Source organism: Cupriavidus sp. SW-Y-13 (assembly GCF_009793345.1).
Classification (GTDB): domain Bacteria; phylum Pseudomonadota; class Gammaproteobacteria; order Burkholderiales; family Burkholderiaceae; genus Cupriavidus.
Genome location: NZ_WHLX01000002.1, coordinates 1,207,180 through 1,322,522 on the forward strand (window position 1 = coordinate 1,207,180; position 115,343 = coordinate 1,322,522).

Here is a 115,343-nt window from a genome sequence, read left to right on the forward strand (position 1 = left end):
CGAACTCAAGCGCGGCAGCGCCACCGAGGCGTGGTCGGGCTGGTTCTGCAAGCAGTCCAACGGCACCTGGAAGGCGCGTCACGTTGGCGAATGACAATCGTTGAACGTTGAATAGTGGCAGGACGCGGGCGGCGCGCGAGACGTGCCACCCGCTGCAAGACTCGAACTCAGTGACAGAGCCGGGTCACCAGATCGCCCGCCAGGGTACCTGACGCAGCCGGCATCGGCATGCCGGCCTGTGGGCCCCGTATCGTATAGAGCGACTCACCGCGTGCGTAGCGCTTGTTGTAGAGCGTTTGCTCGATCACGGCATACATCGAGGTGGCGCAGTTGAACACCATGCGTTTCAGCGACGAACGGATCGTGTCGCCGCTGGCGGTCTTGATGACGCCGGGCGGCGCATTGTGGACCAGCGCCACACCTACCTCGGTGCCACGCCGACGAATCGATTCCTGATCGAGATAGGACACCACGCCATTGCCACCCATCAGGGGCACCCAACGCCGGGGATCGGGCGCGCCGGGATCGGGCGAAGCCAGCAGGACACAGTCTTCACGCGGTGAGGCACGAAACACGGTGCCGCCGCTCGGGCCTTTGCACTGATACAGACCGGCAGCCGCTGCAGGACGCACTGCGTTTGAATTGAAAGGCGCCGCACCGGTGGATTCGGCATGGGCCACGAGACTGAAACACGCGCCAACGAGCAGGGTCGCGCGTGCAAGCATGCGGGAGAACATCGGGGAGTACCCTCGTCAAGACGGGAAAGAAGCCCCGGATTTTCGCACAGCATGGAACCATCACGACAGCCCGTGACGCGCGGAATTACCCATGGGGGCAATACCCGCGCGCGGATTCCGTGCGATTTTCGCCTGCTATTGCGCCAGATCAGCCGTGGATTTCGCGCCAGGCCACGAGGTCGGCAATCGTCAGAATCGGCAACTGATACGTCTGGGCAAACACCAGCGCCTCGGCGCGGCGTGCCATCGTACCGTCCGGATTCATCAGTTCGCACAGCACCGCAGCCGGCGACAGGCCAGCCATGCGCGCCAGCTCCACCGAGCCTTCGGTATGGCCACGACGCTGGAGCACGCCACCATCCACAGCCACCAGCGGAAACACGTGGCCAGGGCTGACCACCGCGTCTGTGCCCGCGCCATCGGCAATGGCGGCCTGGATCGTCGTGATGCGATCCGCTGCGCTGACACCGGTGCTCACGCCTTCGCGTGCCTCGATCGACACCGTGAACGCCGTGCCGTACTGGCTGCGGTTGTTCTCGACCATCGGACGCAGGCCCAGGTCGCGCACCTTGTCGGCGGTCAGGCACAGGCAGACGATGCCGCTGCATTCGCGGATCATCATCGCCATGTTGGACTGGGTCAGCCGCTCGGCGGCAAGGATCAGGTCGGCTTCGTTTTCACGGTCGTCGTCGTCCAGCAGCACGACGGGACGGCCTTCGCGCATGGCATCGAGGGCCTGGGCGATACGCTCGGCGAGCGGACGCGGGTCGGCATCGTCAGCCACTTCTGAGGAAACTTCGGGGATACCGGGGGTCTTGTTGAGAGTCAGCATTGGTGAAACGCTCCGTGCAAATCAGTTCAAGGGCGTTTCAGGGGAACGATCAAGCGGCAACCGCACGGCAGCCGGCGCACGCGCAGCACCGCCCCACGGCAAAGCCCGGGCCAACGCTCCGCGCGCACGGACGCACCGTGCGGATTCCGCCCATCTTCTTTCATCCGGACTATGACCGTCGGCCCTGGCATCTCACCAGATCTGCTGACCCCGCACGGGAGTGCGGGCGCTCGCGGGCTCGTGGCAACGCATCTTGCAATGGTTTCCACATACCGCCGGTGGGGACTTTCACCCCGCCCTGAAGACGTAACGATGCCGCTGCAGGCGCCCGAAAACCGGGGCAGCAACGGCCCGGCGATAGTAGCACGGTTGTGCTTTTATGACAGCGGCGTCATTTCAGGCCTCGGTGGCCAGCGCCTCGAACACGTGACGGGTGGCGTCATCGGCAGGGTAAAAGCATTCGATCCGTAACTCCTGCAGCGTGATGTCCTGCGGAATGCCAAGCGTGGTCAGCGTCGAGAACAGGGAGATGTGGAAATCGCCCGTGCGCACGACGACGGGCAACACGGGCGGCAACGGGCCTTCGGCAGCGTCGTCTTCGCCCAGCAATACGCCGCCCGGGCCGACCATGTCCGGATGCCACGCCGCAATCCGCTCGAAGATCGCGCGGGCGGTCTGGTCATGGGCCTGCACCTGCAGCTCCTGCGCCACCCGCCGCAGCAGGTAGCGCCCCACCTGCCGGGCGTTCTCGATGAGCGGCCACAGGCCGTCGGGGTCGAATACAGCCAGCATGAGATTGATGCGACCACCCTCGGAACCATCAAGCGTCGCCACGCGTCGGCCCGCCATCAGCTTGCCGAGCATGCGGCGATACGCCTGGTTGGCATCCACGAGATACCAGAAGCGGTCGAGCACCACGGCGGGATACGGCTCCTGCTTGGACAGGATCAGTCCGATGGCGTGGCGCACCATTTCCATCGGCGGCGAGGCCAGTGCGTGTTCGCTGTAGGCGGGCGCGAAGCCGCCCGCCAGCAACAGCCGGTTGCGCTGGCGAAGCGGCACGGCCAGGCGATCGGCCAACGCCAGCACCATCTCGCGGCTGGGGCGGGCACGCCCGGACTCCAGAAAGCTGATATGCCGCTGCGACACCCCGGCTACCTGTGACAACGCGTGCTGGCTGTAGCCGCGCTTGCCGCGCCAATAGCGCAGCATGTCCGGAAAATCGATGGCGGTCTCGGAGTTGGGTGTGAGCGTTTCCATGGCGTCCATTTCAGCATGGCGGTGGCCGTACGGCGACTACCTGGCAGGTAATCGTATTGATTCACGCGGCATCGTCAAGGCCGGTCTGATCGCCGGTTCGGAATTCGGCTGGCTTTCAGAATCGTCCCATATCGTTCGGGTTGCGGCCGACCTAGGATGGGGACTCCCTCACCAACCCTTCATCGAACCGCCCGCCCATGATCCGTACCCTCGCCAACAAGGCCACCGCTGCCGTGTTCCACGGCCATTTCGTCTACACACTACCGATTCCCATCCAGCAGGCCGCGCGCCGCAAGCTCGACATGCTCGATGCCGCGGCATCGCTGACGGACCTGCTGGCGTCGCCCGCCAACCGGCTCGGGCCCATGCGCGGGCGTCATCGTGGCCACTGGCATCTGCGGATCGACTCGGGGTGGCAGGTGCAGTTCCGCTACGCCAACGACGGCGCCTGGGACGTGGCCATCGCGGCCTGCGATCCGGAGGACGAATGATGCCGATCCCACGCGACAAGCTATTCCATACGGATTTCAGGCCATTGGCCACCGGCGAGCCGATCTGGCCCGTCCCGCCCGGCACCATCCTGCACCGCGAGTTCATGCTGCCGAACCGTCTCGATTCGCGTGGCCTTGCCGTAGGGTTGCGCGTACCGGTGCAGAGGGTCGAGAGCATCGTGGCCGGCAACCGCGCGATCTCTCCGGAGACCGCACTGCGGCTGGCACGATTTTTCGGCACATCGGCTGAATTCTGGACCCGGCTCGACGGAAACTACGCACTGCGCATGGCACGTACCACGGCGGGACCGATCGTGGATCGCGATGTCAAACCGCTGCCGGCATGATTTGTGCGTGCTTGCAAACGCCCTTTTATCGCGTGATGTGTTGGGCACAGCACGCAGGGTCGGTCACATGCCGATGGTATGCTCTGATTTTTCAATTCCCGCGCGCACAGGGCGCGCATCCTGATGGAAATTGCCATACTGCTGGCACTCATTCTGCTGAACGGCCTTTTCGCCATGTCCGAAATCGCGCTTGTCACGGCCCGCAGGGCCCGGCTGCAGCGCCTGATCGAGGACGGCGATCGCGGTGCGATGGAGGCCGTCAAGCTCGGCGAAGACCCCACCCGCTTCCTGTCCACTGTCCAGATCGGCATCACATCCATCGGCGTGCTCAACGGTGTGGTCGGCGAATCCGCCCTTGCCTCGCCGCTGGGACTCTGGCTGCAGGGCTTCGGCCTGCCGGCCACGACGGCCGGCTACACCGCGACGGCAATTGTCGTGGCGGGCCTGACCTATTTCTCGATTGTGCTGGGCGAACTGGTGCCCAAGCGCCTGGGACAGATGGCGCCCGAGAAGATTGCGCGTCTCGTGGCCCGCCCCATCGCATTCCTGGCCGTGGCTTCCACGCCGTTCGTCAAGCTGCTGTCGGGCTCCACGCAGCTCGTGTTGCGCCTGCTTGGCGTCAAGATGGACCGCGGCCCCGCCGTGACCGAGGAAGAAATCCACGCGCTGCTGGTGGAAGGCTCCGAAGCGGGCGTGATCGAGCATCACGAGCACACGATGGTGCGCAACGTGTTCCGGCTGGATGACCGCCAACTCGCTTCGCTGATGGTGCCGCGCGGCGACGTGGTCTACCTCGACATGGAGTCCACCGAGGAAGAAAACCTGCGCCGCATCGAGGAATCCGATCATTCGCGCTTTCCGGTGGTCCGGGGCGGCATGCACGACATTCTTGGCGTGGTCAGCGCCCGCCAATTGCTGGCGCGGCGCCTGCGCGGCGAGAAAGCGGACCTGACCGCCGTGCTGCAGGCCGCTGTCTTCGTGCCAGAGAGCGTTACCGGCATGGAACTGCTGGAGAACTTCCGGTCCTCCGGTGGCCAGATCGCGTTTGTTATCGACGAATACGGCGAGGTGCTCGGCCTGGTCACGCTGCAGGATCTGATTGAAGCGATTACCGGCGAGTTCAAGACGGAAACCGCTGGCGAAGAATGGGCCGTGCAGCGCGACGATGGCTCGTGGCTGCTCGATGGTTTGATTCCGATCCCCGAACTGAAGGACCGGATCGGCCTGCGTGCCGTGCCTGAAGAGGACAAGGAGCGGTATCACACGCTGTCGGGCATGCTCCTGCTGCTGCTGGGCCGGTTGCCGATGACGGCTGACGCGGTGCAGTGGGGAGAGTGGAAATTCGAGATTATCGACATGGACGGCAAGCGGATCGACAAGGTATTGGCATCCCGCGTGCCACCGGACGATGGCCCCGAGCCTGAGACCACGGGCTGACGCGTAGCCAAAGCCAAAACCAGAAAAAAACGGGCGCCTCATGCGCCCGTTTTTTCGTTTTTCTCATTTCGCACGTCACGGCTCCCTCGCGCGAATATCGCGATTCAACGGCGACGGTCAAGACAACAACCGCTACAACTTTGGGGCCGTTGCGAGAAATCAAATATCGGTGCGGCGCCCCACGCACCTCGGCATAGCAGTTTTCCGAATCTGCTCGGGCCTGACTTATGATCTGGCTGAACAGCGAGGCGCCGGTATCAACGGGGCCGCAAGGTCACAACAAACCAACCAGCATTGAGAACGAGTGGCGCCACTAGAGCGCCACCGTATGACGTATGAACGGGAATGCAGTCCGGGTATCGCCGGCCAATTCGATACAGATGAACGCGCCAGCATCACTCATCAATGGATCCTGATCGCCACGCCAATCCGCCACGCGGCGAAGGTGCGGACGAGGACCGTTCCGCCGACACGCCGGGTGGCGCCCTGCAGCCGGCATCCTTCCTTGCCGCGCTCGAGGAGCATCGTGCCCAGTTCGGGGCGACGCACTCCCTTGCGGTGCTGGTGATCCGGCTGGATCGCTTTGCACATGCTTGCGACACCATAGGTCCAAACCGCGTTCACGCGCTGCGCGCCCAGGTGAAGTCGCGCGTGGCCAGCGTGGCCGCGATGCCGGTGGCCATGCACTGGCTTGGGCCGGCCGACCTGGGTCTGGCATGCCTGTTGCCGGACGCTGATGCCGAGGCCGACGGCGCGCACCATGTCCGCGACCTCAGCCAGTTGATTGCGAGCGCGCTGACGCGTCCGTACCACGTGGACGGCTTCGAGGTGTTCCTGTCCTGCAGTATCGGCGGCGCGGTCGATCAACCGGACACGGGGGTGGAGCGACATCTGCAACTGGCCTTCGACGCGATGCTGCAGGTGAACAAGCGCGGCGGCGATGGCATCCACACCGCTATCCAGCCTGCCACGCCGCGTCTGGCCACGCTCCTGGCGGCACTGCCCGGCGCCATCGGCCGAGGCGAGATGAGCCTGCAGTTGCAGCCGCGCGCCCTGCTCTCTTCAGGCGTCATCACGGCCTACACCGTGCGGCTACGCTGGCAGCATCCCGTGCTGGGCCGCGTGGCGCCACAGGATTTCATGCCCGCCGTCGAAACGCTGGGCCTGATCAACGAAATCGGCGGCTGGACATTGCAGCAGTTGCTGCAGCTGATTTGCGAAACGGCGTCGATCGGCCCGATGCAGTTCACGCTACTGGCCACGAGTTCGCAATTGCAGGCCGACGATACGATCTGCATGCTACGCCGCGCCATCGACGCGTGTGGCCTGCCGCCCGGTCAGATCTGCGTCGAGGTGCCGGTCGGCATCGTACCGGACTCCCACGTCGCCACCGAAAAGGCCCAGCGGCTGCGCGACGGCGGCATCGGCATCGCATTGGCCGACTTCACGGATGATGCGACCAGCCGTCGCGCGCTGACGCTGACGCGCCCGGACATGGTGATGCTCGATGCGCGCCACCTTGGCAGCGCTCACCTGCACCCCGACCTCTCGGCCAGGCTGCAGGCGGCCTGCGTGTGGGCGAAAGCCCAGGGCACGACGGTGTGTGCCAAGGGACTCGAAACGCAGGCCCAGCTCGACATCATTCGCGGCTGGGGCTGCGACAGCATGCAGGGATACCTGCTGGCCCAGCCTTTCCCCGCCACGTGGCTGGCGCAGACGCATATGGCCGTGGCGGAACGCGCGCGGCGTCTGCTCGCGCCCTAACCCGATATGGACGGGACCGTCTGTCAGAGATTTTCGTATTTACACATTGGCACACATCATGCATCGACAGTGGGTGGGGCGACGATAAAATGTGCCCACTTCCTACTATCCCTGAAAGGAGCCACTGATGAAGAAAGGATGGATCTGGTGCGTACTGGTTGCCACGCTGATGGCAGGTTGCAACACGATGTCCGGCCTTGGGCAGGACGTGCAGAAGGGTGGCCAGAAGCTCGAAAACTCGGCCGAGAAGTCGAAGTAATCCCCTCGCAGACTTGAAGGAAGAAAGGGCGCCACTGGCGCCCTTTTTGCATTGCCCAACGCGCGCGTCAATCCGTGCGGCGTTTGTATTTTTTACCGATACGGAGATCCCGAACGGCTATCAGGCTTTGCGAAGTTGCGCTGCCTCTTCCGCCAGCTTGCGGATGCGACCCCAGTCCTTGGCTGCGACCGCATCCTTCGGCACCACCCACGATCCACCAACGCACACCACGTTGGGCAGCGCCAGATAGGTGGATGCCTTGGCCAGGTCGATGCCGCCGGTCGGGCAGAACTTCAATCGCGAGAGCGGACCGTAGAGTGACTTCAGCATCGGCACGCCGCCAGCCGCTTCGGCCGGGAAGAACTTCAGGAACGAGAAGCCCGACTCCAGCGCGAACATGGCTTCGCTGGCCGTGGCCACACCCGGCAACAGCGAAATCCCGGCGCCCTGCGCGCCTTCCGCCAGTTTCTGCGTCAAGCCCGGCGACACGGCAAACTGCGCGCCCGCATCGCGCACGGCGTGCAGTTGCTCCAGCGTCAGTACCGTGCCGGCACCCACCACGGCCTGCGGCAAGGCCTTCGCCACCGCCTCCATGGCCTGCAGCGCCACGGGGGTACGCAGCGTGATTTCGAGCATGGGCAGGCCACCGGCGACCAGCGCCTCGCTGACGGCCAGGGCTTCCTCCACCGAGTGGTACTCCAGCACCGGGATCACCGGGACGTTGGTCAGGCGGGCGAGTAGCGGAGAGGGTTGGATTTGCATGACGTATGAATTCGATTGAGCGATTGTTCGATGAGTGTCTGGACCCGGCGATGAAAGGTCAGGCAATCACGGAGATGTTTTGTTCCAGCCGGGCGAGCACGGTGTCTGCATGCGGGATCGGCGCCACGGCGCCATAGCCGGTGGTCGAGAGTGCTGCGGCCACATTGGCATAGCGAGCCGCCTCGAATGGATCGGCGCCGGCGGCCAGCCGCGCGATAAAGCTGCCGCCAAAGCAGTCACCCGCGCCCGTGGCATCGAGCGGCTTCACCGGATACGGCGCCACCAGTGCGCGTGATTCGGGCGTGGCCACATAGCTGCCCTCCTCGCCCAGTTTCAGCGCAATGATCTTCACGCCGCAGGCGAGCAGGTGATCGACGATGGCATCGCGGTCGTCGAGGCCGGTGAGCACGGTGATGTCGTCCCAGCTTGGCAGGCAGACATCGGTCAGCGCAAACGCCTCGCGCATGATGCCGCGCGCGCGGGCCAGGGACCACAGGCGCAGCCGCAGGTTGGTATCGAGCGAGACCTGCACGCCGGCCTTGCGCGCGTGTTCCATCGCGGCCAGCCCTGCGTCGCAGGCGCTCGTGCTGATGGCCAGGCTGATGCCGGAGAGGTGCAGGTAGCGAGCCTGTGCGATGGCCGCCAGCGGCAACTGGTCGTGGTGATAGCGGCTCGATGCCGAGCCCGCGCGCAGGTAATCGAAACGATGGCCGTGATTGTCGTGCGAGACGAAATAGACGCCGGTTGGAGAGGCCGTGTCGATGTGCACGTGGCGGGTATCCACACGCTCATGCGTCCAGAGTGCCAGCAGGCGCTCGCCGAAGCTGTCGCTGCCCACTGCGCCGACGAAGCCGGCGCTGGCGCCCTGCCGCGCGGCGGCAATCGCAAAATTGGAGGTATCGCCACCGAAGCCCTGCAGGTAGCGCGAGGGGTCGTCTGGCTGCTGGTTGAACTCCACCAGCGGTTCGCCGTAGGCAAGAATGTCGATGCTCATGTCGCGTGCCGCTCCCGGTTCAGAAGAAGGTTTGCACGATGTCGATGACGCGCAACTGGCCATCCAGCACGGGGATATGGCGCCACTTGTCGAACGTCAGGCATGGATGCGAAATGTCGAAGGCAATCATATCGCCGACGCGGATATCGTCGCCAGCTTCGATTTCGAGATAGGCGTGCTGGTCCATCATCCCGGTCACCTTCCAGTGCGCCGCCGTCGCCATCGGCGCTTCCGTGCCCGGACGGTAGATCTGCGCGGGCACCGGCATGCCGGCATCGAACGCCGCATCGCGCTTGCCCAGGCCGATGATGGCGCGTGTCGGCTCGGGAATCGACTGCACGTACGCCCACAATTGCAGCGCGGGCAGCAATCCCTCGCGCATCTTCTGCGCCACCGGATTACTGCTCAGGATACGCTCCTGCGCCGCGCGGTAGATGCCCACGTCATGCGTCAGGTAGCAGCCCGGACGCAGCACGATGTCGATCGGCGCGCCGATCTCGGTGCGCGCGAACTCCTCGGCCACCACGTCGTACCACGCAGAGCCTGCGCCCGACATCACAACCGGGCTACGCCCGAACCGGCCCGCCGCAGCCAGTTCGCGCGTGACCGCGACGGTGCGCTGCAGGAAGCGGCGGATATCGGCTTCCTGCGACAGCACGCCTTCATAAACTTCCACACCCGCCAGCACCAGCGTATCGGGCCAGCGCGATAGCGCTGCGAGGACTTCGGCTTGCTGCGCCGCGTCGCGCACGCCCGTGCGACCGCCTTCCACGCCCAGTTCGAGCAGCACCTGAAGTGTCTGGCCACGTGCGTGGAAGAACGCGCCAAGCTGATCCGTCAGCGCGGCCGAATCGACCAGTGTGAAGAATTCGAAGTCCGGATCGCGCAGCAGATCGGCCACGATCTCCATATTGCGGCGCCCCACCAACTGATTCGCCATCAGCACGCGCTTTACACCGTGTGCGGCAGCGGCAGCAGTCTGTTGTGCAGTGGCCAGCGTGATACCCCAGGCACCCTCGGCGAGCTGGCGCGCGAACAACTTCGGCGCCATGGTTGTCTTGCCATGGGGCGCGAGCTGCACGCCATAGGCGCCCATGAAATTGCGCATCCACGAGAGGTTGTGCGTGAGCCGTTCTTCATAGAGCACGGCAGCCGGCAGGCTGAGTTCCTCGGCCAGCAGTTTCCAGCCCGGCTGGGCAGCTTCGGATGGGGTCAGCGGTGCGTCCAGACGGCCCAGCGCCTTGTTGAGCGGATCGATCATTCCGGTCTGGTACTTTATTTCACGCATCGCTGACATCACCCTGTCAAAATTCAATTGACGTAATGATAGCCTTGAAATTACGATATTTCACCCTTGTTATAAAGTAACATGCGTTGCCGGCGATGACCGGTGCCGCCCGCCACCCCGACCATGACAGCAACCTTCGACATCCTGACCCGCATTGCCGAGCGCGGCCCGTCGCTGCGTCTGGCCGAGCAAAAGGTGGCGCAGGTGATCCTGGAGGATCTGGCCGGCGCGGCTGCAGCCAGCATCAACGAACTGGCACGCAAGGCGGCGGTGAGTGAGGCCAGCGTCACGCGCTTTGCCAAGGCCATTGGTTGCCGCGATGTGCGCGACCTCAAGCTGCGGCTGGCACAAGCCACTGCGGTGGGCACGCGTTTCCTGCAGCCCGCCCCCGCGCTGACCGAGGCAGACACGCCCGCCACGCTGACCGATCGCATCCATACCGATGTGCTGACCACGCTGGAGGTCAATCGCAAGCTGATCGACCCCGCACGAATCGATCAGGCCGCGCGCCTGTTGCTCGGCGCACGCATGGTCTACGCTTTCGGGATGGGTGGCGGCTCCACTTTCATGGCCGACGAGGCGCGCTTCCGGCTGGCGCGGCTGGGTCAGCCCGTGGCCACATATCAGGACGCCCTGCTGCAAAAGATGGTGGCGGCCACGCTGACGCGCGACGACGTGGTGCTGGCGTTCTCGGCCAGCGGCAACGTGCCCGAGATGCTGGCCAGTTGCGATACGGCGCGCGAGTACGGCGCGCGGTTGGTCGCCGTGACCGCGCTAGGTTCGCCACTGGCGGCGCGCGCCGACGTGCTGCTGCCGGTGCGCACGCTGGAAACCGATTTCATTTTCAAGCCGTCGGCGTCCCGCTACGCGATGCTGCTGGTGATGGACGTGCTGGCCACCCAGTGCGCGCTGCTCCAGCAGGAGCAAAGCAAGGAAAAGCTGCGACGGCTCAAGTACGTGCTCGACGTCCATCGCGGCGTCAGCCAGGACAGCGACGGCCCAGATAGCCGCCAGCCGCTGGGAGACTGACCATGCCACACCTGTTCGATACCCTGATTCGCGCCGTGATGCTGCTCGACGGCTCCGGCGCTGCCGGCCGCATGGCGGATGTGGCGCTGCGCGATGGTCGCATTGCCCGCATCGACGAGGCCGGCACGATCGATCCGGATACCGCGTCGCACGTTGTGGAAGGCCACGGGCTGGTGCTCTCGCCCGGTTTCATCGACGTCCACACGCACGACGACACCAACGTGGTACGCGAACCGGCCATGACGCCGAAGATCTCGCAAGGCGTGACCACGGTGATCGTCGGCAACTGCGGCATCAGCGCCGCGCCGGTGACATTGCCCGGCGATCCGCCCGACCCGATGAACCTGCTCGGCCGTGCCGAGGCGTTCCGCTACCCGGATTTCCGCACCTATGTCGATGCCGTGAACGCCGCGCAGCCTTCGGTGAACGTGGCGGCGCTGGTAGGGCATACCGCGCTGCGCAGCAACCACATGGACCGCTTCGACCGCGTGGCCACGGCGGAAGAGATCACCGCCATGCGCGGCCAGCTCGAAGAAGCCCTGGCGCATGGCGCATTGGGCCTGTCCACGGGGCTCGCCTATGCCAACGCCTTCCACGCGCCCACCGACGAGGTGCTGGCGCTGGCCGAGCCGCTGGCCGATGCCGGCGCGCTCTATGCCACGCACTTGCGCAGCGAATTCGCCGAAATCCTCGACGCGATGGACGAGGCGTACCGCATCGGCCGTCACGCGCGCGTGCCTGTAGTGATCTCGCACTTGAAATGTGCGGGCGTGCCGAACTGGGGACGCAGCGGACAGGTGCTGCAATCGCTGGAAGCGGCGCAGCGCTGGCAGCCGGTGGGCTGCGACTGCTATCCGTACACGGCCAGTTCCTCGACGCTCGATCTGAAACAGGTCACCAGCGACTTCGACATCCAGGTCACGTGGTCCGAGTCCCATCCCGATCAGGGCGGACGGCTGCTGGCCGATATCGCCACGGACTGGAACGTGGACCTGCACGAGGCCGCGCGCCGTCTGCAGCCGGCCGGCGCGGTCTATCACTGCATGGAAGATGCCGATGTGGACCGCATCCTGAGCCACCCGGCCACCGTGGTGGGTTCCGATGGACTCCCCAACGATCCCCTGCCCCATCCGCGCCTGTGGGGTGCGTTCCCGCGCGTGCTGGGGCATTACGCACGTGACCGCGAACTGTTTCCGCTGGCCGTGGCGATCAACAAGATGACCGGCCTGTCCGCCGAGCGCTTCGGGCTCACCGAACGCGGCTTCGTGCGCGAAGGCTACTGGGCGGACCTTGTGCTGTTCGACGCGGCCACCATCCGGGACGCCGCCAGCTTTACCGACCCGATGCAGCCGGCCGAGGGCATCGCCGCCGTCTGGGTCAATGGCGAGCTGTCGTGGCAGCACCGCGAAGCCACTGGCATACGCGCCGGGCGCTTCCTGCCGCGTGGCGCACGCCCATCCTGATTTCAGAACATACAGAGCAAAGGAGTTTCCATGGATATCAAACGATTCGGCGTAGAAGGCGGCACGGGCCAGGGCGGCTCGCACATGCCGTTTGCACGCGCGGTGCAGGCGGACGGCTGGCTGTACGTCAGCGGCCAGGTGCCGATGGTCGATGGCGAAGTGGTGGAAGGCAACATCGTCACGCAGACGCATCAGGCCATCAAGAACGTGTTGGCCATCCTCGCCGAAGCCGGCTACGGCCCCGAGCACGTGGTGCGCTGTGGCGTGTGGCTGGACGATGCGCGCGACTTCCCCTCGTTCAACAAGATCTTCAAGGAATACTTCGGCGCCAATCCGCCGGCCCGCGCCTGCGTGCAGTCGAGCATGGTGGTGGACTGCAAGGTAGAAGTGGATTGCATCGCGTATCGCAAGCCCTGATTCAGTCCCGACCTGATTTTTTGATTTGAGCGCCTGCCCTCCGCAGGTGCTGCCGGCGAGCCAGCCGGCGCACACAACGATTTCATCAACCCGCCGCGTTCGCAAGAAATCGCGGCTTTTTCATAGCGAGAGCGGACCGTCCTCAGGCCGGCACCCGCGACAAGGAGACGAGACATGGGTGCCGTTACGGGAACCACGCTCTTGGTGTACGCGCTGATCGCGGTGATCGCGCTGGTGATCCTCATTGCCAAATTCAAACTGAACCCGTTCATCACACTCGTGGTGGTGTCGGTAGCCCTTGGCTTTGCCGTGGGCATGCCGATGGGCGATATCGTGAAGTCCTTCGAGGCCGGGGTCGGTGGCACGCTGGGACACATCGCGCTGGTGATCGGCCTGGGCACGATGCTGGGCAAGATGATGGCCGAATCCGGCGGCGCCGAGCGCATCGCGCTGACGCTGATCGACTTCTTCGGCGAGAAGAACGTGCACTGGGCCATGGTGGTCATCGCGTTCATCGTGGGCTTGCCGGTGTTCTTCGAAGTGGGCTTCGTGCTGCTGATTCCCATCGCGTTCAACGTGGCCAAGCGCACGAACACGTCGATGATCCTGGTCGGCATCCCGATGGTCTGCGGCCTGTCCGTGGTCCACGGCCTGATCCCGCCGCACCCGGCCGCGCTGCTGGCTGTGCAGGCGTATGGCGCCGACATCGGCAAGACCATCATGTTCGCGCTGATCGTCGGTATTCCCACCGCGATCATCGCCGGACCGCTGTTCGCCAAGCTGATCGACAAGCATATCCAGCTGCCCGCCGTGAACCCGCTGGCCGAGCAACTGACCGAGGAAGGAGAGAACGCGCGCGCGGGCAACCTGCCGGGCTTCGGCATCACGGTCCTGACCATCCTGCTGCCGGTGTTCCTGATGCTGATCGGTAGCTGGGCAGACCTGATTGCCACGCCGAAGACCTTTGCCAACGACTTCCTGAAGCTCATCGGCAACTCGGTGATGGCCCTGCTGATCGCTACGCTGTTCAGCTTCTACACGTTCGGCAAGATGCGCGGCTTTACCCGTGAGTCGATCCTGAAGTTCACCAACGAGTGCGTGGCCCCCACGGCCATCATCACGCTGGTGGTGGGCGCGGGCGGCGGCTTTGGCCGCGTGCTGCGCGACTCGGGGATCTCCACGGCCATCGTCGACGTGGCCAACAACGCCCACGTCTCGGTACTCGTGCTGGGCTGGCTGGTGGCGGTGATGATCCGCATCGCCACGGGTTCGGCCACGGTCGCCATGACCACTGCAGCCGGCATCGTTGCCCCCATCGCCGCCAGCGTGCCGGGCACCCGCCCCGAACTGCTGGTGCTGACCACGGGCGCCGGCTCGCTGATCCTCTCGCACGTGAACGACGGCGGCTTCTGGCTGGTGAAGGAATACTTCAACATGACCGTGGCGCAAACGTTCAAGACGTGGTCCGTGGCGGAAACGATTATCTCGGTGGTGGCGCTGTTGTTTACGCTGGCGTTGTCGACGGTGGTTTGAAGCGTCTCTCCCGCTGCATGTTTTTGGTTCCCCTCTCCCGCCTGCGGGAGAGGGGTTAGGGGAGAGGGCGGGAGGTTCTGCTTGCCGACCTGTCGCAATTTGCACCGCTTTGCCCTCTCCCCCAGCCCCTCTCCCGCCATGCGGGAGAGGGGAGCAAACCGGCAGAGATTGCCGATCACCGGGCAAACCCGATTGCCCGCCTCCCCTCCCCCCCTCTACACTCCCCACTCGATGCAGCCCTACAACACTGCACTTTCGGGAGATCTCCATGACGTTCAGTCTGCTGCGGCGCGCCATGCTGGCGTGCGGCGCCCTTGCCGTTCTCGCGCATTCCCCGTTGTCCCATGCTGCCGATCCCGTGAAGATCGGGTTGATTGCGCCGTTCTCGGGCAGCTTTGCCGACTACGGCAAACAGATGGAAGGCGGTATCAAGGCGTGGCAGCAGATCCACGGTGACACCGTGGCGGGCCGCAAGGTGCAGATCATCGTCAAGGACACCACCGGCCCCGTGCCCGAGGTAGCCAAGCGGCTGGCGCAAGAACTGGTGGTGCGCGACAAGGTGGACGTGCTCGCCGGTTTCGGCCTGACCCCCGAGGCGCTGGCGGTGGCGCCCGTGGCCGAGCAGGCCAAGAAGCCGATGGTGATCTTCAACGCCGCGTCCTCGATCATTACCACGAAGTCGAACTACATTGCGCGCGTCTCGATGACGCTGCCGCAGATCTCCGCGCCGATGGCCACCTGGGCCGTGCGCAACAACGTGAAGAAGGTGGTCACGCTGGTGGCCGACTACGCGCCGGGCATCGATGCCGAGACCGCGTTCAAGACCAATTTCATCGGCGGTGGCGGCCAGATCGTGGAATCGATCCGCGTGCCACTGCGCAACCCGGAGTTCGCCCCGTTCATCCAACGCATCAAGGACGCCAAACCCGAGGCCGTCTTCCTGTTCCTGCCGGCCGGCGAGCAGGGCGTGGCCTTCATGAAGGGATTCCGCGAGCGCGGGCTGGCCGATGCCGGCATCCGCGTGATTGCCACGGGCGACCTGACCGACGACCACGTGCTGCCCGCCATGGGCGATGCCACGCTGGGCGTGATCACGTCGTTCCACTACTCCGCCGCCCATGATTCGAAGGAGAACCAGGCGTTCCTGAAGGCGTTCGCCACGGCCAATCCTGGCGCTGGCCGGCCCAACTTCATGGCAGTGGCCGCGTTCGACGGCATGGCTGCCATCTACGAGGCGCTGAAGAAGACTAACGGCGCCACGGACGGCGACAAGTTCCTGGCTGCGCTCAAGGGCATGAAGCTGCAGAGCCCGCGCGGCACCATCACCATCGACCCCGCCACGCGCGACGTGGTGCAGACCGTCTACATCCGCAAGGTGGAAAAGCGCAATGGCGAGCTCTACAACGTGGAGTTCGACAAGTTCGATGGCGTGAAGGACTCGGGCAAGTAACCCTTTCCGGCACGCTGCAGGGATAGCCGGCGACTATCCCTGCAGTAAAAATCTTTTATCGCGCCTGCGGGAATGTGAAATTCCCTTGTGGCGAAAGCTGTCCTAACCTTGTCTGGCGGCGCCTGTGCGCTGCCAGACGACAAGAACTCCGGAGACAGCACGATGAAGCGCTCTGCCATGGCCATGGCGGCGGTATGTTTCGTGGCCGCCGTATCCAGCCCCGCCGTCATGGCGGCACCTACTGATAACCTCCAGAAGCTCCAGAGTTTCAAGCAGACCGGCGCGCCCCCGCCCGAGAAGGTGGCGCAGACCGGCCAGAACGCCGACGCCATCCGCGAGAACCTCAAGGCGATCAAGCTGCCGCAGGGCTTCAAGATCGAGCTTTACGCCATCGTGCCCGAGGCCCGCCACATGGCCATCGAACCCTCGACGGGCGTGGTCTTCGTCGGCACGCGCAAGAACCGCGTCTGGCAGGTTACCGATCGCACCAAGCGCCGCGTGGCCGATGATGTGGTGCAGTTCGCCAGTTCCGTCACGTTCAAGGTGCCCAACGGCGTCTGCTTCTCGCCGGACGGCATTCTCTATGTGGCCGAGCAGAACCGCGTGCTGGCCTTCCCCGCCGCCCAGTTCTTCGGCGAAGGCGGGCCCGATGTGGCCGCCGGCGTGGTGGTGCCGCAAGGCAAGCTTGTGCCTGCCGAGTTCGAAAGCTTCAACCACGGCGCGCGCGCGTGTCGCGTGGGGCCAGACAAGATGCTCTATATCGCGCTGGGCCAGCCGTGGAACGTGCCGCCCAAGGACAAGCTTGCCGCGATGAACAAGAGCGGCGTGTCCGGCATCATCCGCATCGGCCAGGACGGCAAGAATCGCGAGGTCTACGCGCTCGGCATCCGCAATTCCGTGGGGCTCGACTTCAACCCCGCCGACAAGACGCTCTGGTTCACGGACAACCAGGTGGACGGCATGGGCGACGACCAGCCGCCCGGCGAGCTGAACCGCGCCACCAAGGCCGGCCAGAACTTCGGCTTCCCATGGTACGGCGGCGGCAAGGTCCGGACGGTGGAATACAAGGACGCCCAGCCGCCTGCGGACGTTGTGTTCCCGGTAGTGGATTACGCCCCGCATGCAGCGGACCTTGGCATGTCGTTCTACACGGGCAAGATGTTCCCGGCCAAGTATCAGGGCGGGGTTTTCGCCGCCGAGCACGGCTCCTGGAACCGTACCAAACCTATCGGCGCGCGCATCGTCTATACGGCAGTGAACAAGGACGGCACGGCCGGTGCAACCGAGGTGTTTGCCGAGGGCTGGCTGACGCCGAATGGCGAGTACATGGGCCGCCCGGTCGATGTGCAGCAATTGCAGGATGGCTCGCTGCTGGTGTCCGATGACTTTGCCGGCGCCATCTATCGCATCAGCTACTCGGGAGCGAAATGAGAGGCGCAACCAATCTGACCGGCGCCTTGATTGTGGTGTGCCTCGGCCTGCCGGCCGGGGCCATCGCCGCCGACGTGCAGGCGGGCCGTGCCAAGGCGCTCCAGTGCCAGACCTGTCATGGCATGGACGGCAAGTCGAAGCTGCCCGAGGCCCCGCATCTGGCGGGGCAGGTCGAGTCCTACCTCGTGAAATCGCTCAAGGCGTACAAGACTGGCGCGCGCAAGGACGAGATGATGAACCTGATGGCGAAGCCGCTCAGCGATGCGGATATCGCCAACCTTGCCGCGTTTTACAGCAGCCTGAAGCCGTGATCTTTCGTTAGTGCTGGCGCACGGTCACCAGCCGGTCGAGCAGTGCCGTGTCGGATAGCAGCGCAGCGCTGTCCGAGCGATGCACCACCCTGCCCCGGTCCAGCACGATGGCCTGCCGCGTCATGCCCAGCGCCAGCCGGGCGTGCTGTTCCACCACGATCACTGCCATGCCGCTCTCTGCGATCAGCCCACTGATCACACGCTGCAACTCCTGGACGATGATCGGCGCGAGACCTTCCATCGGCTCGTCGAGCAATAGCAGCGACGGATTGACCATCAGCGCGCGTGCAATCGCCAGCATCTGCTGCTCGCCGCCCGACAACTGGTTGCCGAAGTTGCGGCGCCGCTCTTCCAGCCGCGGAAAAATGCGGTAAATCCCGGCAATATCCCACGGACCCGGTCGCGCCACCGCAGCCAGGTGTTCCTCGACGGTCAGCGATGGAAACACCCAACGCTCCTGCGGCACCCAGCCGATACCACCTTGCGCCCGCCGATGCGGCGGCGTGCGCGCCAGATCTTTCCCCCGCCAGTGCAGCCGGCCACCGCGCAGCCGTGTAAAGCCCATCAACGTCGAGAGCAGCGTGGTCTTGCCCACGCCGTTGCGTCCCAGCAGCGCCAGGCTATCGCCCGCGCCGAGCGTCAGGTCGATGCCGTCGAGTACCACCGCTTCGCCATAGCCAGCGCTGACGGATTCAAGTCGGAGCAACTCATCCATGGGCGGCCTCCCCGAGATACACCTCGCGCACGCGCGGATCGGCAGCGATCTCGGCTGGCGTGCCCTCGGTCAGCACGCGGCCCGCCACCAGCACGGTGATGCGTTCGGCGAATCGGAAGACCAGATCCATGTCGTGCTCGATAAAGACGATGGTGATATCGCGCGGCAAAGCGGCGATAACCGCGAACAGTTCAGCGCTCTCCCCTGCAGGGATGCCAGCGGCAGGCTCATCGAGCAGCAGGATCGACGGCCGCGTGGCCAGTGCCAGCGCCATCTCCAGCAGGCGCTGCTTGCCGTAGGGCAACGCACGCGTCTCCGCATCCGCATCGCGGTCGAGCCGCAGCATCGCCAGCACGCCCATCGCCTCGTCCACCAGCGCCGTCTGTGACGCCACCGTGCGTGACCAGATGCCCGATGCGCCTGCACGCTCGGCCACGGCCAGCACCACCGATTCCAGCACCGTCAGCCCCGGAAACAGCGTATTGATCTGGAACGTGCGCGTCATGCCGAGCTTCACCCGTGCGTGCTGCGGCAGCTTTGTGATGCCCCGGTCGCCAAGCCAGATGCGCCCCGCCGTCGGCGCCAGCGCGCCAGTCAGCAGGTTGATGAACGTAGTCTTGCCCGCGCCATTGGGCCCGATCAGCGCATGGCGCGAGCCCGGCGCGAACGTCAGCGAGACATCGCTATTGGCGGCAAACGCGCCCCAGGATTTGCAGAGTCCCTCGGTTCGCAAGGTGGCGGTCATGCATCGGCTCCCTGTTTTTCGGCGATGGTGCGCCGTGCCGCCATGCGATCGCGGACGGTGCTGATGGCTCCCATCACCCCACCCTTCGCAAACAGCACCATGAGCACGAGCAGCAGGCCGATCCAGAACTGCCAGTAGACCGGATTGATGCCGGACAGCACATCCTGCGCAATCATGAACAGCGCCGCGCCGATCAGTGCCCCGTAGAGCCGTCCCGTGCCGCCCAGTACCAGCATCACCAGCAGCTCCGCCGAGCGCGGAAAGCCGAGCACGTCCATGCCGACGAACTGCGTGGTCTGCGCCAGCAGCCCGCCCGCCACACCCGCGATGGCCGCCGCCAGCGTGAACACGGCGCGCAAGCGTCCCGGCACGTTGGTGCCGATGGCCGGCATGCGGCGTGCGCCCTCCCGGATGCCGCGCAGCGACAGTCCGAATGGCGAGGACACGATGCGCCGCACCAGCAGGAACATGACGAACAGCACGGCGAGGCTGTAGAGATACGCCGTCTTGCCGAACAGGTCGAACTCGAACACGCCAAGCACGCGATCCATCGTCACGCCCGACAATCCATCGACGCCGCCAGTCAGAAACGCGGCCTTGTTGGCGGCCTCGAACAGCATCAGGCCAATGCCGAGCGTGACCATCAACCGCGTCAGGTCGCCGCCGCGGATCACCAGGAAGCTGCACAGCCATCCGGCCAAGGCCGCCACCGCTGCGGCGGCCAGCAATCCGCTCAATGGTTCGCCCCAGCCGTGCGCGGCAAGCAGACCGGCCGCATAGGCGCCCAGTCCGAAGAACGCGGCATGGCCCAGCGAGACGATGCCCGCATAGCCGAGGATCAAGTCCAGCGACAACGCGAATAGTCCAACAATCAGAATCTGACTGCCGAGAATCAGGTAGCCGGGCAGCGCGAAGAACGCCACCACGGGAATGAGCCAGAACACGAACTCGGCCGGATGCCAGCGGCCATTGGGCAAGCGGTGCGATGTCATGCGGCTCGCCTCCCGTAAAGCCCGGCCGGAAACGCCACGAGCAGCAGCACCATCATCGCGTAGATCACGAAAGCCCCGATTTCAGGCACGTAGTATTTGCCCGCCACATCGGCCACGCCCAGCACCATGGCCGCCACCAGCGATCCCCGGATGCTGCCCGCGCCGCCCACCGCTACCACCAGCAGGAAATACACCATGTACTTGAGCGGGAAGGTGGGATCGAGACCGAGGACGTCGATGCCCAGTCCGCCGCCCAACCCTGCCAGTCCCGAGCCCAGCGCAAAGGTCAGGCTGAACACGCGATCCACGTCGATGCCAAGCCCGCGTGCGGCCTGCTGGTGATCCACGGCGGCGCGCACCTGGGCGCCGAAGCGCGTCCGCGCCACGAGCCATCCCAGCGCCAGCGTGATGGCGATCACGACGGCCAGCAGGAATAGCCGGTAGGCGCCCAGTTCCAGTCCGGCCACCTTGACCTGTCCGATCAGGAAATCCGGCAACTGCACCGGCTGCTGCGAGGGTCCGAACCACCACGTGGCGCCAGCCATCGCCATGAACGTCAGCCCGATCGAGAACAGCACCTGATCCAGATGGCTGGCGCGGTAGAGACGCCGATAAAGCGTGCGCTCCAGCAACCCGCCCACGAGCGCCGCACCCACGAAGGCAATCGGCAGTGCGGCCAGGAACGGCACGCCCAGGCGGTTCATCGCCACCACGGAGAGATAGCCGCCGAGCATGGCAAACGCACCGTGCGCGAGGTTGACGAAATTCATCAGCCCCATCGTCACGGACAGGCCGATGCTGATCAGGAATAGCAGGCTGCCGTATGTCACACCATCGAACAGCACGCCGGGCAAGCTCGATAACACGATCCGGTCCTTGTGAAGGGAGGGAATGCAGGGGATGGAAAGGTGCCGGGATTGTTCAGTGTGCGCCGCTTTTTTGCAATGGGGCGAGACCCGGCCCGGGCGTCGCGCCCAGTGCCGCGTCCGCAGTGGGTTCCGGCGCGGCATTTCGGTTTACATCGTTCCATGCACGCGCTATGGTCAGCGCAATCGACCGCCGGGAATCGCCATGCCAAGCCAACACCGTTGCATCGACCGCCGCACCTTCATGGGGTTGGCCGCCGCACTGGCCACGCTGCCCGCGGGCCAGGCCCTGGCCGCCGCCGCGCAGGCCGCAACGGTGGAAGCGCCGCTGCGCCGCAAGATCCCCGGCACCAACGAGTCTCTGCCCGTGATCGGCATGGGCACGGCCGATACCTTCAACGTGGGGCGTGGCGCCGAGGAACGCGGTGCGCAGGCCGAGGTGCTGGCCATGCTGCTCCAGCGCATTCCCCATCCCGTGGTGGATACCGCGCCGAGCTACGGCAGTGCCGAGACCGTGACCGGAGACCTGCTGCAAGCCGTGCAGGCACGCGGCAAGGTGTTCCTGGCCACCAAGGTCTCGACCAACGCGGTCAATACCATGGCGCAATTCACCGAATCGCGCGTGGCGCTGCAGTCCGACAGCGTGGATTTGCTGCAGGTGCATAACCTGATCGACTGGCGCGAGAACCTGAAACTTCTGCGCCAATGGAAGGACCAGCGCAAGACGCGCTTTATCGGCATTACCCATTACCGTGAGGACGCGCACCAGCAACTGGCCGACATCCTGCGCGCCGAGAAGGTGGACTTCCTGCAGGTCAATTATTCGCTGGCCGAGCGCAACGCCGAGAAAACACTGCTACCGCTCTGCCAGGAGCGCGGCGTGGCAGTGCTGATCAATCGCCCATTCCAGGACGGCCGATTGTTTGCCGCCGTCAAAGGCAAGCCGGTGCCCGACTGGGCTGGCGAGATTGACTGCCAGTCCTGGGGCCAGTTGTTCCTCAAGTTCATCATCAGCCATCCGGCAGTGACAGCGGCGATTCCCGCAACATCCAAGCCGAAAAACATGGCCGATAACCTGGCCGCCGCGTTCGGACGCATGCCGGACACCCGCGAGCGTGCCCGCATCGCGGCGGCGCTGGCGTGACTGCATGACTATCTGACCCGACTGTCGGCATGCCTCCGCCCGACACCCGCGATCCCCCGTCCTCCCCGCGCACCGGTCGCCTGCTCGGCGTGCGCGCCGGTGAGATGCCGGCCGTCATCGCCGCCTTCCTGTTCTTCTTCTGCCTGTTCGCGAGCTACTTCATGCTCCGCCCCGTGCGCGAGACGATGGGGATCGCCGGTGGCGTGAAGAATCTGCAATGGCTGTTCACGGCCACCTTTGTGGTGATGCTCGTGGCGATTCCGTTCTACGGCGCATGCTGCAAATGGCTGCCACGCCGGCGCTTCGTGCCGTGGGTCTACGCGTTCTTTGTCGCCAACCTGCTTGGCTTTGCGTTTGCCACGCGCGCGATGCCCGACAACGTCTGGCTGGCGCGCGTGTTCTATGTCTGGCTGTCGGTGTTCAACCTGTTCGTGGTGTCGGTGGCGTGGAGCCTGATGGCCGATGTGTTTCGCCCCGAGCAGGCGCGCCGCCTGTTCGCGCTGATCGCGGCGGGTGCCAGTGCAGGCGGGCTCGCCGGTCCGGTGCTCGGCGGCTGGCTGGTCGGCAGCATCGGCCTGACCGGATTGATGCTGCTCTCTGCCGCGCTGCTCGCCGCCACGCTGCCGGGCACGGGCTACCTGTTCGGCTGGCGACGCCGGCACGGTGCAGGCGCCATCGAGGCCATGCAGGCGATGGACCCTTCCGAGCCAGTGGGCGGAGGATTGTGGGCCGGGTTGATGCTGGTGGCGCGCTCGCGCTATCTGCTGGGCGTGGGCCTGTTCGTGATCCTGCTGGCAACGGCAAGCACCTTCCTGTATTTCGAGCAGGCGCGGCTGGTGGCCGAGGCATTTCCATCGCGCCAGCAGCAGACGCAGGTCTTCAGCGCGCTCGACGCCGCGGTGCAGGCGCTGACCATCCTCGTACAGGTTTTCTTCTCGGGCCGCGTGGCACGCCGCTACGGCGTGAGCGCATTGCTGACGCTCGTGCCCCTGGCGGTGGCCGGCGGCTTCCTGCTGCTCGCGATGTGGCCCACGTTCGCCGTGCTGGCCGGCGTGATGATCCTGCGGCGCGTGGGCGAGTACGCGATGCTGCGGCCGGGACGCGAGATGCTGTTCACGGTGGTGGACCCCGAGACCAAGTACAAGGCCAAGAATGTCATCGACACGGCGGTCTACCGTGCGGGCGATGCCGTGAGCGCGTGGGTCAAGACCGCCATCGACGCGCTCTCGGGCCACCCCGCCACGGTGGCGCTGGCCGGTGCGATGCTGGCACTGGCCTGGGCGTGGCTCGGCTGGTGGCTTGGCCGGCGTCACGAAGGACAATTGCCGACTACCGAAAACGCCGCGCCCCCTGCCACACCACGCACGACAGTCAGCCGATAATCGCTCATCCGTCTGGCCGCATCCCGCCGTTGCCCGTATAGTCTTGGCCTGTCGGCGGAAGGCGTGCCACGCACGCCTTCGCCCCACCTCATTCGCACAGGAGTTGCCCCATGAAGACCAAAGCCGCCATTGCCTGGAAAGCCGGCGCCCCGCTCACCGTCGAAGAGGTGGATCTCGATGGCCCGCGCGCAGGCGAGGTACTCGTCGAAATCAAGGCCACGGGCATCTGCCACACCGACTACTACACGCTCTCCGGCGCGGACCCCGAAGGCATCTTCCCGGCCATCCTGGGCCACGAAGGCGCGGGCATCGTCACGGACGTCGGCCCCGGCGTGACCTCGCTCAAGGCCGGCGACCACGTGATCCCCCTCTACACGCCGGAATGCCGCCAGTGCAAGTTCTGTCTCTCGCGCAAGACCAACCTGTGCCAGGCCATCCGCTCGACGCAGGGCAAGGGCCTGATGCCCGATGGCACGTCGCGCTTCTCCATCGACGGCAAGCCGATCTTCCACTACATGGGCACGTCGACCTTCGCCAACCACATCGTGGTGCCGGAAATCGCGCTGGCCAAGATTCGTCCTGACGCACCGTTCGACAAGGTCTGCTACATCGGCTGCGGCGTGACTACCGGCGTGGGCGCCGTGCTGTTCACGGCCAAGGTGGAAGCGGGTGCCAACGTGGTGGTGTTCGGCCTCGGCGGCATCGGCCTGAACGTGATCCAGGCGGCCAAGATGGTGGGCGCCGACAAGATCATCGGCGTGGACCTGAACCCGGGCCGCGAAGCCATGGCACGCAAGTTCGGCATGACGCATTTCATCAACCCGAAGGATGTGGAAAACGTAGTGGACGCCATCGTGCAACTCACCGATGGTGGCGCCGACTACTCGTTCGAATGCATCGGCAACACGCAGGTCATGCGCCAGGCGCTGGAGTGCTGCCACAAGGGCTGGGGCAAGTCGATCATCATCGGCGTGGCCGAAGCCGGGGCGGAAATCTCCACGCGCCCGTTCCAGCTGGTCACGGGCCGCGAATGGAAGGGTTCGGCCTTTGGCGGCGCACGCGGCCGCACGGATGTGCCGAAGATCGTGGACTGGTACATGGAAGGCAAGCTGAACATCGACGACCTGATCACGCACACGCTGCCGCTGGATCGCATCAACGAGGGCTTCGACCTGATGAAGCGTGGCGAGTCGATCCGCTCCGTAGTGCTGTACTAAGGATCGGTCCATGGAACTGCTGAGCGAACACGGCTGCCACGGCGGCGTCCAGCGCTTCTACCAGCACCAGTCGGCGGCCATCGGGCTGCCGATGCGGTTCTCGGTGTTCCTGCCGCCGCAGGCGCTGGTGCCGGGAGCCAAGGCGTTGCCGGCGCTGTTCTACCTGGCCGGCCTGACGTGCACCGAGGAAACGTTCATGATCAAGGCCGGCGCCCAGCAGTTCGCCGCCGAGCACGGCCTGATCCTTGTGACGCCCGACACCAGCCCGCGCGGTGCCCACGTGCCCGGCGAGGCCGATGCCTGGGACTTCGGCGCAGGAGCCGGCTTCTACGTCGATGCCACCGAAGCGCCGTGGCGCATGCACTGGCGCATGGAGAGCTACGTGGCTGACGAACTGTTTCACCTCGTCACCGCGGAACTGCCTGCGGACCCCGCGCGTGTCGGCATCTTCGGCCACTCGATGGGCGGCCACGGCGCACTGGTGCTCGCCCAGCGCTACCCGCAACGCTTCCGCTCGGTGTCGGCCTTCGCACCCATCGCTGCCCCTTCGCAATGTCCGTGGGGCGTGAAAGCCTTCACGGGCTATCTCGGCGAAGACCGCAACCGATGGGCCCAGCACGACGCGACGGCGTTGATGGCCGCGCAGGCTTCGGCACCCTTCCCTGCGGGCATCCTGATCGACCAGGGACTGGCGGACAAATTCCTGGCCGAGCAGCTTTATCCGGAAGCGTTCGAAGCGGCTTGCGCCAAAGTAGGCCAGCCCCTGACGCTACGGCGCCATGCAGGCTACGACCACGGGTATTACTTCATCTCGACGTTCGTGGCCGACCATGTGCGGCATCACGCGGAAAGGCTTTGAAGCGTTTTAGCTCCCCTCTCCCGCGAAGTGGAAGAGGGGTTGGGGGAGAGGGCCAGAGGGCCTGCTTGCCAGCCACATCGCAAGTTGAACCGCTTGCCCTCTCCCCTGCCCCTCTCCCGGAGGGAGAGGGGAAAAACCGGGCCCTTACTTCAACTGGCCAAGAAACTCCTCGGCCATTTCGAGACATTCCTCGTAACTTCGCCAGTACTCACGCCTACGGATCAGTGAGAACTGATCCCGCATCAGATCGGGACGCGCTTTCAGTCGGGTGATGAATGCATCGGCGTACTTGAGCAGGTACGGTGCGGCACATCGCAGTGGTTGTGGATCTGCCTCGATAACGACCGCGAGATCGAAGAGATCTCGGGCAGTACCGCTGTATCCCCGATGGAACAGCTTCTTGGCCACGATTTCGGCCGCTGTCTCGACACGCACCTCTCGCCCCATGATCTCCCATATCTCATACGGGTTCTCAGTCAGGTTTGTGGCGGCCACGATATCGATCTCGCCTTCGGGCAACCTCAGGCGGATGTAGTTGGCCTGTTCGATATAGTCGTCGCTAATGGACTCCGCTATGGCACTGAGGCGGGGATTCACGTAGCCGAGGTACTGAGGATCCCGGACGAAGAGATCGATGTCATAGGACAGCCGATGCTGGTATCGCAGCATCAACACCGTTCCGCCACCAAAGGTCCAGAATGGTTCAACTCCGCCATGCGTCCTGACCTCATCCATCAGGGTGAACGCATGAGGAAACAGCGCCTCCCACGCTTCCCCCATCAGCGGTTGCACTCTCATTTCCACAACCCATCACGTGTAGCGGAAGTCGATGCGGCGAGACGATGCAGATTCCGCCAGATCTCTGCCGGCTTGCGGTTGTGCCTCGCTGCAACTTCTGCCACAGCTTTCACAATCAGTTGCAGCGGCGCTTCATCGAGAACCTGCGCGACATGGGCACGATAGCCCTGCGGGGTTTCCCCCGTGGCGAGCGCGGCGTCGAGCAGCTCAGGCGTGAAATCCCCGGAGTAACTCACGTTCGCGCCTAGCGCTGCCATTCGGAGCGCATTGGGAGGTTTGCCGGCCGCTGCGCGCGCGACATCGGGATCATCGATAGAGATGGAAAGTCCCAATACGTCGAGTAACCGAACGAGATTCTCCAGCGTAACGTTCACCGTTCCGCGTTCAATGCCATTCAAGGTTTGCCGGGATAGCCCAGCCAGATCAGCGAGGCGCTGCTGGGAAATGCCGAGCGACTGCCGTTTGCGTTGGATAGCAAGCATAAGTGCCGATAGGTGCATAGCTCAGGGGCGACTTGCAGTTTTTTGTCAAGTATAGTTGACAAAAAATTCTATGCAAGTCTGCCTCAGGTTAGCGCCACGGCAGTCGCGTTACTCCCCTCTCCCGCGAAGTGGGAGAGGGGTTGGGGGAGAGGGCCAGAGGGCCTGCTTGCCAGCCCATCGCAAGTTGAACCGCTTGCCCTCTCCCCTGCCCCTCTCCCGGAGGGAGAGGGGAAAAAACAATCAGGAAGGGTAGTCTCAAGCCACTCGCCGCAACTGCCTGGCCGACGCCCCGAACAACGGCGCCGCGCGATCTACCGCGAGCTTGATGCGTTCCGCGAGCGCGCCGTTGCCAATCGCATAGCCATCGAAATCCGCAGTCGACGCATACACCCCGATCGGCAACGTCAATGCCTGCAGGAAGCCGAACAGCGGTCGCAACTGGTGTTCGAGCACCAGCGCATGGCGGTCACTGCCGCCGGTGGCGGCCAGCAGCACGGGCTTGTCGGCCAATGCGTTCATGCCGACCAGGTCGAACAGATGCTTGAAGTGTCCGGGGAACGAGCCGCGATATACCGGCGCGGCGGCGATCACGAGGTCGGCGGATTCGATGGCGGCGATCTGCGCCTCGATGTCAGCGGGAAGTTCGTCGCGGCTCAGTGAGGCCCCCAGCGGTCGGGCGATCTCGCTCAGGTCAACGATCTGCGTATCGAGCACGAGCCGCTGTTCCAGTTCGGCAAGCAGCGCCTGGATCAGCACCAGCGTTCGCGACGGTTGATGGGCGCTGCCGTTGACGGCGACGACTTTCAGGGGCGTGGACACGATTTCTATCTCCGGCTTCATCGAATAAACATGGGCGACCCTCACCATAAACGCCCCGCCCGGTCCACGCGAACGAAGCAATTCATCTATCCATAGATGCAAAAACGGCAGCCACGCGGGCTGCCGTTCTCACTTCGGGGAAAAAGTGGCGTTCGTTCAGCTTAGAACGACGGCACCATTGCGCCCTTGAACTGGGTCTTCATGAACTGGCGCACTTCCTCGGACTGATAGGCGGCCACGAGCTTCTTGACCCATGGCTTGTCCTTGTCCTGCGTACGCACGACGATGATGTTGGCGTACGGGCTGTGGATGTCTTCCAGGCCGATGGCATCCTTGGTGGGCTGCAGGCCACCTGCCAGCGCGTAGTTCGTATTGATCACCGCAGCGGTCACGTCAGGCAGCGCACGGGCCAGCTGGGCGGCGTCGAGTTCCACGATCTTGAGCTTCTTCGGGTTCTCGGCGATATCCAGCGGCGTAGCGTTCACGCCATTCGTGCCCACGCCGGCCTTCAGCTTGATCACGCCCTGCGCGGCCAGCAGCAGCAGCGCGCGGTTCTCGTTCGACGGATCGTTCGGCACGGCCACCTTGGCGCCCTGCGGCAAGTCCTTCGGCGACTTCAGGGTCTTGGAATAGATGCCGAGCGGCGAGATATAGGTGTAGCCCACGCTGACCATCTTGTAGCCGCGCTGCTTGATCTGGCTGTCGAGGTAAGGCTGGTGCTGGAAGCTGTTGGCGTCGAGATCGCCGGCATCCAGCGCGGCGTTGGGCTGCACGTAGTCGTTGAATTCCACGATCTTCACGTTCAGGCCATTCTTCTTGGCCACCTTCTGCACCACCTGCCAGACTTCGGCATCGGGGCCGCCAACAGTACCAAGGCGAACCGTCTGTTCCTGTGCCGAGGCAGACCCGGCAGCCATCACGCCAAGCGCCACGGTAGCGGCAGCCAGCGTCTTCGTGATCGAGAGCATTTTCATCGTTCTATATTCCTGGGAATCGAGGAGTACGGCCCGTCCCTCTGTGTGGATGGCCGGTGGGCCACACCGGATAAGGGGCGGCCGAGGCGAGAGCTTACCCTAATGCCTACGCGCGATTGCGGATCGACCGCTTCGTGGCGCACACTACACCGCCGGACTGACAGACCGGACTGCACGGATCAATGTAGCAGACAAACCAACAAGAAGACGTCTGGAAGCCACGCGTGGTCAATCAAGAGCGATACAGGGTGACGGTGCCGATGGGCGAGAGACTTCAGATTCTATGGGATGACGGGGAGCGCGTTTTCTCGCGCGGGCCGGATCAGGCAGAAGGCAGCGACCACTATTTCCTCTACGCGCATTCCGCCACCGAGCACCCCTTGCCCGCCAGCCTGGCCCGCTTTGCTCACGAGTTTGGCCTGAAAGACGCGCTCGATGCCACGTGGGCGGTGCGTCCGCTGAAGCTGACGCGCGCCGATGGCCGTACTGTGCTGACGCTCGAAGACCCGGGCGGCGAACCGCTGTCCCGGCTGGTCGGCTCGCCCATCGATACCGGAGACTTCCTGCGCACCGCCGTCGGCATTGCCGCAGCGCTCGCCAAGCTCCACCAGCATGGCCTGGTTCACAAGGATCTCAAGCCCACCCACATCCTGGTGAACTGCGCCGACGGCCACGTGCGGCTGACCGGATTCGGCCTCACCACACGCCTGCCCCGCGAACGGCAGGCGCCTCAACCGCCCGAGACGATCGCCGGCACGCTGGCCTATATGGCACCGGAACAGACAGGCCGGATGAATCGCTCGATAGATTCCCGCAGCGACCTTTATGCGCTGGGCGTCACGCTTTACCAGATGCTGACCGGTGCGCTGCCGTTCACGGCAACCGACGCGATGGAATGGGTGCATTGCCATATCGCCCGCACCCCGGTGCCGCCCGGCTTGCGCGCAAACGTGCCTGCCGTGGTGTCGAACATCGTCATGAAGCTGCTGGCCAAGACTGCGGAGGATCGCTACCAGACGGCTGCGGGCGTGGCGCACGACCTTCAACGCTGCCTGGCGGACTGGCAGCGTCAGCACCGCATCGACGATTTTCCGCTGGACGAGCATGGCACGCCGGATCGCCTGCTGATTCCCGAGAAACTGTACGGTCGCGAGCGCGACGTCAACCGGCTCTGCGCCACCTTTGCGCGCGTCGTGCAGAGCAGCGTGCCGGAACTGGTTTTGGTCTCTGGATATTCCGGCATTGGCAAGTCATCGGTGGTCAACGAATTGCACAAGACGCTGGTAGCGTCGCGCGGCCTGTTCGCTTCCGGAAAGTTCGACCAGTACAAGCGTGACATCCCCTACGCTACGCTGGTGCAGGCATTTCGAAGCCTGGTGCGGTCACTGCTTGGCAAGCCCGATGCCGAACTCGCCGCCTGGCGTGACGCGTTGCGCGAAGCGCTGGCCCCCAATGCGCGACTGATGACAGACCTGATTCCGGAACTGAAGCTGATCATCGGAGAGCCGCCGCCGGTGCCGGAACTGGAGCCGCAGCAGGCGCAGCGCCGCTTCCTGCTGCTGTTCCGTCGCTTCATCGGCGTGTTCGCCCGGCCGGAACATCCGCTCGCCCTCTTCCTCGACGATCTGCAGTGGCTCGATGCGGCCACGCTGGACCTGATCGAGAGCCTGCTGACGGACCCTGATCTGCGTCACGTGCTGCTGATCGGCGCCTATCGCGATAACGAAGTGGATGCATCTCATCCGCTGTCGCGCAAGCTGCAGGCCATCCGCAGCGCGGGCGGCCGGATCGAGGACATCACGCTGGCGCCGCTGGGCACCGCCGACATCCAGCAGATGATTGCGGAGGCACTGCATCGCGACCCCGAACACATCGCGCCGCTGGCGCAACTGGTGGAAGAAAAGACCGGCGGCAATCCGTTCTTCGTGCTCCAGTTCCTGCAGGCCCTGGTCGAGGAAGACCTGCTAACGTTCGACCATGACGCGCGCGCCTGGCGCTGGCAGACCGATCGCATTCACGCCAAGGGCTACACCGACAACATCGTGGACCTGATGGTCGGCAAGCTGGCCCGCCTGCCGGCACAGACGCAGCAGGCATTGCAGCAACTGGCCTGCCTGGGCAACGCCGCCGATCTGTCGGATTTATCGACCGTACTGGGTACCGACGATACACAGACGCATGCCGTATTGTGGGAAGCCATTCGCCAGGAACTGCTCGAACGGCAGGACGATGCCTACGCGTTCGTACACGACCGCGTGCATGAAGCCGCCTACTCGCTGATTCCGGAAGACACCCGTGCGGAAGCCCATCTGCGGATTGGCCGCTTGCTTGCTGCACGGATTCCGGCAGCGCGGCACGAGGAAGCAATCTTCGACATCGTCGGGCAGCTCAATCGCGGCGCGACGCTGATCACCGAATGGCCGGAGCGGGAGCAACTGGCAGCGTTCAATCTGGTGGCCGGACGGCGCGCCAAGGCATCCACCGCCTACGGCTCGGCGCTCGCCTATGTCACCACGGGTGCCGAACTCTTACGTGACGAATGCTGGGAACACCAGCATGAATTGATGTTCGCGCTGGAGTTGGACCGTGCCGAGTGCGAGTTCCTGACGGGACAACTGCCGCGCGCCGAAGCACGGCTGGCGGCGCTGTCCAGACGGGCCATCACCACGGTCGAGCGTGCGCGCGTGGCATGCTGGCAGATGAACCTGTACCTGATTCTTGCCCGATGCGATACGGCTGTGGCCGCGTGCCTGGACTTTCTTCGCAGCGTGGGCATCGCGTGGTCACCCCATCCCGATGGCGCCATGGTACGCAGCGAGTACGACGGCATCTTTGCAAGGTTGGGCGACCGACAGATCGAGGACCTGATCGATCTACCGCCGATGAAGGACGCAGACGTGCTGGCCACCGTGGATGCGCTCACCACACTGCTCGCGCCGGCGGTGCTCACCGACAGCAATCTCGCGTGCCTGACGATCTGCAAGGCCATCAACTTGAGTCTTGCACACGGACACGGCGATGCATCCTGCGTGGCGTACACCAACTTTCCCCGCTTTGCCGGACGGCTGTTTGGCGACTATCAACCCGGATTCGCCTTCGGCCGGCTCGGCCGCGAGCTGGTGGAGCGCCGTGGCCTTGAACGTTACGAAGCCAGTACACGGCATTCGTTCTCGATCTTTGTCGCCCACTGGACGCAACCGTTGCGCGGCTGCCTGGATCAACTGCGCCACGTGTTCGACACAGCCAGCCGGATTGGCGACATTCCGTTTGGCGCGTTCTCCTGCAACTGCCTAGTCTCGAACCTGCTCTTCATCGGCGAACCGCTGCCCGAGGTGCAACGCGAAGCTGAACTCGGCCTGGCATTTGCCCGGAAAGTCCAGTTCGGCATCGTCGTCGAATTTCTCGAAAGCCAGCTTGCACTGATCCGGATGCTCCGCGGCGCTACGCCGGCATTCGGTAGCCTGGACAACGAACAATACAGCGAAGCGCATGCGGAGCAACACCTGGCGCAGCCGTCACTGGAGATTGCGGCGTGCTGGTACTGGGTTCGCAAGCTGCAGGCGCGCTATCTCGCTGGCGACCTTGCGGCGGCCCTGGATGCCGCATCCAAGGTGCAAGGGCTGCTCTGGACCGCGCACGGCTTTCTCGAAGAAACCGAGTACCACTTTTATGCCGCGCTGACCCATGCTGCGCTGTGCGATACCACACCGGCCAATCAGCGCCAGCAGCATCTGGCAACACTGGTCGCCCATCATGGGGAATTACGCATCTGGGAAGCACTCTGCCCGGAGAACTTCGCCAGCCACACGATGCTGGCAGGCGCCGAGATTGCCCGGCTGGAAGGCCGCCTGATTGATGCCGAGTTGCTGTACGAGCAGGCCATCGACACGGCAAGGCAGAACGGGTTCATCCATATCGAAGCCTTGGCCAATGAACTCGCGGCAAGCTTCTTTGCGCAGCGGCATCTTGAAAAGATCGCGCGCGTGTATCGGCAGGATGCACGCTACGCCTATCTGCGCTGGGGCGCCGATGGCAAGGTGCGGCAGCTCGAAGCGGCCCATCCGCACCTGCGCACGGAGGCCGCCGCACTTCGCCCTACCAGCACGATGGCAGCGCCGGTCGAGCATCTGGACCTCGCCACGGTCATCAAGGTGTCGCAAGCCACCTCCGGGGCCATCGTCCTGGACGAACTGATCGACATGGTGATGCGCACGGCCATCGAGCAGGCGGGCGCGGAACGGGGTCTGCTGATCCTGTCCGGCGAGGATGCGCACCGCATTGCCGCGGAAGCCACCACCGGTGCCAACGGTATCGCCCTGCGCATCCACGACATGCCCGTGAGCGCGGCCACGCTGCCGGCGTCGGTGCTCTACCATGTGCTGCGCACCCATGAGCACGTGGCGCTCGACGATGCGCTGACAGATCCGCTGTTCGCGGCAGATCCGTACATCCGCCAGCATCGCGTGCGATCGGTACTGTGCCTGCTGCTGATGAGCCACGCCAAGCTTACCGGCGTGCTCTACCTGGAGAACAACCTGGCGCCGCGTGCCTTCAGCCCGGCCCGGATTGCCGTGCTCAGGCTCGTGGCCGCGCAAGCCGCCAACTCGCTGGAGAACGCCAGGCTCTACCGCGATATCGCCGCGCGGGAAGCCAAGATCCTGCGTCTGGTGGAGTCGAACATCATCGGCATCGTTGTGTGGGATGTGGACGGCAGTGTCCGCGAAGCCAACGACGTGTTCCTTGGCATGGTGGGCTACGACCGCGACGATCTGGTCTCGGGCCGGGTGCGGTGGCAGGCGCTGACGCCTCCGGAGTTCCAGCATCTCAACGCGCGTGCGCAGGCGGCGGCCAGGGAAACCGGCCGCGCCGAGCCCTTCGAGAAGGAGTACATCCGCAAGGATGGCAGCCGCGTGCCGGTCATCGTCGGCCTGGCTACCTTCGACGGCAACCGGACCGAAGGGGTGGCCTTCGTGCTCGACCTCACCGAACGCAAGCAGGCGGAAGAGAATTTCCGCGAAAGCGAGCGGCGCTATCGCGAGGTGCAGACGGAACTGGCGCATGCCAACCGCGTATCGACGATGGGTCAGCTCGTGGCGTCGATTGCGCACGAAGTCAACCAGCCCATCGCAGCCACCCTGACTAACGCGCAGGCTGCAACGCGATGGCTGGGCGCGCAACCGCCCAATGTCGACGAAGCGGTACAAGCGCTGGGCCGCATCGTCAAGGATGCAAACCGCGCCGGCGATGTGCTCGGCCGGATACGCGGCATGATCAAGAAGGCGCCGCCGCGGAAAGCCCCCGTGGACATCAACGCGGCCATCCGCGAGGTAGTCGCGCTCACGCACGGAGAAGCCAGCAAGAGTGGTGCCTCGGTGGAGATCGCACTCGCAGAACACCTGCCCAGCGTCGAAGGCGATCGCGTGGAGTTGCAGCAGGTGCTGCTGAATCTGATCCTGAATGCGCTGGAAGCGATGGGCACGACCACCGACGGTGCCCGGACCCTTCAGATCATCACGCGTGTGGAGGAAGGCGCCGGCGTGCACGTCGCTGTGCGCGACTCGGGCCCCGGTTTCGGCCAGGAAGGTGCCCGGCGGGTATTCGATCCGTTCTACACCACCAAGCCCACCGGCTTGGGGATGGGACTCTCGATCTGCCGCTCGATCATCGACGCCCATGGCGGCCGGCTATGGGCAAGCCCCAATGAGCCGCGCGGTGCGGTGGTCGAATTCATTGTGCCTGGGAGGCAGGACGATTCGCCTTCCTAAGGCTGCGAGAACGTAAATTCGTGGTGAGTCGTATTGAGCTTGGATACCCGATACTCGATACGCTCATCATGATAGGAGTAGGCGACGCGCAAGACTTGTAGCAAGGCGCTACCCTCTTTTACGCCCATCAGTTCGGCATCCTCCGTGTTCGCCAGCGTCGCGCGGAGCTTCTCGTCCGTACGAATGATGTTGATGCCGAACTCGTCCTGGTAGAAGTTGTAGAGCGTATTCGGACGCTCGCGAAGCCGCGCCTCGGTCAGGGTCGGGAATCTTTCGACCGGCACTGCGATGTCATCGATCATGACCGGTGTGCGCTCCAGCGAAAGCACGTTGGAGAACCGGAACACGGCATCCCCCGGCGACAATCCCAGAGCGGCTGCTTCAGCCTTGTCCGCCTTGGCACGGCGGAATTTAGCAAGACGCACGGTCGGATAGTCCCGGTGTCCGTCCTGGCGCACGACGCGGAAGAACCGGAAGAAGTGGTCTTCCATCCGATGCGTTGCCACGTACGTGCCCCGGCCCTGGTGGCGAATCAGGATGTTCTCCGCCACCAGCTCGTCGATCGCCTTGCGCAATGTCCCGACGGAAACGCCGAACCGTTCGATCAGCCTGCGCTCGGACGGAATCGCCTCGGCCGGCTTCCACTCGCCTTCCGAGAGCGCGGCCAGCAGGGCCCGCTTCACATCCTTGTAGAGAACGCCACCAATGGAAGCGCTAGCGTCGAATCTGGAACCCACGTTGGAAATATCCTCAAGTTATGCGGCTGCGAAGGCACTGGTCGGTGGCCGGGCGCAATTCATATGGATAACCTGCATGATACTGAAGTTGCGCCGGGCAGCCGAAGTCATTCCACGCGGATACGTTTCTCTTCGATGACCTTGGCCCACCGGGTCACCTCCGTACCGAAGTACTCCGCAAACGGCGGTCCGCCTTGCGGAGCCGGTGTGAAACCGGCGGCCGTGATGCGTTGACGCACCGAATCGGATGCCAGCATGCGCACCACGGACGCCGATATCTTTTCCACGATGGGTCGTGGCGTGCCCGCCGGCACCATCAGGCCAGTCCAGTTCTCGACGATCAGGTCTGGGTATCCGGCCTCCGCGACGGTGGGCACGTCCGGGAGCAAGGGATGGCGCTCGCGCGTCGTGACAGCCAGGGCGCGCAGCTTGCCCGACTTCACATACGCCAGCGACTCGGGAAAGTTGGAAAACACCACGTCGATCTGCCCACCAATCAGGTCCGTCATCGATGGCGCCCCACCCTTGTACGGCACATGCGTCATGTTGGCCTTGCTCTGACTCTCGAAAAGCGCCAGTGTCAGATGGGGCGGCGTGCCATTCCCGCTGGAACCGGCATTCAACGTGGATTTCTGCGCGGCAGCCGCCAGCTCCTTCAGGGATTTGATCGGAGAGTTGACCGGCACCACAACCACCATGGGCGACGATGCCACCCGCACGACCGGCAGCAGATCCTTCTGCATGCTGAATGGCAAGGAGGGAAACAGCGTGACGTTGGACGCGTGCGTCAGCGTTACCGCCAGCCACGTGTAGCCATCGGCAGGCGCCTTGGCAACCTGGTCCGCGCCGATATTGGCATTCCCGCCAGGCTTGTTCTCGACGACGATCGTCTTCTTCCACTCCTCCGTCAGTTGCTGGGCAACCGTACGCGCCATGAGGTCCGTCAGTCCGCCAGCGGCGAACGGCACCACATACCGGATCGGCTTGTCCGGATAACTCGCCATGACATCCGGCGGTGCCGCGGCCACGGTTCGCGGCCCCGCCAGGGTAGTGATCACTGCCAACGTCGCGAACGCACAGCAGATGCCTCTGCGCGTACCAAGGTGAAAGCGTCGATGCATGGGTTGTCTCCTTTGTGGTCGTCAGCCTGTCTTTGCGCAGGCTAGCCGCTGTACGGATGTGGGATTACGTTAAGCTTCGATGGACTCTCCTGCCAAGGCGCGTAGTTCGTTCCACAACGCCTCTGGTACTTCTACTCCGCGTTCTGCCGCTTCCATTCGGGCGCGATGCCGCCGCTCGCCTGGCACGCGCGCGCCATCGTCGTCCAGCATGGCACCGAGCAGCGCTTCGACACGCTCCGCATAGGCCGCGCTTCCTGCAAACGCGCCTGGGTCCAGCACCAGGAACAACTGGCCAATGCGCGGTCGATTCCCTGCGTCGTCGAAAAAGGAATCGGCTTCCGCACCGAACTGCGCACCGGCCAGCGATGTGACCAGCAGTTCGACCATGAGCGCCAGCATCGCGCCCTTGACGCCGCCTGCCGGCAGCATGGACCCGCGCAGCGCTGCCTTCGCGTCCGTGGTTGGCTGGCCGGCTTCGTCCAGCGCCCAGCCCAGCGGGATCGGCTTTCCCTGCTTTGCCGCGACCATGATCTTGCCGCGCGCCACCTCGGATAGAGACAGGTCGATGACGACCGGCGGCTTGCCGCGCCGTGGGAACACCGCCGCGATCGGGTTGGTGCCGAAAAGCGGGCGTTTGCCGCCCCATGCAGGCATCGCAGCCGGAGAGTTGCCCATTGCAATGCCGACCATGCCCGCTTCGGCAACCGCCTCCAGCGGCAACGCCGCAGCGCCAAAGTGATGGCTGTTGGTCACGGCAGCAACGCCCACTCCCGTCACACGCGCACACGCAATCGCCTCCTTGACGGCGAGATCGCACGCTGCAAACGCGAAGCCGCAGGCCGCATCGACCAGAAGCGAGCTTGCGCGCTGGACGCTGGCAACTGGCTCCGCGTGACCGTCAACCCGGTCATGACGAAGGTGCGCCACATACATGGGAATGCGCGAGACACCGTGCGATGGCAGCCCTACGGCGTCTGCACGTACCAGCGCCGAGGCCGTAGCCGAGGCTTGCGCCTCGCTTGCACCCGCACGGCGCAAGGCAGCCGTTGCCGTACGCGCCAGGGCGTCCAGGCGAACAAGAGTCATGTGCTGGCCTCCAGTGTTTTGCGTACTTCATTGGCGATCATCATCGACACCCGCGCGTTGGCTTCCTGCGTGACGCCCCCGATATGCGGCGTCAGAATCAGGTTGGGCGCGTTTGCCAGTGGGCTGCCTGCCGGTAACGGCTCGTTGCCAAATACGTCCAGCGCAGCACCGCCGATATGGCCCGCACGCAAGGCATCGGCCAATGCCGCCTCATCCACCACGCCACCTCGGGCGGTGTTGATCAGCACCGCGCCGGATTTCATCGATGCCAGACGGCCCACATCGAGAAGATTCCGCGTGGCATCGACAAGCGGCACATGCAAGCTCACTGCGTCGGCCTGGGCCAGCAGTTCGTCAAGCGCCACGCAGCGCACGCCCGTCGCACGCCATACGGGATCATCGGCGGAGAGCATCGGATCATGGGCGATCACCTGCATGCCGAAGGCTTGCGCCAATGCCGCCGTGCGCCTGCCGATATCGCCGAAACCCACAAGGCCCAGCGTCTTGTCCAGCGCTTCCCTGCCATCGGACAGCCGGGCACGTGGCCATTTTCCGGCGGCTACCTCCGCCGTGGACAGATAGGCGCCGCGCAGCAGCACCGCAGCCGTGGTCACCACGTATTCGGCAACGGATCGCGCGTTCGCACCGAATGCCGGGATCACGCGAATCCCGCGTTGACGACAGGAATCGACATCGATGTTGTCCAGACCCACGCCCAGCCGCCCAATCACCTTGAGATGGCTGGCCGCGTCCAGGAGCGCCCCATCCACCTGGGTGCGATTGCGCACGATCAGTCCGTGCGCACCGCCCAGTCCTTCCAGCAGATCGGCGCGCTGGTCCACCCACCCCGGTTCGTATCGCACATCGAAACCCGGGGTGAGGGTCTGCACCGCTGCCGAGTCCATGAACTCGCTGATGCAGATCTGCTTCATCATGCGGACTCGTGGATGCGGGTCAGCACGAACTCGCGGTGACCGAGTGCCTCGGCAGCCGTCCAGCGACCATTGATGGTGGCCATCATGCATTCGAGCAGCTTGTCGCCGGTCTGGTCCAGCGTCTGTTCGCGCTGCAAGAGCCCCGAGCAGTCCACGTCCATGTGCTCGCTCATGAGACGCACGGTGCGCGGGTTGGCGCACAGCTTGATCACCGGAACAATCGGGTTGCCGATCACGTTGCCCTGCCCGGTGGGGAAAAAGTGGACCACGTAACCAGCGGCGGCGCACAGCGTCACCATCTCGGCGGCGGCCGACGACGAATCCATGAACCAGAGGCCCGGATGGGTCGGCTCTTCCGCCTTGTCCAGCACGCCATCGACGGTGCACTTCTTGCCGATTTTCTGGATGTTGCCCAGCGCCTTCTCTTCGATCGTGGTGAGCCCACCGGCGATGTTGCCCTTGGTCGGCTGCGACTCCGACAGGTCGGACGTCTTCCAGCGGTCGATCATGCCCTGGTAGCGCTCGAACATCGCCATGAACTTGTGACGCACCTCGTCGTTCGCGCAGCGGTTGGCCACGATGTGCTCGCCGCCGGTCAGCTCCGAGGTTTCGCCGAACACCAGCGTCGTGCCCAGCGGATGAAGCTTGTCGAACGCATTGCCAACCGTGGGGTTCGCACCGCAGCCCGACGTGGTATCCGATTCGCCGCACTTGGTGGAGATCCACAGGTCGCCGATCGGGCATTCCACACGGTGCTGCGCCGTGGCGTACTGGACGAATTCCTTGGCGGCCTTCGACGCACGCATGATGGTGTTGTGATCGCCATGGCCTTCGATGCCGAAACCCACCACAGGCTTGCCAGTTGCGGCAATGCCGTCAACCACCTTCTTGGTCCAGCCATCTTCGATGCCAATCACCACCACGGCGGCCACGTTCGGGTTGCTGCCTGCACCAATCAACGTGCGGAAGTGCAGGTCCAGATCGGGACCGAACTGGAGTCGGCCATAGGGGTGCGGAATCGCCATGGTCCCCTTGATGGCCACCGCAACGGCTTCTGCCGCAGCGTTGGAGAGATCGTCCAGCGGCAGGATGATGACGTGGTTGCGAACACCGACGCGACCATTGTCGCGGCGATATCCCCAGAACGTGGTGTTTTGATCGATGACAGACATGACGGGTCCTCAGAGTCTTGGAAAGGGGGAGCGGAATCGCGATGGACTGACGTGCGGGACGTAGCGACTTACCAGCGCTTCGTCTTGATGTTGTGCACGTGAGCGTGTTCGCCAGCCTTGATGGGCGCGACGACCTTGCCAATGTCGATGCCGTACTTGTAGACGGTTTCGTTCAGCGCCATGTCGCGCAGCGCCACCTTGTGCCCAATGGGAATCGGTTGCAGCGCAGTCACCGTCACCACCTTGTCTTCATCCATGATCCAGGCGTTGAGCTTCGTGCCCGGCTCGATCCCTTCGACCACAGCCACCGCAACGGTGTCCTTGGCGTCATGCAGTACGACGTGAATCATTTTTTGTCTCCTTCGTGTGGGTCAAGCGTGAAACCATCGTAGGCGTTGAATTCATCCATGTCAACTAGCTCATATATATGAGTTGGATGGGCAAAAAAATCCGGGGCACCCGTGCGGGCGTGCCCCGGTGTTCAACTCAGTGGAATTCCGGCAGCAGCACGACCTTTCCGGCGGCAACGCGTCCCGCAGCAAGGTCGGCAAACGCCGCCGGCGCATCGGACAGCGCGCGGGTTTCCACCCAATCCAGCGCCCCGAAACTGCCGGCCTCCAGCGCTCGCACCGTGGCGTGCATGTCTGCCATCGTGTAGGTGTAAGTACCAAGTAGCGTGATCTCGGCCAGCGTCAGCTTTCGCATGTCGATCTCGCTCGACCACGCCTGCAACCCGATATGCATGATCACACCCCCGGGTCGTATGGCTGCAATGGCGAGATTGCGGGTAGGCGCCGCACCCACGGCGTCGATGACCACGTCGAAGCTGGAATCGGCGGGTGCATCGGCCAGGGGATCGATGACATCGCACCCCAGATGGCGGCGAACGGAGGCTTGCCGCAGCGCATTGGTTTCCGCGATGCACAAATGCCGGCATCCGTAGGCACTGACCAACGCCCCCGTCAGCATCCCGATGGCCCCGCCCCCGATGATCAGCACACGGGCCTCGGGCAATGGCCGGGACATGGCGCGCATGGTCAGGTTGACGGCATGAAGCGCCGTGGCCGCCGGCTCGGTCAACGCTGCGCTGACGCTTGCCATGGCGTCCGGGATGGGAATCGCGCAGCGTATGGGGATCGCAAGATACTCCGAGAGCGCCCCGGGCCGGTTCATGCCGACCATGCCCCGGTTTGCGCAGAGGTTGTCTCGTCCTTGCAGGCAATAGTCGCAATGGCCGCAGGTAATAAGCGGGTTCGCCGTGACGCGCTGCCCCACGCGCATGCGGGATTCGTCGGACGAAGCGACGACGGTGCCTGCAAACTCGTGGCCCAGGACGAGGCCAGGTTTGCGGCGCGGGTCGTGCCCGTGATAGGCGTGAAGGTCCGAGCCACATATTCCGCTCGCATCAATACGCAGCAGAAGCTCGCCAGGCACCAGCGCTGGCATGTCCCGATCCAGCATTGCGACGGCATCGGGCTGTGTGTAAACGATGGCTTTCATGGATTTTCTCTTCATCAGGTTTTCGACGGTTCCAATCCGACCGCGCCGCCGTGCGAGGCGCGACTGGCAATCCACATCGTGCAGCCCGCGCTCATGATGCCGATCGCCAGCACATAGGCGCACAGGTACCACGGCTGTCCGCCGGCCTTGGCACTCAGCCAGGTAGCGATGATGGGGGTCAGTCCTCCCGCAAAGACACCTGCGAACTGATACACGAACGAGATGCCCGTGTATCGCACACTGGGATCGAATACTTCCGAAAACATCGAGGACATCGTCCCGAAGACGGCGGCATGGAAGATGCCAAAAGGAATGATGATGGCGGCCCAGACCAACCACACGTTGCCCCCGGAATGCTGCATCAGCCAGAACGCCGGGAACGCGGACAGCCCGGCCAGCAGCGCCCCGGTGCCGTAGACAATTGGCCTGCCCACGCGGTCGGAGACGGCGCCCCACAGGGGAATGAAGAAGGTCATCACGAAGGCGCCAATCAACACTCCCAGCAGCGCATGGTCTCGCGTCAGCTTCAGCGTCTGCGTCAGATACGACAACGAATACACGCCGAACACATTGAAGAAGACGCCGTCGATAAACCGCGCGCCCATGCAGGCCATCACGACGCCGGGGTAGCGGCGCAGCATGACCATGAATGGCAGGCCGGGCGCTTTTTCGCGGCTGTGCTGCGCGGCTGCGAATTCCGGCGACTCCTCCACGTGGGTACGCATGTAGGAGCCGATCAGCACCATCGCCGCACTGAGAAGAAAAGCGATGCGCCATCCCCAGGCCAGGAAGTCCTCGTCCGAGAGGAGCAACGACAGAACGGCAATCACGCCACTGGCCAGGACGAGTCCAAGCGACATGCCCGTCTGTGGCAGGCTTGCGAAGAAGCCACGGCGTCTGGCCGGCGCGCTTTCAAAGGTCATCAGGACGGCCCCGCCCCACTCCCCGCCCAGTCCGATGCCCTGCGCCACCCGGCATACCAGCAGCAGAATGGGCGCCCATACGCCGATCTGATCGTAGGTGGGGATGAGACCAATCGCAGTGGTAGCCACGCCCATGATCATCAGCGTCAGCACCAGCATCTTCTTGCGCCCGAGCGTGTCTCCGAAGTGTCCGAAGATGATGCCACCCAGCGGACGCGCCACGAATCCCGCCGCGAATGTGGTGTAGGCCAGCAGCGTGCCAACCATCGGATCGCTCGATGGGAAGTAGAGCTTGTTGAATACGAGGCCGGCCACCACGCCATACAGAAAGAAGTCGTACCACTCCACCATCGCGCCGATGGTGCTCGACGTGACGACTTGCCGCAGCTTGCGTCGCGCGTCCTTTGCGGAATGCGGCGCCGTTGTCTGCTTCCTCATGCTTGTCTCCTGTGAAGTCTCTGCCCGGTGGCGCGCTTTTCCTGCCGCGCTCTGTCTCGGGCTTTCAGACGGCTGCCACGTGCGCGTCGCACGCCGTCATCGGATGGTTTGCGTGCGCTATCTGGCCGTATATCCTCCATCCACCATGAAGGTCTGTCCGGTAATGTAGGCCGCCATGTCGCTGGCAAGGAATGCCGCGAGGCCATGCAGATCCACGAGTTCGCCATTCCGCCCCACGCACGTGCGGCTTGCATGGTGCTGTGCGAGCGACTCGTCTGCGAAGACCGGGCCCGTCAGTGCAGTGGGAAAGAAACCTGGTCCGATGGCATTGCAGGTGATGCCATGGCTCGACCACGCCTCGGCGATGGCGCGTGTGAGTTGGACAATGCCTCCCTTGGCTGCGCCATAGGGCGCGCTGTTGGCAAACGCCCGATAGGACTGCAGCGATGCGATGTTCAGTATGCGTCCCCAACCCCGGGCCTTCATGGCTGGTGCAAGCGCTTGCGTCAGGAAGAACGGTGCGCCCAGGTGGGTATCGAGCTGGAGGCGCCACGATGCCGGGGTGACGGCGCCAAACGCCTCGCGCAAATTCATGCCGGCCGCATTGACCAGGATATCAATCGCTCCATGCTTGCGCTGCAGTCCGTCGGCCGTCGCGACAATGGTGTCGAGATCGGAAACGTCGCACGGGAAGGTATCGACCGCAATGCCCTGGGCATCGAGCCGTGCCGCCGCGGCGTCGAGTTGTGCCCGCCGCCTGGCCGCCAGAATCACACGCGCACCGCACGTGCCCAGTGCCACGGCGATGGCTTCACCTATACCGGAACTTCCGCCCGTCACCAGCGCCTGGCGCCCCGAAAGATCAGGTGCCGGCCGCGCGGCTGCAATGGTCAATTGGCTCACGATCAGACCTCGACGGGCGTGCCCATCTCGAAGCGCGCGTTGGGAAAGTACTTTGCCATGCGATCGTCCGCAGTGCGTGCATGCGCCTCCATGCCTTCGAGCCGCGAGATGCGTGCGGTGACCTGTCCGATCTGGCGCGCCGCCTCGCGCGTCATCTTCTGCCAGGTCAGCGTCTTCATGAACTTGTGTACCGACAGGCCCCCCGAATAGCGCGCGGCGCCCTTGGTCGGCAGCACATGGTTGGGGCCGCTGGTCTTGTCTCCGAACGCCACGGTTGTTTCCTCGCCCAGGAACAGCGAGCCATAGCATGTCAGGTTGGCCAGCCACCAGTCGAGATCCTCGGTATGGACTTCCAGATGCTCGGATGCATAGCGGTCAGAGATCTCCACCACCTCCTCGCGGCCGTCGCAGAGGATGACTTCGCCGTAGTCGCGCCACGCTGCCGTGGCCGCATCTCGCGCAGTGGGCGGCAGCTTGTCGATGAGCGAAGGCACCAACGCCATGACCTGTTCGGCCAGCGCGCGCGAAGTGGTGAACAGCCAGGCAGGCGATTCATGGCCGTGCTCCGCCTGGCCGACGAGGTCGCTCGCGACAATGGCTGCATCGGCGCTGTCGTCGGCAATGACAGCGACTTCCGACGGGCCCGCGAACACATCGATGCCCACTTGTCCGTAAAGCGTGCGCTTGGCTTCCGCAACGAACTTGTTGCCGGGGCCCACCACCACATCGGCAGGCTTGCCGGTGAACAGGCCGTAGGCCATCGACGCAATGGCCTGCACGCCGCCCAGGGTCATGATGACGTCCGCGCCAGCGGCCTGGAACGCGTAGAGAACATGGGGATGGATACCCTGGCCACGGAAGGGGCTCGAACATGCCACCACGGTTTTCACGCCGGCCGCCTTGGCTGTTGCCACACCCATGTAGGCCGACGCGATATGGGCATAGCGCCCTGCCGGTGCGTAGCAGCCGACCACATTCACGGGCAAGACGCGCTGCCCGGCGATGACGCCCGGGTGCAATTCGACGGAAAACTCCTGCAACGATTCGCGTTGCGCCACCGCGAAGTCTGTCACCTGGCGGATCGCAAAATCGATGTCGGCGCGAACTGCGGCAGGTACATCGCGCGTTTGCAGCCGGATCTGATCGGGCGTCAGCACGATGTCGCCGGACCAGCTATCCAGTTGCTTCGCGTAGTCGCGGACCGCACTCTCTCCGCGCGCCTGGATTTCGCCAAGCATCTCGGTCACAACCTTTTGTGCAGCGGCCGCTTCCGTCTGTGGCGTCTTCTCCGCTTTTTTCAGGTACACGATCATTTCAGGTAGTCTCCGTCTTTTTCGATGATGTAAGCGCTTTCATTTCTGGATAAAGCTGCTTACGAACACATTTGTGAAATGCAATGCAAGCGCTTACATGGAGGATAGAAGACGGTGCGCAGGGCGCAAGGAAGGGTATTCCCGCAGACTTGCCAACAGACACAATGGCGGTGAGTGGCACATACCCCGGCGCATATGGGTCACAATTCAGCATTCGACGGCGGAGCCATGAAGTGCCGAAATCAAGACTGGAGGATGTAGCGAAACTTGCGGGAGTCTCCACCGCGACCGTGTCGCGGGCGCTCACCTCCCCTTCGCTGGTGCGGGAAGATACGCTGGCCCGCGTGCGCGACGCGATCGATGCGCTGGGCTATGTTCCCGATGCGTCGGCCAGGACGCTGGCCTCGGGACGCTCACACACCATTGCGGCTGTGGTGCCCACTCTCGATAACGCCATCTTCTCGCACGCCATCCAGGGGATGCAGGAAGTGCTCGCCGCTGCGGGGTATCAGCTTCTTCTCGGGTCTCACAATTACGACTCGAATACGGAAACCGATGTCGTGAGGGCCCTGTCAGAGCGAGCCGTCGATGCCATGGTGTTGGTCGGCGCCGACCACGCCCCGGAAACGCTCTCGATACTCAAGCAATCACAAACCCGCACCATCGTCACCTGGGCGCTGTCCAACGCGCTTCCCTGCATCGGATTCGACAACTTCGAGATCGGCGCACTGGCTGCCAGATACCTGTTCGACCTGGGACACCGTCATTTCGGCATGATTTCCGGGATTGCACGGCACAACGACCGCGCTCGATTGCGCACAGAGGGATTTGTCACCGCGCTGCGCGCCTTGCGCGCCGAGTTACCGCCACAAGCTGCATGCGAGCAGCCCTACTCTTTCGCCGGTGGACGCGCCGGACTGCAAGACATCCTGCGTAATTCCCCGACCAGGCCAACCGCTGTATTTTGCGGCAACGACGTGCTGGCGCTTGGATGCCTCTTCGAAGCCACTGCCCTCGGTATCAGCGTCCCGTCCCAACTGTCGATCGTCGGCTGCGACGACTTGCCGATCTCCGCCGAGATCGCGCCAGGTCTTACCACGGTGGGCCTGCAAAGCAGCCTGCTGGGGAAAAAAACCGCAATTGCGTTGCTGCGCTGGCTACAGGATGGCGTCGAGCCGGGACGGACCGAGATGCCGATCTCGCTGATCGAGCGCGGCACCACGGCACCACCGCGTTAAGCTGTGACCGGCAAACTCAATGCTTCCGATCACCCACCGGACGGCTGGCAATTGTGGCAATACAACAAAGATTGAGAAATTCGTACAACATAGATGGAGAATTCAAAAATACTCTGTGGATCAGCAACTTAGCGCACGATTGCTGCCCTCACCCACCGGATGTGCGTCGCATGTCGCTTTGGGCCCGATGACAATAATGTTTGAGAAAATGTCTAACATAGCCCTCAATCGTCGTCTGCGAGGTAGTCCTTAAGCGAACGACCCTTCGTCCGCCAAGTATTCTGTTCGGCGGGCACCGTCAACAGGGGCGAAGTGTCTGGAACGCCTGCGGCTGCGCTAGCGGCCTCATGGCGTCTTTGCTTCTCGTCCTGTTGCAAGGCCTTCCGGGCATCTCTATCGACCGGCGCCGGCCCGTGCCATGCCGCGAGCTGCGCATCCCTGATCTTCTCGAGCTCGTCCACCATCTCTGCGGGCAACTTTTTTGCCGGCTTCGGCTTCTGGCTGATTAGCTCTTTCAGTGCCTTCAGCCTGGCCGCCTCCTCGTCCCGGTTCCAGCCAGACTCGAATGCCTGAATCTCAATCCAATCTCGATTCGGGTTGCAGTGCTCGGCCGACTCCACAGTCGGCGCGAGACGCAACCAGTCCCCTTCGCCCCGCCGCCACCAGACTACATTCTTGTAGGGCTTGACATAGACCTCGATCTTGGCCGTTTTCGCGTCGATGCCGCGAGCGGCGAGGGACCCACCGTATTGCAGCAAGGCGCGGGCCCCTTCGTCCCCTTCTGGCACGCTGGAAGGACTCCCATAGGACAATTTTCCAACCGTAATCTTGCCGCCTTCCACGGTGCAATACCGGGGCTCGATGATCGACGCGAGCAGGTCGACGGGCCGTCGGACCAGCGCCGCATTGCCCCGACGCAGCATTTGATGTTCCGCCAGCAAGCGCGCCGGGATCGGCTCGACATGGGCCAAAAACATCCGCTCGTCCAGAACTGTCGGCTTCCGGCTCCGCTTCAGGTTCAACTTGTTGATCACCTCGATCACGACAATCTCAAGCGCTTTCGGCGTAATCAGGAGTATTTCTTTCGAGTCGCGCTTGCGCTGTTTGCGTTGTGCCGCCTGTTGGATGGACTTCACCGTGGCCACCCCGGGAGGCAGCGCCTTCAGTCGCTCCAGAATTTTGGCACGCAACAGCTCTCCCATGGGCCCGGCGGCACGCAAGGTTCCGTCGCTGCGCATCGCCTGCTTCACTCGCCCGATGCCCCCTTCGATGCCGCCCTTGTCCTGCGGGGCTCCAGCCCGGGTCAGACGTACATCGATCTTGATACCATCGACGGTCCAGTCCAGCATCTTGTGCGAAGCGCCAGGACCGCGGTCCATCACGATCTGGTCGAACTGCCCGTTGACAATGCCAGGATAGTCGGCGGGATCCAGCCCGAGCTGTCGCAGCCGCTCGTCATGCGGAGTCAGGATGTTGTACATCAAATATTGATAGTGCTCCCTGCTCTCCTCCCCGGCAGTGACTAGCCACCCCGCGTAAGCATTGCTCTTGCGGCAGATGCCAAGCATGATGGTCGCCGGCCCACAGTACCGGCAGTTTTCGGGCGTGACATCGTGTCTGTCATCATCGGCCACGACAAGACACGCCTCGGGGAGCAGCGTACCATCCAGATCCGCGGTGTCCAACACTCCAAAGGTGAGGGCTTTGCCGCTGCCGCCTCGGGCACCGTTCAGCGCACCAACGAGCGGCTTTAGGGTGGGATACTCGAGGAGGAGCAAGTCCCGGTGATAGATAAGCGCGCGTGGGCTGGGAATGGTCGCCTCATCAACGGGAATGCGGGTCCCATCTTCTAATTCTGTCAAATAGCAACAGTTCACATAGAAGTAATTCAGAAAGAAGCCCCGGTCGCGAACCCGTTTAGCTGCTTCGGCGTCGTACTCCTTGACGATCCCGTCAATCGCCTCCCGCAAACGCTTGATCCAGAAGGCATCGGCACGATTGGTGCGAGGACAGTTCGCGCGTCCCCGAAGAATCGGATCTTTATAAGGTCGTCCGGACTTCATTGCCTCCGCAAGCTGCCATTTTGGAAAGCCTCGCTTGCCACAGGCTTGTGTCCTCGGTCGCAACGCGTCGTAGGTTCCCCCGAAGCGGAGGTAGATCCCCAACACGCGTTCGACCTCATAGCGCTTCGTCTCTGAGTCCGCGATAAGCAGGTCAATCAGCTCATGTCGCCACAGGGGGTCGACATATAGGTCACCAAACCCGTGATCGCCAAGCAGCGACCAGTCAATATGTTCGCGCGACACCAGGCCCTTTATCTTTTTCCAGCGGGTCACCCAGTCGCCCTCCCTTTTCGGCGCCTTCTTTTTTTTCTGGCGAATCGCCGCCTGCGTCTTGGCGTCGTCGGTCAGCTCAATCGTTATCGGGGGAAATGGATCCGGTACGATTGCCACAGCCTCGTCGGGCAACCGTTGTAGCTCTTCATAGGTCTTGACCAGGAGTTGTTTGCCTAGGGAAAAACCCTTGTCGTCGAGGTCGAAAAATGCCATGATTTTTTTGTCCGGATCGGCGTGCACGAAGCGATAGCAGCGTGCCCCCGCGCCGGTCAGATCGCAGCGCACGGTGGACTTGAACGACTCGAAGGGAAAGGGTTCAAGCTTCATGATGCGGCACCTCCAGAATCAGGGATCGATACGGGTGCAGTTCATGCGCCGGATCGACACGCAGGTAGCCATACGCATGGGCCGTGCAAAACAGATTGGCAGCGTCGATAGCTGTGCAGCGAGCCACCTTTTCCATTTTTTCCAGGCACTGGTCCAGGGTCAGTTCTTCCTCCTGCCACGACGCGTAGTTCTCCAGCAGCAAGCCGGCGAACGCCTGGGCGGCCGCACGCAACGCCCGGATGTCGAGCCCGAGCAGCGTCTGGTAGCAGCGTGCGGCATTTTTCAGCGCGAGCGCCGATACCGATCGGTCCGCCACCAGTTCCACCGTGACGCCGCGCGACAGAAGCTGTGTCTGAACCCTTGTCATACGCGTTTCGTTGACAAAAACCGCATGCAGATGCGGCTGGCCCCGATTGGCGAGCAATTCGACCGTCAGCATGCAGTCCACCAACGGCGGGAGCGCACGCCCCAACTTTGCGAACGGGTTGACAACCGCGTAGTTGCCACGCGCCTCGACAAGATAGGGGTTGAGCTTCAGAAGCTGGTCAAGGGCCGTCAGCGAGACACCGGGCGACACATGTCGCTGCGTACCTGTCAGACTATTCGTGATCGCGACCGTCGAGAATCGACGCTTCCGGATATTGACGAACCGCCCGGGTACATATCGTGATCCCGTCAGATTGCCCAGCGCGTCGCGCTCGGGCATGATCAACTGCGGATCGGGCACGCAGTACTGCGGAAACAGTTCAAGACATAGACCTTCCACTTTGTCGACTCCGAGGGCGACTACACGATCATGCGTCTCCTTCGAGCGCGCGCTTGATGGCGGTGGCGATCAGAGGCGACGCCGAGCGCCAGCGCTCGAGCAAGTAAGGCGTGACCCCAAGCGCGCGGCACAGCCCCGCTTTCGAGCAGCGTCCCGTCCGAGAAGCCGCCGACAGCGTCCGGCCAGCCTGGCGCACCTGCTCGGCGATGGTTGCTGCGCTGCCGGCTGTAGGCAGAAGCGCCCGCCGCCACCCTTTTGCCGCCTCGGTCTTCTGGTGTTGCTGCAGCAGCCACGCCTTGTCGTTGGTGACAAGCCACCCATAGGCGCGCGGCTCGAGCTTGCGGATGGCACGTTGGGAGCCGCCGGGATGGCGCTGGCAAGCGCTCTGCCAGGCACGACGCGCTGCGGCGCGTCGCTCGGCGAAACGCGTCGCTACCGCGAGCGGCCGCAGTCCTGCATCAGCAATAAACTGGTGCACGGCCCGCGGCCTCATCCGGCAGAGCGTCGCGATTTGCAGATAGGTGCAGTGAGCGCGTAGCAGGCGTTCGATATCCGCCTTGCCATAGTGTTTGCGGCCGTCCACAGACAATGGCGTCACGCTGTAGCGCCCGGCCCACCCGCTTGTCTCTCGTTTAATGATCCGACCACGTCGCGGGTGTGCCGGCGCAGGCAACGGGCTGACCGCAGTCGAGCGCGCCGCCAGACGCAGCCAGCCCAGCAGCAGCACGAGCAGCAACGGCGCAATATAGCGTTCCCCGCTGCAGCGGACCCAGTGGAGGACGTTCTGTCCGAACAACGGGCGGTCGAACACGCCCTGCAGTGCCGGGGCATCGAGCGCGTGTTTGCAGAACGTGCGGAAGCTGCGACAGAACTGAGCCGTGGCATAGGTGCCGTTTTCCCGCAGGACGCCAGCCGCGGCGAGTTGTGCCTCGAACCCTATCGCCGCTTGTCCGCAATCCGCCCCGAGCTGGCACAGCATTACCGTGTCCCGCGCGAATTGCGATTGCGCCGGGCCGGCCTCGCGCACGCACTCGGCCGGATAGTTGGGTTCGGGGCCAGAGGCCATCGGGACGAGTTGAACGCCATGACGCCAGCAGGCCCGCACCATCGGTGCACGATGCGGCCAGAAGATGGCGCGCGTGCCATACTCATGCCATGCTGCGGGCTCGCACACGGGGCAAACCAGATTGCCCGGATAGGTCGCGATCATCCACGGCGCGCGACCCGATGGTCGGATAACGCCCTGTCCCGTCTTAACGCGCTGCCGGAACGCCTCGCGCATTGGCGGCATCATTTGGAACGTGCAATAGTTGGTGAGCGTACGCTGCGCCAAAATGTCGTCGGCAGTCCCGAAGAATCCGGACGCGAAGGCGGCCAATTGTGCCAACGCAACGGTGACGGTGCCATAGGCGAGATCGGCATCTCGTTCGAATCCTCCATATCGGATATACGGCAGGCTGCCTATTACATGCGTGGCGAGGCTCGATGCGGCTTCGAAGGGATCATGGGGCAAAGCAACACCAATACTGTCCAATAGCACGGCAGTTCTCCTTCGCGTCCGGCGCTTAGCCCTCGGCCCTTATAGCGACAAGAACCGAGCCTCCAACGAGGGCGGCACGAGGATGTTATTCGCATGGAACAAAGGACGGACCGCCCTTGCAAATTCTGGACTAGAGAGAATCCAAAAACGACAAAAAGCATTCGACATTCCCGCTTCGTCGAGGACCGCTTGATACCGGAGCGGTAAGACTTGACCTGCACCGGCCAGCACCTCCACGGCGCGTTTTAGACGGGCGACAACGCGGCGTTGTTGTTCAGGCAGGCGGTAGACGCCGCGCAGTCTAGTCTTTCTCGGGGCATAGAAAGAGTTCGACAACAGCCAGTCTCGGTCATGCGCCATGAGCCAGACATACGCGCGCGGTTCCGCCGATGCCACAATGCCCACCGCCACTCTGCCATGCTTCAGGTAAGCACTTTTCCATGCCGCGCGTGCAGTACGCCGCAAGAACAGAACTCTAGCCCGACGCACCTCCGCTTGGCGCCCAGACTGGTAGACGCGCTGATTGACGGTACTGAGTTTCATCCCCTTGATCGCCCCCACCGCAGTTCCGCTATATCCCTTTAAGCGGAGTGCAACAGCATCAAGACACTCAGGTTGCTTCAGCGTCGGTTCGTCAAATGCACTCCAGGCGTGCGCCGGCGAGGATGGGCTTCTCGCGTAACTCGGATTCGGCAGGGACGCAACCGCCATCGGGCTTACTTGGCGCAGGAATCGGAGAAAGATCGCCAGCAAGACAGGTTGTATATAACCGTAGCACTGCGTCAGAAATCGTACGATGCGATGTATGGTATAAGGCCCCATACCGATTTGGTGCAGCATCGGGCTACGAACGTTCTTCCGCACATGGGCTTGAAAGCTTTCTATCAATTTCGCTCTGCAAAAACTACCATTTCCGTACTTGAAACCCGCATTGCGAACACGCTCGTTGATGTTGGCTATGGCGCATTCGATGTCCTGGCCCCATTCGCACAGTGCGACGATGTCGCACGCGAATTCGACCTCTTCTTTTGAAGCTATTTTCACGTTGCGCACTGCCATGCCGTAGTCAGTCGCACCATGAAACTCAGCGAGTAGCACCCCATGCTTCCAACAGGCGTCAACCAAGGCCGCTTGGTGTGGCCAAAGAAGTGCCACGGTGCCGAAGTCTTGCAGCGCTTCTTGTTCGCACAAGGGGCAAACCATCGGCGGACGATAGTCGCTAATAACCGTTCCGTCGCCTGTATGGCAACTGACAGTGCCATCGATAGCGCGACGCCTCAGGCGCTCGAACCGAACTGGCGCCATGGAAAATCGGCAATAGTTTAGAAGAGTACGCGTATTTACGAGTTCCCCGACATCACCATAGAAGCCATCGCCTAAGGCTGCGAGCTTGTTCAGCGGCCACGATATCGTTCCGTGCGCGAGCCTTGCACGGCGCTCGTTGTTTGCCAAAGGCGGAAGCATGCCGAACATCTCATTGGCAAGGCTGCTCGCCATCTCGAATGGATGGCGCGGCAGTAGTGGGGCAATCAATTCCAACATGATCGGCTCCTGGTCAAAAGTGAAATCGGCGCGTCGCAAGGGCGCGCGGCATCGGAAGACCTATCGGTTCCGGGTCAGCCGGCGGGCAGCCGCCGCAGCGACAACTGCCCATGACCGACATCCTCAACCGTCAGCGACCTGAGGCCGCCTGCTTCGGCACCCCCTGGGCCTGTCGCTCCGCCTTGGGCTTGACCGGTACGCGGTACGACAGCCAGTCCGCATAGCGCACGGACTCATGGAACTCCACTTCCGCTTTCGCATACAACCTGACGTACTTCAGCAACGCCGGGCATGCCTCCTCGAGCAGGTCGTCCAGGAGTTTTTCCGGGTTATAGCTGCGCTGCCGATGCAGGCGCCGGTTGATTTCGCAGAACATCAGCGGATAAGCCATGCGGTGCCCTCCGACCTGCTGCATAAGCGGGAGCAATGCATCGGGCATCGGCGCGCTGGTCGGAAGCTTGCCCCAGTAATACTGGGATAGCTCGACGTCGCTGTCGGCATGGGGGACGATCTCGTGCACCCTGCCCACCGACAGCAAGTCGAGCGCGTCGCGGGCGGTCCCCGGTCTCGCGAGTCCCGACGCCAGGAACACGACGACGCCGAAGCCGGCATCGGCAACGTTGCCAAGCGTCTGCACGAAATCGGCAAACTCCTGCACGCGTGCGGCATGCCGCGAGTCCAGACCAACGATCGCGATGGCACCCACATGCAGCGCGGACAAGGTGCGGATGATGACCTCCAGCGCCGGCATGTTCGACCTTCGGTAGGCCTGGGCGAGACCTTGGTGCAAGTAGGCATCCAAGCTGCGCAAGAGCGCCGGGACGAAGGCAGTCTCATTGAGCCGAATACTCACCCGGACGACCAGGAACGGCCAGTGGTACAGACGACCGGGCGTGACAATGGACTGGCCACGTTCGTCGAACTCGTCGACCCGGTCATATTGGCGACAGACACCGAAATGGGCCTGCACGGCATAAGCGAGCTTGGCGGCGTCCAGCGACAGGGGCGCCGCTACCATCAGCACGCGGCGCGCGCGCTCCGATGCCTCGCGCGAACACAGCTCCTGCATCCCGTAGCGGGCGTGGTAGATCGCCCGCGTGGTGTCCTGCCGGATCTGGACCAGGCTATCGCCCTTGGCCTGCGTCCGCGTCTCGACCATTTCGATGATGAGCTCCGCGATATCGAGCTCTTCTGAGGTCGGAAGAATGCCGCCCTCAATATCAAGTCGTCCCCGTGCCAGACGGGAACGGGCCTTGCCCCGCAGGGACGAATCCTCCAGGACATCGGCGTGACTGAGCGCCTCTAGCAGATCACTCTTCCTCAGTGGCGCTGGCAGGGCTTCCACCAGAAAACCGCGGCGGATCGCCAGGTGCACGCGCCGCGTCTGGCTGGCTCGAGCAGGTGTACGCATGGTTGTCTCCTTCGAAAACAGCGCCTCTGCGTCGGCAGAACGCTTGGGGGCGCGGACCGCGCCATGGCGGTCCCGCACCGCGTCTATTGCAAACAGGAGTGCAAACAGGAAGTCAGCCGCGCGGGCCGACGCGGGCAAAGACCATGTCGAGCACCTTCGCGATTCGGTCGAAGCTATCCGGCCCCGGGTGCGACGGGCTTGGCGCGGCGGGAATGCGCCAGCTCCGCACGACTTCGCGCCGCTCCAACGAGCCATTCGGGGTAGGCGTCAGGTGGATGCTGATCAGATGCAGCAGCAGCGTGCCGCTCGCCGGGTCATGGCTCGCGACGCAGTGGCCCACGCTCGCCACGGGTGCACCGCGTACCGCTTCGGTCGTGTCGCGGCGCGCCTCGCCGTTGCGGGAAGCGACGTCGACCGGCGCCCGCTCAAGCGTGCGGTCCCGGGGCGCAGTTCGGCCCTCTACCCAGCCCTTATGGCCGGCGCGGTTCGCGACCAGGACGACGTTCACCGGCGATGTGTCCCAGGGCACGTTGGCCGACTGGAGTTGTCGCTGGAGCCGCCGCATGCTTTTTTCGACCTCGGCCTTGCTGACCGGTGCATAGGACTCGCCCTCATCGGTCCGCGCATGCGCTGCGGGCTGGCGGGCATGCAGAGTCCGGCGACGGCGTGGCGCGTCATCCGCCGGCGGCTCTGCCGTCGGGGAAGTCGACGGCCGTTCGCCCGTGGCGGCCGGCCGCAGACCCGATCTGACACATAAGGCGTCCCAATACACCGCAGCGATTTGGCGTTCGACCTCGTCAGTCGAAAGTTCCGGCGCGGTCGGCCGCGAGGACGTCACATCGACCGCTTGTCCGGCTTGGCCCTGGCCATCCACAGGACGCAGCCAGTCATGCAGGATGGGCAGATCCTGCCGGGGTGTCGCTGACAGCCCGGACGCGACGATCTGGCGGCCGCGCAACGTCTCGACCCCGGACAGGTGGGCAAGATCTCCCAGCCTGCGCGCCATCCGCTCCCTATGGCGGCGCGAGGGGCGCGGGGAATGCGCATCGTCGGACGGCAGTGGCAGGTCGAGTCGCGGGTCAAATTGCCGGTCGCCAACGATGCGGGGGCGCCGATCGGTCACGACCTCGCCGTCCCCGATGCCCGGAAAGTCCTCGCTGCCGCGCGTCGGCGCCGGCGGCAGCGGATGCCCGGGCGCATTGGCCGGGGGCAGCGCGGCCGGGGCGAGACTGGGATCGAGCTTGTGGTCGGGATCGAGGTCCACGCGATCCCGATCCATGCAGTCGCGGTCTTTCCCGGTGCGAGTGCGGGTGCGGGCAGGCCGCGTGGTGTCGCGGGCCGTCGTGTGCGGTTCCGGCGATCCGGTCGCCGGCAATGCTTTGGTGCGTGTGGCCATGATGTGCTCCGAAATTCATTTTTCAGATTCCGGAGGCACAGGCGCGCAGCGTCCTTGATCTTTTGCGGGCTTTCGATCAATACTTTGGGCACCACACCGCCTGTATCGACCTTGAGACCGCGCGAGATCACTGGATGCGTCCTTGGCATTCCGGATCCTACGTGGGGGATGGGTTTCAGTTCTTCCTGGATTTCCTTTTCGATTACCCGCCAGCCGGGCGTAGAAAGGATATAGGAGAGAAACGGCCGCCTCGCAAGGGCGGCCGTTTTTTTATGGCCCACGATTTTCCATCACCCCTCGCTCCTGACGAGTCGGCTCCCCGCAGCAATTCCGCGCTGCGCATCGTCCTTCCCTGGCCTTCCATTTGCCATATTCATAGTAAAATCACCACGCTTTTTTCCTTTACAATCAGAGAATTACCACCGCTACTCTCCGAATATTTTTAAAGACGCTTTAAAATCGCCGCCCACACCCATCAAAGTGATTCATGTGCCTCACGAAATCGCGCCAAATACCCCCTTCACGCGATTCGCATAATCCTTCCTGGCGATTTTCCGGTATTTTTGTGGCGATTTTTGGTGCAGGATTTTTCCCGCCATCCCTTGATTGGACGGGGCGGGCGGGGGATTACCGCGTACCGATTATGTTGGCCGGCGTGCCGCACCGCATTACGCGGATGCGGGAGGCGATTGCCACAGCTTGTGCATCGCGGCAAGCCGCCGCGCGTCCTCCGTCCGCACATACGCCGTCGTGGTGTCCAGCGACGCGTGGCCCACATTCTGCTGGACGAGCTCCACGGGTAGCCCGCCGTCGAGGCTGTGATTGATACAGGTGTGCCGCAGCCAGTGCGCACTGGCCTGGCGCAGCCGGGCCGCCAGCGCCGGTTCCGACGCATCGAGACGCTGCGCCACGCCGGCGAAGAAGCGCTTCAGTTGGCCGTGTAGCGCGCTGCCCGTCACCCCGATATCGGCGGCGACGACGCCGCGCACCACGCCCAGGATCGGCACCTGCGCGGCCAGGCGCGGATCGCCGGGCAGGCCCCGCGCGACCAGGTAGCGCCCGAGCCGATCGATCCAGGCGTCCGGCACGGGCACCAGGCGCACCTTCTGCCCTTTGCCCACCGTGCGCAAGAGCCAGCCGGTAACCGGCGTGCCGTCGGCCTGTCGCAGGGTGACGTGCTCCAGATCGTCGGTGCGCGCCGCGACCAGCTCGGCCAGGCGCAACCCGCCGCCATACAGCAGGTGCAGGGCCACCTGCAGGCGCTGGCTCGCCAGGCCCGCCGGCAGCCGGTCGAGCGCGGCGGCCACGTGCGCCCAGAGTTCATGGCTTAAGCCTCGGCCGGGATCGGGGCCGCGCGGGATCCGCACCGGCACGCGCACCGCCCGGAACGGGTTGCCCACCAGGTAATTCTGGGTGACGAGGAAGGCAAACAGGTTCCCGAGCACGGAGGCCGCGTACCCCACGCTGCGCGCCGAAAGCGCGCCTTCAAGCGGCCGCCATCCAACGGCCCAACGGGGCACATTGCGCGGTCCACACCACGCGGGCGGCGGCGCCTGCAGGAAGGCGAGATAGGCCGCGCCATCCTCAGGGGTGAGCGAGGACAACGCGCGCCGGCGCTCGATCACGCACCAGAGCAAGAGCCGCTCCGCCTCCTTGCGGTAGGCCTCATAGGTATGGGAACGACGCGCCGGCGCACCCGGTGAACTGGCTTCCGGCGAACTGGGTTGCAGCGACGGCGCCCGGACCGCGAGCCAGCTCGCGATGGCCGCGCGATCGTCCGGCGCGTCGATCAAGCACAGTTCGCGCGGTGCCCGGAAGCGCCCTGTCCGCCCGTCCAACTCAGCAGGCAGCACCAGCCGCGTCATCGGCATCAGCGGCGACGGTGCGGGTAATTCAAATGCTGTCGCCGTGCCATCCGGCCGACCTGTTACCCCGCTTGCCGTTCCGCTGTCCGCCGCGGGCGGTGCCTGGCGCCCGGCCGGGGCCGACGCTGGCGCGCGCCCTGGCGCCGCTTCCGGCAAGCCCCCCAGGGTGGCCGTGTGCGCCGACAGGAACTGCCGGATCGCCCGCGCCTTGCCCGCGCCGATCCCGGCGACAGCACGCCACCAGCGCGGGTCCGCCGCCACGCGCGCGTGCAGCTCGGCCAGCGTGCGCAGGCCGTGGGCGGTCAGGCGGGCGGCGATCGCATCGGTGAACCACGCTTGCACGCCGTCGTCGAGCCCGACCGGTGCCGCCATGGTGGCTTCCAATTGGTGGATGGCGAGCAGTTGCCGGCGCAGCAGCGCGGTGCGACGTCGCTGCTGGTCGAGTGCCGTCCCGAATGCCATCTGGTATGCGGCGAGCTGTTCGCCTTCGCTGAACTCCTCGAGGCCCTGCGCTGCGGCGAACGCGGCCAGCGTCGGCAGCGCCGTCGCCCCGGGCGCCAGATCGAGGCGCAGCAGGGTCGCGCGGGCGAAGTTGCCACCGCGCGCGGCCGCCGCGCACAGCTCGGCGCGGATCCAGCCGGTCAGGCGGTGCACGGGCTGCAGGTCCGCCTCGTCACGGGCAGCAGCGGCACCGGCACCGGCACCGGCAGCGGCCGTGGCGTCGGCGGCCGAGGCCGCGTCGGGGTCTGCGGCTTCGGGGACGTACAGCGGGGCCGCGATGCGTGGGGCGACGCCCTGGAGCACGGCCCGGAGGTAGGCGAAGTGACCGCGGTGCAGCCGGCGTCGCGTGACCACGGGCAGGCGATGCAGCAGGCGGTCCAGCAGGGCCGATGGCTTGGGGGCGTCGCGACGTAGGGCCGGCGGCACAGCCGTTCCGACGGCGTCCGAAGGCGCTGGGTCCGGCCTGGCTTCGGCGGCAGGGTCTACAGGGACGGGAGGCATGCGCCCTCCTCGCATTGGGACACACACGGTGTCGGGCCGCTGGCTCGCCATGCCGGCGCGGGTGGGCCGAGGGAATGACGCACCTCGGCACACCGGGCGGCGCCAACGCCACGGGCGAGCCTCAAAAGCGTCCCGCGTGCCACCCACCGCCCGCGCGGCCGTCGCCGTGGATGGCGCAGAGCCCGTGGTGTCGGTCGTTTTAGGATAGCAAAATAAGGCGGGTTATTTTGCTATCCAGTTCCGCAAAACCGGCGACGGCATCACCCGTCTGCGCCGTCCTGCAACCTCCCGCGCAGCCATACGCGCCGCGCGCGGCGACCGCCCCGGTCCGGCTGTTGCCCGGCGCATACGCCCCCCTCGGCAGGGTCTTCGCCAGGTGTGACCTGTGCAATACTCTTGGTCCGAACCAATCCTCAGGAATCCATTGCCTCCCCGCGTCGTGCCCACGCCGATGGCCCGGCGGCAGGCGCATCCGGGAAGGCCATGCCAATGCAGACCGAACTAGCCGAACCATGGGAGGCCGAAGACCTCGCCCTCGACGACGAGGTGTCTTCCATCATCCCGGCGTCGAGCGTGCTATCGCGGCGCTCCCGCGATGACGCACGACTGCCGTCGCGGGAAGCCCCCACGACGTTCGGTCAGCCGAGTCCGTTTCCCACCACGCGGTACTACGGCAGCAAACGGCGGCAAATGGATTGGTTGCGCGAGGAGTTTGGGCGACTCGAGGGATGCACCGCGCTCGACGCCTTTGGCGGGACGGGCGCCGTCTCGCACCTGCTGTCCCAACTGGGCTGGGACGTCACCTACAACGACGTCTTCCAGTTCAATACGATTTCGGCGCGCGCCCTGTTCTCCTCGGCCACGGTGCAGCTCTCGGCCGCCGGCGTAGCGTCCATCCTGCGTGCGGTCCGACCGCGCCCCGGCTTCATCGCCGCCAACTTCGCCGGCCTCTACTTTACCGACGAGGAGAATGCCTGGCTCGACGGCTTCATGGCCACGCTCGCCCATGTCGAGCCGGCCTGCAAGGATCTGCTGCTCCATTGCCTGTTCCAGGCCTGCCTCAAGAAGCGTCCCTATAACCTGTTTCATCGCGCCAACCTCAAGTTGCGCCAGTCACGGGTCGCGGTGCAGTTCGGGAACCGCACCACCTGGGAGAAAAGCTTCGCCGAGCATATCCTGAGCACCTTCGAGGAAGTGCGGCGGATGCAGCGGGGGCTGGGCGGAAAGGTCAAAGTCTCCCCCGGCCAGTCTGCCGAAGCGATCCCCCCGGGCTACGACTTCGTCTACGTCGACCCCCCCTACTTCAAGCGCGCGCGAGCCGCCGACTCCTACCTGTCGCGCTATCACTTTCTCGAGGGCCTGGCCCGGTATGAGGAATGGCCCCGCCTGCTCGACGACGCTGACCGTCTGCGGCGGATCGACGCGTCGACGGTCAGTGAATGGACGGACAAGGCGGCCCTCACGCGCAATATCGCGGCACTGATCCAGACGCATCGCCAGGCCAAGTTCGCGCTGTCCTACGTCTCGGGCGAACATCCCTCCGAGGCGGAGTTGTTTGCCTTGTTCCGCGACAGCTTCAGCCGCGTGCGCCTGTCCCGTCGCGCCTATGGCCGCGCGTTGTCCAAGCAAAAATTCTTCGAACTGTTGCTGATCGGTGAGCCATGAGCCTCTACAACAAGAAGCTTTCCATCTCGATGCCCTGGGCCATCGTGGTCGTCACGGGCCTGCTGCTGGCGATTCTCGGCTGGCTAACCATCATTCTGGCCGACAAGCCCTTTCTGGCGAAAGAGGGGCCGTTGTGGGTCTTTGCGTCCGGTATGGCCTCAGGCCTGGTCGTCACGCTCGCCCAATTCTGTCTCAGTTGGGCCGATGCCCGCGCCATCGATCGCTTTCGGCGCATGGGCGTTGAAAACGTCCTGTCGAACCGCGACGAGGAAGCCTACTATGGCCGGCTCATTCAGTCCGCGCGAGCCAACATCGATGTTCTGGGCTCGACCGCGACACGCCTGATGCAGGACTTCGCCGATGCCGGCTCACCGAAGCCCGAGAAGCAGTCCCTGATCGAGGCCCTGAAACGCGGTGTGGCGGTCCGCATCCTCGTGGCCGCCCCCGCGCGCCTCGATGACCGTGAGCGTAACGAGAAATGTCCCATCGCCCGCAGACTCTTCGAGGCCATCGCGGAAAAATATCCGAGCCACTTCGAAGTCCGCTACTTCGATGCCACACCTCTCGCCTCGTTCGTACGTGCGGACAACGAGCTCGTGGTGGGCCCGCTGCTGCCGGGGGTGGAGAGCAAGCACACGCCAGCACTGCATGTGTTCAACCACAGTCCCTACGCGGCATCGTATTTGAACTACTTCGAAAAGACCTGGGCGACCGCCGCGCCGTTGGGCCCGATGCCGCCAGCGGGGCCCACGCCGTGATCGTTCGCGTGAGCGTCCCGTCACGCGTACACCTCACGCTGATCGACCTCGGGCGCGCAGGCTATCGCCGCAATGGCGGCGTGGGCTTCGGCATCGCCGCGCCGCGCTCGACCCTCGCCTTTGCGCCCCACCCCGGCGTCGATCTGCGCGCCCTGGCATCATGCAGCTATCTCCCCGCCGAAATCGCGTCGCTCACCGAACGCCTGGAACACCTCATGGGCCAGCGGCAGTTGACGCAGGGGCTGCGTCTCGTGGAAGTCCAGCTACCGGCACGACACGCCGGGTTCGGCACCGGCACCGCGGTGGCACTGGCCAGCCTGGAATCCCTCTTTCTGCTCAACGACGTGAGCGTGAGTCCGGCGTACCTGCGCGCCCACTGTGGGCGTGGCGGCGCGTCGGGCATCGGGCTGAGCAGCTACTTCCAGGGCGGCTTCATCTTCGATGCCGGGCGACGGTTCAATCCCGCGCCCATCGTCGGGTCAGACGCCACCGACGAGGTGCGTGAACCGCCCCTCGAGATGGCGCGCCTTGCCATGCCGGACTGGCCCATGGGGGTCCTGGTTCCGCCCGGCGCCTCGGCGATTTCTCTGGCGCAAGAGCAGGCGTTCTTTGCCCAGCGGCTACCGCTGCCGGACGCAGACGTCTTCGAGATTACGTATCACGCGCTGTTCGGCACGCTGGCGGCCATCCACGCCTGCGACTACGCGGCCTTCTGTGCCTCGATCAACGCCCTGCAACGCTGCGCATGGAAACGCGCGGAGATCGATCTCCACGGGCCGACTGTTCGCGCATGCGCCGCCCATCTCGCGTCGATCGGATGCGACGCCGTGGCGATGAGCAGTATCGGTCCGGCCCTGATATTCTGGGCGCGCGACTTTGACGCCGCGTTCGCCGCAGCCACACGCCAGTATGGACCGTCCGCGGTGTTCCGGACCCGCCCGGACAACACGGGCCGCATTCTCTCCCATGATTGAGATCGTCTTCTTTTCCACCAATCGATCGAAGCTCGCGCATTTCCGGTACCTGGGTGATAAGGCCGGCGTTCGCGTCAAGGGATTTCACGAGACCACCTATTACGCCAGCTACGACGAGCCGGAGATTGACGATCGAGAGGAGTTGCTCCGGCGCAGCTATGAAAGCGCGCTGGAGCAGTGGATGAAGCGCCAGGGCGCGAAGGATGATGGTCACAGCACGTTCTTCTTCGAAGACACGTCGGTCGTGGTCGAAGCCCTCAGCAAGCACGCGGAGGTACCCGGGGTCAACGTCAAGTATTGGATGCGCGAGATGACGTTCTCCAAGCTGGACGCCTTGCTGAAGCGCGCCGGTAACAACCGCAAGGTGGTGGTGCGTTCGGATATCGTGATGCACTTGCCGCAAAGTTGGCGGGCCTCGCTGGGCGAGAGCGCGCCGTATCTCTGGGTCTCGGGCGAAACCCACGGCGTGATTGCCAATCGCGAGCGCAAGATTCAGCCGAATCTGGTGTATCCCTGGCTCGACGACAAGACGTTCAATAAATGGTTCGTACCGACCGGGGCGAATGGCCCGATCAGTACGCTGGATATCGAACAGGCCAATCTCGCCGATTTCCGGGCCCGGGCCTTCGAGAAGATTGCGGAGAAACTGCGCAAACTGAGCCTTCTGTCTCCCCGTCAAGAGCACGGAGCGGACCAGTTGCAGCTTCCCAGTATCGCGACCTACCCGTCGATTTTCATCATCTGTGGACCAAGTTGTGCCGGCAAGACCACCACGGCAACCTGGATGCGTGAGGAATACAACCTCCTGCATATTGAAGCCAGTGACTTCATGCACAAGGCCTTCTGGGAACGTCACGGCCTTGGGACCACCGTACGCATCGGCGATTTTGCGGAGGCGGCCCTCCAGACCCAGCCCGGCATCGTGGCACAGCCAATTGCGCAGTTTCTCCAGGCCTCCAGCTCCCCCGCTGCGGTCGTGACAGGCTTCCGGTCGCCGCGGGAAATTGAAGTCTTCCTACGTACCGTGGGATCCCATACCGAGACCGCCGTCATGTACCTGACGGCGTCAGAATCGATCCGGCTCGCGCGCGCGATCGCGCGTGGCCGGGATGGCGTGACGCGCGACAAATTCAAGCAGCGCGAAGCGCAAGAGATCCGCATGGGCGTCGCCGATATCGCCCGGCTGCCCGAGGTCGCGCAACAGGCCAATGAGGGCAGTCTCGAAGACCTCCACGGGGCCCTCCACGACCGGTATCGCGATGCCCTGCAGGTCTACGCCTCTGGCAAGGCGCGCAACCCAAGCCGTCAGGACCAATCCAATCGCGATCAGCTCGAAGGCCTGATTCTTCGCACGCTACTGGCGGAGCAATGCACGGAGAAGTGGTTAACCACGACAGAAATCGCGGCGGCCTTGAACCAGCGCTTCAACGAGAAGAAAAACAAGAACAATGTCAGCCGCTATTTCAACCAGGGATTCCACCCTTACTACGAAGTGCGCTTCCGCGAACGCGATGGCAGAGGCCGGTCTTTGGAGTATCGGTTGTCGGCCACGGGGACCAGCCAGGCACAACAACTGGATGGCATCCCGGAGGTGCGACGCTCCCACAAACGGGGCCACGATCGCGTCGACGATGGCCAGTTGACGCTTCCATTGCGCCACCTGGAACCGTGACCCACTGACGACACGCCGCGACACCCCGCAGCGCCCCCGTCGGCCCGCATCCACCGCACATCAGCGAAGTTCGTCGAGGTCGTGCTGGGGCGGTCGCGTGGCTCTTACGCCGGCGCGGTACCAGCAAGCCTCCCGCGGGTCCGTCGGCACGGCCAGCGAGTCCCACGGTCGATGCGCACAAAGCGTTGGCTGCGTACGCCGCAGGTCGTACTCGCACGCATCATAAAAGGGGCATCGCTTGCGCTCCCCCCCGGCCGTCATCTGGTCGGTGGCGACAAATCCCTCGTCGTTGAGGTGCAGCGACAGGTAGTGGAGCGCGCCGTGTAGCATCTGCGCTCCAAACAAGGACGCCTCCGACATCGACGGCCAGCCGAAGCCGTAGATCCGATCCTTGCCGATGGTGTCCTCGGCGCGCTCTCGCTCGGCGAGTATGCGCGGACAGGAGTATTCGGCGAGCATCATTTCGAGCAAGTCGGCCCGATGGTCTTCGCAGGCAGCCGCCTTGAGTTCCTTGAGTGCCGTGAGCTCAAAGAATGGCACGTGCCGACGCAAAACCATTTTGCTGGAAATGAGGTCCAGCAGTTCCTTCACGGCAATCCCCATCGGCTCCTCGACGGGAAACAGCACCGCGGTCTTTTGAATCACGTCGGCGATCAACGGTTCGTAGTCGCACAACGAGGCCTTCGCCGAGGCCTCCAGCCACGCCATCCTGGCCGCCGGCGGCATGGATGGCATCTCACGCAGCATGCGCATCAACGCCAGCGCCGGATCGGCGGTCTGCAAGGCGGTGATGCCGGCCGCGACGACCAACTCGTCCGGGATATCGTCAACCATGTGACGAGCCACCAATTGAAGCAGTTTGTAAGGGGCGGTTCGCACGTTCTGCGCGAGCAGGCCCTGCGTCATCAGCAGCTTCTCCTCCAGCAGAAATGCCACGCCCTCGATGATCTCCACCGTGCCCACTTCAAACGAAACGGCCAACTGATCCGGCAGCGTCTGCGCCGCACCGACGATGACCGTCACCGGTTCGGGCTCATGGCCGGGCAACGCTGCCGGCAAGACTTCCGTCTGCTCGGCAACGGAAACGACGGTAACCCGTGCATCCGGATTCCGCAGTACGCTGCCCATATTGCGTTCGCGTCGCGCCGCATCCCTGCGATAGAGGTGGGTACGTTTGACCGACGCCGCGGCATAGTCCGTCAGCACATTGCCGACCACCGATTGCCCCCGGTGGTCCAGCTTGTGCCTGAAATTGGCCCACATGCTGATCATGCTGGCAAACGCGTACAGCCCGTTCAGCGTCGAGGTATTGTGAACGTAGTGAAGCCACTCGTGGAACAGATAGCCGTTGAGCCGCCAATGCGACAGATCGAGCGACACGTTACCGTCGGCGTCTTCAGGCAACAGGTCCTTCGCGATGAGCGCCGGCAGTTTGATGAAGAGCAGATCGGGCAGGTAAGACGGACTGTCTTTCGTCTTCATAGTGTTGCCGCAATCGCCTGCAATCGCTCGATGTAGATCACGACCCGGCGTTTCCCATTGACGGAGGACTTCAGGTACGCACCGATGTTATCGATCTTGTGGTTGCCTCGCGCCAAGGGGGCGTTGGGGCATCTTGGTCCCGTCGAAACGCTCGCGAGCAGAACATTCATCGCGGTCTTGGCGTTGACGCTGCCGTGGGCAATGAAATTCCGAATGGCGCGCGTCGTGTCGATGAGTCTGGCATCCGGATTGGACAGGGCCGCGACGCCCGTGCCGTTTGCCGCCGATACCCAGGCCACAAAGCGGGACTTCAGGTCCGCGGCCGACTTGAAGGTGAGGTTATACCCCGTGGGGTCGATCAGTTCCTCCAGCTCCTGAAGGTTGATGTGCTTGGCCACCTGGAACTGGGTCCTGGCAGCCGCGCCGGCCCCAAATTTGCTCGTCACCAGCCGCTCGATGTCGCCCTTTAGCGTCCCCTGGTATGCAGAGAAATCCCGGTTGATGTAGGCCAGCATCAGGTCGGAGAGAAAGACCTCGAACGCGACGTAGGTCGAATGCAAGGTCGTTTCGGCCAGGATACTGAGATCCCGCTTCTCGTGGGGCGACCCGGTCAGGGCCGCCTCAAGGCGGGCCAAATGGGTGAGACGTTCGGCAGCGAACGTCTGAAAGTCGGATCTGACGCCGGCGGGATCGGCTTTCCTCATGGGATATCAAGCTCATGGTCAATGCGCTGGGGGCGGTGGCTGGCGTGCCGGCCCGCGCCAGGGCGATGGTCCAACCTTCGCCCGGGATGCGGGCAGACTGTCGAACGCCAGGCCTGCCGACGTTGCCGACCGAGTCAGCCACCCATGCTATTTTGTGATTATAAATGCACAGACGGCGATCGTCATGGGGCCGGCTTCTTGCTGGGTGGACGCCCCGTGCGCGCCTTTTGTGGTCGGCTGCGCCCGCGATGCTGAGCCGCCTCGTCCTCGGCCTGACGTAGCACGTCAGAAGCCCGGACGCCCAAGGCATCGCACAGGTCGAAGAACGTCGAGATGCGCAGACCCTTGCGGTGGGTCTCGATGTTGCCAACGGATGCGGCCGACATCTTGGCAAGACCGGCGACGACGAGCTGCGTGAGCTCCTTGTCCTCTCTGATCCTTTTCAGCACGTGGCTGAGTGCCTCGGTCCGGTCCATGCATTCGCTCAAGTGATTTGGAGCGAATTTTCACGCCGCTGTTGCACTGAAACTCTGACTAAAGTTAGAGTTTCCCAACTTTATTTTTACGGCCTACGTGTGGTCTCGGCGCGTCTTAGCCATCATAAATGTCGCTTTTTGAGCAATTTGTGAGCTTCGTGCTGGTGGAGTACCACGTGGCAAGGCCGGAGCTTTCCGTCGTCCACCATGAGCGTCTTCCCCTGGCCCGTTTCCGACACGGTGCATTTGCAGCCCGGCAAATATCTATCAGTCGACCTGCGCCGACTCAGCCACAGCTTGGGGATCCATGTCCGCGTGTCCATATTGGGAGAAACGTATGCCGTCTCGCCCGCGCCAGTCGAAGGCGAGACGGGCTTGCGTGCGGATTACCTGCGCTACCACACCGACCGCATGCTGGCGCTGATGCGTGCCGTGGCCGGTGACGAAAGGCCGGCGCTGTTGGCCCACCAGCGGCGCCAACTCGAGGAAACGGATCTCACAGACGACGAAGTCGGCTTGATCTGCCATCTCGTCGAAACGCAGCTCCCGCAGTTGACGCCCACGCCGATGGACGACGATGACGGTCACGCCATCGCGGATCATCTGGATGTGCGCGGCGCGGTCCTACGCCGCCGGGTCCGCGACTTCTTTCGCGGTGCGGTCGTGCTCGGGGCACTTGAACCGTGCCACGTGGGGCCATAGATGGCCGCCCTCACCGCTTCCTTGCACTGTAATGGTATGACCGACTGGATTGAGCTCAATGATCAGGCGTCGCGCCAGTATGCCGATGCCACGATCGTGTTCGCGGAATGGGAGAAGGCCCGGGCACGCGTCCAGGAATGCAGCGGCGGGATGATCTGGCGCACCAGCAAGGGGCGCGAGTATCTGATCCAGACAGGCAAGGACAACCGCCAGCGCAGTCTCGGACCGCGATCTCCCCACACCGAGGCCATCTACACCGCGTTCATTTCGCGCAAGCGCCAGGCGCAGGAAACGCTGGGCCGGCTGCGTCACGAGATGGCGCTCGCCGACCGGCAGAACCGCGCCTTGCAGGTCGGCGATGCGCCAGCGTTGCTGGTGCGGATTCTCACGAACATGGAACGGATTGGGCTAAGAGACAGCACCTTAATCGCGGGCGACTGCGCGCTCCTCGCCTATGCGGCCCAGGCCAGGGTCAAATCGTGGCTTGCTGCTGGCCAGGTCCATGACTGCGAACCCATCCACGTGCAAATCCTGGCGGCCGATGCGCGGGCGAAAGATATGGCGCTTGCCGCCCTGCTCGCTGCGGACAAGACGTTCATCGCCTCGCAGGCCACAGAGGGTCGACTGAATCTGAAGAATGCGCAGGGCGCGACTGCGGAGATTCTCTATGACGGCCTGATCCAGATCCTGTTCAAGCCTGACATGCCCATGGCCGTCCGACCCTTCTCGGTACCGCTGGTGGCAACTTCCGGTCGGATGGCACGTATGACGGCGATTCCGCCGTCCATGTATGTCTTGCGTGCTCACGGACTAGCCGGTCGGACCGACATCTCCCCGGCGGAAGCGCTTCAGCACGCACAGCGCGCACTTGCCGTACGACGCTTGATCAAAAGCCACTTGCCAGACTGGAATGACGGATGGGCTATGCCGACGAAGTTTGGGAAAACCGGACCCGCAACCCAGGGGGCCGTCGATGATTGAGATCCCCGAGGACTTCCCACGGGACCCGTTTCCTACGGTTGTCGGCGGCACGCAACCGAAGCTGGCGGGACGACTCATCGATGGCCGGTTGGTCATCGGCTTGACTGCCGACGAGCGTGCACAGCGCTATGCCATGTGCCACGACCTGGTCGTCCAGCTTGTTGCCTACTGTCATCGCAAGCAGCCGCAATACCCAAAGTGGAGCGCAGACCGCCTGTTGACCTGGGTGGGTAACGGGGTCCGGGCAAAGCGAACCCAATGGGCCCTAGGCGAGGCCGAGGTGAACTGGATTCTGGACCAGGTCCGATCGCACTATGCCGCGCGCTCCTGACGCCTCGCGCCAGCGCGCCACGGCATGGATCGGGACGCATGGCGCGCCCACCCCGACGATCCGGCTCAACGCCACCGAAACGCAGCGCTTTTTGGCGCGGCTCGATGCGCCCGCAGGGCCGAACCACGCCTTAACACGGGCGATGGCGCGTTTCAGGATCGCGCGGATCGGCCCCTCGGATGCCGCCTTTGATGGCGTGCCGAGATCGACGAGGGGCTGAGGGATGCCAACGCAATACTTTTTTGAATGCCTTGCATCGGGCACGCGTGCTGACCCAGCGGCAGCGCAGTCCGCCTCGTACGTATGGCGCGCGACGCAACGACGGGTGCCGTGCCCGATTTTGCCCAGCGGGACGAGGCATTGGCAACCCGGCCAGCCAAATTCACAGCAAACTGACAAGACCTCTATGAGAGACGAGCGCCCTTCCACAAACGAACAAGACGTGTGGCTTAACACGGCAGCACCGTCGCTGACGTCCTTCGCATCCGATGAGCACACTGGAAAGTGGTGCATTTTCCGCGCTGAGCATGAGATCGACGAGTCCTGGACAACGATCAAAGCGCTTGCCGCTCAGGAGAAAATCCTCATTGCGAAAGTCTCGACGGCGATTGGCCGCCGTTACCACGACGGCCATGTCATTTGCATCTACACACGAAACTGGAACGACCGTGCGGACCTCATGACCGTACGTGACGTTCTGCGCGCGGCGGGCTTTACGGAGGAACTTGGCTACAAGCGGGATATCGACACCATGCGGCGCGTGTATGGGCCAGACGAATGGTATGTGCGGGCCTGAACATAGCGGCGCGCGCGCGAGTCCTGCGCCCTCTCTGTTATGAGTGACGTCGGCCCTAGCAACGAGTCTTGTTCCCCATGCCTACTATCCGAAACGCATGCACCGGCATCTCGATAACCGAAGTGGCGTTTTTTGCCGGCGTCACCGTCGAAGAAGCGATCCGCGCCGTGGAAGCACAGGTGCGGTCCCCAGGTCTCTTGAATCTTGATGAGGGCGAGCGATTTGCGCCGATCGTATGCGTCTTCGCCAGCTTTTACGAATCGACCAAGGACGAACTGAGCAAGACGGCGCGTCTCTGGATTATTGCCTCTGTATTGGACAGGGTGCTCCGCCGGCGGGACGCCGCCGACATCCTCTCGCTGCGTTTGGACCGCAGCCGACAAGACCACTTCGATTGGAAGGCTCCGGCGCCATTCAGTCATGTGCGCTTGCGGGAGATCGTTCAGGGTGTTGTGGAACGCATGGCCCGCCTGGCGCGCGCCACCGAATGCGTCTCTGTGAACCCGGAAGTCATGGGTGGCACGCCGGTCTTCGTGGGGACGCGTCTGCCTGTCGACACCGTGGCGGCCTCACGAGCCGCCGGTGCGACCAATGAAGAAATCATCCGCACGTATGCCTTTCTCACGCCAGAGCTGATTGAACACGCAGAGATCTATCAGAAAGCACATCCGCGCCACGGGCCGCCCCAAAGCCTGGGCGAACTGAATCCGACGTGGAAATTGCGCCGTTCACAGGCCGCCCCACCCACGCGGTCTGACTGACCCTCAAAATGAAGGCCGAGAGGAAGGCGACACGAAAACGCGCTTTCCCATATCGATGCCGCTCGTGAATTGGCCCGGCGACGACTTTGCCACCTGCCAGCAAGACGCAAGCCGATGGCGCGACGCCCTCCGCCCGGCTTGCTAGATCGTGGACATCATTGTCAAGCCCGGACGATATGGGGGTTCCACGCCTGTTCCGCCTTTCCCGGAAGCGAGTACCAGCCGTCGGGGCGCTCCGCGCTTAACCCGGTCAATTCGCCGCGACAACCGTATGGCACCCATCTCGCTGTCATGTTATGGAGTGCGGGGGAGCGGAAATACGTCGCCGAAATGGAAGATGAACGGAATGGCCGGAACCTCAAGATCCGTCGAAGTGGAACCAATTGCCTCAATGTCCGGCGACCAAGGAAGGGTAATCCCGGTACCTAGCGAAGTCGTTGTGGGCGGCGTTGCACGCTAGAATCTGCTCCGCGCGCAACGCGCTCTCCCTGGTCGCCCCGAGCGCCCCGTTCCATCTCTGCGATCCTACCCTGCCTTCGTCCTGCATGCGCCCTCCTCTTACTCCGGCATCCAATACCCAGTTATTGCGGGATCGCGCCGAGACGATCCTCTGGATCAAGACCCAGATGGCAAAGTTTGGCCTCCATGTTGTCGACTTGGAGAATGCAGGTTGTTTCACCACCCGCCCTGTCGCCGAAGCGCCCGGGCCGGTGCGCTTCCGGGACGCTCAAGGCCACGTCTGGGACGGGCGCGGGGCTCTGCCGGACTGGCTGCAGCGGGCCGTGCATGCCGGCCAGACGGTGGAGCATTTTCGGGTTGATGGATAGGCCACCCAACAGGTCGCATCGTTTCGCTATCCAAGCACCCTGACCATGGTTATCTCGCACCGTAGGCCCGCTCAGCGCTCGCCGTCCTGTTTCGCCGAGCCCCCAACACCAGTGCCGTCGAACTGATCAGAGCAGCGGCCATCACGTAGTAGCCGATAATCAGCTTGTTTCCGGTAAATCCGATCAGCGTCGCAACAATGGCCGGCGTAAATCCGCCAAAGAAGGTCACGCCAATGGAATAGGCCAGCCCAGTGCCCGTTGCCCGGAAATCCTCGGGAAAGATGCTAGCCAAGGCCAGGCCGGTACAGGCTCCATACAGGCTACTCATGATCGCAATGGCTACTCTCACCCCGATCAACGCATGCACTGTCGGGTTGGCATTCAAATATGCAATCAACGGATAAATGAACATCGCTGTGGCAACCGCCCCGATCAGCATGATCCGTCGATAACCGAATCGGTCAGCAATGATCCCCGAAATTGGGGTTGCAATCATCACCGTCAAACTGAATGCAATTTGACCAACGTACCCTTTAGCGAGGGGCATATGGAGTTCGTGGGTGGCATAGGTCGTGAAATAGTTCGCCACATATGCCGAAACCGTGGCGAAGATTTCAACCAACACACCATAGGCAACCAGCCCCTTGAACTTTCCAAGCTGTGAAAGCAAGCCCGTTTCGCGCCCGCGTGTGCCTGCATGGAACGTTTCCGGCAGCGATCTTCGGATGTAAAGACCGACTGGGACAATCAGCAATCCGACCACGAACACCAGGCGCCATGCCCAAGCATTGATCTGTGCATCGGTAAAGATCGACGACAGCGACAAGCCGACGAGCGCCGTCAACAGAACCCCTGCGCCTTGCGCCGCCTTCTGGATCGAGGATGCGAACGCCCTGCGATGCTTTGGGACACTTTCGATGGCAAATGTGATGGCACTTCCAATTTCACCACCCGCCGAAAAACCCTGTAGCAGACGGCCCATGAGAATAATGCACGGCGCAGCGAAGCCGATTGCCGCGTAGGAGGGGGTTGCCACCATGACGAGGGTCCCCAGTCCCATCATGTTGAGGGTGAGAGACAGTGCTTTCTTCCGCCCCACCCGATCCGCATAGCGGCCAATGACGAGCGCTCCGATCGGACGCGCGAGAAATCCGACGGCAAACGTCACCAGGGTGAGAATCAATGCAAAGAGATCGTTGCCGGCCGGGAAAAATGTCTTCGAAATGGGCACCGCGAAAATCCCGTATGCCACAAAGTCATAAATCTCCAATATGTTACCGAACATCGTGGCGAACATCGCTCGCCACTGCCCGTTTGTCGGCCGACTTTCAGACAATTCCACTCTACCCCCTTTAGATTGAAATCTAACAATCCTTTTTCATGCTATAGAATCACGTCGCCCCTTCCAAACCAGGGGTCGCCACCGCTGGTATTTTTATAATCAAAAACACCAAAGGATCAATTTCATCACAGCGCGATGACATCTAGTTTGTAGTTATACGAAAGCTAGCTTGCACTTTATTTCACAAGTGGATATGGCAGAATTTCAACCACTCTCCCAAATGCCACCGTCCAGTGCTTTCGGTCGCGTGGCCCTACCATCTCGACGCCATGACGAATCCCGCATCGACCTACATCGGCGATCCGCCCTCTCACGCAGAGCTCTCGGAATTGAAAGCGATTCGGCATCACCTCCACCAGCATCCGGAGCTTGGGTTCAAGGAAGTTTCCACGGCAGCAAAGGTCGCGGAACTGCTCGAATTGTGGGGTTATACGGTTACCAGAGAGGTGGGCTGCACAGGAATTGTCGGGACTCTCCGCAAGGGAACCAGTCAGCGCGCCATCATGTTGCGCGCCGACATGGACGCACTTCCAATGCAAGAGAACACCGGCCTGCCTTATGAAAGCGTGAACGCAGGAACCATGCATGCCTGCGGCCACGATGGGCATACCGCCATGCTGCTAGGCGGCGCCAGAGAAATAGCGCAAAAGGGCCAGTTTGATGGGACCGTACACGTGCTCTTCCAGCCCGCCGAGGAAGTTGGCGTCAATAGCGGGGCACAGCGGATGATCGCCGATGGCTTGTTCGATCGTTTCCCCTGCGATGCAATCTTCGGCATTCATAACCATCCGGGAATTCCGGTGGGTACGTTTGGCGTCCGCCCAGGGCCGTTCATGGCGTCCAGCGACGCATTCTTCGTCACCGTCCGGGGAAAGGGTGCACACGCCGCACGTCCAAATCAGTCGATTGACCCCGTCCTAACCGGATGCAGCATGGTGGTTGCTCTCCAAAGCATCGTCTCCCGGAATGTCGCCCCGACAGAATCTGCCGTCCTCACCGTCGGCGCCTTTCACGCCGGATCGGCGCCCAACATCATTCCGGAGACCAGCGAATTCAAGATCAGTGTCCGAACATTCTCGGAAGATGTCCGAAACCTGATGGTCCAACGGGTTAGAACGGTTCTGGAATCCCAGGCAGCCTGCTATGGCGCGGAAGTGGAGATCGTTCATCGCCCCGGGTATCCGGTACTGATCAACAGCCAATGCGAATCCGAACTGGTACTGGACGTGGCGGCGGAGACCATGGGCGCGGATCACATTATTCAGGATTTTCCGCAGGTAACCGGAAGCGAAGATTTTGCGTTCTATCTGAAGGAGCGCCCGGGTTGCTTCATTAGGCTGGGCAACGGCACCGAGAGCGCACCGCTTCACAATAACAAATACGATTTCAACGATGAGAATCTTTGGGTTGGCGCACTGTTCTGGACAAACTTGGTAAGACGCTTCCTGCCAACCTGAGCGTATCGGGGAGCACGTGCCGCACAAAGCCGCTCTACATCGGTGTCGCGCGGACAAACAAACAGTGCGCGCGTACAGTAGTGTTTCACAACAGGAGACGAAAATGGCAAAGCTGATGGCGCTGTACAAGAAACCTGCGGACAAGCAGGCCTTCGATTCCTATTACCTTGCTCATCACGTCCCGATCGCCAAGAAAATTCCGGGCTTGCGCAGCTATGAAATCAGCAGTGGGCCGGTAGCGAGTCCAACGGGTGAATCCCCCTTCCATTTGGTGGCCCTGTTAAGCTTTGATTCCCTGGCTGCCATCCAACAGGGGATGTCGTCGCCGGAAGGCGCTGCCGCTGCCGCAGATCTCGCAAATTTTGCCCAGGCCGGCGCCGACCTACTCATATTCGACACCAAGGAGGTCTAGAAGACGACTTCGGTGTGTGAAAGAAGTCGCCCGTGATCGAATGATGCGGGCACCCCCGGATGCGCTAAGCTACGCCGCCAGACCACGCGATGGCGCAACCCGGCGCAAGCGCGCAAAGAAGCGGACCCCCAACCGTCGTTCCAAGGCGAACAGTCCCCCGCTCCCCGGTCCCGCATCGACAACGATCTGCTTCGTCTTCAGATCGCCGAGGTCATCGTGGCGGATGTAGAACGCCGCGCCAGCAATTTCGGCGATCTTCAGTTCGTTCGCACCCGGTAGAAACTCCCGGATCGGAAAGCACGCCAGCCCCGTCCGACCAACACACCCTTTCGGTTGATACAGGACCAACGGGCCGTATTCATCCTGAAGCTTCTTAAGAAGGGCGGCGGCTGACTTCGTGGCAACGACCCGCTCTGATGCTGGAGCATTCATGGCTTTGTCTGTCGAAAAAAGGATGCGTCCGGCGGGACGGAGTTGCCGGACGCATCGACACACCGCAGAGGAGGCGGGCAAACTTTCCGGGGCAGGTCAGACGACGGCCAGTGCAGCGCGAATGCGCCGCAGCTCGTCTCCCATCCGCGTGAAGCGCGCATCGGTCATCTCCACCGCCGGGAAATCGGTGCCGAGCTTGGGTACTTCGGATTCGACCGCGAGTTCAATAAACGCCGGCGCCGGGCCGGCAAGAATGCCGGGAAGCTGCTGTGTCAGTTCGTCGACACTAGCGAAGCGCCAAGTCGAACGATATCCGGCGGCTTTGGCCATGGCCGGGAAATCGGCGACCGCGCTCCCAGGAGTCTCGAGATTGCCCAACCCGCTGAACTGAATGCTGTTGTTGAACACCACATGCAAAAAGTTCTCGGGAGCCGCCTGCGCGACGGTAACCAGACCTCCCAATTCCATTAACAGACTGGCGTCACCGTCGAGCACGAGCACCGTCTTGTCCGGCCTGGCCAATGCGATGCCGAGACCCAGGGACGCGGCACCGCCCATCAGCGGCACACAGGCTACGCTGAGCACATCAACCTCGAGCTTGTCCATGCCGTTCATGGCACCCATCGTCGTGACATAGATGGCGTCCGGCGCGGTCTGTTGGATGACCTCACAGGCCTCGATTGTCTTCATGTTCATCTTGATTCCCCTTCGCCCTTACGCCGACGCAATTTCACTGGGTTGCGACCATCCGACAAAATGCCCCGCGATGGCCACGGCGGGACCGCTGCGCGCCTGGGCGGCATCCCATGCTTTCGATACGCCACCAACATCCGCCGGGCCTTCCAACCGCCAGTAAGGAATGTCCAGCGTCTCCAGAAGTGGCTCCAGAATTCTTACCATGCGCCGTTTTGATTTCCTGGGGTCGTCGCCGAGATTCGAAAACTCCCGGCCGAACTGACCGACCAGCATCAGCAGCGGAATCTTCGAGTCCAGACCCAATGCGCGAATGCTGTTGATCGAGGCGAACAGGCCCTGGTTCTGCATCAGAACCACCGCCCGCTTGCCGCCCGCATAGAGACCCGAGGCGACTTCGATGGCCTGGTCCTCCGTCGTGGTTGGAATGACCGTAATGCCGCACGCCGGATCTTCCAGCAGCTTATGCAGCGCGATCTGCAGCATATCCGGCACCGTGACCACATGCGTGATACCACAGCGCTTGAATTCACCGAGAATCGATGCGGCCGTGACCGAGTATCGAGAATGTTGGATGTCCATTTGAATTCACCAATTCGTTACATGCTGATGGATTTTTTGAGCGCCGGACGTCCACTGCGGGCCCGTTCCTGCTCGAAGGTGTCGTGCGCCTTCTTCATGCGCCGGCCGATGGCGAACGCGCACAGCGAAGAGAGCAGTCCCGAGATCACGACATAGGCGCAGACGTACCACGGATCGCCGCCATTGATCGTGACTAGATAGGTGGCGATGATTGGCGTCATACCGCCTGCCGTAATGCTTGAAACTTGATAGACAAACGAGATCCCGGTGTAACGCACCCGTGCATCGAACAGATCGCACAGGAATACCGCTACCGTCCCATACACCGCGGCGTACAAGATGCCGTACGGCAGCGCAATGGCGGCCCACACCAGCGTGCGATCACCATTCGAATGGGTGAACGCCCAGAATGCGGGATATACCGACAGCGCCGTCAGAATGGCCGCGACCGCATACAGGCGCTGGCGTCCCAGTCGGTCCGACAGATAGCCGAAGATCGGGATGAAGATCGTCAGCACGAAGGCCCCGATGCCGACGCCGGTCAGCGCATCCTCGCGGGTCATGCCGATCTTGGACGTCAGGTAGCTGATCGTGAAGACGCTGAAGATGTTGAAGAACACCCCATCAATGTGCCGGGCGCCGAGGCCCAGTACCACGTTGCCAGGGAAACGCTTGAGCATGTCGACAAACGGCACGCGGGCCTCGCCGTGACTCTGCTTCATCTCGGCGAACTCCGGCGATTCCATCACGTTCAGCCGCACCCACATGCCGAACAGCACGAACAAGAATGAAATGCCGAATGCAACGCGCCAGCCCCAGGCCATGAACTGCGCGTCGGTCAGCGCGACCGACAGCGCGCCGATGATGCCGGCGGACAACAGCACCCCAATAGACAGACCAATCTGCGGCAGGCTGGCATAAAAGCCACGCTTCTCTTCCGGTGCACACTCGTACGCCATCAGCACGGCACCGCCCCACTCCCCGCCCAGTCCAATCCCCTGGAGCACACGCAGGAACAGCAGGATCCCTGGAGCCCAGTACCCGATCTGCGCATAGGTCGGCACCAGGCCGATGGCCACCGTGGACAGCCCCATGATCATAAGCGTGATGACCAGTACGCTCTTCCGGCCGACCTTGTCGCCAAAGTGGCCGAAGATGATGCCACCGAGCGGACGGGCCACGAAACCAACCGCGAAGGTCGCGTAGGCGAGCATGGTGGCCGTGGCCGGGTCGCTGTTGGGAAAGTACAGCTTGTTGAGCACAAGGCTCGCGACGACACCATAGAGAAAGAAGTCGTACCACTCGATGATGGCGCCGATGACGCTAGCAGTCGCGACACGGCGAAGTGCCTTGGGGTTGGTTTTCATGTTTGTCTCCTCGTCTGAAGGACGCGTGGTGTGTCCCACGCTATTCCTTCGGAATGAACTTGATCCTAACTACCTGACATTTACGAGCGAATGCTGGCGATGACCTCCTCCTTCACCGCATGCGCGGCCGACGATGTCTTCGCAAGCGTCTCAAGCGTGATGGCCCGATCGGCGTTCGCGGCCGCATCCAGGATGATGTCGGCGGCCTTCTCAGCGATCATGACCGTCGGGATGTTGGTGTTGCCAGAGATGAGGGTCGGCATGATGGAGCAGTCGATGACGCGCAGGCCGGACATCCCATGCACTTCCAGTCGATTGTTCACCACGGCACCTGGATCCTCCGCCAGGCCCATTTTGGCCGTCCCGGACGGATGGAAAATGGTGGTGGCGTACTCACGGCAGAACTGCAGGATCTCATCGTTGGTCACCACATCGGGACCCGGCCGATACTCCCGCTTCATATATGGCGCCATGGCGCTCGCGGCTGCGACCCGCCGCGCAAACTTCACGCCGGCAATCGTGGTGCGGCGGTCTGTCTCGGTGGTCAGGTAGTTCGCGACAATACTGGGGGCCTGGAAGGGATCCCGAGAATTGATGCGCACGTGCCCACGCGATTCCGGCCGGAGCTGGCAGATCGAGTAGGTGCAGCCGGGGAAGTCATGTACAGCGCCCGCGGTGCTGTCGGCCGAGAGATTGGCGAAGTGAAACTGGATGTCCGGCGTCGCATTCTCTTCCGGCAGCGCGCGACAGAACATCCCGCCCATGTTGATCCCGACAGCAAGCGGACCACTCCGGGTCAACAGCCACTGCAACCCCATCTTCGCCTTGCCCCATGGCGAACGCATCAGATCGTTCGTCGTAATCGGCTTGGTCACCTCGTACATCAAGCGCACCTGCAAATGATCCTGCAGGTTCTCCCCGACGCCTTCGAGGTAGTGGACCGGCTGGATGCCGAACTGCTCGAGCAACCCGCGGGGACCCACGCCGGAAAGCTGCAGAAGCTGGGGCGACTGAATGGCACCGGCGCACAGCAACACTTCCCGCCGAGCGCGTACCTCCTTGAACTGCCCCGCCTGGCGATACTTCACGCCAACCGCCCGCTTGTCCGCAAACAGGATCTGGGCGGCCTGCGCTTCGGTCTCGACATGCAGGTTGCTTCGCGGCATGGCCGGCTTGAGATAGCCCACCGCCGTCGAACAACGGAAGCCCTTGCGCGTGCTGAGCTGGAAGTAACCGACGCCCTCCTGGTCACCGGTATTGAAGTCATTCACGCGCCTGACGCCAAGCTGTTGCGACGCAGCGATGAAGGCGTCGACCAGTTCATTGCCAGGCGGCACGCTCGTCGCATGCATCGGCCCCGCATCCCCCCGCGTCTGCGAACCACCGAGGTCGTTGGTCTCGAGCTTGCGGAAGTACGGCAGACAGTCCGCCCACGACCAACCCGCGTTGCCGAGCGAGGCCCACTCGTCGTAGTCGCGCTGCTGACCCCGGATGTAGATCAGGCCGTTGATGGAACTGGAGCCGCCAAGCGTGCGGCCGCGCGGCTGATAAATCTGCCGGTTCCCGAGTTCCGGCTCGGGGTCGGTATAGAAACGCCAGTTGTACTCGTCGTGCTGCATCGTCTTGGCGTAGCCGATGGGTACATGGATCCACGGGTAGCTGTCTTTGGGACCGGCCTCGAGCAGGCACACTGTGTACCGACCGTTGGCGGTCAGGCGATTGGCAAGGACGCATCCGGCAGAACCGGCGCCGACGATGACGTAGTCGAATGTCCGCATGGCTGTTGTCTCCGTTATGATTTGCTTGCCTCTGAGACGCGTTGCGATGCAGAGGTGCTTGTCTTAGTATCTTTATCTTCCGCGGCGGCCGTCTCAAGAAGAACCACCCAAACTCGCAGAAACTGAGCCGAAAATCGCAATCACGGCTCGTATTCGCTTATCGCCCCCGAAAGCCAAGTCATGGACGACGACCAACAGATCTCCCCCGAACACAAGATGCTGCGGATCCTGCGCATGCTGGAATGTGTCGCCAGCGCGTCTGAGTCGGTAACCATCGGGCAAATAGCCATGCGACTGGACATCCCGAAGGCATCTGCCGGCCGCTTGGTGGATGTCCTTGTGGCCAACCGATTCCTGGTGCGGATGCCCGGCGAACGAGGCCTGATCCCTGGCCCCCGCAGTACGCAGTTGTCCACGGCTGTCCTGGGCAACAGCGCGTTCCGCAGGCTGTCTCGCAGCGTGCTGCGCGGCCTCGTGGATCGACTGGGCGAAACGTGTAACCTGTCCGCCTTCGACGGAGATCGGGTGCTGTATCTGGACCGTGTCGAAACCAGCCAGCCCCTGCGCATGCATCTGGAGCTCGGTTCCCGACATCCGTTGCACTGCACCGCCGGCGGCAAGCTGTTTCTGTCCCAGCTTCCGAAGCTCGAACGAGAAGCGCTGCTCGATCGCATTACGTTGAATCGCATGACACCGCAGACCTTTGTGAGTCGCCCCACCTTGACGGCCGAGCTCGACAAGCTGGCGGCGCAGCGTATCGGACTGGACGAGGAAGAGTTCGTTACGGGCATGGTGGGACTGGCCGTGCCGATCGCGCTTCCCGGCCAACGCTGCAATGTCGCACTGGTCTGCCACGCGGCGACCGCACGGACCACCCTCACGCAACTGCGGACGCAGTTGCCCCTGCTGCAGGAGGCCGCGCAGCGTCTCTACCCGCTTTTCTATGCGGAGGACGCCTCCCCCGTCTGACGCGTTTCACGCGGGGCCGGCGCCCCGCTGCATTCCTTGAAGACTCGTGCCTTGCACGTCGCACATATGTCGGGATTCAGCCGCGGCACAATATGCTGCAGTGCATCGTGCTTGGTTGCGAAGACGTTCTGCCTGCCCAGTCTGGCAAGGAAGCCACTGCGCATCCACGTCTCCATGACTTGCCGTCTGGGGCGGTGAAAATACAGGTCGCCGCCGGCAGCGCGCAGGTCTGTCAGTTCCTTGTCCCACATCTCAGCGGCCGCCAAGTCAACAAAGTTCATGCTCTTCACCATGGCGAGAACATGTCGACGCTGAGGCGCCTCATCCTTCTGCAACTTCTGCTTCACATGGGGCACGGCGCCAAAGAACAACGCACCCTCGATGCGTACAAGGCGAAGCTGGGGACATTGCAGCGCGGTATCGGGCAACTCATCGGTCGGCCGGAAATGTCGCGCCCCGCTCTCAGCGTCCGGGAGCAGATCGCGGACGGCCGGTCGGGATGTCTGGTACAGATAGGCGCCCAGCGACAGCGCCGTGCCCAGCAACACCGCCACCTCCAGGCGCAGTAGCAACGTGGCCAGCAGCGTGGCGATGGCAATACCGAACTCGATCCGGCTCAGACGCGAAATCTGCCGCAGTCTTGCGACATCGAAAAGGCTCCACGCGACGAGCAGCAGCATGGCCCCGATCGCGGCCAGTGGAATCTGCTCGAGCACTGCCGCGCTGACGGACACCAGCGCCACGAGCAAAATCGCGGCAAACACGCACGCCAAGGGCGTCTTCGCGCCCGCTTCATAGTTGGGCATCGAGCGATTGAGCGATCCGCACGACACGTAGGAGGAGAAGAACCCGCCGACGATGTTCGACAAGCCCTGACCAATGATCTCCCGGTTGCTGTCGATCTGCTGCCCGGACCGCAGCGCGACGGCCTTGGCAATGGAGATCGACTGCCCGATCGCCACGATGGTCAGGGCCGATGCCAACCCCAGCAGATCAGGCAGGGCTTGCCAGGAAAGCTGGGGAACCCGGAACGGCGGAATCGCCGAGGGAATCGGGCCGACAACGCCGACGTGCTGACTCCAGGACGCCGGCGAATGATTGAGCAGAAAGGCCACGCCAAATCCGGTCATCAGCCCGAGCAGCATGAACGGCATCCGCGGCATCAGCCGCTTGACCAGCAACGTCGCCAGCAATGTCCCCCCGGCGACGATGCTGGCACTCCAGTTGATGGTATCGACATGGGTCGCCAGGAATCGCAGCACCCCAAATGCGGAGGTGCCTGGCGGAAGCTGCAACCCGAAAATGTCCTTCAGTGCAAAGAGCGCAATCAGCATTGCCGCGCCGCATGTAAATCCGAGCAGCACCGAGGGCGAAATGAAGTTTGCGAGCGATCCCAGACGGAACAGGCCAATGCCAAGCTGAAGCGCACCGACCAGCACCGTGACGCCCAGTGCAAGCCCGACATATTCGGGACTGCCGGCCACCGCCAGCGGACTGATCATGGCGAAAAGTGCCAGCGAGTTGGCATTGGTTGGTCCGGATACGACATGCCGGCTCGATCCAAACAGCGCGGCCACCACACAGGGCACCACGGCGCTGTAGATGCCGTACTGCGGCGGCAATCCGGCCAGGGTGGCGAACGCCACCCCTTGGGGCAGTGCGAGCACGGCGCCAAGCAGCCCCGCAAGCAAATCGGCCCGGGCCGTCCCCACCGTCACGCCCTGCACCCATGCCGGCACCCATCGCCCCAGATTGGCGATCAATGAAGTGGTGTTTTGACTACTTATGACGCGCATGGGGGACCTATCTTGTATTAATACGATATAGGTCATGTTAGGCAACGCCGGCGTGCAAGGTCAAATCTCCAGGGCGGCAAAAATGAGCCAATTCTCCTTATTTCGTCTCATTTTTCTTGGTTGGCGATGACTTTTTGATAGTAAAAAGGCTAAATCACATCAAGAACCGGTGGACAGCGATGACTGCCGCACATTTCAGTTCTTGCTGTTTCGAGCATCTTGTATAGGATGTTATAGAACAACTCAATACAAGTTAGCCTCTACACGATCATGACCCTCAATACAGGTGACTTTCCGCACACGCCCTTGGAGCCCGACAGCTCGGAACCGCTGTACGTGCAGCTCGGCGGTCGGCTGGCCGCAGAGATTTCCAATGGGACGCTGGTTCCAGGCCAGCAGCTACCCACCGAAGCCGAGCTGATGTCGGCCTACGGCGTGAGCCGCGTGACCGTCCGGCAGGCGATCCAGATGCTTGCACGCACCGGTCAGGTCGTAGCCCGGCGCGGCAAAGGCACGTTTGTCGCCCGCGTAGGCGTGCAGCACGACCTCAATACCCTGCAAGGCTTTCAGGATGCGTTGCGCAGTCAGGGGATCGAGCCGGAGACAGAATTACTGGAATTCTCCGCCTCTGCCGGCCGGCTCGATCCCAATCTTCCCGCTGGGCTCGATCTTCCGGTGCGCCTGCGTCGCCGATACATCGTCGGCAGCGAACCCTTCGCACTGGTGGAGGCCTATCTGCCCGCGCAGGTCGGCGCACTCGGTGAAGAGCGCGTCCGTCAGCTCTCCGTCTACGACATCGTGCAGCACTATCTTGGGCTCCGGATCGGACGGGCCGACGTGGCCATCGAATGCCGGCAGCCGAGTCACCAGATCGCCAACGAGCTGGGCCTGCCCAAGCGCACCAATGTCCTGGTCATGCACCGCACGTCCTTCAGCGGCACGGGCCAGCCATGCGAGCACATGCGCATCCACATCATTCCTGACCGCTATTCATTCAAGTTGAGCCTGCCGGGGCCGCTCGAAATTGCCAGGGCCCTGCAGCCAACCACCGCCTAGCATTCCCCGCCAGACCACTGGCGGTCATAGAAAAGAACAACCACACAACCCACAGGAGACAGGCGTATGCACTCGCAGCAGCGGCGCCGCCAGATGGTTCTGTTCCCGATCGCCGCAGGGCTATCGGCGCTCGGAACCTCACTGGCAAGAGGCGCAGAGCGTTACCCTTCCAAGCCAATTCGGATGGTGGTGCCGTTTCCCGCGGGGGGCCCCACCGATATCGTGGCCCGCCCGTTCGGGTTGCTACTTGGCAATGCGCTCAAACAGTCCGTTGTGATCGACAATCGCGGCGGCGCGGGCGGCTCGATCGGTGCCGCAGCGGTTGCATCGGCAGCGCCGGATGGATACACCCTTTTGGTCGGCACCGTGGGGACGCAATCGATCAATCCCTATCTGTACAAGAAGCTCAGCTACAACCCGCAGAAGGACCTCACGCCCCTGGCGACGATCGCCAGTGCCCCGGTCGCGATCGTCGTCAATGCCGCGACCGGCATCGGATCCCTCGCCGACCTCGTCAGCCAGGCCAAGGCGAAGCCGGGCGCGATGAACTACGGTTCCGCAGGCAATGGCACACCCGGCCACCTGACGGCCGCCATGTTCTGTACCGCGGCGGGGATTCGCCTCGCCCATGTTCCCTACAAGGGTAGCGCCCCGGCGGTCACCGAGGTGATTGGCGGGCAGATTCCCGTGATGTTCGACCCGCTGCAATCGGTACTGCCCCACATCCAGTCGGGCAAGCTCAAGGCGCTTGCGGTCACCAGCCTGCAGCGCTCACCGGTCCTGCCCGATACACCCACCGTTGCAGAACTTGGCTACCCCGACTTCGAAGCCATCGCATGGTGGGCGCTGTATGGGCCCGCCGGCCTCCCCGACGCCGTGTCGAAGCAACTGGTCACGCAGACGCAGCGGATCGTCCAGTCCGCCGAGTTCAACAGCAAGATCAGTAGTCAGGGCCTGCATCCCTTGAGCGTCCCGCTCGCAAGTTTCCAGCAGTCTGAATCAACCAAATGGGGCACAGCCGTACGTGCCACCGGCATTACCATCGAGTGAAATCATGAGACTAAATGAGGAAGAGAAAGCCATGTTGGCCGGTGAAGCCGGCACCGTGGCAAAACTGGCCATCGAACACCAGATCAAGGTCGGCGAATTCTTTGGTGCCGAGGACTTTGTCCCTGTGACGCAAGCCCACATCATGGCGGATACCGAGAGCCTCGGGCAGGCGGGCGTCATGTGGCTAGAGCGCCTGGCGGATGCCAACGAGGGTGGCGTACGGATTCCGACCATTACCGATCCGCGCGGCACCGATTTCTCCAAGGCTTCCGATCTCGGTCAGGCCGAATGGATGGTCGAACTCGAGCGCCGTGCCATCGAAGCCTTTTCGCGGCTCGGCGTCAGCATGACGGACACCTGCATCAACTATCAGACGGTCCTCGCCGCAACACGAGGCGAGCATGTGGCGTTTGGTGATACGGGCGTCGTCATCTACTCGAACTCGGTCGGTGGCGCGCGTTCCAACTTCGAAGGCGGCCCGTCGGCGCTCTCTGCCGGGCTCACCGGTCGCACGCCGCGCTACGGCTATCACCTGGATGCCCAACGTCAGGCTACCCTCCGACTGCGCGCGGACTGGACGCCCCGTGACCTCAGCGAGTGGGGCGCGCTGGGCGGCGTCGTGGGCAAGCTGTCCGGCAATTACTGGCAGGTGCCGGTCATCGAAGGGCTGGACCGCGCGCCCACGTCCGATGAACTCAAACACTTCGGCGCGGCGATGGCAAGCTTCGGCTCCTCCGCCCTGTTTCATCTGATCGGCATCACACCCGAGGCCTCTCGTCTGGAAGATGTCGGCGGCGACAAGCTGCCGGTCGCTCAGCGTATCGGGCAGGCGGATCTGCGCGGCCTGCGTGACAGCTATGCCGTGGAGAAAGGGATCGATGTGGTGGTCTTCTCCGCTCCACAATTGAGCCTGTTCGAACTGCGTGAAATCGCCCGCCTGTGCAAAGGGCGCCGTCTGAAGAAGCCGCTCCTCGCCGTGACGAGCCCCCAGGTCAAACCGGACTGCGATCGTTTCGGATATACGAAAACCATTGAGGAAGCCGGCGGCACCGTACTGTCCGGCATGTGCTTCTACCAGTCCTACGCCCGCGAAATGAAGGAAGCCAAAGGCTGGACGCGCCTCGCCACCAACAGCGCCAAGCTCGTCAACATCCTCGGCGGTTACGGCTACGTGCCGATGCTCGCCACCATGGAGGAATGTGTCACTGCAGCCGAAACCGGAGAACTGAATTGAAAACCGATCCCTACATCGCGCGCCATGCCATGGGCAAGAAGGTCGTCGGCCAGGCCCTGGTTGCCCACGACGGGTTCTCGGCCCGCTATGACCTGAATCGACTGCAAGGGGTCTTCTCCCGTCCCGCGCATAAGCTCGCCGGACAGTCGTACGTCGATCGCATCCTGATCCTGGATACGGCCAAGGGTGGGGTCGCCACGGCTTGGATGCTGCACGAAATGCAATCGCGCAACATGGTACCCAAAGCCATTGTGTTCAACACCGTGAACACGATCCTGGTTCAGGGCGCTGCCCTCGGAGATGTCTCGATGATGGCCGGATTCGACGTCGACATCACGGCCGTGATCCCGCACGGCAGCTTTGTCGAAGTGGACCCCGCCACCAAGTCCATCCGGGTTCTGGATCCTTCCGAGGTGCCGGCCGCAACCGAGCTGGCACCCGGACAAGATCGCATCCATTTCCCCAAATAGCCGACAACACGCTCGGCAGCCATACTGGGCGGCGCACGATCGCGCCGCCCTTTCCATGCCCGCATCCCGGAGACCGGCCATTGGCTTGCCGCGAGGCAGCTTATTGTCTCCGGGAAACGCTCCTGGATTGACTGGCTGAGCGATTCGCCCCCACCTCATGGCGTTAGACCACCCCGCATCAACGATGACAACGACCCCCCATCAGACATCGCGTGAAGGCCTGCCTCCGTACCGCGAACTCTCCCTGTACATCGACGGCACATTTATCAGTGCTCAGGACCGGCAGACAATTGACGTCTTGAATCCGGCATCCTCCGAAGTCCTAGGCAAACTGCCGGTTGCGACCACAGCGGATCTGGACCATGCCCTCGCTTCCGCTGAGCGGGCATTTCAGAGCTGGCGCAAAAGTTCACCGCTGGACCGCTCAGCGATCCTGCGCAGAGTCGCCACGCTAGCAAGAGAACGGGCGCACGACATTGCCAGAGATCTCACGCGCGACCAGGGCAAGCCGCTAGAGGAGGCTCTGTCCGAGATCCTGCGTTGCGCCGAGCACGCGGAATGGCACGCGGAAGAATGTCGTCGCATCTACGGGCGCGTCATTCCCCCAAGAGAACCCGGCATTCGACAAATGGTGGTACGAGAGCCGGTCGGCGTCTGCGCGGCGTTCACACCATGGAATTTCCCCTTCAACCAGGCCATCCGAAAGATCTCTGCCGCCGTGGGCGCGGGTTGTGCGATGGTCCTGAAGGGGCCGGAAGATGCCCCCAGCGCCGTCGTTGCGCTCGCCCACCTGTTTCACGACGCCGGTCTTCCGCCCGGCGTGCTCAATGTGGTCTGGGGCGACCCGCCCACCATTTCCGCACATCTCATCGCGTCGCCTGTGGTGCGCAAAGTCTCCTTCACCGGTTCCGTGCCCGTGGGCAAGCAGCTCGCGGCGATGGCTGGAACGTACATGAAGCGGGTCTCCATGGAACTGGGCGGTCATTCGCCGGTCATCGTGTTTGACGACGCCGATGTTGCGCAGGCGGCCCAGACGCTGGCGAGGTTCAAGCTCCGCAATGCTGGCCAGGTCTGCATTGCACCGACACGCTTCTACGTGCATGCCAAAGTCTATGACCGCTTCGTGGCGCAGTTCACGGAGACGATGGCGTCCGTGCGCGTCGGCGATGGACTCGACCCCACCACGGAAATGGGGCCGCTTGCGCACGGCCGCCGTGTCGAAGCCATGGCGGACTTTCTCGACGACGCCCGCAAGCTGGGTGGCGAGGTCACGTTCGGTGGCAATCGCATCGGAACGGATGGTTTTTTCTTCGAACCGACGGTAGTCGCCGGATTGCCGGATACTGCACGCCTGATGGTCGAAGAGCCTTTTGGCCCGGTTGCCCCCATCGTTCGGTTCCACGCGACCGACGACGTCATCCAGCGTGCGAACAGCCTGCCCTACGGGTTGGCCGCCTATGTCTTCACCAATTCGCTTCAGACCGCCACAACGGTGGCGGATGCGCTGGAAGCCGGTATGGTGGCGATCAACCAGTTCGGGATCTCGCTTGCCGAAACGCCGTTCGGCGGGGTCAAGGACTCCGGGATGGGCAGTGAGGGTGGCGCTGAGACCTTCGATGGTTATCTGGTGACCAAGTTCATCACACAGCGTTAAATCCGCAGGGGCAAGCGGCTAGCTCCGGGGCGCGGTCCGCAGATGAACCCGTCGCGCCCCCCTTGCCCCGCATTGCTCCGCCCCCGAGAGCCGCTTCCGCGCATTGCGTCGCCACGACGGCGGCTTGCCAACGCGGCCCGGCCGTCGCGAGGCCTGCCGGTCAGATCCCACGGAACGCGCCGCCGGCGGACGGGATTGGCGACCTCCCCTCACGGTAACACGGGCCCGAATCCTCATCTTTGAACGACAGTCACAGGTCTTTGTAGGAAGTTGCGCTTCTGCTGCGCGGCGGACGTGCCCAAGATTGAAGCCAGTTCATCTTGAGCATCGCTTATGTACAACTTCGACCAGATTATTGACCGGACCAGCACGAATTCGATGAAATGGGACGGTATGAGGCACCGGCTGACACCGGCACAGCAAGCGAGCGATCCGCTCCCAATGTGGGTTGCGGACATGGATTTTCGTGTTGCACAACCTATTCTCGACGCGATACACCGCGAAGCGGAATTCGGTGTGTTCGGGTATGGTCAAACGTCGGAGAGCTATATTGAGGCGGCCGTTGACTGGCAACGCCGGCGCTTCAACTGGGCAGTGCGTTCCGAGTGGCTGGTCCCCTCTTCCGGCGTCGTCAATGCGCTGAACATGGCAATCCAGGCCTTCTCGCACCCCGGTGACTACGTCATGGTGCAACCCCCGGTGTACATCCACTTCCATCATGACATCGTCATCAACGGCCGACGGTTGCTGGAAGTCCCCCTCACGCGCACGGCCGACGGCTACCGATTTGATCCCGAGGCGTTTGAAGCCGCAATTCGGCCCGGCACGAAGCTCTTTATCCTGTGCAATCCCCATAATCCGACCGGGAACGTGTGGTCACGCGAAGACCTGATGGCAATGGCCGCGATCTGCCAGCGGCACGGCATCCTCGTCGTCTCCGATGAAATCCATGCGGATCTGATCTTTGACCGCAACCTGCAACATATACCGTTCGCCTCGCTGGATCCCGAGATTGCCAACCACTGCATCGTTTGCACGTCTCCCGGCAAGACGTTCAATACAGCAGGCCTGCAGTGCGCCAACATCTTTATCCCCAACCCACGACTCCGGGAAGCCTTCCGTTCGCAATGTGAACGCGGCGGCCTGAACCTGGTGAACACAGTGGGTGCCGCTGCCTGTGAGGCAGCCTATCGATTTGGCGAGTCGTGGGTGGACGCGATGATCGACTACGTTGGCGAAAACCAACGCCATTTCGCGGCTAGTGTTCGCGATCATGCGCTGCCAATTCACGTGGTACCGACTGGTGCACTTTACCTCGCCTGGATGGACTGTCGGGCACTCGGTCTCGCGCCCGCCGAGCTTCACGACTACATGCTTCGGCACGTAGGTCTCTGGCTCGACCCTGGCTCCAAATTCGGCGCCACGGCAGACGGCTACATGCGCATCAATCTCGCCTGCCCACGCAGCACCGTGGACGAAGCGATCCGACGACTGGCGACCGGTCTGCAGGTCGCCGCCTCAACCCCTGCACCCCAACGCTGACGATGCGCTCTCGCGGACTGAATGCCAGTGTCTTGCGCCTGGCCGCTGCCCAGGCACTCGCCGGTGCAAATTCCACGGTCGTGTACGCCACCGGCGCGATCATCGGCCATACATTGGCCCCGCGTCCCGAATTGGCTACGTTACCCATTTCAGTCTTTGTGACCGGCATGGCCCTGGCCACGCTTCCGGTCGGTGCCACCGCGAGGCGTTATGGTCGACCGACTGCCTTCCTTGTCGGCAATGCGTGCGGTGTCTTCACGGGCTTGCTAGCCGCACTGGCCATTGTCATCGGCTCCTTTGCGTTGTTTTGCTTGGCGATGTTGTTCGGCGGCGCATATGCGGCAGTGGTCCTGAGCTTCCGCTTTGCCGCCGCGGAATGTGTCACGCCCGAACTGCGATCTAAGGCCCTCTCAACGGTGCTGGCGGGTGGCGTTGCTGCGGGAGTCTTTGGGCCCCAGCTAGCCACGGCCACCATGACCCTTTGGGCACCGCATACATACGCCGCCACGTATTTGGCAGCCGCCGTGGCGGCGGCCCTCTCCGCCATCGTCCTTCGCGGCGTTCGCTTCGAGCACGCGATCGCAGAAGCGGCCACTGGCGGACGGCCATTGCGCATCATCCTGCGGCAGTCCCCCTTGTTCATCGCGGTGCTTTGCGGCGTCGTCAGCTACATGATGATGAACTTCGTGATGACATCAGCGCCCTTGGCAATGGACATATGCGGCATCCCTCGCGAGGCCGCCAACCTGGGCATTGAATGGCACGTGATCGCGATGTACGCTCCCAGCTTCTTCACCGGCCGGTTGATTGCAAGGTTTGGCACATCCCGCATCATTCTCACAGGCCTCGCCCTGCTTTGCTTGGCGGCGCTGACCGGCATGAGTGGGCTGACGATCAACCATTTCTGGCTATCGCTGGTTCTGCTCGGCATTGGCTGGAACTTCGGATTTCTCGGGGCCTCCGCGTTGGTACTCACCTGCCATTCAGCGGCAGAGCGAACACGTGTGCAGTCGCTGAATGACTTCGTCATTTTCGCCGCGATGGTCGTCGGGTCGTTTACCTCCGGCTCCTTGGTCACTACCCGAAGCTGGGCCACCGTGTGTCTGTATGTGTTGCCGCCCGTGGTGGTGGCCGCCATTGCCGTGGTGCTCCTGCATGCACGCCGGGAGCAGCAGGTGATTGAAGGATAGCCCCCCTCATTGGCATGCTGGCAAATCCAGCGCCGGGGATCGCGGCGGCATGGCGCGACATGCCGCCTCGGCACGTCATCCACCGAACCGCCGCTTTCCCGTCACCGCCTTGATCTTTGAATGCGATTCATAGGTGCTTGGACGAACTTGCGCTTTCGCTACCACGTGCTTGTGGCTAAGAATTGGGGGGCATTCCCGTACACGCACGCAGAAGCGCATGCATGACACGGCTTGTCGTCACCCAATGGAGATATATCAATGATCAAGGACTGGATCGAGCAACTCAAGAAGAACCGTGCCGCAGGCGCAGTATTCGCAAAGGCCTCGCCGAAGCTGATGGAAGGCTTCGTGGCGCTGAACACCAATCAGAATGGCAACGGTGCGCTCGACGCACGCACGCGCGAGTTGATCGCACTGGCCGTCGCGGTGACGACCCGCTGCGAGGGCTGCATCGCCTCCCATGCCAGCGCCGCGCGTCAGGCCGGTGTCACCGAAGCTGAATTGGCCGATGCGCTTGGCACGGCAATGGCCCTCAACGCCGGCGCTGCGTATGTCTATTCCGTACGCGCCTTTGAGGCATTCCAGCAATTCGAAGCAAAGTAAAGCAGCGCCCGGACTCGCCGTCAGGCTTGCTCGCTAGCACCTTCACGACCCGCTCCATGCGGGTCGCGCCGCCTGACACGGATGTTCGCGTGTTGCCGCCCCCCTGTAGCCCCCCTCCCCCTGACTGCCCGTACCGCCGCACGCGTGGGTTGCAGGCGACGTCCTGAGTACCCGCACCGGCTTGCCGACATCTTGGACCCCACGCGGCACCCAGCAATACTCCCCCATTTGCGTACGCGCCCTCGACTTCGGCGCACAGCGACATCGAGCCGTATCGCACTCCCTGCACGGTCGATCGGGCTGGCCATGTGACCTCCGAATCATTGCCCATTTCCCGGCATGGGATTTACCCGAATGGAACAAATAGTTCCATTTGCATACTATGTATTAGCGTCTCACGAGACGCAGAGCTGCCAGCCGCCCCTGCGCCATCCAGGCGACGGCTTTGCCTGCATTCGGGGCATGCGTGACGACGAGACGCTTTTTCGGTGCAGTTCGCCGTGGCGGAAGGTTCCGGGAAGGTCTTTAGCTTGGTCCGGGAATTGCTCTGAATCCGGATGCCAGCCAGACGATGGCCGCGATGAGATAGGGTATGAGATGAAGAGCTTTGCCACACTTACCCAAATGACGGTATTCGCAAGAATCGCCGAATCAGGAAGCCTGTCAGCCGCCGCGCGGGACCTCCACCTGTCTCCCTCTGCCGTGAGCAAAAGCCTGGCTCAGCTCGAAGAGCGCTTGGGCGTGCTGCTTGTCAAACGCACGACACGCAGCCTCACCCTTACCGAGGGAGGACGGCTATTCCTTGAGCGGGCAACATCGATCCTCTCCGATGTGGAGAACACCCTCGATACCGCGCGCCAGTTTGGGCACCCGCATGGAAATCTCAAGCTCAGCAGCTCTATCGCGTTCGGCACCAAGCAACTGACAAATATCGTCGGTAGATATCTCGAAGCGTACCCCGAGGTCAACGCCAACATCATTCTGGACGATCGCTACGTCAATCTCTCTGAGGAGAATTTCGACGTCGCGCTTCGTATCACCGCGGACACGCACTGGGGCTATGCCGCAAGAAAGCTGGCCTGCATCCGCTGGTTGTACTGCGCCTCACCCGAATATCTGGCCAATCACGCCGACATCGATCATCCCCAGGATCTCACGCGTCACGCTTGCTTGGTCTATCCTGCCATGACGCTCGACGGGGCTTGGACATTCCGGCGAGACGAACATACGCAACACATCAAAGTCACGCCGCGCATGACCTCCAACTCGAGTCTGGCACTACGAGAAGCCGCACTCGAGCATCGGGGCATTGCTTGCCTGCCAACCTATCTGGTGGCGGCCGACATCAGCAAAGGCCATCTCCGCGTCGTGGTGCCTCAATACCGGGCAGCGATTGTCCATACGCTGTACGCCATGTACTACCGCTCCAAATACGAAAATCCACTCATTAGAAGCTTTATCGATTTTCTGGCAAATGAATTTGGCGACACGCCACCTTGGGAGCGTGATGCCCTTGCAGCATCCGGTATGCCCTACGCCAAGGAATATCCTCGGGAACTCTATTCACTTGCAAGTGCTTAAGTTCCTCATATCAAACATCGCGTAGCCTCCATCGGCAATCCACAGGAGGATGGCCACGACATTTTGTCGTGGCTTTTGTCGTTGTATTTTGGAATTACCATATTGATTTTAGACAAGAACTCAAAAGTCTCATGAACATAATGCGCTTCTCGGTAAATTTCCAATTTGCTTTAATGAATCCAACAACGACCATGCACCGACCTCACCAGGAAGCCTACGACCATGAAATCCGCGCACCTTCTTATCGCTACGCTGACGCTCATCGCGTGCAACGCTTATGCATCTGATGCCGATACGCTCAGTCGTATCAAGAGCTCCGGTGCGATCACGCTCGGCTACCAGGAAACGGCCGTTCCTTTCTCGTATCTCGGGGACAATGCAGCGCCCACGGGCTTCACCTGGGAGATCTGCCAGAAGATCGTCGGGTCCGTAAAGAAGACCGTCGGGCGCAATGACATTGCCATCAAAAGCCAGCCAGTGACTGGCCAAAACCGAATCCCCCTGCTTGTAAACGGCACCATCGACCTGCAGTGCGGCTCCACTACCAACAATAAGGAACGCGCCAAGCAAGTCGCATTTGCCACGAACACCTTCTACACGGGAACCCGATTCCTTGTGAAGTCGGGCGCCGGCATCGGCTCCATCGCCGATCTGAAGGGGAAAACGGTCGTCTCGACCGTTGGCTCGTCGAATCTCCTGGTACTCCGTCGTGTCAATAAGGAGCGAAATCTGGGGATGGAGATCATCGCCGCCAAAGACAATGCCGAGGCGATGCTGCTCGTACAGTCCGGCCAGGCGGCTGCCTTCGGCATGGACGACATTCTCCTCTATGGCCAACGCGCCGGATCGCGCAACCCGGGCGATTACGCAATCATCGGCGATGCCATTCAGGTCGAACCCTTTGCCATCATGCTCCGCCGCGACGATCCTGAATTCAAGAAGCTCGTGGACGACACGATCTCCGGCCTCATGAAAAGCGGCGAGTTTGATGCGATGTATAAGAAGTGGTTCGAAACGCCGATCCCGCCCAAGGGCATTACGCTTAATGTCCCGATGAGTCAGCCGCTGCGCGACAACATGAAGACGCTCTCGGACAAGCCTGCGCTGTAGATTCTTCTCACCTCAGCGGAATAGGGGGACGACTCGAAACAGTCCCCCTTCTCTCAGTTTTTTCAAGAATGTTCTGCGAACCATGAATGAGCTTTCATCATTCAGCAATAGGTGTGGGGATTTGTTGTGAATCTATGGGACTGGCAGGTTTTCTGCACGGACACGATCAGTGGCGAGATCTCGCCACGATGCTTCGGTGAGAATGGCAGTATTACGTACCTGGATTGGATGCTTTCCGCCTGGGGGTGGACCCTCTCCGTTGCTGCTTGCGCCCTCGCGGTCGGCGTGATTATGGGAACGATCATCGGCGTGATTCGCACGTTCGATAACAAGCTCATCCTACGGGCAAGCAGCATCTGGATCGATCTGTTCCGGAACATCCCCTTGCTACTGCAGGTCTTTCTTTGGTATCACGTTGCGCCGCAGTTGATTCCCGGCTTGTCAGGCACGCCCCGATTCGTGCTTGTCGTCACCGCATTGGGACTGTTCACTTCCGCGCGGATAGCGGAGCAAGTTCGTACCGGCATTCAGGCGATCCCCAAAGGCCAGCGGGCTGCCGGCCAGGCGCTCGGTCTCACCCGGTGGCAAACGTATCGATTCATTCTGCTGCCCGTGGCGTTTCGCATCATCGCACCGCCGCTCACCAGCGAGGCAATGACGATAGTCAAGAACTCTTCCGTCGCCTTTGCGGTCAGCGTTTCCGAACTGACCATGTTCGCCATGCAGGCGCAGGAAGAGACGTCTCGGGGGATTGAAATCTATCTCGCGGTCACCCTTCTCTATTTCGCATCGACGTTCACGGTTAACCTGACCGCAAGACGCATCGAGAATCGATTCTGCATACCTGGCATGCTCGGATTCAAGAAATGAACACTCTCGATTTCTCTTTCTTCAACTGGGATACGTTCCTCGTTTTCATAAAGAAGGGACTTTTCTTCTCGGTCAAACTCACCTTGATCGCCATGTTGTGCGGTATTGCTCTGGGCACGGTATTGGCACTGATGCGGCTGTCGGGTCGACGCTGGTTGGAGCGCTCAGCCTCGGCGTACGTCAACACGCTGCGATCGATTCCCTTGGTGATGATCATTCTCTGGTTCTATCTGCTGATCCCACTCTTCGTTGGGCACCCGATCGGCGCCGAGCTATCGGCGATCATCACTTACATTGCATTTGAGGCGGCCTACTATTCCGATATTATGCGCGCCGGCATACAAAGCGTCACCCGCGGGCAGATCAACGCCGGCTACGCCATGGGCATGACATATGGGCAATGCATGCGACTCGTCGTGCTTCCCCAAGCCTTCCGCGCAATGTTGCCACTGCTGTTGACGCAGACGATCGTCCTGTTTCAGGAAACGTCGCTGGTCTACGCCATCGGCGCCTATGACCTACTGAAGGGTTTCTCAATTGTTGGCGTCAACTTCAATCGGCCGGTTGAAACCTACCTGATCGCCAGCGTCACATATTTCTGCATTTGTTATTCACTCAGCTTGATGGTTAAGCGACTCCAGTTCCGCCTGGCCGTCGTTAGATAATAAGGTTGCGCCATGATCAGTATCGATAATGTTTCAAAGTGGTATGGTGACTTTCGGGTACTCACCGACTGTTCAACGCGTATCGCCAAGGGGGACGTCGTCGTTGTCTGCGGTCCCTCGGGATCTGGCAAGAGCACGCTCATCAAGACGGTCAACGCCCTGGAGCCAATCCAGAAGGGCGAGATTCATGTCGCGGAGACATCCGTCACCAACGCGCGCACGAATCTGTCCAAGTTGCGCAGCCGCGTCGGCATGGTCTTTCAGCACTTTGAACTCTTCCCGCATCTCTCCGTGACGGAAAACCTGACGCTTGCACAAATCAAGGTGCTGGGCCGGAGCAAGTCGGAGGCACACGCCCGAGGGCTCAAGATGCTCGACCGCGTTGGGCTGCTTGCGCACAAGGACAAATATCCTGGGCAACTTTCCGGTGGCCAGCAGCAGCGCGTGGCGATCGCCCGAGCCCTCAGCATGGACCCCATCGTCATGCTTTTTGACGAACCCACCTCGGCACTCGATCCGGAGATGGTCGGCGAAGTACTGGATGTCATGAGTCAATTGGCCAGCGAAGGGATGACCATGATGTGCGTGACCCATGAGATGGGATTCGCTCGTCGTGTCAGTAACCGCGTCGTGTTCATGGACGCCGGCCAAATTGTCGAGGATTGCGCGACGCACGAATTCTTCGACGGCGCGTCCGCGCGCTCCAGCCGTGCTGCAGACTTCCTGTCGAAGATTCTTACCCACTAGCCGAGGTCGCCCTGCCATGCATCATCTTGATCTGCAGCGATACCCGCGAATGTTCTTGGGGGGAACGCATACACCATTGGAGTACTTGCCCCGACTCACAAAGTTGCTCGGGGGACCCTCCTTGTTCATCAAGCGCGAGGACTGCTCCCGACTTGCCACGGGCGGAAACAAGACCCGAAAGCTTGAGTTTCTTCTCGGCGACGCGCAGCGGCAAGGCGCTGACACCATTGTCACAAGTGGTGCGACGCAATCCAATCACGCCAGGCAGACAGCGGCCGCCGCCGCAAAGATGGGATTCCAATGTACGGTCGTACTCGAAGCGCGTGTACCGTCCATGGACCCGCAATACAGTGCGTCGGGCAACGCGCTGCTGGATAAAGTGCTGGGCGCCTCGATTGTTTCTGTGCCGTCGGGCGCCGACATGCCCGCTTTGGTGGCAGACGTTGCGCAGCGCCTGCGCGATGCCGGCCGCTCGCCCTATGTGATTCCGGTTGGTGGATCAAACGTGATCGGGACACTGGGTTTCGTGGAGTGCGCGGCGGAGATTCTGGCCCAGACCGCCGAACTACAGGTTCCCGCGGATCACCTCGTCGTGGCCTCGGGCAGCGCAGGCACCCATGCGGGGCTCATCGTGGGCCTTGATGCCCTGGGGAGTTCCTGTACGGTGTCCGGTATCAGCGTGGGCGCACCGTCATCCGTCCAGGCGGAAAAGGTTGGACATCTGGCCGCTGCCGTCTGCCGCGAGCTCGAACTGCCCGCGGGGGACATTCCTGCCCGGGTACGGGTCGATGACGAATTCATTGGGCCGGGATACGGCCTGCCGACGCCCGCGGTCAGAGAGGCGATTGATCTCGTGGCACGCCATGAAGGCATTCTGCTGGACCCGGTCTACACGGGGAAGAGCATGGCCGCCCTGATTCACTACGTTCGATCGGGTCGCTATGCCAAGCATGAGAACGTCATCTTCGTCCATACGGGAGGCAGTGCCGCACTGTTTGGCTACGAGCTATTTTTAGGTCAGCCCCAATAGACAGGCGAGCAAGAAAACGGGCCGGTCGCTGGCTGCCTTCGCCACTTGGCGGGTCCGCGCCGTACCGGCGACTTCTCGAAAGACCGACCGATAGCCGCCCGTCCCTGGCAGTGCCGGCCGCGACCTTGCGCAGAACACTGCTTCGCGCCATGGCCGGCCGTGCGATCCTGGCCGTCATTGCTCGAAGATGCTCATGAGCGTGTCCTCGGGCACCCCGATCTGCTTTCTCAACTCACCGTGCTGGTCGATCCAGACGAGCGCAGGTAGCTGATTGAATCCGAACTGCCTCAGCACGCGCATGTTGCCATCCATCTGGTGCTGGACGACTTCGGTAGCGGAGGCTGTCGGCATCTCGCAACGGAACGCCCAGGGCAGATGCGGGTGGGCCGCCTTCATCGCGCATTCGTCCACTCGCTTGAGAAAGACGGAGGAAGGGTCAGCGGCGGTCAGGACTTCCGCGGCACGACCGGCACTTTCCGGCCCGCGCAACCCGACAAGGATATGCCGGAGTCGCACCTTACCGCTGTCGACCCAAGGTCGGGCGTCGAGCCAGAACTTGAAACACGATTCGCAATTCAGATCGGTAAATACGTAGACGATGCGTGGCGCATCGGCCCTGCCCTCGCCAATCCAGGTCGTGCTCGCCAACTGCTCCATCACGGCATTGGACAGGCTGACACGTACTGCCGCGACCACGTCCGATTTGCCAGCCTCCCGCCCGGCCATATCGAGCATCGTCCCGATCACAACGTGCTTCCTGTCTGGGGCCTGATAAATGGCGATCGGTCGCCCGTCGCTTTCCGCCGCCCAGGCGTTCAACCCGCCTTGCGCCGCAATGGGCCCCAGTACGGCCACGCCCTGCTTGCGAAGAACGTCGAAAAGTCGGGATTCCTCGGGCGTGGCGGCTGTAGCGGTCATCAGGGCGGAAAGGAGGATGGTGGGAAGGAACCCTTTGCGGGGCATGCTGTCGATGTCAGGTCCGTAATGAGGATGCCGCGCCTATGATGTATCCGAGCCCGGCGAAAGGCACCCGGGAGGTCTGCGGCGCGCGTCGAGATTGCATGACAAGCGTTAACAGACCGTTAACATCGAGACGGAAGAATCTGTCGCAGTTGAATTGGAAGTGAAGAAAAATGCATGTCTTGCTTGTCGAAGATGATCCGCTGGTATGCGACGGGGTCGCGACCGGCCTGCGCATGCATGGATTCGAGGTGACGCCCGTGGGTAACGCCAGCAGTGCCCAGAGCGTACGACGATCCACTCATTTTGATCTCTGCGTGCTCGACCTCGGATTGCCCGACACCGATGGGGTCCATCTCCTGCGGCAATGGCGCGCGGACGGTGTCAGTTTTCCGGTGATCGCGCTGACGGCGCGCGATTCCGTCAGGCACAAGATCACGGGTCTACAGGCCGGCGCCGATGATTACCTGACAAAGCCCTTTGACCTCAACGAGCTGGTCGCCAGGATGCAGAGCGTTCTCAGACGCTCGACGGGGACAATCGTCAATCGCTATCGTTGGGGGGCGATCACGCTTGCGCCCGACAGCGGGGAGGTACACCGCGATGGTATCTTGATCGAACTCACGCGCCGCGAGTTCAGACTCCTCCAGGCGTTTCTCCAGTACCCGCAGCAGATTCTGACGACCTCTCAGCTCCAGGACAGCATTTATGGGCTGGACACGAATGTGGAGAGCAACGCCGTCAACGTTCACATCCACCACCTGAGGCGAAAGCTCGGGCCAAGGACAATTGAAACCGTTCGCGGACTCGGCTTTCGGCTGGGACCAGTGGAAGCGTTCGCATGAGCCTTAGGATCCGATTGCTGATCATCATCGGCACCTCGCTTTCGCTGGTGTGGACTGCCGTTGGCTTATGGATGTACCGGGATTTCAACCGCGAGGTCCGATCGGTGCTGGACGCCCGATTGCAGGCATCGGCAAGGATGGTCTCCAGCCTGATGGACAGGCTTCCGACAGCCCATCCCGACGCGCCTTTTGCCCCGACGTTCCCCCTCGACAAAGACGCGTCTGGCGGCTTGGTCTGCGAGATCAGCCTTGCCCGAGCTACCGTGGTACCGACCTTGCTGGCGCGCACTACGGGAAGTCCCGGTCTGATGCATGCCCAGCCGGGGTATGGAACCTACGAGATCGGCGGGATGGCCTGGCGCGTCTACGTGCTGCAACGTGATGGGATACGGATCGCGACGGCCGAGCCGGAAAACGTCAGGCGTGGATTGCTGCGGGACTTTGCGATGTCCGGGGGCGTGCCATTTCTCGCCGCGGTGATGGGCAGTCTCGCGATCCTGTGGCTGGCCATTCACCGGGGACTTGCTCCACTCGAAGGCATACGACTGCTCCTCGCACAGCGCGTTCCGGGCGACACCAGCCCGCTTCCCGCCATCGCAGCACCTAGCGAACTCCGCCCGCTGATCAGCACGGTGCAGCATCTCTTAATTCGCGTTCAGGATGCGCTGCAGCGTGAGAGGCAGTTCTCGGACGATGCCGCGCATGAGTTGCGCACACCTCTGACGGCCATCAAGACTAACATCCAGGTGGCGTTGCTTGGTCTGCGCAATCACGCACCGCTTCCGCTAGTAGAGCGCTCGATGGCCAACGCCGAAGCGGGCGCGTCGCGCCTGCAAGCCACCCTGGAAAGCCTGTTGCTTCTCGCAAGGGTCGAGGCCGGGGACGACGATTCGGCCACACATATGACGGACGTTCTGGACACGCTTCGCCAGTCAGTGCGGGAACTGGGTTCGTCAATGGGCGCCATGGACCGCGTCGTCGTGACTCCACCGTCCGACTCCAGCTCAGCCAGTGTCAACGTCCCCCCAGCACTCCTCGCGTCGGCAATACGGAACCTGCTGGAAAATGCCTTGCGACATGCACCGTTCGATACCGTCGTAGATACGGGCATCGAGCTGACCGGCAGCCGAGGGGTCCGCCTATTCGTGGTGGACCGTGGACCAGGTCTCTCGCCCGATCAGATTAAGCACGCGACAGAGCGCTTCTGGCGCTGCAATCCGTCCGTCGAGGGAAGCGGACTCGGACTCGCCATCGTCCAGGCCATCGCGTCCGAGTACGGAGGAAAACTCACGCTGCAAAGCCCGTCGACCGGCTTGACCGTCTGGCTCGAATTCCCGATCGCCACTGACGGCTGATCAAGCGAGGAGCACTCGGACTTGGGGGCATCCCTCACAGCGTCGTCCGGGCTCCAGGCACGCACGTGGCGAGGCAGTCCATGCCTTAACTACGCCTTAATTATTGAATCCTAGCATCCGCCAGATCCGTGCAAGCCCACGGACTGTCTCTCATCGTGAACACCAGGCGCTTCTGTGCGACCTGCTGCGGCGATCCGAGTTCTGCCAATGAAACCTTTCCATTGCGGATGTCCAATCCAATCTTCCGAAAGCCAAAAATTGCCGTCCTCAGCGCCGCGTGTGCGGGCACACTGCTGACGTTCCTCTGCATCGCCGAACCCTCGATGGCAGGCGGCGCATCCGAATACCCTGGCGTCATCCAAGACGCCGTGAAAAACGGGATCATAATCGTAAAGAGCTTCCCTGCGGCCTCGGGCCTCACGGGCTGGGTACTCGAGCGAGACGGTGAGCACTCCATCGTTTACACGACCGGCGACCGTAAAACGATGCTCATTGGCAATCTTGTGACGGATAACGGGAAGATCCTCTCGGCCGAGTACGAAGATCGGTACATCCCGAAAGCCGATTTCTCCGGCCTGTATGCAGAACTGGAAAAGACGCCGCAAGTCGTAGAGGGAACGCAAGCCAATCCGAAGCGGGTGCTCTACATCTTTACCGACCCGGAATGTCCATACTGCCACCTCGCGTGGAAGGCGCTGCAACCCTATGAGGCGGCTGGCCTGCAGGTCAGATGGGTAATGGTTGCCGTCATCAAGCCATCTAGCCTGCCCAAGGCCGTCGAGATCTTGGGCTCGGCAGACAAAACTGCCACCTTCCGCTCGATGGAGTCGAATCACGGCAAGCCGTGGACCGCGACGCTGAAGATGGAACCTGGCAAGGCTGCCTCGATTCAGAAGGGGCTGGAAAGCAACGCCATCCTGATGGAGCGCTTCAAGTTTGGTGGAACACCCGGGTTCGTCTGGAAAGACGAAAAGGGGGAGGTGCATCTGCAAGCCGGCATGCCAAAGTTGAGCGAGCTCACGCGGATCACGGGGCTGCCGCGACAGAAAATCTCGGACCCCGAACTCGCGAGGTTTCAGTGATGACGCCGGCCATTGAGGTTGCAAGCAGGGTCGCTGCGCTGTCTCGGTCTGCACAGCTCTGGGCAAGCTGGATCGTTCGCCTGATGGGTCGCCTGCCCCTCCCCGGCACACGTCCGGGTCTGATTTGGGCATTGCTGTGCTTGGCCCCGCGGTTCGCCCTTGGCGCGGATTTCCTGCCGCCCGACCAGGCATTCCGATTCACAGCAGATCGCGTCGACGCTCACACTGTCGCTGTCCATTTCGATGTCGAAGACGGCTACTACATGTATCGCGAGCGCTTTGCCTTCTCCGCAAGCCCGGACAACGTCCGGCTGCTCGCGCCAGCGTATCCCGCTGCGGAACGGAAATTTGATGAGACGTTCGGCAAGGACGTCGACATCTATCGCAAGGGCGTCACTATTGAACTCCCCTTCGATGAAGGATCCGCGCCTGGTGCCTGGGTGCTGCAAGTCACGTCTCAGGGGTGTGCCGACGCCGGGATCTGCTATCCGCCGCAGCAGCATACCGTGCCGATGTCCGCGCTAACGGGTGAGCATGCTGCCCCTGTCATCAATCGCGGCGCTACAACGGTCGCGGAGCATACGCCGCAGATGGAAGATTCCGAACTGGCGTCTTCATCGCCGCCGGACGTCTCCGCGCGAATCGACCAGGCACTCTCCAGCCGCAGTCTGATGCTGGTCGTCTCGCTGTTTTTCGGATTGGGGGTCCTGCTGGCCCTAACGCCTTGCGTACTTCCAATGGTCCCGATTCTATCGGCCATCGTCGTAGGTGCCGAAGCGAGACGGTGGCGGTCGTTGGGATTGTCGGCCGCGTACGTGCTGGGCATGTCGGTCATCTATACCGGCGTGGGCGTCACGGCAGGCATCATCGGCGAGAGCCTGACCGCGTTTCTCCAGGCGCCATGGGTCCTCGCCAGCTTCGCCATGCTGCTGTCCGTCTTGGCACTCGCCATGTTCGGCGTCTATGAACTGCAACTTCCCCAGTCCTGGCTGTCTCGCCTGCAGGCTTCCTCTGGCAAGCTCCACGGTGGACAGTTCATCGGTGCAGCGCTCATGGGCGCAATGTCCGCCCTGATCGTTGGTCCTTGCGTGACCGCACCACTTGCTGGTGCCCTTGCCTACATCGCCCGGAGCGGGGATGCCATGATTGGCGGCAGCGCACTCTTTTCGATGGCTCTGGGAATGGGCACGCCGTTGCTTCTCGTCGGCGCGGGCGCCGGCGCATTGCTGCCTCGCACTGGCGGATGGATGGTACATACGAAGACGGCCTCTGGGTACATGCTCCTGGCGCTGGCGCTCTGGATGGCAAATCCAATTATGCCGTCTTGGATATTCATGCTCGCCGTGGCAACCCTGCTCCTGGCAGTAGGCGTCGCACTAGGAGCACTGGCTCCCATCCCGGTGTCCGCACCGCTCGCGCAGGTGAGGAAGGCGATTGGCCTTCTCGCCGTGACGCTCAGCGTGGTGCTGATCCTGGGGGTTAGCTCGGGCGGCCGGGACGTACTGCAACCCCTTAGTCAGTTCACCATCGTCTCAAGCGCCGCTGGGGATTCGGGTGCGATTGATCCGCATCGGGCTGATCTGCACTTCGAATCGGTTAGGAATGTTGACGAGCTGGATGCAAGGCTCGCGCAGGCTGCGCGCGACCAGCGTCCGGTCATGCTGGATTTCTACGCCGATTGGTGTACGAGTTGCAAGGAGATGGAACGTTTCACGTTCGCGGATGCCAGCGTGAAAGATAAACTGCAACGATTCGTACTGTTGCGAGCAGATGTAACGGCGAACTCGCAGGAGGATCGGGCACTGCTCCGACGGTTCGGAATTTTCGGCCCGCCGTCGACGATCTTCTATGGGGCGGATGGCAAGCTCAAGACGGAACGCGTCGTGGGCTACAAGCCCGCGCCAGCTTTCCTCTCCACCCTCCAACGTACCTACCCTTCCTGAACGCGGTCTCGAAATCTCCAAGCGTTGACAAAGAGCGGCGGCCCCTGAGGGGCCGCCGCTCACAGACAAGAAACTGACCGCCTATCCTATTCGATCGTAATGCCTGCGTCCTTGATCAACTTTGCGAAATAAGGAATCTCGGCCTGAATCTTCTGCTTCATCTCGTCAGGTGTGGACAGTACAAGTTCGGCGCCCTGCTTCCGGAATGATTCCTCCATCGCCGGTGACCGAAGGCCCGCCAGTGCACGATTGATCTTTGCGATGATCTCCGGCGGCGTCCCCGCCGGGGCCATCAGCCCATACCATGCGCCCGCTTCGTAGCCCGCCACACCGGACTCAGCGACTGTCGGTACATTTGGCATCGATGGCCAGCGTGTTGCCCCGCCGGTGGCCAGAACTCGGACCCTGCCGGCGTCGACTGCGCCGCGGACGGCGGCGTAGTTGGTGAACATCACAGGCACGTGACCTGCCATGACATCGGTGATGGCGGGCGAGGCTCCCTTGTACGCGATATTGCGTAGCTTGACCCCCGCCATGCGATTGAACTGCTCTGCGGCGAGGTGAGCGGGGCTACCGGGACCGGCCGATGCATACGCCACCTCCCCCGGCTTTTGCTTTGCGTAGGCAATCAGTTCGGAAACGTTCTTCGCGGGAAAATTGGTGTTCACTACCAGCCAGTTCGGCACGTTCGCAAGAATCGACACCGGCGCCAAGTCCTTCAGCGTGTCATACGTCATCTTGGGGAACAGCGTCATGTTGACGGAGTTGGTGGTACTGGCCAGCAGGAGCGTGTAGCCGTCCGGCGCAGCCTTCGCCACGTTCTCTGAACCAATATTGGTGCCGGCTCCAGGCTTGTTTTCCACGACGACGGGCTGACCAAGCTCCTGCGACATCACGTTAGCGGCCTGGCGGCCGAGGAAGTCGGAGACCGCCCCCGCAGGATAGGGAACGATCAGTTTGATCGGCTTCTGCGGCCATGCCTTTTCAGCGCAGACGGAAAAGCTGACCGGCAATGCACATGCTGCGGCCAGTACAGCAACCAGTTGACGTCGTGACATCGTTGTCTCCGTGTTCTGTAGGCGATCGCAAGCCGCCTATCGATGAACTCAAATTTAGTTGTAGTCCTTCCTCGCTCGCCCGGTGCCGCGCTTAACGCTCCTCGGCAGATCGGTAAATAACGTCCATATTTGCGACGTTAGACACATCATAGTTGAGACCAAACGTTCCGTTACTAGTGTTAACCGCAGTATTCCCAGGGGCACCGCGGTTGGAAATTGCGCCTAGTAACCGTCTTTCTGAACAATATGTCTCATTATTGAACTGCTTAATTTAGATTTCGAGCCGAAGGACTGCAATTTCTCGACATCGAGTGTTGACTTCTCGCAAGTTTCGTCCTAACTTTGCACAAACGGCTTTTTCGGAACGTGGTGTTCCGTTTTTCGAGACAGGAGACAAACGATGCGAGACTCAGAAAACACGATTGCCGCTGGCGACAAAGGTGGTGCCGCGGCTTCGACGGATACGGGCCCGCAGGCCATGACGCCGTCGGAAGCCTTCGTTGAGACCATGGCCGCGAACGGCGTCACCGACATGTTCGGCATCATGGGTTCCGCGTTCATGGATGCGATGGATATCTTCGCGCCGGCCGGCATTAGGCTCATCCCGGTGGTTCACGAACAGGGCGCTGGGCATATGGCCGACGGGTACTCCCGTGTCTCCGGTCGACATGGCGTCGTCATCGGCCAGAACGGCCCGGGCATCAGTAATTGTGTGACGGCGATTGCGGCGGCTTATTGGGCCCACAGCCCGGTGGTGATCGTGACACCCGAAGCCGGCACCATGGGCATCGGCCTCGGCGGGTTCCAGGAGGCCAAGCAGCTTCCGATGTTCCAGGAATTCACCAAGTATCAAGGCCACGTCACGCATCCGGCGCGCATGGCCGAGTTCACTGGACGCTGTTTCGATCGCGCCATGGCCGAAATGGGCCCCACCCAACTGAATATTCCGCGCGACTACTTCTACGGGCAGATCAAGGCGGAGATCCCCAAGCCGCAACGACTCGATCGCGGCCCCGGTGGAGAGCAAAGTCTGAATGAAGCGGCCGAACTGCTGGCCAATGCGAAGTTCCCGGTCATCATTTCGGGCGGTGGCGTAGTCATGGCGGATGGCGTCGAGGAATGCAAGGCCTTGGCGGAGCGTCTGGGCGCCCCGGTCGTCAACAGCTATCTGCACAACGATTCGTTCCCGGCGAGCCATCCGCTCTGGTGCGGCCCGCTTGGATACCAGGGCTCGAAGGCCGCCATGAAGCTGATCTCGCGCGCCGATGTGGTGGTCGCGCTTGGCTCCCGCCTGGGCCCCTTCGGCACCCTTCCGCAGCACGGTATGGACTACTGGCCGAAGACCGCAAAGATCATCCAGATCGACGCGGACCACAAGATGCTCGGCCTCGTCAAGAAAATCTCGGTCGGCATCTGCGGCGACGCCAAGGCCGCCGCCGTGGCGCTCACCCAGCGACTGGCGAATCGTGCGCTCGCCTGTGACAGTAGTCGCGATAGCCGGGCGGCCGAGATCGCTGCCGAAAAGGCTGCGTGGGAGAAGGAGCTCGATGAGTGGACGCACGAACGCGATCCCTACAGCCTCGACATGATCGAGGAGCAGCAACACGAGCGTACGCCGACAGGCGGCACTTACCTCCACCCGCGTCAGGTGCTGCGCGAGCTCGAACGCGCCATGCCGGCGGACGTGATGTTGTCCACTGACATCGGGAACATCAACTCGGTGGCAAACAGCTATCTGCGTTTCGAAAAGCCGAGAAGCTTCTTCGCAGCCATGAGCTGGGGCAACTGCGGCTACGCCTTCCCCACCATTATTGGCGCGAAGGTTGCGGCGCCGCATCGTCCGGCGATCTCCTACGCGGGCGACGGCGCATGGGGCATGAGCCTGATGGAGACCATGACATGCGTGCGCCACAACATTCCGGTGACCGCAGTGGTATTCCACAACCGCCAATGGGGCGCCGAGAAGAAGAATCAGGTGGACTTCTATAACCGCCGCTTCGTGGCCGGTGAATTGGACAACCAGAGCTTTGCCGGCATTGCCAAGGCAATGGGCGCCGAGGGCATTGTTGTCGATCGACTCGAAGATGTCGGCCCTGCGCTGAAGCGAGCAGTCGATCTGCAGATGAATCATGGCAAGACCACGATCATCGAGATCATGTGTACGCGCGAACTTGGCGATCCGTTCCGTCGGGATGCCCTGTCGAAGCCAGTGCGCCTGCTCGACAAGTACAAGGACTTCGTCTGATTCGGTTTTGGGGATTCCATCATGAAAGCGATTCACCGGATTATCGATCGTGCCCGTGCGGATCCCCAACGCATCGCGCTCTGCGAAGCGGAAGATCCCAGGGTTCTTCTTGCCGCGCAGCGCGCGATAGCCGAAGGCGTCGCCCATCCCATTCTGGTGGGCGATCGCCACAGGATTACCGCAAGCGCCGACGACGCCAGCGTCGACCTCCGCGGCATCACGCTCTTCGACCCGGAGGGCGCCGAGTTTGCCGAACCCTTCGCGGAGGAACTTTTCCGCCTGCGTGAGGCAAAAGGGATGTCGCGCGGCACCGCCGCGACGGAGGTCCGCAAGCCTCTATGCTTTGCCAACATGCTGGTGCGGATGGGGCATGCGGATGGCTCTGTTTCTGGTGCCGAGCACACCACGGCAGACGTCGTTCGCAGCGCCATTCAGTTGATCGGCCTCGACCCCGCGTGCAAGCTGGTTTCCAGCTTTTTCATCATGATGCTCTGCGAACCGTTTCATACGGTCAAAGGCGGCGTCATCTTTACCGATTGCGGTCTGGTGATCGACCCCGATGATTGTCAGCTCGCCGAAATCGCGATGGCTGGCGCAGATAGTGCGTCAACCCTGTTGCTGGAGGAGCCACGCGTGGCGATGCTCTCCTTCTCAACCAGCGGCAGCGCACATCACCCTGCCGTCGACAAGGTGGTCCGGGCGACCGAGATGGTCCGCCAACGGCGGCCAGCGCTGGCCATCGACGGCGACGTGCAGCTCGATGCAGCCATCGTCGCGGAGATCGCGGCGAAGAAGATTGCCCACTCCCAAGTTCAAGGCCATGCCAATGTCCTGGTCTTTCCCAGCCTCGAGGCCGGCAACATCGGCTACAAGCTCGCGGAACGCGTGGGCGGCGCGAAGGCCATCGGACCGCTACTCCAAGGCCTTCGCAAGCCAGCCAACGATCTGTCGCGCGGATGCAGTGCGGACGACGTGTTTCACGTCATTGCGGTGACCGTCGTCCAAGCACAGGCCGCAAAGCGCCTGGCATCCATCGAAGTGTCCCTTTGATCTTTCCGGCTGGCTTCTCCACAGGAAGAGGCCAGCTTTTCCAACCCGATCATTACCCGGATCACCCATGCTGCTTCTCAACCCCGGTCCCGTCACACTGTCCCAGCGTGTTCGCCGTAGTCTCCTGCAGCCGGATCTTTGCCACCGCGAGAGCGAGTTTTTCGACCTCCAGGATGAGGCCAGGCAGCGTATCGGCGGCGTGTACGGACTCCACAGCGATGAATGGGCCTCGGTGCTGCTGACGGGATCCGGCACGGCCGCCGTAGAAAGCATGATCGCCGGCCTTGTGCCGGCGGGCGGCAAGCTGTTGATCGTACAGAACGGTGTATACGGCGAACGCATCGCGCAGATTGCCGCGCAATACCAGATCCCGCACATTATTGTGAAACACGCCTGGATGGACGCGCCGGACATCGGACGCATTGAGGCTGCGCTCCATTCAGACAAGGGCATCACGCACGTGGCCGTGATCCATCACGAAACCACCACGGGCCGCCTGAACGACCTCCTGGCCATCGACAGCCTGTGTCAGGCGCATGGCGTGCGGCTTCTTGTCGATGCCGTCAGCAGCTTCGGCGCGGAGGCGATCGATTTCAGTGGCAGCATCGACGCCGTCGCCGCCACCGCCAATAAGTGCCTGCACGGCGTCCCGGGGATTGCCTTCGTCATTGCACGCCGAACGGCCCTCGCGAGCGCGACAAGCCGCACCTACTACCTCGACGTGTTGCGTCATGCCAAATTACAGGACCAGCGCAACACCCCTTTCACGCCGGCCGTGCACGCCCTTTACGCGCTGGTGGAAGCCCTCCGCGAGCACAGTGACGAAGGTGGATGGACGGCACGGCATCACCGTTATGGTGCGTTGGCGGGCCAGGTGCGCCGCGGCCTGACTGCCCTGGGCGTCCGAGAGCTGCTGCCACAGTCCATGAGCTCGGTGGTTCTACGTGCCTATGCACTTCCAATCGGTCTGGAATATGTCCACCTCCATCATGCACTGAAAGCGCGCGGTTTTGTGATCTATGCAGGCCAGGGCGATCTATCCAAGACGCTGTTCAGGATCTCAACCATGGGGGCCCTCGAAACCGGGGACGCCGATAGGCTAATCGCAGCATTCGAATCCACTTTGCTCAAATAGACCAGAAGCGCGCTATGACGGCGATAAATCTCCCCGAACCATCGCATCGACCGGGCAAGCAGGACCTGGCGTTCACCCCTCCTTCCCCGGAGCTTTCCTTTGAAAGGGAAACGCCAACATTGCGCGCGCTGTCACTGCTCGAATTTCTCGTAGCAGCCGATCGGCCGCTCAGTCCCGCGGAGATCCTCCAGGGTTTCGATGCCCCCAAGGCCTCCCTGCACCGGATGCTCTCTGCGTTGGTGGCAGGCGGTCTCGTGGTGCGCGAGCCCGGCCCGCGCAATATCTATACGGTCGGGCCGCGGCTGGCGCGACTCGGATTGGCGATCGTCACGCGATCAGGCCCCAAACAACTCCGCCACGCGGTGTTGACAAAGTTGGTCGAGGATATCGGGGAGACCGTCAACGTCACCGTGCTCCACGAGAGCTCGATCCTGTATCTTGACAGGATCGAGGCACCCTGGCCGTTGCGCCTGGACCTGCAACCGGGTTCCCGTGTGCCCTTGCATTGTTCGGCCAGCGGGAAATTACTGCTATCGGCGCTCCCCCGGAATCAACGCACCGCGCTCATGCAACAGTTGCGACTGGACCGCTTCACGGCCAATACCATCACGGACATGGGCCGCCTGGAGGCTGAACTCGAGCGCTGCGTCGAGCAGCAAATCGGCGTCGATGACGAAGAGTTCATCGCAGGCATATCCTGTGTCGCCGTCCCGATCTACGATGCAGATGGCCAAGTCCTTGCCGCCCTTGCCGTCCATGCCCCCGCCGTGCGATCTCCGCTATCACGATCCTTGTCGCTCGTGCCCCGATTGCAGCGTGCGGCCGCCGAGTTGGCGAATACGTTCTAGGACGATGACTTTAGAGGCAGCACTTCCCATCTTGGCGGTGATGGCGGCGGCGAGCTACTTCCAGACCATCACCGGATTCGGTTTGGGCATGATCGCTGTGGGCGCCGCCAGCGGTCTTCATCTTGCGCCGGTGGCCACCATCGCGATGCTGGCGAGCCTTGTGACACTCGCAAACAGCGCAATGGCTCTGCCCGGCAAACTGCACCACATTGATTGGCGCGCCGTGGCGTTTGCTACTATCGGCATCCTTCCATCCGTAGTCATAGGCGTGCTGGCACTGGAGTACTTGAGCCGTGCTGCCTCCGGAATGCTTCACTTTGTTCTGGGCGCCGTGGTCATGTATGGTGGAATAACGGCAGCGTTTCGTCCCGCGCCATTGCAAGAGAGATCAAGCAATGGAAGCTTCCTGATGAGCGGGGTCTTCGGCGGTGTACTGAGCGGAATGTTTGGTGTTTCGGGTCCGCCGCTGATCTTCCAGTTCTATCGCCAGCCGTTTCCGCTCGTCGGGATCCGCTGCGCGTTGATTTTCATCTTCACTGTCACCTCGTCGACCCGGACCGCGTTCAATGCATGGCAAGGTCAAATTTCCCGGGAGACTCTGACACTAGCATTGGTGGCGGTCCCCGTCGTCGCGCTCGCCACGCTGATTGCCCGCGCCTGGCCACCACCCTTGTCACTGAAGGCGTCGCGACGGCTCGCCTATGGCGTACTCATGCTCATTGGGGCCGACCTCATGCTTCCAACCGTCCTTTCGGTGTTCAACTGAACTTTCGATCGGCGTCCGAACGCGGCCGTGCGCGCAGGAACTCCATTCCTTGCCCTCCACAGGGGTAGCTTTTCCCCAAGCCAACGTGGCCGAACGCCGGCCGGCACCTTAGCCCAGCGCTCGTCCCATCCATTGCACAATCTCCTGCAACAGCTTCATGCCAGGCACCTCGGTCAGATCTACAGGAAGGTTATGTCGATAGTACGGGCCTAAATCCAGACCAACGCCAAGGGCCATGATGCGCACATCGCGCTTCTGTTCGTGCGCACTCACCACCGCCCTCAGATGATTGTCGAGGTAGTAGGCGTCATTCGCCTGCCCTGTGGCGCAATCCATCGGACTGCCGTCTGAGATGACCATTAGGAAACGCCTCGTTTCAGGCCGAGCCAGGAGCCGGCCGCACGCCCACTCCACCGCTTCCCCGTCCACGCCCTCCCGAAAAAGATCCGCCTTCATTAATGCCGCAATATCGCTTCGCGACCGCCTCCAGCCACTAGCCGCATCCTTGAAAACCAAGTGGCAAGTTTCGTTGAGTCGGCCAGGGTGCGACTGCCGGCCGGCCGCCATCCAGTCGCGACGCGCCTTACCTCCATTCCAGTCACCGGTTGTAAATCCTAGGACCTCATTGGTCACGCCCAATTGATCAAGTGTTCTGGAGAAGACATCAACCATGACGGCAACGTTCGCGCCATGCTGCTTCATCGAACCGGAGCAATCGACGAGGAAAGTCATTGCGCAATCTGGGCGCGGCACGTCCAGATCGCGCCGAAATACCCGGCGCTCCCCAGGAGAACAGACGATCTGGGGCAATCGACGTCCATCTATGCGCCCCGACTCTTCCCCATCTGACCATCCGTCCCGTCTCGGCGTCGAAAACAGGTGGAGCATCAGCCGCGACAGCTTGCCGACGTTGATGTGCTGGGATGCGATCTGATGATCGAGCCGCGCCCGCAACTCGGCTAGTAGTGGACGCCGTACCAGGGAGCCAGCGTTGACCTCCCGATCGTAAGCCCGGGTATAGATGCGATAGCCGTCGGCGGACGCATCGAATACCTTACTCAATCCAGTGTCCACGGTTTCGATCGGATTCAGGTTCTCGACGTCACTATCCGACTCGACGGCAAGAATGGCCCTCGCCGCAGCGTAGCTAGTAGTCTGATCGCTACCATCACGGTTTGCACTGCCACGAAACTCCTCCTCCATCATCCCAGCTACCGCCTCGGCGTACTGCTTGGCATGGATCGCAAACTGGGCCTGCGAAGCGCGGTGGCGCCGCATTGCAGCGAGCGAGCCACCAATGCGATGAGAGATGCCGGCGCGCGTTGCTTCGATCAGATCTTCCGATTCACAAGTAAGGGGATAGCCGAGAAGTCGTGACCAGGCGATCTGAACCGCCGTGTACACCAGGATCCCGAACTGACTGTCTGCAAGGTTCGACCTCACGACCTCGTTGGACCAGCACTCGAAGCGGAGTTGCAGATTCTGCCGGACCCCACGCAAGCTCATTGGGACGAGAGATTCGCATCGAATCTGTTCCAGGACTTCAAACAGCATTCTGGCGGTCGGATCAACGGGGCGAACTCTTCGGTGAAGGATTCTGTCCGAGGATTTTTCCCGAAGTGCAAGCGCATCCGCGTCGCCCCGTAGCACCGCGCGTTTCGCAGACGATGCGTCCTGGACCGTCAACGCATGCGCTGGCAACGCCGCATGCCCGCGAAAAAGGCGTCCGGAACGGTAATGCAATCTGCCGTCGCCGGTCAAAGCACGTACCGCTGCAGCACACAGTAATGTGCGTTGCTGCTCGATGCGAGTCGACTGCCGTTCTGACATCATATCGGTAGCCCGGGTCAGTCAACGACACCCGTATCCTCGAGCTCCACGCCAAAGCAACGCTGGTAATACTCGGCCACAATTGGCCGTTCGGCAGGATCGCATTTATTGAGAAAGCTCAAGCGGAAGGCCATCAGCGGGTCACGGAAGATCTCGCAGTTCTCAGCCCACGTAATGACAGTGCGAGGCGACATCAGCACCGCAATGTCTCCCGAGGCAAATCCCTTCCGGGTCAGCTCTGCCAACGCGACCATGGATTCGACAAGTTCGCGACCAGACTCTGTGGCGAACTGCGGCACGCGCGCCACAACAATATCGATCTCTTGTTGGCGCTCCAGGTAATCGAGCGTGGCGACAACACTCCATCGATCGAGCTGGGCATGGTTCAGTAGCTGCGTGCCCTGATACATGCCATTGAGGTTGCCGAGCCCGACTGTGTTACTCGTCGCAAACATCCGGAACAGCGGATGCGGCTGGATGACGCGGTTCTGATCCAGCAGCGTGAACTTCCCTTCTCGCTCAAGGATGCGCTGGATCACAAACATAACGTCCGGCCGGCCAGCATCGTACTCGTCGAAGATCAACGCCACCGGGCGCTGAAGCGCCCACGGAACTATGCCTTCCTGGAATTCGCTGACTTGCAGGCCGTCCCGCAACACGATCGTGTCTTTGCCGACCAGATCCAGTCGGCTGATGTGGCCGTCAAGGTTGACCCGCACGCAGGGCCAGTTCAACCGGGCTGCCACCTGCTCGATGTGCGTCGACTTGCCGGTACCGTGCAAGCCCTGGACCATGACTCGACGATTATTCGAAAATCCCGCCAGAATTGCGAGAGTGACCTCCGGATCGAAGCGATAGACCGGATCGATCTCCGGCACGTGATCGTCTCGCTCGCTAAAGGCCGGTACCGTAAGGCTCGATTCAATCCCGAACGTATCGCGCACTGAAAGCTTCAGATCCGGCCTTTCCATCAGTTTCTCCTTCGAGCGTACGACGCCCGAGCTCTACAAGGCGACCCGCGGCAGATGACTCACATATAGGGCAACGAATGCCGAGAGTAGCGTCAGCCACGCACTGATCCAGATCATGACCAACGGTCGTGGCCGAGCCCGCATACCCTTCGCTTTCAGTTCTCTTCCTCTGAATCCGCAAGCCAGCGCAACGGCAAGGCTTGCAACTCCGACCAGGATCGCCAGCGCCCGGAAGGTGCTCTGCCCACTTACAGCCGCCCGTGCACAGCCCACGGCTATGACGGCGCTCGCCCAGCCTGTTCGCCCCCAAGCGAGCGATGTCCGCTCTGGCTGCACTCCTGGATCCCTCATATGCTCAACAGCACCGTGACTGTCACGCTGACGCAAAAAATTGCCGTGCCGAGCAGCGACTGGAGAATGCTGGAAGGAAGACTTCGGGCATGGCGCATGGCAACTTCATTTGCCTTCCAACGGAAGTAACAGGCCCCACCGGCAATGCATGCAGTCAGTGACAACGCAACGCACAGCATCTTAAGGGGAGCCGGATTAACGGCGTGTGTGGCGATCTGCTCGATCACCACGACGGTAGCGAGAAGCGCCAGCACCGTGCGTACCCACGCCAGGAACGTACGTTCATTGGCAAGGGAGAACCGATAGTCTGGGTCTTGCCCCTCCCGATACCACGGCACGTTTTGATCATTGCGCTGCATTGATTTCCTACTAATGTAGTTCGCTTCGATAAGAGGAAGAGATCAACAGAGATTCACGAAAACGCGGCAATGAAGCCCGTCATGGCAACCTGGATACCCATGACAAGACCTATCGCCGCCCCTCAATCACTGCGCGGAAAATTGCTGATACGCCTCGAAAGCACGGACGGAGTAGACGTAAGCCGCGCCAGTGTTCAGCGCCATCGCCGTACCCAGTGCGTCTGCAATCTCCGCTTCGGTGACGCCGGCGTTCTTGGCGGCGTTGGCATGCGCGGCGATACACGCATCGCAACGCGTCGTCACAGCAACCGCGAGCGCGATCAATTCCCGCGTTTTCGGATCCAGAGCGCCGTTGCCGTTTTGGCTAGCGTTGAATCCTTGATACGCAGCCATCAGCTTCGGCGCGGCCTTGGCAAGGGCTGCGCCCGCCTGCTTGTTCTTCTTGAACGATTCGATCCAGTCTTGCAGCATTTGTCTACCTTCTATGGTTGGGGTAAAAACTCCACGATCGCACGTTGGAAACCGATGGAGGGGGTGCTCCGAGGAGCGTGTCGCGTTACTCGGCAGAGATTCCAGCCTGTCGGATAACCTTGCCGTAGTTGGCCACATCGGCCTTGAGGATCGCGCGCATTTGGTCGGGCGTGGAAACCGCCGGTTCCGCGCCCTGTTTTCGCGCGAACTCCAGGACGGCTGGTGCCTGCATGCCAGCGAGGGCCTGCTGAATACGCTCGATCACCTGTGGCGGCGTGCCGGCGGGCGCCATAAGCCCCATCCACGACGTGGATTCAAAACCCGTAACCCCTGACTCGGCCAACGTCGGCACATTCGGCAGCGACGGTACCCGCTTGGCGCTGCCTACCGCCAATACCCGAACCTTGCCCGACTCCACGGCAGGCTGGATGGCCGTCAGGTTCATGAATGCGACCGGCACGTGTCCCGCCATCACATCCGACATTGCAGGGGTGCCGCCCTGATAACCGACATGCCGCATCTTTATGCCGGTCATCCGTCCGAACTGCTCCCCGGCCAAGTGTGCCGGGCTACCCGGGCCAGGCGTTGCATAGGCAATGCCATCCGCTTGGGACTTGGCGTAACTAATGAACTCCGTCACGGTCTTAGCCGGGAATGCGTTGTTGACCACCAACGCATTGGGCACTGAAAACAGCACCGCCACCGGCGCCAAGTCCTTTTGAACGTCGTATGATATTTTGGGGAACAGCGTCATGTTGATGGCATTCGTGCTGCTCGCAAAGAGCAGCGTGTAGCCGTCCGGCTTGGACTTCGCGACCAAGTCCGCACCAATGTTCGATCCCGCGCCGGGCTTGTTCTCCACCACCACCGGCTGCCCGACGCTGGCCGAAATCACACGCGCCGCCTGCCTCCCGAGCACGTCCGCCACGCCACCAGGGGCCCACGGAACAATCATTCGGATTGGCTTTTCCGGCCATTTTGTTTGTGCCATGGCACCCGTACAGACGGCTGCCCCGCAGAACATCACTGCGGCAAGGGCGATTTTCTTGAGCATGTCTTGTCTCCGGTAAAGGCGCCTCTGTGGGCGCTCTTTCACATTCACGCTGGATGTCTACATAAGTCGATTCTGATGCGGCGCGAGTTCGCTGTCGGCGCGCCGAGCAATGACGTTTCGCTCACCAACCCGATGAAATAGGTTGGCAGGACTAGCGATAGTTGATGCACGTATCTAGCGAGGCGATGTCCCGATGAATCATCGCCTCGCGATGGACTACGACTGGGCGAGGCGGCTGTCGAAGTCTTGTTGGTTTGCCAGCCAGGCGAGGGTCCGTTGTGCATCCGAGCGTCTGGCTGCTTCGTTGGCATATTGCACAACGATGTCGCGCTGGGCGTGGCTTGCCCCCACCTCCTGCAGCAGCGGACGAAGCTTATGGATCAGGGAGAGGCACTTATCGAACTCCCCTTCCTCAAAAGCAAGAATGCCTTCGCATGCGTCCAAGCCTACACGTCGAATCGCTTGGGCAACATGCATATCGCTGTCGCTTGCATAGTCTTTCATCGACTGAATGTGGGCTCTGGCCGCGCCGAATCGCCGCTCCCGGGCAAGCGACATCACGGAATGCAGATCGGTGAAGACCAATGCATGGTCATCGCGATGCGCTTCTGCATAGTCTGCGAGGAGCTTCCAACGCGCGCCGACTTTGGCGCCCTTGAATTCGACGCGCGCCAGGAAAGACGCGGCATTCTGAATGTCCAGGTAGAAGTCCGAGTCGCCGGTGTAGATGGCCTTGTCGTAGAGCGCCAAGGCCGACTCGATATCGCCCGCCTCCAGCGTGAAGAGACCGAGATGCCACCAGAGATGACCGCGAAACGGATTGCGGTCGTCCCACTTGTCGAGGGGTACCGCGAACCATTCGCGCCCTTCCGCATGGCGGCCCTGCATCTCGAACACGTGCGCGACTGCATGCACGGCCCACAGGTCGTCCGGACAGCGCGCCACGGCATCTCGCCCGTATTCCTCCGCCATGGTGAAGTGACCGTTCTCCTGCAAACCGAAGGCCAACATGCCCAGGACGTTGCCGTAGTTGGGCATTTCCGGCGTCCATGCCGGAAGCGCTGCAGCCGGCACCGATTGAAGGACTTCGGTTCGCCCCATCCAAAAGCTCACGAAGTGGTGCAAACGCAGCGCGAGAATGTCATGC

General features: G+C 62.5%; 106 protein-coding genes and 1 riboswitch (2 of these 107 only partly in view). Of the genes, 56 read left to right on the forward strand and 50 right to left on the reverse strand.

The window, feature by feature from the left end; genetic code table 11:
* Positions 1–94, forward strand: the final stretch of a protein-coding gene (locus GA566_RS21095) for an RT0821/Lpp0805 family surface protein (protein ID WP_160474693.1). It extends 305 nt beyond the left edge of the window; the window shows 94 of its 399 coding nt (coding positions 306–399); its start codon lies beyond the left edge, outside the window; its stop codon occupies positions 92–94.
* Positions 95–167: 73 nt separating this feature from the next.
* Here GA566_RS21095 and GA566_RS21100 read toward each other — a convergent pair whose 3' ends face one another.
* From GA566_RS21100 to GA566_RS21110, 3 genes are all read right to left on the reverse strand, one after another.
* On the reverse strand, positions 168–737 hold the full coding sequence (locus tag GA566_RS21100; protein WP_137923708.1) for a surface-adhesin E family protein: 570 nt from the start codon (positions 735–737) through the stop codon (positions 168–170).
* 148 nt (positions 738–885) lie between these two features.
* Positions 886–1,569, reverse strand: coding sequence for a 3,4-dihydroxy-2-butanone-4-phosphate synthase (gene ribB / locus GA566_RS21105; protein ID WP_160473936.1), 684 nt, complete (start codon positions 1,567–1,569; stop codon positions 886–888).
* A gap of 148 nt (positions 1,570–1,717) precedes the next feature.
* Positions 1,718–1,879, reverse strand: a riboswitch (FMN riboswitch).
* Positions 1,880–1,965: 86 nt separating this feature from the next.
* A complete protein-coding gene (locus tag GA566_RS21110) occupies positions 1,966–2,829 on the reverse strand; it encodes a helix-turn-helix domain-containing protein (protein WP_137923710.1) in 864 nt (287 codons plus the stop codon).
* Between the two features lie 197 nt (positions 2,830–3,026).
* On the opposite strand from GA566_RS21110, the gene GA566_RS21115 reads away from it, so the two are divergent.
* The 5 genes from GA566_RS21115 (at position 3,027) to GA566_RS21135 (ending at position 7,127) form a co-directional block, all read left to right on the forward strand.
* Positions 3,027–3,320, forward strand: a complete 294-nt coding sequence (locus GA566_RS21115; protein WP_137923711.1) for a type II toxin-antitoxin system RelE/ParE family toxin — start codon at positions 3,027–3,029, stop codon at positions 3,318–3,320.
* Complete coding sequence (locus GA566_RS21120; protein ID WP_237380557.1) at positions 3,317–3,667, forward strand: HigA family addiction module antitoxin; 351 nt, start codon at positions 3,317–3,319, stop codon at positions 3,665–3,667. The genes GA566_RS21115 and GA566_RS21120 overlap by 4 nt, the downstream gene beginning before the upstream one ends.
* 123 nt (positions 3,668–3,790) lie before the next feature.
* Complete coding sequence (locus GA566_RS21125) at positions 3,791–5,104, forward strand: hemolysin family protein (RefSeq protein ID WP_137923712.1); 1,314 nt, start codon at positions 3,791–3,793, stop codon at positions 5,102–5,104.
* Positions 5,105–5,509: 405 nt separating this feature from the next.
* The gene (locus tag GA566_RS21130; protein WP_160473937.1) at positions 5,510–6,868 is read left to right on the forward strand and encodes an EAL domain-containing protein; all 1,359 of its coding nucleotides are present in this window, start codon (positions 5,510–5,512) and stop codon (positions 6,866–6,868) included.
* 127 nt (positions 6,869–6,995) lie between these two features.
* Complete coding sequence (locus tag GA566_RS21135; RefSeq protein WP_137923714.1) at positions 6,996–7,127, forward strand: entericidin A/B family lipoprotein; 132 nt, start codon at positions 6,996–6,998, stop codon at positions 7,125–7,127.
* A gap of 120 nt (positions 7,128–7,247) precedes the next feature.
* Here GA566_RS21135 and eda read toward each other — a convergent pair whose 3' ends face one another.
* From eda to GA566_RS21150, 3 genes are read right to left on the reverse strand one after another with little or no spacing between them, the layout of a single operon-like run.
* Positions 7,248–7,889 carry a bifunctional 4-hydroxy-2-oxoglutarate aldolase/2-dehydro-3-deoxy-phosphogluconate aldolase gene (gene eda, locus GA566_RS21140; RefSeq protein WP_160473938.1) on the reverse strand — a complete coding sequence of 214 codons (642 nt, stop codon included), beginning with the start codon at positions 7,887–7,889 and terminating at the stop codon, positions 7,248–7,250.
* 58 nt (positions 7,890–7,947) lie between these two features.
* Positions 7,948–8,883 carry a sugar kinase gene (locus GA566_RS21145; RefSeq protein WP_160473939.1) on the reverse strand — a complete coding sequence of 312 codons (936 nt, stop codon included), beginning with the start codon at positions 8,881–8,883 and terminating at the stop codon, positions 7,948–7,950.
* 19 nt (positions 8,884–8,902) lie between these two features.
* Positions 8,903–10,171 (reverse strand): amino acid deaminase, encoded by a 1,269-nt coding sequence (locus tag GA566_RS21150; protein ID WP_160473940.1) that lies wholly within the window; start codon positions 10,169–10,171, stop codon positions 8,903–8,905.
* Between the two features lie 123 nt (positions 10,172–10,294).
* Here GA566_RS21150 and GA566_RS21155 point away from each other — a divergent pair, with 123 nt between their 5' ends.
* The 7 genes from GA566_RS21155 to GA566_RS21185 all read left to right on the forward strand — a co-directional run bounded on the left by GA566_RS21155 (position 10,295) and on the right by GA566_RS21185 (position 17,805).
* Positions 10,295–11,200 (forward strand): MurR/RpiR family transcriptional regulator, encoded by a 906-nt coding sequence (locus tag GA566_RS21155; protein ID WP_160473941.1) that lies wholly within the window; start codon positions 10,295–10,297, stop codon positions 11,198–11,200.
* A 2-nt stretch (positions 11,201–11,202) separates the two neighbouring features.
* Positions 11,203–12,663: an amidohydrolase family protein gene (locus GA566_RS21160; RefSeq protein ID WP_160473942.1), complete on the forward strand. Its 1,461-nt coding sequence runs from the start codon at positions 11,203–11,205 to the stop codon at positions 12,661–12,663.
* A gap of 30 nt (positions 12,664–12,693) precedes the next feature.
* Positions 12,694–13,080: a RidA family protein gene (locus GA566_RS21165; protein ID WP_137923720.1), complete on the forward strand. Its 387-nt coding sequence runs from the start codon at positions 12,694–12,696 to the stop codon at positions 13,078–13,080.
* 174 nt (positions 13,081–13,254) lie between these two features.
* The gene (locus GA566_RS21170; protein WP_137923721.1) at positions 13,255–14,613 is read left to right on the forward strand and encodes a GntP family permease; all 1,359 of its coding nucleotides are present in this window, start codon (positions 13,255–13,257) and stop codon (positions 14,611–14,613) included.
* Between the two features lie 268 nt (positions 14,614–14,881).
* Positions 14,882–16,063 (forward strand): ABC transporter substrate-binding protein, encoded by a 1,182-nt coding sequence (locus GA566_RS21175; protein WP_137923722.1) that lies wholly within the window; start codon positions 14,882–14,884, stop codon positions 16,061–16,063.
* Positions 16,064–16,291: 228 nt separating this feature from the next.
* On the forward strand, positions 16,292–17,494 hold the full coding sequence (locus GA566_RS21180) for a sorbosone dehydrogenase family protein (protein WP_370459366.1): 1,203 nt from the start codon (positions 16,292–16,294) through the stop codon (positions 17,492–17,494).
* A complete protein-coding gene (locus tag GA566_RS21185) occupies positions 17,491–17,805 on the forward strand; it encodes a cytochrome c (protein WP_137923723.1) in 315 nt (104 codons plus the stop codon). Before GA566_RS21180 ends, GA566_RS21185 begins: the two co-directional genes overlap by 4 nt.
* 7 nt (positions 17,806–17,812) lie before the next feature.
* Here GA566_RS21185 and GA566_RS21190 read toward each other — a convergent pair whose 3' ends face one another.
* Genes GA566_RS21190 through GA566_RS21205 form a run of 4 tightly spaced genes read right to left on the reverse strand, consistent with a single transcriptional unit; the run spans position 17,813 to position 21,123 of the window.
* Positions 17,813–18,520 carry an ABC transporter ATP-binding protein gene (locus tag GA566_RS21190; RefSeq protein ID WP_160473944.1) on the reverse strand — a complete coding sequence of 236 codons (708 nt, stop codon included), beginning with the start codon at positions 18,518–18,520 and terminating at the stop codon, positions 17,813–17,815.
* Complete coding sequence (locus GA566_RS21195; protein ID WP_160473945.1) at positions 18,513–19,265, reverse strand: ABC transporter ATP-binding protein; 753 nt, start codon at positions 19,263–19,265, stop codon at positions 18,513–18,515. The genes GA566_RS21190 and GA566_RS21195 overlap by 8 nt, the downstream gene beginning before the upstream one ends.
* The gene (locus GA566_RS21200; RefSeq protein ID WP_137923726.1) at positions 19,262–20,257 is read right to left on the reverse strand and encodes a branched-chain amino acid ABC transporter permease; all 996 of its coding nucleotides are present in this window, start codon (positions 20,255–20,257) and stop codon (positions 19,262–19,264) included. The genes GA566_RS21195 and GA566_RS21200 overlap by 4 nt, the downstream gene beginning before the upstream one ends.
* Complete coding sequence (locus tag GA566_RS21205; RefSeq protein WP_160473946.1) at positions 20,254–21,123, reverse strand: branched-chain amino acid ABC transporter permease; 870 nt, start codon at positions 21,121–21,123, stop codon at positions 20,254–20,256. The genes GA566_RS21200 and GA566_RS21205 overlap by 4 nt, the downstream gene beginning before the upstream one ends.
* A 205-nt stretch (positions 21,124–21,328) precedes the next feature.
* On the opposite strand from GA566_RS21205, the gene GA566_RS21210 reads away from it, so the two are divergent.
* The 4 genes from GA566_RS21210 to fghA all read left to right on the forward strand — a co-directional run bounded on the left by GA566_RS21210 (position 21,329) and on the right by fghA (position 25,725).
* Positions 21,329–22,267, forward strand: a complete 939-nt coding sequence (locus GA566_RS21210; RefSeq protein ID WP_160473947.1) for an aldo/keto reductase — start codon at positions 21,329–21,331, stop codon at positions 22,265–22,267.
* A 29-nt stretch (positions 22,268–22,296) separates the two neighbouring features.
* A complete protein-coding gene (locus GA566_RS21215) occupies positions 22,297–23,649 on the forward strand; it encodes an MFS transporter (protein ID WP_160473948.1) in 1,353 nt (450 codons plus the stop codon).
* Between the two features lie 110 nt (positions 23,650–23,759).
* Positions 23,760–24,866: an S-(hydroxymethyl)glutathione dehydrogenase/class III alcohol dehydrogenase gene (locus GA566_RS21220; RefSeq protein WP_137923730.1), complete on the forward strand. Its 1,107-nt coding sequence runs from the start codon at positions 23,760–23,762 to the stop codon at positions 24,864–24,866.
* A gap of 10 nt (positions 24,867–24,876) precedes the next feature.
* On the forward strand, positions 24,877–25,725 hold the full coding sequence (gene fghA / locus GA566_RS21225; RefSeq protein WP_160473949.1) for an S-formylglutathione hydrolase: 849 nt from the start codon (positions 24,877–24,879) through the stop codon (positions 25,723–25,725).
* Positions 25,726–25,869: 144 nt separating this feature from the next.
* On the opposite strand, the gene GA566_RS21230 is transcribed toward fghA, so the two are convergent.
* The 4 genes from GA566_RS21230 to GA566_RS21245 form a co-directional block, all read right to left on the reverse strand.
* Positions 25,870–26,523, reverse strand: coding sequence for a nucleotidyl transferase AbiEii/AbiGii toxin family protein (locus GA566_RS21230; protein WP_137923732.1), 654 nt, complete (start codon positions 26,521–26,523; stop codon positions 25,870–25,872).
* A complete protein-coding gene (locus tag GA566_RS21235) occupies positions 26,520–27,005 on the reverse strand; it encodes a helix-turn-helix domain-containing protein (RefSeq protein WP_237380559.1) in 486 nt (161 codons plus the stop codon). Before GA566_RS21235 ends, GA566_RS21230 begins: the two co-directional genes overlap by 4 nt.
* A 255-nt stretch (positions 27,006–27,260) precedes the next feature.
* Positions 27,261–27,824: an FMN reductase gene (gene msuE / locus GA566_RS21240; RefSeq protein WP_160473950.1), complete on the reverse strand. Its 564-nt coding sequence runs from the start codon at positions 27,822–27,824 to the stop codon at positions 27,261–27,263.
* Between the two features lie 161 nt (positions 27,825–27,985).
* The gene (locus GA566_RS21245; RefSeq protein WP_160473951.1) at positions 27,986–28,798 is read right to left on the reverse strand and encodes a MetQ/NlpA family ABC transporter substrate-binding protein; all 813 of its coding nucleotides are present in this window, start codon (positions 28,796–28,798) and stop codon (positions 27,986–27,988) included.
* A gap of 260 nt (positions 28,799–29,058) precedes the next feature.
* Here GA566_RS21245 and GA566_RS21250 point away from each other — a divergent pair, with 260 nt between their 5' ends.
* Entirely contained in the window at positions 29,059–34,563 is a 5,505-nt protein-coding gene (locus GA566_RS21250) for an AAA family ATPase (protein WP_160473952.1), read from the forward strand.
* On the opposite strand, the gene GA566_RS21255 is transcribed toward GA566_RS21250, so the two are convergent.
* The 10 genes from GA566_RS21255 to hisD form a co-directional block, all read right to left on the reverse strand.
* Positions 34,560–35,300, reverse strand: a complete 741-nt coding sequence (locus tag GA566_RS21255) for a GntR family transcriptional regulator (RefSeq protein WP_137923737.1) — start codon at positions 35,298–35,300, stop codon at positions 34,560–34,562. The genes GA566_RS21250 and GA566_RS21255 overlap by 4 nt on opposite strands.
* A 107-nt stretch (positions 35,301–35,407) precedes the next feature.
* On the reverse strand, positions 35,408–36,421 hold the full coding sequence (locus GA566_RS21260) for a tripartite tricarboxylate transporter substrate binding protein (protein ID WP_137923738.1): 1,014 nt from the start codon (positions 36,419–36,421) through the stop codon (positions 35,408–35,410).
* Positions 36,422–36,490: 69 nt separating this feature from the next.
* The gene (locus tag GA566_RS21265; protein WP_160473953.1) at positions 36,491–37,507 is read right to left on the reverse strand and encodes an Ldh family oxidoreductase; all 1,017 of its coding nucleotides are present in this window, start codon (positions 37,505–37,507) and stop codon (positions 36,491–36,493) included.
* Positions 37,504–38,439, reverse strand: a complete 936-nt coding sequence (locus GA566_RS21270; RefSeq protein ID WP_160474695.1) for a hydroxyacid dehydrogenase — start codon at positions 38,437–38,439, stop codon at positions 37,504–37,506. Before GA566_RS21270 ends, GA566_RS21265 begins: the two co-directional genes overlap by 4 nt.
* On the reverse strand, positions 38,439–39,614 hold the full coding sequence (locus GA566_RS21275) for a UxaA family hydrolase (RefSeq protein ID WP_160473954.1): 1,176 nt from the start codon (positions 39,612–39,614) through the stop codon (positions 38,439–38,441). The genes GA566_RS21270 and GA566_RS21275 overlap by 1 nt, the downstream gene beginning before the upstream one ends.
* Positions 39,615–39,682: 68 nt before the next feature.
* Positions 39,683–39,964 carry a UxaA family hydrolase gene (locus GA566_RS21280; RefSeq protein WP_137923741.1) on the reverse strand — a complete coding sequence of 94 codons (282 nt, stop codon included), beginning with the start codon at positions 39,962–39,964 and terminating at the stop codon, positions 39,683–39,685.
* A 136-nt stretch (positions 39,965–40,100) separates the two neighbouring features.
* Positions 40,101–41,114 (reverse strand): alcohol dehydrogenase catalytic domain-containing protein, encoded by a 1,014-nt coding sequence (locus tag GA566_RS21285; RefSeq protein ID WP_160473955.1) that lies wholly within the window; start codon positions 41,112–41,114, stop codon positions 40,101–40,103.
* Between the two features lie 14 nt (positions 41,115–41,128).
* Positions 41,129–42,475: an MFS transporter gene (locus GA566_RS21290; RefSeq protein ID WP_160473956.1), complete on the reverse strand. Its 1,347-nt coding sequence runs from the start codon at positions 42,473–42,475 to the stop codon at positions 41,129–41,131.
* 117 nt (positions 42,476–42,592) lie between these two features.
* Positions 42,593–43,369, reverse strand: a complete 777-nt coding sequence (hpsO, locus tag GA566_RS21295) for a (S)-sulfopropanediol 2-dehydrogenase HpsO (protein WP_160474696.1) — start codon at positions 43,367–43,369, stop codon at positions 42,593–42,595.
* Between the two features lie 11 nt (positions 43,370–43,380).
* Positions 43,381–44,691: a histidinol dehydrogenase gene (gene hisD, locus GA566_RS21300; RefSeq protein WP_160473957.1), complete on the reverse strand. Its 1,311-nt coding sequence runs from the start codon at positions 44,689–44,691 to the stop codon at positions 43,381–43,383.
* A gap of 233 nt (positions 44,692–44,924) precedes the next feature.
* Here hisD and GA566_RS21305 point away from each other — a divergent pair, with 233 nt between their 5' ends.
* Positions 44,925–45,929, forward strand: a complete 1,005-nt coding sequence (locus GA566_RS21305; protein WP_370459337.1) for a LacI family DNA-binding transcriptional regulator — start codon at positions 44,925–44,927, stop codon at positions 45,927–45,929.
* A gap of 224 nt (positions 45,930–46,153) precedes the next feature.
* Here the strand turns inward: GA566_RS21305 and GA566_RS21310 are convergent, their stop codons facing one another.
* The 7 genes from GA566_RS21310 to GA566_RS21340 all read right to left on the reverse strand — a co-directional run bounded on the left by GA566_RS21310 (position 46,154) and on the right by GA566_RS21340 (position 58,039).
* On the reverse strand, positions 46,154–48,592 hold the full coding sequence (locus tag GA566_RS21310) for a transposase family protein (RefSeq protein WP_144198220.1): 2,439 nt from the start codon (positions 48,590–48,592) through the stop codon (positions 46,154–46,156).
* The gene (locus tag GA566_RS21315; RefSeq protein WP_144198219.1) at positions 48,582–49,319 is read right to left on the reverse strand and encodes a hypothetical protein; all 738 of its coding nucleotides are present in this window, start codon (positions 49,317–49,319) and stop codon (positions 48,582–48,584) included. Before GA566_RS21315 ends, GA566_RS21310 begins: the two co-directional genes overlap by 11 nt.
* A 67-nt stretch (positions 49,320–49,386) precedes the next feature.
* A complete protein-coding gene (locus GA566_RS21320) occupies positions 49,387–50,892 on the reverse strand; it encodes a TnsD family Tn7-like transposition protein (RefSeq protein ID WP_160473959.1) in 1,506 nt (501 codons plus the stop codon).
* Between the two features lie 45 nt (positions 50,893–50,937).
* Positions 50,938–52,440 carry a hypothetical protein gene (locus GA566_RS21325; RefSeq protein WP_144198217.1) on the reverse strand — a complete coding sequence of 501 codons (1,503 nt, stop codon included), beginning with the start codon at positions 52,438–52,440 and terminating at the stop codon, positions 50,938–50,940.
* A gap of 130 nt (positions 52,441–52,570) precedes the next feature.
* A complete protein-coding gene (locus GA566_RS21330) occupies positions 52,571–53,851 on the reverse strand; it encodes a hypothetical protein (protein WP_144198216.1) in 1,281 nt (426 codons plus the stop codon).
* 112 nt (positions 53,852–53,963) lie between these two features.
* Positions 53,964–55,247: a hypothetical protein gene (locus tag GA566_RS21335; protein ID WP_144198215.1), complete on the reverse strand. Its 1,284-nt coding sequence runs from the start codon at positions 55,245–55,247 to the stop codon at positions 53,964–53,966.
* Between the two features lie 668 nt (positions 55,248–55,915).
* Positions 55,916–58,039: a phage integrase family protein gene (locus GA566_RS21340; protein WP_160473960.1), complete on the reverse strand. Its 2,124-nt coding sequence runs from the start codon at positions 58,037–58,039 to the stop codon at positions 55,916–55,918.
* A 564-nt stretch (positions 58,040–58,603) separates the two neighbouring features.
* Here GA566_RS21340 and GA566_RS21345 point away from each other — a divergent pair.
* From GA566_RS21345 to GA566_RS21360, 4 genes are read left to right on the forward strand one after another with little or no spacing between them, the layout of a single operon-like run.
* Positions 58,604–59,779, forward strand: a complete 1,176-nt coding sequence (locus tag GA566_RS21345) for a DNA adenine methylase (RefSeq protein WP_160473961.1) — start codon at positions 58,604–58,606, stop codon at positions 59,777–59,779.
* Entirely contained in the window at positions 59,776–60,537 is a 762-nt protein-coding gene (locus GA566_RS21350; protein WP_160473962.1) for a hypothetical protein, read from the forward strand. Before GA566_RS21345 ends, GA566_RS21350 begins: the two co-directional genes overlap by 4 nt.
* Before the next feature lie 8 nt (positions 60,538–60,545).
* The gene (locus tag GA566_RS21355) at positions 60,546–61,511 is read left to right on the forward strand and encodes a beta-ribofuranosylaminobenzene 5'-phosphate synthase family protein (RefSeq protein ID WP_160473963.1); all 966 of its coding nucleotides are present in this window, start codon (positions 60,546–60,548) and stop codon (positions 61,509–61,511) included.
* Entirely contained in the window at positions 61,504–63,183 is a 1,680-nt protein-coding gene (locus GA566_RS21360) for a non-canonical purine NTP pyrophosphatase (RefSeq protein ID WP_160473964.1), read from the forward strand. The genes GA566_RS21355 and GA566_RS21360 overlap by 8 nt, the downstream gene beginning before the upstream one ends.
* Positions 63,184–63,243: 60 nt before the next feature.
* Here the strand turns inward: GA566_RS21360 and GA566_RS21365 are convergent, their stop codons facing one another.
* The 3 genes from GA566_RS21365 to GA566_RS21375 form a co-directional block, all read right to left on the reverse strand.
* Positions 63,244–64,665, reverse strand: a complete 1,422-nt coding sequence (locus GA566_RS21365) for a hypothetical protein (RefSeq protein WP_144198210.1) — start codon at positions 64,663–64,665, stop codon at positions 63,244–63,246.
* Positions 64,662–65,369: a hypothetical protein gene (locus tag GA566_RS21370; RefSeq protein WP_144198209.1), complete on the reverse strand. Its 708-nt coding sequence runs from the start codon at positions 65,367–65,369 to the stop codon at positions 64,662–64,664. Before GA566_RS21370 ends, GA566_RS21365 begins: the two co-directional genes overlap by 4 nt.
* Before the next feature lie 182 nt (positions 65,370–65,551).
* The gene (locus GA566_RS21375; RefSeq protein ID WP_144198208.1) at positions 65,552–65,845 is read right to left on the reverse strand and encodes a helix-turn-helix domain-containing protein; all 294 of its coding nucleotides are present in this window, start codon (positions 65,843–65,845) and stop codon (positions 65,552–65,554) included.
* A gap of 207 nt (positions 65,846–66,052) precedes the next feature.
* Between GA566_RS21375 and GA566_RS21380 the strand changes: the two genes are divergently transcribed.
* The 7 genes from GA566_RS21380 (at position 66,053) to GA566_RS21410 (ending at position 70,243) form a co-directional block, all read left to right on the forward strand.
* Complete coding sequence (locus GA566_RS21380; RefSeq protein ID WP_144198207.1) at positions 66,053–66,547, forward strand: hypothetical protein; 495 nt, start codon at positions 66,053–66,055, stop codon at positions 66,545–66,547.
* 36 nt (positions 66,548–66,583) lie between these two features.
* Positions 66,584–67,528, forward strand: a complete 945-nt coding sequence (locus GA566_RS21385) for a hypothetical protein (RefSeq protein ID WP_144198206.1) — start codon at positions 66,584–66,586, stop codon at positions 67,526–67,528.
* Positions 67,521–67,859: a hypothetical protein gene (locus GA566_RS21390; protein ID WP_144198205.1), complete on the forward strand. Its 339-nt coding sequence runs from the start codon at positions 67,521–67,523 to the stop codon at positions 67,857–67,859. The genes GA566_RS21385 and GA566_RS21390 overlap by 8 nt, the downstream gene beginning before the upstream one ends.
* Positions 67,843–68,079, forward strand: a complete 237-nt coding sequence (locus GA566_RS21395; RefSeq protein WP_144198204.1) for a DUF1778 domain-containing protein — start codon at positions 67,843–67,845, stop codon at positions 68,077–68,079. The genes GA566_RS21390 and GA566_RS21395 overlap by 17 nt, the downstream gene beginning before the upstream one ends.
* Positions 68,080–68,301: 222 nt before the next feature.
* On the forward strand, positions 68,302–68,655 hold the full coding sequence (locus GA566_RS21400) for a putative phosphothreonine lyase domain-containg protein (RefSeq protein WP_160473965.1): 354 nt from the start codon (positions 68,302–68,304) through the stop codon (positions 68,653–68,655).
* 77 nt (positions 68,656–68,732) lie between these two features.
* Positions 68,733–69,416, forward strand: a complete 684-nt coding sequence (locus tag GA566_RS21405; protein WP_144198202.1) for a DUF433 domain-containing protein — start codon at positions 68,733–68,735, stop codon at positions 69,414–69,416.
* A gap of 545 nt (positions 69,417–69,961) precedes the next feature.
* The gene (locus GA566_RS21410) at positions 69,962–70,243 is read left to right on the forward strand and encodes an H-NS family nucleoid-associated regulatory protein (protein WP_144198201.1); all 282 of its coding nucleotides are present in this window, start codon (positions 69,962–69,964) and stop codon (positions 70,241–70,243) included.
* A 49-nt stretch (positions 70,244–70,292) separates the two neighbouring features.
* Here GA566_RS21410 and GA566_RS21415 read toward each other — a convergent pair whose 3' ends face one another.
* Positions 70,293–71,540 (reverse strand): MFS transporter, encoded by a 1,248-nt coding sequence (locus GA566_RS21415; RefSeq protein WP_144198200.1) that lies wholly within the window; start codon positions 71,538–71,540, stop codon positions 70,293–70,295.
* Positions 71,541–71,854: 314 nt separating this feature from the next.
* On the opposite strand from GA566_RS21415, the gene GA566_RS21420 reads away from it, so the two are divergent.
* Both GA566_RS21420 and GA566_RS21425 read left to right on the forward strand, forming a co-directional pair.
* A complete protein-coding gene (locus GA566_RS21420) occupies positions 71,855–73,042 on the forward strand; it encodes a M20 aminoacylase family protein (RefSeq protein WP_144198199.1) in 1,188 nt (395 codons plus the stop codon).
* A 103-nt stretch (positions 73,043–73,145) separates the two neighbouring features.
* Positions 73,146–73,454: an EthD family reductase gene (locus GA566_RS21425; protein WP_144198198.1), complete on the forward strand. Its 309-nt coding sequence runs from the start codon at positions 73,146–73,148 to the stop codon at positions 73,452–73,454.
* A 69-nt stretch (positions 73,455–73,523) separates the two neighbouring features.
* Here GA566_RS21425 and GA566_RS21430 read toward each other — a convergent pair whose 3' ends face one another.
* The 5 genes from GA566_RS21430 to GA566_RS21450 form a co-directional block, all read right to left on the reverse strand.
* Positions 73,524–73,886 carry a DUF779 domain-containing protein gene (locus GA566_RS21430; protein ID WP_144198197.1) on the reverse strand — a complete coding sequence of 121 codons (363 nt, stop codon included), beginning with the start codon at positions 73,884–73,886 and terminating at the stop codon, positions 73,524–73,526.
* Positions 73,887–73,982: 96 nt separating this feature from the next.
* Positions 73,983–74,582 (reverse strand): thiamine pyrophosphate-dependent enzyme, encoded by a 600-nt coding sequence (locus GA566_RS21435; protein WP_144198196.1) that lies wholly within the window; start codon positions 74,580–74,582, stop codon positions 73,983–73,985.
* An 18-nt stretch (positions 74,583–74,600) separates the two neighbouring features.
* A complete protein-coding gene (locus tag GA566_RS21440; RefSeq protein WP_144198195.1) occupies positions 74,601–75,161 on the reverse strand; it encodes a thiamine pyrophosphate-binding protein in 561 nt (186 codons plus the stop codon).
* A gap of 17 nt (positions 75,162–75,178) precedes the next feature.
* A complete protein-coding gene (locus tag GA566_RS21445; RefSeq protein WP_144198194.1) occupies positions 75,179–76,528 on the reverse strand; it encodes an MFS transporter in 1,350 nt (449 codons plus the stop codon).
* Between the two features lie 80 nt (positions 76,529–76,608).
* Positions 76,609–78,306: a GMC family oxidoreductase gene (locus tag GA566_RS21450; RefSeq protein WP_144198193.1), complete on the reverse strand. Its 1,698-nt coding sequence runs from the start codon at positions 78,304–78,306 to the stop codon at positions 76,609–76,611.
* A gap of 180 nt (positions 78,307–78,486) precedes the next feature.
* On the opposite strand from GA566_RS21450, the gene GA566_RS21455 reads away from it, so the two are divergent.
* On the forward strand, positions 78,487–79,275 hold the full coding sequence (locus GA566_RS21455; protein ID WP_144198192.1) for an IclR family transcriptional regulator: 789 nt from the start codon (positions 78,487–78,489) through the stop codon (positions 79,273–79,275).
* Here GA566_RS21455 and GA566_RS21460 read toward each other — a convergent pair.
* Positions 79,248–81,071: a SulP family inorganic anion transporter gene (locus GA566_RS21460; protein ID WP_186296860.1), complete on the reverse strand. Its 1,824-nt coding sequence runs from the start codon at positions 81,069–81,071 to the stop codon at positions 79,248–79,250. The two genes, GA566_RS21455 and GA566_RS21460, sit on opposite strands and share 28 nt — an antisense overlap.
* Positions 81,072–81,341: 270 nt before the next feature.
* Here GA566_RS21460 and GA566_RS21465 point away from each other — a divergent pair, with 270 nt between their 5' ends.
* From GA566_RS21465 to GA566_RS21530, 14 genes are all read left to right on the forward strand, one after another.
* Positions 81,342–82,127, forward strand: coding sequence for a GntR family transcriptional regulator (locus tag GA566_RS21465; protein WP_144198191.1), 786 nt, complete (start codon positions 81,342–81,344; stop codon positions 82,125–82,127).
* A gap of 66 nt (positions 82,128–82,193) precedes the next feature.
* Positions 82,194–83,177 (forward strand): tripartite tricarboxylate transporter substrate binding protein, encoded by a 984-nt coding sequence (locus tag GA566_RS21470; RefSeq protein ID WP_144198190.1) that lies wholly within the window; start codon positions 82,194–82,196, stop codon positions 83,175–83,177.
* 4 nt (positions 83,178–83,181) lie between these two features.
* A complete protein-coding gene (locus tag GA566_RS21475) occupies positions 83,182–84,411 on the forward strand; it encodes an aconitase X catalytic domain-containing protein (RefSeq protein ID WP_144198189.1) in 1,230 nt (409 codons plus the stop codon).
* Positions 84,408–84,881: an aconitase X swivel domain-containing protein gene (locus GA566_RS21480; RefSeq protein ID WP_227460936.1), complete on the forward strand. Its 474-nt coding sequence runs from the start codon at positions 84,408–84,410 to the stop codon at positions 84,879–84,881. Before GA566_RS21475 ends, GA566_RS21480 begins: the two co-directional genes overlap by 4 nt.
* Positions 84,882–85,065: 184 nt before the next feature.
* Positions 85,066–86,535: an NAD-dependent succinate-semialdehyde dehydrogenase gene (locus GA566_RS21485; protein ID WP_144198187.1), complete on the forward strand. Its 1,470-nt coding sequence runs from the start codon at positions 85,066–85,068 to the stop codon at positions 86,533–86,535.
* 333 nt (positions 86,536–86,868) lie between these two features.
* Complete coding sequence (locus GA566_RS21490; RefSeq protein ID WP_144198186.1) at positions 86,869–88,077, forward strand: MalY/PatB family protein; 1,209 nt, start codon at positions 86,869–86,871, stop codon at positions 88,075–88,077.
* Between the two features lie 2 nt (positions 88,078–88,079).
* Positions 88,080–89,267, forward strand: a complete 1,188-nt coding sequence (locus tag GA566_RS21495; protein WP_144198185.1) for an MFS transporter — start codon at positions 88,080–88,082, stop codon at positions 89,265–89,267.
* 258 nt (positions 89,268–89,525) lie between these two features.
* A complete protein-coding gene (locus GA566_RS21500) occupies positions 89,526–89,870 on the forward strand; it encodes a carboxymuconolactone decarboxylase family protein (protein ID WP_144198184.1) in 345 nt (114 codons plus the stop codon).
* Between the two features lie 597 nt (positions 89,871–90,467).
* A complete protein-coding gene (locus tag GA566_RS21505; protein ID WP_144198183.1) occupies positions 90,468–91,451 on the forward strand; it encodes a LysR family transcriptional regulator in 984 nt (327 codons plus the stop codon).
* Between the two features lie 222 nt (positions 91,452–91,673).
* Complete coding sequence (locus GA566_RS21510) at positions 91,674–92,561, forward strand: amino acid ABC transporter substrate-binding protein (RefSeq protein ID WP_144198182.1); 888 nt, start codon at positions 91,674–91,676, stop codon at positions 92,559–92,561.
* Positions 92,562–92,687: 126 nt separating this feature from the next.
* A complete protein-coding gene (locus tag GA566_RS21515; protein ID WP_144198181.1) occupies positions 92,688–93,431 on the forward strand; it encodes an amino acid ABC transporter permease in 744 nt (247 codons plus the stop codon).
* A complete protein-coding gene (locus GA566_RS21520; protein WP_160473966.1) occupies positions 93,428–94,096 on the forward strand; it encodes an amino acid ABC transporter permease in 669 nt (222 codons plus the stop codon). The genes GA566_RS21515 and GA566_RS21520 overlap by 4 nt, the downstream gene beginning before the upstream one ends.
* Before the next feature lie 12 nt (positions 94,097–94,108).
* Positions 94,109–94,843 carry an amino acid ABC transporter ATP-binding protein gene (locus GA566_RS21525; RefSeq protein ID WP_144198179.1) on the forward strand — a complete coding sequence of 245 codons (735 nt, stop codon included), beginning with the start codon at positions 94,109–94,111 and terminating at the stop codon, positions 94,841–94,843.
* Between the two features lie 16 nt (positions 94,844–94,859).
* The gene (locus GA566_RS21530; RefSeq protein WP_144198178.1) at positions 94,860–95,873 is read left to right on the forward strand and encodes a D-cysteine desulfhydrase; all 1,014 of its coding nucleotides are present in this window, start codon (positions 94,860–94,862) and stop codon (positions 95,871–95,873) included.
* 174 nt (positions 95,874–96,047) lie between these two features.
* Here the strand turns inward: GA566_RS21530 and dsbG (GA566_RS21535) are convergent, their stop codons facing one another.
* Positions 96,048–96,836, reverse strand: coding sequence for a thiol:disulfide interchange protein DsbG (dsbG, locus tag GA566_RS21535; protein ID WP_144198177.1), 789 nt, complete (start codon positions 96,834–96,836; stop codon positions 96,048–96,050).
* A gap of 170 nt (positions 96,837–97,006) precedes the next feature.
* Here dsbG (GA566_RS21535) and GA566_RS21540 point away from each other — a divergent pair, with 170 nt between their 5' ends.
* The 4 genes from GA566_RS21540 to dsbD all read left to right on the forward strand — a co-directional run bounded on the left by GA566_RS21540 (position 97,007) and on the right by dsbD (position 102,058).
* The gene (locus GA566_RS21540; RefSeq protein WP_144198176.1) at positions 97,007–97,678 is read left to right on the forward strand and encodes a response regulator transcription factor; all 672 of its coding nucleotides are present in this window, start codon (positions 97,007–97,009) and stop codon (positions 97,676–97,678) included.
* A gap of 14 nt (positions 97,679–97,692) precedes the next feature.
* Positions 97,693–99,033 (forward strand): ATP-binding protein, encoded by a 1,341-nt coding sequence (locus GA566_RS21545; RefSeq protein ID WP_160473967.1) that lies wholly within the window; start codon positions 97,693–97,695, stop codon positions 99,031–99,033.
* A 155-nt stretch (positions 99,034–99,188) separates the two neighbouring features.
* Positions 99,189–100,115, forward strand: coding sequence for a thiol:disulfide interchange protein DsbG (gene dsbG, locus GA566_RS21550; RefSeq protein ID WP_144198174.1), 927 nt, complete (start codon positions 99,189–99,191; stop codon positions 100,113–100,115).
* Complete coding sequence (gene dsbD / locus GA566_RS21555; protein ID WP_144198173.1) at positions 100,115–102,058, forward strand: protein-disulfide reductase DsbD; 1,944 nt, start codon at positions 100,115–100,117, stop codon at positions 102,056–102,058. Before dsbG (GA566_RS21550) ends, dsbD begins: the two co-directional genes overlap by 1 nt.
* An 86-nt stretch (positions 102,059–102,144) precedes the next feature.
* Here the strand turns inward: dsbD and GA566_RS21560 are convergent, their stop codons facing one another.
* Entirely contained in the window at positions 102,145–103,116 is a 972-nt protein-coding gene (locus tag GA566_RS21560) for a tripartite tricarboxylate transporter substrate binding protein (RefSeq protein WP_144198172.1), read from the reverse strand.
* Positions 103,117–103,516: 400 nt separating this feature from the next.
* On the opposite strand from GA566_RS21560, the gene xsc reads away from it, so the two are divergent.
* From xsc to GA566_RS21585, 5 genes are all read left to right on the forward strand, one after another.
* Entirely contained in the window at positions 103,517–105,361 is a 1,845-nt protein-coding gene (gene xsc / locus GA566_RS21565; protein ID WP_186296843.1) for a sulfoacetaldehyde acetyltransferase, read from the forward strand.
* Positions 105,362–105,382: 21 nt separating this feature from the next.
* The gene (pta, locus tag GA566_RS21570; RefSeq protein ID WP_144198171.1) at positions 105,383–106,411 is read left to right on the forward strand and encodes a phosphate acetyltransferase; all 1,029 of its coding nucleotides are present in this window, start codon (positions 105,383–105,385) and stop codon (positions 106,409–106,411) included.
* Between the two features lie 67 nt (positions 106,412–106,478).
* Entirely contained in the window at positions 106,479–107,546 is a 1,068-nt protein-coding gene (locus tag GA566_RS21575; RefSeq protein ID WP_144198170.1) for a 2-aminoethylphosphonate aminotransferase, read from the forward strand.
* Positions 107,547–107,560: 14 nt separating this feature from the next.
* Positions 107,561–108,394: an IclR family transcriptional regulator gene (locus GA566_RS21580; RefSeq protein WP_144198169.1), complete on the forward strand. Its 834-nt coding sequence runs from the start codon at positions 107,561–107,563 to the stop codon at positions 108,392–108,394.
* Between the two features lie 4 nt (positions 108,395–108,398).
* Entirely contained in the window at positions 108,399–109,160 is a 762-nt protein-coding gene (locus tag GA566_RS21585; RefSeq protein ID WP_144198168.1) for a sulfite exporter TauE/SafE family protein, read from the forward strand.
* Between the two features lie 108 nt (positions 109,161–109,268).
* On the opposite strand, the gene GA566_RS21590 is transcribed toward GA566_RS21585, so the two are convergent.
* The 7 genes from GA566_RS21590 to GA566_RS21620 form a co-directional block, all read right to left on the reverse strand.
* Positions 109,269–110,993: a cobalt chelatase gene (locus tag GA566_RS21590; protein WP_144198167.1), complete on the reverse strand. Its 1,725-nt coding sequence runs from the start codon at positions 110,991–110,993 to the stop codon at positions 109,269–109,271.
* Between the two features lie 14 nt (positions 110,994–111,007).
* Positions 111,008–111,961 carry a MoxR family ATPase gene (locus GA566_RS21595; protein WP_144198166.1) on the reverse strand — a complete coding sequence of 318 codons (954 nt, stop codon included), beginning with the start codon at positions 111,959–111,961 and terminating at the stop codon, positions 111,008–111,010.
* A gap of 33 nt (positions 111,962–111,994) precedes the next feature.
* Positions 111,995–112,312: a DUF202 domain-containing protein gene (locus GA566_RS33710; protein WP_144198165.1), complete on the reverse strand. Its 318-nt coding sequence runs from the start codon at positions 112,310–112,312 to the stop codon at positions 111,995–111,997.
* On the reverse strand, positions 112,309–112,671 hold the full coding sequence (locus GA566_RS21605; RefSeq protein ID WP_144198164.1) for a YidH family protein: 363 nt from the start codon (positions 112,669–112,671) through the stop codon (positions 112,309–112,311). Before GA566_RS21605 ends, GA566_RS33710 begins: the two co-directional genes overlap by 4 nt.
* 126 nt (positions 112,672–112,797) lie before the next feature.
* The gene (locus GA566_RS21610; protein ID WP_144198163.1) at positions 112,798–113,142 is read right to left on the reverse strand and encodes a carboxymuconolactone decarboxylase family protein; all 345 of its coding nucleotides are present in this window, start codon (positions 113,140–113,142) and stop codon (positions 112,798–112,800) included.
* Between the two features lie 85 nt (positions 113,143–113,227).
* Entirely contained in the window at positions 113,228–114,196 is a 969-nt protein-coding gene (locus tag GA566_RS21615; RefSeq protein ID WP_144198162.1) for a tripartite tricarboxylate transporter substrate binding protein, read from the reverse strand.
* Between the two features lie 216 nt (positions 114,197–114,412).
* Positions 114,413–115,343, reverse strand: the 3' portion of a protein-coding gene (locus tag GA566_RS21620; RefSeq protein ID WP_144198161.1) for a tetratricopeptide repeat protein. The gene runs 356 nt beyond the window's last position; the window shows 931 of its 1,287 coding nt (coding positions 357–1,287); its start codon lies off the right edge, out of view — the gene reads right to left on this strand; the stop codon is at positions 114,413–114,415.

Bases quoted from the DNA above. Each gene is read 5' to 3' on its own strand.
- GA566_RS21100 (WP_137923708.1), bottom strand. From the start codon at position 737: ATGTTCTCCCGCATGCTTGCACGCGCGACCCTGCTCGTTGGCGCGTGT.
- ribB (WP_160473936.1), bottom strand. From the start codon at position 1,569: ATGCTGACTCTCAACAAGACCCCCGGTATCCCCGAAGTTTCCTCAGAA.
- GA566_RS21110 (WP_137923710.1), bottom strand. From the start codon at position 2,829: ATGGAAACGCTCACACCCAACTCCGAGACCGCCATCGATTTTCCGGAC.
- GA566_RS21115 (WP_137923711.1), top strand. From the start codon at position 3,027: ATGATCCGTACCCTCGCCAACAAGGCCACCGCTGCCGTGTTCCACGGC.
- GA566_RS21120 (WP_237380557.1), top strand. From the start codon at position 3,317: ATGATGCCGATCCCACGCGACAAGCTATTCCATACGGATTTCAGGCCA.
- GA566_RS21125 (WP_137923712.1), top strand. From the start codon at position 3,791: ATGGAAATTGCCATACTGCTGGCACTCATTCTGCTGAACGGCCTTTTC.
- GA566_RS21130 (WP_160473937.1), top strand. From the start codon at position 5,510: ATGGATCCTGATCGCCACGCCAATCCGCCACGCGGCGAAGGTGCGGAC.
- GA566_RS21135 (WP_137923714.1), top strand. From the start codon at position 6,996: ATGAAGAAAGGATGGATCTGGTGCGTACTGGTTGCCACGCTGATGGCA.
- eda (WP_160473938.1), bottom strand. From the start codon at position 7,889: ATGCAAATCCAACCCTCTCCGCTACTCGCCCGCCTGACCAACGTCCCG.
- GA566_RS21145 (WP_160473939.1), bottom strand. From the start codon at position 8,883: ATGAGCATCGACATTCTTGCCTACGGCGAACCGCTGGTGGAGTTCAAC.
- GA566_RS21150 (WP_160473940.1), bottom strand. From the start codon at position 10,171: ATGCGTGAAATAAAGTACCAGACCGGAATGATCGATCCGCTCAACAAG.
- GA566_RS21155 (WP_160473941.1), top strand. From the start codon at position 10,295: ATGACAGCAACCTTCGACATCCTGACCCGCATTGCCGAGCGCGGCCCG.
- GA566_RS21160 (WP_160473942.1), top strand. From the start codon at position 11,203: ATGCCACACCTGTTCGATACCCTGATTCGCGCCGTGATGCTGCTCGAC.
- GA566_RS21165 (WP_137923720.1), top strand. From the start codon at position 12,694: ATGGATATCAAACGATTCGGCGTAGAAGGCGGCACGGGCCAGGGCGGC.
- GA566_RS21170 (WP_137923721.1), top strand. From the start codon at position 13,255: ATGGGTGCCGTTACGGGAACCACGCTCTTGGTGTACGCGCTGATCGCG.
- GA566_RS21175 (WP_137923722.1), top strand. From the start codon at position 14,882: ATGACGTTCAGTCTGCTGCGGCGCGCCATGCTGGCGTGCGGCGCCCTT.
- GA566_RS21180 (WP_370459366.1), top strand. From the start codon at position 16,292: ATGGCGGCACCTACTGATAACCTCCAGAAGCTCCAGAGTTTCAAGCAG.
- GA566_RS21185 (WP_137923723.1), top strand. From the start codon at position 17,491: ATGAGAGGCGCAACCAATCTGACCGGCGCCTTGATTGTGGTGTGCCTC.
- GA566_RS21190 (WP_160473944.1), bottom strand. From the start codon at position 18,520: ATGGATGAGTTGCTCCGACTTGAATCCGTCAGCGCTGGCTATGGCGAA.
- GA566_RS21195 (WP_160473945.1), bottom strand. From the start codon at position 19,265: ATGACCGCCACCTTGCGAACCGAGGGACTCTGCAAATCCTGGGGCGCG.
- GA566_RS21200 (WP_137923726.1), bottom strand. From the start codon at position 20,257: ATGACATCGCACCGCTTGCCCAATGGCCGCTGGCATCCGGCCGAGTTC.
- GA566_RS21210 (WP_160473947.1), top strand. From the start codon at position 21,329: ATGCCAAGCCAACACCGTTGCATCGACCGCCGCACCTTCATGGGGTTG.
- GA566_RS21215 (WP_160473948.1), top strand. From the start codon at position 22,297: ATGCCTCCGCCCGACACCCGCGATCCCCCGTCCTCCCCGCGCACCGGT.
- GA566_RS21220 (WP_137923730.1), top strand. From the start codon at position 23,760: ATGAAGACCAAAGCCGCCATTGCCTGGAAAGCCGGCGCCCCGCTCACC.
- fghA (WP_160473949.1), top strand. From the start codon at position 24,877: ATGGAACTGCTGAGCGAACACGGCTGCCACGGCGGCGTCCAGCGCTTC.
- GA566_RS21230 (WP_137923732.1), bottom strand. From the start codon at position 26,523: ATGAGAGTGCAACCGCTGATGGGGGAAGCGTGGGAGGCGCTGTTTCCT.
- GA566_RS21235 (WP_237380559.1), bottom strand. From the start codon at position 27,005: ATGCTTGCTATCCAACGCAAACGGCAGTCGCTCGGCATTTCCCAGCAG.
- GA566_RS21245 (WP_160473951.1), bottom strand. From the start codon at position 28,798: ATGAAAATGCTCTCGATCACGAAGACGCTGGCTGCCGCTACCGTGGCG.
- GA566_RS21250 (WP_160473952.1), top strand. From the start codon at position 29,059: ATGGGCGAGAGACTTCAGATTCTATGGGATGACGGGGAGCGCGTTTTC.
- GA566_RS21260 (WP_137923738.1), bottom strand. From the start codon at position 36,421: ATGCATCGACGCTTTCACCTTGGTACGCGCAGAGGCATCTGCTGTGCG.
- GA566_RS21265 (WP_160473953.1), bottom strand. From the start codon at position 37,507: ATGACTCTTGTTCGCCTGGACGCCCTGGCGCGTACGGCAACGGCTGCC.
- GA566_RS21270 (WP_160474695.1), bottom strand. From the start codon at position 38,439: ATGAAGCAGATCTGCATCAGCGAGTTCATGGACTCGGCAGCGGTGCAG.
- GA566_RS21275 (WP_160473954.1), bottom strand. From the start codon at position 39,614: ATGTCTGTCATCGATCAAAACACCACGTTCTGGGGATATCGCCGCGAC.
- GA566_RS21280 (WP_137923741.1), bottom strand. From the start codon at position 39,964: ATGATTCACGTCGTACTGCATGACGCCAAGGACACCGTTGCGGTGGCT.
- GA566_RS21285 (WP_160473955.1), bottom strand. From the start codon at position 41,114: ATGAAAGCCATCGTTTACACACAGCCCGATGCCGTCGCAATGCTGGAT.
- GA566_RS21290 (WP_160473956.1), bottom strand. From the start codon at position 42,475: ATGAGGAAGCAGACAACGGCGCCGCATTCCGCAAAGGACGCGCGACGC.
- hisD (WP_160473957.1), bottom strand. From the start codon at position 44,691: ATGATCGTGTACCTGAAAAAAGCGGAGAAGACGCCACAGACGGAAGCG.
- GA566_RS21310 (WP_144198220.1), bottom strand. From the start codon at position 48,592: ATGAAGCTTGAACCCTTTCCCTTCGAGTCGTTCAAGTCCACCGTGCGC.
- GA566_RS21325 (WP_144198217.1), bottom strand. From the start codon at position 52,440: ATGTTGGAATTGATTGCCCCACTACTGCCGCGCCATCCATTCGAGATG.
- GA566_RS21330 (WP_144198216.1), bottom strand. From the start codon at position 53,851: ATGCGTACACCTGCTCGAGCCAGCCAGACGCGGCGCGTGCACCTGGCG.
- GA566_RS21335 (WP_144198215.1), bottom strand. From the start codon at position 55,247: ATGGCCACACGCACCAAAGCATTGCCGGCGACCGGATCGCCGGAACCG.
- GA566_RS21345 (WP_160473961.1), top strand. From the start codon at position 58,604: ATGCAGACCGAACTAGCCGAACCATGGGAGGCCGAAGACCTCGCCCTC.
- GA566_RS21350 (WP_160473962.1), top strand. From the start codon at position 59,776: ATGAGCCTCTACAACAAGAAGCTTTCCATCTCGATGCCCTGGGCCATC.
- GA566_RS21360 (WP_160473964.1), top strand. From the start codon at position 61,504: ATGATTGAGATCGTCTTCTTTTCCACCAATCGATCGAAGCTCGCGCAT.
- GA566_RS21365 (WP_144198210.1), bottom strand. From the start codon at position 64,665: ATGAAGACGAAAGACAGTCCGTCTTACCTGCCCGATCTGCTCTTCATC.
- GA566_RS21370 (WP_144198209.1), bottom strand. From the start codon at position 65,369: ATGAGGAAAGCCGATCCCGCCGGCGTCAGATCCGACTTTCAGACGTTC.
- GA566_RS21375 (WP_144198208.1), bottom strand. From the start codon at position 65,845: ATGGACCGGACCGAGGCACTCAGCCACGTGCTGAAAAGGATCAGAGAG.
- GA566_RS21380 (WP_144198207.1), top strand. From the start codon at position 66,053: ATGAGCGTCTTCCCCTGGCCCGTTTCCGACACGGTGCATTTGCAGCCC.
- GA566_RS21385 (WP_144198206.1), top strand. From the start codon at position 66,584: ATGACCGACTGGATTGAGCTCAATGATCAGGCGTCGCGCCAGTATGCC.
- GA566_RS21390 (WP_144198205.1), top strand. From the start codon at position 67,521: ATGATTGAGATCCCCGAGGACTTCCCACGGGACCCGTTTCCTACGGTT.
- GA566_RS21395 (WP_144198204.1), top strand. From the start codon at position 67,843: ATGCCGCGCGCTCCTGACGCCTCGCGCCAGCGCGCCACGGCATGGATC.
- GA566_RS21405 (WP_144198202.1), top strand. From the start codon at position 68,733: ATGCCTACTATCCGAAACGCATGCACCGGCATCTCGATAACCGAAGTG.
- GA566_RS21410 (WP_144198201.1), top strand. From the start codon at position 69,962: ATGCGCCCTCCTCTTACTCCGGCATCCAATACCCAGTTATTGCGGGAT.
- GA566_RS21415 (WP_144198200.1), bottom strand. From the start codon at position 71,540: ATGTTCGCCACGATGTTCGGTAACATATTGGAGATTTATGACTTTGTG.
- GA566_RS21420 (WP_144198199.1), top strand. From the start codon at position 71,855: ATGACGAATCCCGCATCGACCTACATCGGCGATCCGCCCTCTCACGCA.
- GA566_RS21425 (WP_144198198.1), top strand. From the start codon at position 73,146: ATGGCAAAGCTGATGGCGCTGTACAAGAAACCTGCGGACAAGCAGGCC.
- GA566_RS21430 (WP_144198197.1), bottom strand. From the start codon at position 73,886: ATGAATGCTCCAGCATCAGAGCGGGTCGTTGCCACGAAGTCAGCCGCC.
- GA566_RS21435 (WP_144198196.1), bottom strand. From the start codon at position 74,582: ATGAACATGAAGACAATCGAGGCCTGTGAGGTCATCCAACAGACCGCG.
- GA566_RS21440 (WP_144198195.1), bottom strand. From the start codon at position 75,161: ATGGACATCCAACATTCTCGATACTCGGTCACGGCCGCATCGATTCTC.
- GA566_RS21445 (WP_144198194.1), bottom strand. From the start codon at position 76,528: ATGAAAACCAACCCCAAGGCACTTCGCCGTGTCGCGACTGCTAGCGTC.
- GA566_RS21450 (WP_144198193.1), bottom strand. From the start codon at position 78,306: ATGCGGACATTCGACTACGTCATCGTCGGCGCCGGTTCTGCCGGATGC.
- GA566_RS21455 (WP_144198192.1), top strand. From the start codon at position 78,487: ATGGACGACGACCAACAGATCTCCCCCGAACACAAGATGCTGCGGATC.
- GA566_RS21460 (WP_186296860.1), bottom strand. From the start codon at position 81,071: ATGCGCGTCATAAGTAGTCAAAACACCACTTCATTGATCGCCAATCTG.
- GA566_RS21465 (WP_144198191.1), top strand. From the start codon at position 81,342: ATGACCCTCAATACAGGTGACTTTCCGCACACGCCCTTGGAGCCCGAC.
- GA566_RS21470 (WP_144198190.1), top strand. From the start codon at position 82,194: ATGCACTCGCAGCAGCGGCGCCGCCAGATGGTTCTGTTCCCGATCGCC.
- GA566_RS21475 (WP_144198189.1), top strand. From the start codon at position 83,182: ATGAGACTAAATGAGGAAGAGAAAGCCATGTTGGCCGGTGAAGCCGGC.
- GA566_RS21485 (WP_144198187.1), top strand. From the start codon at position 85,066: ATGACAACGACCCCCCATCAGACATCGCGTGAAGGCCTGCCTCCGTAC.
- GA566_RS21490 (WP_144198186.1), top strand. From the start codon at position 86,869: ATGTACAACTTCGACCAGATTATTGACCGGACCAGCACGAATTCGATG.
- GA566_RS21495 (WP_144198185.1), top strand. From the start codon at position 88,080: ATGCGCTCTCGCGGACTGAATGCCAGTGTCTTGCGCCTGGCCGCTGCC.
- GA566_RS21500 (WP_144198184.1), top strand. From the start codon at position 89,526: ATGATCAAGGACTGGATCGAGCAACTCAAGAAGAACCGTGCCGCAGGC.
- GA566_RS21505 (WP_144198183.1), top strand. From the start codon at position 90,468: ATGAAGAGCTTTGCCACACTTACCCAAATGACGGTATTCGCAAGAATC.
- GA566_RS21510 (WP_144198182.1), top strand. From the start codon at position 91,674: ATGAAATCCGCGCACCTTCTTATCGCTACGCTGACGCTCATCGCGTGC.
- GA566_RS21520 (WP_160473966.1), top strand. From the start codon at position 93,428: ATGAACACTCTCGATTTCTCTTTCTTCAACTGGGATACGTTCCTCGTT.
- GA566_RS21525 (WP_144198179.1), top strand. From the start codon at position 94,109: ATGATCAGTATCGATAATGTTTCAAAGTGGTATGGTGACTTTCGGGTA.
- GA566_RS21530 (WP_144198178.1), top strand. From the start codon at position 94,860: ATGCATCATCTTGATCTGCAGCGATACCCGCGAATGTTCTTGGGGGGA.
- dsbG (WP_144198177.1), bottom strand. From the start codon at position 96,836: ATGCCCCGCAAAGGGTTCCTTCCCACCATCCTCCTTTCCGCCCTGATG.
- GA566_RS21540 (WP_144198176.1), top strand. From the start codon at position 97,007: ATGCATGTCTTGCTTGTCGAAGATGATCCGCTGGTATGCGACGGGGTC.
- dsbD (WP_144198173.1), top strand. From the start codon at position 100,115: ATGACGCCGGCCATTGAGGTTGCAAGCAGGGTCGCTGCGCTGTCTCGG.
- GA566_RS21560 (WP_144198172.1), bottom strand. From the start codon at position 103,116: ATGTCACGACGTCAACTGGTTGCTGTACTGGCCGCAGCATGTGCATTG.
- xsc (WP_186296843.1), top strand. From the start codon at position 103,517: ATGCGAGACTCAGAAAACACGATTGCCGCTGGCGACAAAGGTGGTGCC.
- pta (WP_144198171.1), top strand. From the start codon at position 105,383: ATGAAAGCGATTCACCGGATTATCGATCGTGCCCGTGCGGATCCCCAA.
- GA566_RS21575 (WP_144198170.1), top strand. From the start codon at position 106,479: ATGCTGCTTCTCAACCCCGGTCCCGTCACACTGTCCCAGCGTGTTCGC.
- GA566_RS21580 (WP_144198169.1), top strand. From the start codon at position 107,561: ATGACGGCGATAAATCTCCCCGAACCATCGCATCGACCGGGCAAGCAG.
- GA566_RS21585 (WP_144198168.1), top strand. From the start codon at position 108,399: ATGACTTTAGAGGCAGCACTTCCCATCTTGGCGGTGATGGCGGCGGCG.
- GA566_RS21590 (WP_144198167.1), bottom strand. From the start codon at position 110,993: ATGATGTCAGAACGGCAGTCGACTCGCATCGAGCAGCAACGCACATTA.
- GA566_RS21595 (WP_144198166.1), bottom strand. From the start codon at position 111,961: ATGGAAAGGCCGGATCTGAAGCTTTCAGTGCGCGATACGTTCGGGATT.
- GA566_RS33710 (WP_144198165.1), bottom strand. From the start codon at position 112,312: ATGAGGGATCCAGGAGTGCAGCCAGAGCGGACATCGCTCGCTTGGGGG.
- GA566_RS21605 (WP_144198164.1), bottom strand. From the start codon at position 112,671: ATGCAGCGCAATGATCAAAACGTGCCGTGGTATCGGGAGGGGCAAGAC.
- GA566_RS21610 (WP_144198163.1), bottom strand. From the start codon at position 113,142: ATGCTGCAAGACTGGATCGAATCGTTCAAGAAGAACAAGCAGGCGGGC.
- GA566_RS21615 (WP_144198162.1), bottom strand. From the start codon at position 114,196: ATGCTCAAGAAAATCGCCCTTGCCGCAGTGATGTTCTGCGGGGCAGCC.